Here is a 115,343-nt window from a genome sequence, read left to right as displayed (position 1 = left end):
GCATCCCGAGCGAGACACGGGTGAACCCGGCCGCCCGGATCTTGTCGAAGAACGCCGGCGAAGTCGATTCCGGATTCGATTCGGTGGTGACCTCGGCGTCCGGGGCGAGGTCGAATTCCGCGCGGATCGCGTCGAGCACGGCCGCGAGCCCGTCTCCACCGAGCAGCGAGGGGGTGCCGCCGCCCACGAACACCGTCGCCACCGGGGGCGTCGCGGTGGGCAGCGCGGCGAACTCCCGGGCGGCGGTCGCCAGTTCCGCGCGCAGCCCCTCCGACCAGGACTTCGTGGACGCCGAAGTGCCCAGTTCACCGGCGGTGTAGGTGTTGAAATCGCAGTATCCGCAGCGGGTCGCGCAGAACGGTACGTGCACGTAGATCCCGAAGGGACCGCCGCCGAATCCACGCAGCACCGGAGCGGAGGCGTCGGTGTGCGAGGTGGTGGTGGCGGCGGTACTCACCCCTCCAGTGTGACCGGGCGCGGATCAGTCCTCGACGATCGGGGTGTTCTGGTTCGCGGTGAGAAGCCAGTGGCCGTCCTCCTTGGTCATGACGTACATCGGGGTGCCTTCGCTGTCGAGGTCGCCCGCGGTGGTGAAGTAGCGCTGCCGCACCTTCACCGCGGCCACATCGGGCCGCAGGAACAGGATGTGTTCGACTTCATAGGTGGCGTGGCCGTGCGCGGTCGCCCCGGGCAGCACCCGGGCGGTGAACTCGGCGACGGCCGCCCGCCCGTAGAGCCGCGCGCCGTGGCCGGTGGTCCAGATCGCGTCGTCGCGGAAGAGCCGGGTGAAGCCGTCGACGTCCTCGTCGCGCTGGGCGCGCGCCACGGCGGCGACCACGGCGTGGAGGGCGGCGATCTCGGAATCGGTATCGGCGGGATGGTGACCGGTATGCGCGGTGTCGATCGTCATGACCCGAAGCCTGCAACCTCGAGCGAACTCGAGGTCAACCCCGCCCAGCCCATGGGACGCATCCCCGGATACCCCACCAGAGAAAATATGACGGCCGTCACAAATAGACTCGCGGAACCAGGGAATTTCCCGCTTGTTCGCGGGAAATACTGGTAGGGCGGTCGGAACGCGGGGTCCGGCATGGCACAATAGGTCGCATGCGCGCATTCGGAGTACGACTTGTGGCACGTCGCCACGTCGACTACAAGCGCGTCTGCAGCGCCTGTTGTCTGCCCGGTTCCGCCCGGTAGCTCAGCTGCGCCCTCTCCGGATTTCCGGCGATTCCCCTTCGAGGATTTCGGCCCGCTGACACCGCGGGCGCGAGCCAGTCCCTCGCGCCTTCAGCCCGGATGTACGACCACAAGCAGGAGCCACTTCATGACGTCGAGCACCGACGCCGATCCCACCGCGAAGCCCGAGGCCCCCGCCGAGCGGCCCACCCGCGCCCGTACCGGCAAACCGGTGCGCCGCCGCGCCGAGGGCCAGTGGGCGCTCGGCTATCGCGAACCGCTCAATCCCAACGAGCAGTCCAAGAAGGACGACAACCCGCTCAACGTCCGCACCCGGATCGAGAACATCTACTCGAAGAACGGTTTCGACAGTATCGACAAGGGCGATCTGCGCGGCCGTTTCCGCTGGTGGGGTCTCTACACCCAGCGCGAGCAGGGTTACGACGGCACCTGGACAGGCGACGAGAACACCGACCTGATCGAAGCCAAGTACTTCATGATGCGGATCCGCTGCGACGGTGGCGCGCTGAACGTCGCGCAGCTGCGCACCCTCGGCGGTATCTCCACCGAGTTCGCCCGCGATACCGCCGACCTCTCCGACCGTGAGAACCTCCAGTACCACTGGATCGAGATCGAGAACGTCCCGGAGATCTGGCGGCGGATCGAGAGTGTGGGCCTGCAGACCACCGAGGCCTGCGGCGACTGCCCGCGCGTGGTGCTCGGCTCACCGCTGGCCGGGGAATCACTGAACGAGGTTCTCGACACCACGCCCGCGGTCGAGGAGATCGTGCGCCGCTACATCGGCAAGAAGGAATACTCCAACCTGCCGCGCAAGTTCAAGACCGCTATCTCCGGTCAGCAGGACGTGGTGCACGAGATCAACGACGTCGCGTTCATCGGCGTCGAGCATCCCGAGCACGGGCCCGGTCTGGACCTCTGGGTCGGTGGTGGACTGTCCACCAACCCCATGCTGGCCCAGCGGGTGGGCGCCTGGGTTCCGCTGGACGAGGTGCCGGAGGTCTGGGAGGCAGTCGTCTCGCTGTTCCGCGACTACGGGTATCGCCGGCTGCGCACCAAGGCGCGACTGAAATTCCTGATCAAGGACTGGGGTATCGAGAAGTTCCGCCAGGTGCTCGAGGACGAGTACCTGAAGCGCAAGCTGATCGACGGCCCGGCGCCGGAGCAGCCCAGCCGCCCCATCGACCACGTCGGCGTGCAGCGGCTGCGCAACGGACTCAACGCGGTCGGCTTCTCCCCCATTGCCGGACGGGTCTCGGGCAGCGTCCTCACCGCGGTCTCCGACGCGGTCGAGCGCGCCGGGTCGGACCGGATCCGGTTCACGCCCTACCAGAAGCTCATTGTGCTCGATGTGGCCGACGACAAGGTCGATCAGCTGATCGCCGAGCTGGAACCGCTGGGCTTGCAGGCGCGTCCCTCGGCCTGGCGGCGCAACCTGCTGGCCTGCAGCGGGATCGAATTCTGCAAACTGTCCTTCGTCGAGACCCGCAAACGCTCCCAGGTGCTGGCGCCGGAGCTGGAACAGCGGCTGGCCGATATCAACGCCGAACTCGACGTCCCGATCACCATCAATATCAACGGCTGCCCGAACTCCTGCGGCCGGTCGCAGATCGCCGATATCGGTTTCAAGGGCCAGCTGGTCGACGACGGCGCCGGGAATCAGGTGGAGGGCTTCCAGGTTCATCTGGGTGGCAGCCTCGGCCTGGACAGCGCCTTCGGACGCAAACTGCGCCAGCACAAGGTGACCAGCGCCGAACTCGGTGACTACATCGAGCGTGTGGTCCGCAATTTCGTCAAACACCGCGACGGCGGGGAACGGTTCGCGCAGTGGGCCGTTCGCGCCGAGGAAGCCGATCTGCGATGAAACCCGCGAGCGTTGTGACGGGAGAACCCACTGTGACCACTGAGCAGAAACAGCTGCCCACCAAACTGAGCGCCGATGAACTCCGGGCGCTGGCCGAGCGCGGTGCCGCCGAACTCGGCCCGGACGCCACGGCCGACGAGCTGCTGCGCTGGACCGACGAGAACTTCGGCAGCGGCTATATCGTCGCCTCGAATATGCAGGACGGGGTGCTGGTGCAGTTGGCCGCCCAGGTCCGGCCGGGTGTTGACGTCCTGTTCCTGGACACCGGCTACCACTTCGCCGAGACCATCGGCACCCGGGACGCCGTGGAGGCGGTGTACGGGGTGAACGTGGTCAACGCCCGCCCCGAGCAGACGGTCGCCGAACAGGACGCGCTGCTGGGCAAGGATCTGTTCGCCCGCGACGCCAACGAATGCTGCCGGCTGCGCAAGGTGGTGCCGCTGCGCAATTCGCTGGCGCCCTACAACGCGTGGGTCACCGGCATCCGCCGGGTCGAGGCGCCCACCCGGGCCAACGCCCCGCTCATCTCCTTCGACGAGGGCTTCGGGCTGGTGAAGATCAACCCGATCGCCCCCTGGTCCGACGAGGAGATGCAGGACTACATCGAAAAGCATTCGATTCTCGTCAATCCCCTGGTGGAGGAGGGATATCCGTCCATCGGCTGCGCTCCGTGCACGCGGAAGCCGGAGCCGGGTTCCGATCCGCGAAGCGGCCGCTGGGCCGGCCTCGCCAAGACTGAATGCGGGTTACACGCCTCATGACCGAAGCCATCACCACCGAACGTTCCGTCGGCCTCTCCGATTTCGACACTCTCGCCGCGCTGGAATCGGAAGCAATCCATATCTTCCGTGAGGTCGCGGGCGAATTCGAACGCCCGGTCATCCTGTTCTCCGGCGGTAAGGACTCCACCGTCCTGCTGCATCTGGCACTGAAGGCCTTCTGGCCGGCGCCGCTGCCGTTCGCGCTGCTGCACGTGGACACCGGGCACAACTTGCCCGAGGTGCTCGAGTTCCGCGACCATGTGGTCGAGAAGTACGGCCTGCGCCTGCACGTGGCGAGCGTGGAGGACTATCTCGCCGACGGCCGGCTCGCCGAACGCCCGGACGGTATCCGCAACCCGCTGCAGACCGTACCGCTGCTGGACGCCATCACCGAGAACCGCTTCGACGCGGTCTTCGGCGGTGGTCGCCGCGATGAGGAGCGCTCCCGCGCCAAGGAGCGGATCTTCTCGCTGCGCAACGCCTTCGGCCAGTGGGATCCCAAACGCCAGCGACCCGAGCTGTGGAACCTGTACAACGGCCGGCACGCTCCGGGCGAACACGTTCGCGTGTTCCCGCTGTCGAACTGGACCGAACTCGATATCTGGCGCTACATCGCCCGCGAGGACGTGGACCTGGCCACCATCTACTACGCACACCAGCGGCCGGTGTACCAGCGCGACGGTATGTGGATGACCCCCGGTGTCTGGGGTGGTCCGCGCGACGGCGAGGCACTCGAGACCCGTTCGGTGCGGTACCGGACCGTCGGCGACGGTTCCACCACCGGGGCCATCCTGTCCGACGCCGCCGACAACGAGGCCATCCTGGCCGAGGTCGCCGCCTCCCGGCTGACCGAACGCGGCGCGACCCGTGGCGACGACCGGGTCTCCGAAGCCGCCATGGAAGACCGCAAACGAGAGGGTTACTTCTGATATGTCCGACCTATTGAGGCTGGCCACCGCCGGTTCTGTCGACGACGGCAAGTCCACTCTGGTCGGACGCCTGCTCTACGACACCAAATCCGTACTCGCCGACCAGATCGACGCGGTGACCCGGGCGTCGGTGGACAAAGGCCTGTCCACCCCCGACCTGTCGCTGCTGGTGGACGGTCTGCGGGCCGAACGTGAGCAGGGCATCACCATCGATGTCGCCTACCGGTACTTCGCGACCCCGCAGCGGTCGTTCGTGCTGGCCGATACCCCCGGTCATGTGCAGTACACCCGCAACACCGTGTCCGGCGCGTCGACCGCCCAGCTGGTGATCCTGCTGGTGGACGCACGCAAGGGCGTGATCGAGCAGACACGGCGGCATGCGGCGGTCCTGGCGCTGCTGGGTGTGCCCAAGCTGGTACTGGCGGTGAACAAGATCGACCTCATCGGCGGGGACGAGCCCAGCGAACAGGGCCGGCAGGCCGCGGCCGCCAAGGTCTTCGCGGAGATCTCCGCGGAGTTCTCCCACCTCACCCGGACCCTCGGCTGGTCGGACGAGGATGTCCTCGAGATCCCGGTGTCGGCGCTGCACGGCGACAATATCGCCGCCCGCTCCGACAAGACCCCGTACTACAGCGGCCCGTCGCTGATCGAACACCTCGAATCGGTACCGGTGGACGCGGACAACACCGGCGAACACGCGGTGGGGCTGCGCTTCCCGGTCCAATACGTCATCCGGCCGCGGACGCCGGAATACCCGGACTACCGCGGTTACGCGGGTCAGATCGCGGCGGGCTCGGTGGCCCCCGGCGACGAGGTGGTGGTGCTGCCCTCCGGTATCCGCACGACCGTCGAACGGATCGACACCCCCGACGGCGAACTGGCCGTCGCCCAGGCCGGCCGCAGTGTCACGCTGGTGCTGACCGACGAGGTCGATATCTCACGCGGTGACACCATCGCCTCACCCGGCGACGCGCCGGAACCTGTCGATACCTTCGACGCCACCGTGTGCTGGCTCGGTGACAAACCGCTGCGCCCCGGCGCCCGGCTGCTGCTCAAGCACGGCACCCGTACCACGCAGGCGATCGTGGGCGCGCTCACCGAACGTTTCGACGAACAGCGCCTGACCGCCGAACCGAACCCGGAAACGCTGTCGCTCAACGATATCGGCCGGATCTCGGTGCGGGTCGCGGAGGCGATCGCGGCCGACGACTACCGGACCAACCGGCATACCGGCAGTTTCCTGCTCATCGACCCGGCGGGCGGGAACACGCTGGCGGCGGGCCTGGTCGGGGATGTGCTCACCGCGGTCGAGGTCGGAACCGAGGCCTGATGCCGGGCGGCCCCACGTTGGTAGCGGTGGCGCACGGCAGCCGGGATCCCCGGTCGGCCGCCACCGTCGCCGCGCTCGTGGACCGGGTGCGGGCCGCGCGCCCCGGGACTCCGGCCCACCTCGCCTTCCTCGACCTGAACGCGCCCTCGGTCGGGCAGGTACTCGACTCGGTCGCGGCCACCGGTGAAACCGCCGCGGTGGTGGTCCCGCTACTGCTGGGCAGCGCCTTCCACGCCCGCGTGGACCTGCCCGCACTGCTGGCCGGGGCCACCGCCCGCAACCCGAGGTTGCGGCTCACCCAGGCCGAGGTGTTCGGCGCCGACCCGCGGCTGATCGAGGTGTTGTACGAGCGGGTGCGGGCGGTGCGCGAGCGGCACGGCTGGGACGGCCCGTCCGCACGGCTCGGTATCGCCCTGGCCGCCGTCGGCTCGTCCGCGGCGGCAGTGAACCGCCGGACCGCCCGGCTGGCCCGCCGTTTCGCGGACCGTACCGGCCATCCCACCGAGATGTGCTTCGCCACCGCGGAACCCTCCCTCGCGCAGGCTACGGCACGACTCCGGGCCCGCGGCGCCGACCGCGTGCTCGTCGCTCCGTGGTTCCTGGCGCCGGGCCTGCTCACCGACCGGCTACGTGACCAGGATCCGCTGCTCCCGCACGCCGAGGTCCTCGGCCCGGACCCGGCGCTCGCCGAGATCGTCTGGGATCGCTATGACGCCGCGCTCGCGGGCGCACTGCCACTGTCGGCCTGAGGTCGGCCACTACTACCGGGCCACGCACACCGCCGCCGTGCGTGGCCGGCCGATACACAACACGGCCGGCCTCCCGGATCACCTGCCGAACCGTCACATCGCCGGCCGAACCCCAGGGACCGAGTTCAGAACCAGCGCTCCAGCACCGCGGCCACACCGTCGGCCGCGACATCATCGGTGACCTCGTCGACGAGACCGTGGAGTTCGACCGGCGCGTTCGCCATGGCCACCGAATGCCCTGCCCAGGCGAACATTTCGCGGTCGTTGAAACCGTCCCCGATGGCCAGGGTGGCCTCGCGCGGGATATCGAGCAGGCGGCGCAGATGTTCCAGCGCCCACCCTTTGGAAATCCCGTGCCGGGAAATGGTGAGCCAGGGGCCGAATTCGCCGTAGACCCAGCTGATCTCCGGTAATGCCAGTCCTTCCAGCAGCCGGTGCATCTCCTCCGGGGCGCCCTCGGGCCACCAGCAGTTCAGGCGCGGCGTGGGTTCGCTGCCCAGGGTGAGATCGTCGACCACCACGTAGTCACCACCGGCGTAGTACTCGCCAGGACTCATTCCGGTGGCCCAGAATCCCTCACCGACCCGTTCGGCGGTGAAGATCATGTCCGGGAACAGCCGGCGCAGCGCGGTGACCGCGGGCGCGGGATCGAAATGGTGCACCGACACCGGAAGGGCCTGCTCGATATCGATGTGGACGGCGCCGTTGGAGCAGATGGCGTGCCCCTGGACGAGGCCGAGTTCGTCGAGTACCGGCCGGGTCGAGATCACCGTCCGCCCGGTACTCACCACGACGTGCGCGCCGGACCCGACCGCCCCGCGCACGGCGGCGGTCACCCGGGCGCTCACCCGGGTGCCGGTTTTCAGCAGTGTCCCGTCCACATCGAGCGCGATCAGCCGCGGTGGGCCCCCGTCAATGTCCACCTCATCGATTGTGCCGTGAATCGACGCCGGACCGCACCGGGATTTCCGGTACGGCTCGGGCCGGTCGGGCGTGACCCGGCGCCTCAGCGGTGTGATCCGCCCCGGGAGGACCCGCCGCGCGAGTTTCCGCCGCGGGAGGACCCACCGTCGCCGCCGGAATTCGAGCCCTTGGACTCGGACCCGCTGCTGTGCGAACCACCGGCGGAATCCGAACCACCGGCGGAGGCGCCGGAATCCGAACCCCCGCCGCCCCAACCCGAATGCCCGCCGAAACCGTGCGAGCCGCCGAACCCACCGGAGTCACCGGATCCACCCGAGCCGGAGGAATCGGATCCGGAATGGCCGGAGGAGGTTCCGCCGGGGTCGGCACCGGACCCGGCGCCCCCACTCTCCGTGCCGCCGGAGCCGCCCGGAACCGCCGGGCCGTATCCACTCCCACCGTTGTCACCCGACTCCGCTCCGCCCGAACCCGGACCACCGCCGCTGTCATCACCCGAGCCGGCGCCTCCCGGACCGTATCCACTGTTGTCGCCCGGGCCGGCCCCTCCCGGTGCGGTCCAGCCGCCACCGGGGAGACCGCCGGTCCGGTCGCCACCGGCGGGATTGTCGCCGGAGCCCGGTGTCCCGATACCGGGCCACCATCCGCCGGCGCCGCCGGGATCGCCACCCCCGTCGGCCGGACCATCGGTATCCCCGCCCGGTTCGCCCACCACCGGCGGATCACCCGGTTCCGGGTCGCCCGGTCCGTCGTCACCGGGCGCGGGTCGATCAGGGCCCGCGCCGGTGTGCGGTGGAAGCACGACACCGCCGGGCCCGAACGGCGGATGGCCGAATCGCGCGGGATCATTTTGCCGCGGCGGGGTTTCGGGGTGTTCGTCCTGGCGGGTGTGGTGGGTTCCGGCCCCGGCGTCCGCGGGCCCTTCGGGATCCGACTTCGCCGGAGCGGGTGCACGACCGGGCATGGGCGGCCCGTACGGCCGTGTCGTCGCGGCGGGTGTGATCATCGCGGGGGCGCGCAACGGCGCATAGGACACCGTCCATCCGGTGTCCGATCGCTCCACCCGGGCCTCACCGTGGATCTCGAACTGCACCGCCCCCGGACTCTGCAGCGGGACCCGGTCCTGGTCGAGATGTTCGGTATCCGCCGGGCCGCTGCCGAGGATGGTGGCCGCGGACATGGCGACCGCCGAGAAGAGGGCGGCGCCGGAGAAGATCGGCGGATGTTTCACCCCGTGCGCGACCGCCGGTGCCACGCTCTCCGCGGCCATCGCGGCGGCACCGAGTGCGACGCACTGCCCCGAATCGGCGGCGACGGTCACCGGCAGGCCCAGTTCGGCAAGGGTTTCGGCCACCTGCGGAGGTCGCGCGGCGCCGCCCACCACCAGCACCCGATCGATATCGGAGAGCGCGACACCGGCCGCGCGCACCGCGGCCCGGACCACCTCCAGGGAATCCCGCACGTGTTCACGCCGCAGGCCCTCCGGGTTCACGAAGGACATGAGCGATACGGCACCGGTACCCGGTTCGACCGGCCCGATGGCCCGATCGCCGGCACAGCGCGCGATCATTGCGCCCAGGGGCCGGGCGCCGAATTCGTAGGACCGTACCGCGTTACCGACCACCGGATGATCGGGCCAGTCCGGCCCGGTCCGTACCACGGCGACATCGAGACTGTTCCCGCCCAGGTCGTAGACCAGGACGAACCCGGCATCCAACGGCCCGTGTTCGGTATCGAGCCAGTGCGCGGCGGCCACCGGCTCCGGGACCAGCTCGACGTGACCGACCCCGGCGAGATCCAGGCTCTGCCGCAGGAGGCCGAGTTGTTTGCGGCTGTACCCGGCCGGGTGGGTGACGACCACACCGGCCGCCGGTTCGGCGGTCACCAGACCCTGGACCACCGAGGCGAAGATGGTGGCCGGCGACCAGATCCGCCCGTCCACGTACACCGATTCGGGATTCCGGCCCAGATCGGCGAATTCGTTGATCGCCGTGGAGAACCGGGTGATCCCCCCGAGTCTTGCGGTGCCCCCGCTGTCGAATCCGACGGCGGTCCGTCGAGTACGGACCACCGGCCGCGCGTCCTGCGCCCCGACCCGCGCCGAGACCACGTTCACCGTACCGATGCTGATACCCAGCCCAGAAGTCATCTGCCATCCCGTCAACGCACCGTGACCACGTCCTCGAAAGAGCCATGGGCGCGGTCGTCTTCCAAACAGCGACCACAGGTTAGCTGGAACATCGTCCGAACATCGAATAATCGAGAAGTAATCCGAAGTTACGGAGCGGCTTTCCCGCGACGGAGCGGCGTTACATGCCGGCCGGAGACGACATCCAGATCCGGGAAAATAGCCATTGATCAGCTCATATATAAGAGCATAGCGAGGCTTTCGATATCCTCCCGTCCCGATGGATTCGTAAACCCCGGTGACGCAGCGTCGATCGAGCTCCCGCCCTACCCGCCGGTAACGGATAGGTAGCCGTATCGCTCGAGCATTAATTGACCGGAATAGCGTCCGTGCAAATACTTTTCGGGAAGCGCGCCCCTTATCGTCACGAGTCGGCCGGCCTCGGTCCGATCCGTTGTGCCAGCGGGTGATTCGCACTCACTCCGTAGCCGTGAAGAAGTGCCTCGCACCGTAGGCGCCACACGCGAAGACGAAGAACCTTTCCCCGGGGGCCGGGTCGCGATTCCCGCCGCACCGACCATCCAGCGGGCGTGGACGATATCGGCGAGCGCCCTATCCTGATCTGGTGGAATCGGTCATGCTGGACACGCTCGACCAGTGCATGCTGCACGCCCTGCAGATCGATGGGCGCGTGCCGTTCAGCAGGATCGCCGCTGTTCTGGATGTCTCGGACCGAACCGTCGCCCGCCGTTTCGGCCGGCTCCGGGCCGCCGGCGCCCTCCGCGTCAGCGCCGTACCGCACAGCCATCTCGCCGCGGACACCCAGTGGCTGGTGCGCCTGCGGGTCCACCCCCGGGCCGCCGCCGGCGTGGCGCGAGCGCTGTCCGGCCGCCACGACACCGCCTGGGTCACCGAACTATCCGGCGGCACCGAGATCGCCTGCCTGTTCCGGGTTCCCGGCGACGGTGCGGCACCGCTGGCAATGCTCAGCGCGCATCCCGGCATCGTCGAGGTGACCGCCCAGCGCCTGCTACGCCATCTGATGGACCGCCGCTGGCGCGGCCGTATGTCCGCGCTCACCGAGCGGCAGCTCGCCGGGATATACCCGGCCGATACCGCGGCCCCCGATCCGGTTCGGCTCACCGATCTGGACCGCAGGCTCTTCCGCACCCTGTCCGGCGACGGGCGGACGGCCTACGCGGACCTGGCGCGGCACGTCGACTGGTCGGAATCCGCGGTGCGGCGGCGAGTGACGGAACTACGAGCCGCCGGGATACTGCTGTTCGACGTCGAAGTGGAGCCCGCGCTGTTCGGCTTCTCCGCACAGTGCCTGCTCTGGCTTTCGGTCACCCCGTCGCAACTGAACGCAGTCGCCGCGAGCCTGGCCGCGGACACCGAAACGGCCTACCTCGGCGCGATCACCGGCAGGCACAATCTGCTCGCCGTCACACTCAGCCGCGATGCCGACACCATGTACAGCTATCTGAGCGAGCGGATCGGGAGGCTACCCGGAGTCGAGCGGGTCGAGACCGCGCCGATCACCGCGTACACCAAACGGTTCGCCCCGGCCCGCGTGAGCCGAGTGAGCTGACCGGCGCCACGCGCGGTACCGGTGATGAGAATATGGCGTCGCGCCGAGCGCTGCGGTGAACCGCCGTGCCGTCAGCTCCTCCGGTCGTGGCGGCGCTGGGCGGCCACGACATCGACCGTGTGCAGGCGGATCCAGTCCAGGAATTGTTGCATCGGCACGGTGAGACCACGGCCGAGGTCGGTGAGCTCGTAGCTGACGCGCGGCGGCGTGACGGGTTCGACGGTGCGTGCGACAAGCCCGTCCCGCACGAGTGTGCGCAGTGTCTGCGACAGCATCAGTCGTTTTCGGGGCCAGGGGAAATGTCGGCCGCCACGTCGCGGCGGCACTCGTAGCGCAGCACGGACCGGTCCGCCTGACCGGCCGGGCACCCGACCCGGCGGGCTTCCCACCGGGCGCACAGGTCGTGGCGGCCGATCTGGAGCACTCCGAAACACTGCCCGCCGCACTCGAAGGCGCGGAACGCGTATTCCTCTATGCGATACCGGACGGAATCGAAGAATTCGTGGCGGCGGCCGAGACCGCCGGGGTCCGGCACGTGGTTTTGCTGTCGTCCGGGGCCGTCCTGCAGAGCGAGGCCGACCAGAACCCGATCGCCCGAGCCCACCGCATTGTCGAAGCCGCCCTGGAGAAGTCGGATCTGGCGTGGACGTTCATCCGGCCGGGCATGTTCGCCACGAACGCACTGTGGTGGTGGCAGCGGTCGATTCGCGAAGAGGGCAGGGTCCGGATGCCGTATCCCGAAGCGCGGACGGCGCCCGTCCACGAGCGCGATATGGCGGCACTGGCGGTGACCGCATTGACCGAGCCGGGTCATCGGCGCCGCGCCTATTCGGTGTGGGGGCCCGAGGCGCTGACCCTGCGGCAGCAGGTCCAGCGCATCGGTGCGGCCATCGGCCAGGAGATCGCCGTCGAGGTGGTCTCCGCCGACCGGGCCCGCGCGGAACTGAGCGAGACCATGCCCGCGATCGGCGTCGAGGCCGTCCTGGCCGGATGGCTGGCGGGAACAGAAGCGCCGCCAGCGGTATCGACCTTCATCGAGGAGGTCACCGGCCGCCCCGGGCGCACTTTCGCGGATTGGGCGACGGACCACGCGCACGACTTCCGCTGACCCCGCCCGAATCCGGACGCCGTGCGGCACCGGCGGCGGGAAGACTACTCCGCAACCACCTGCCGACGGCGCACGCGCTGGATCCCGCGGCACAGGAGAAGTAGTATCCGCGCGGCGGCGCGGTCTTCCCGAACGCGTCCGAACAGGCTGTGCGACAAGGTGTTTCGTGATGCGCTACACGTCTTCCCGCTCGTGGAATCCCGGCTCCGGACCGGTATGTTCCCGATGACCGCTGTGGTCGGTGGTCGTCGGGAATCGTCAGGAGAGGACCTTCGTGGTCGATCGGCCGTACCGGCTCGAAGAACTGCTCGAGAAGTTGAAAGGCATCACGCGAGGAATCGCCCACATATTCGAGGGGCCCACGCGCAAGGCCTGCGATACGGCACGCGCGGCGAGCGACAGGATACCCGGCGCCGGTCGCGCGGCGATCGCGGAGCCGGGCACCGAGTCCGGCAGTCGCCGCGGAGACGCCGATCTCGAGGGATCGCCGGACGCTCGGCCGTCGGTACACGACCTGAAGCGTCACGCCTACGAGTTGTACGACGAATTGGCCGCGCGCCTACACGAGAAATGGCGCGCGGAGCGATTACGCGAAGAGGGGGGCGCCGATCGACCGCCCAAGACGGTCGAACACGATCTGGAGTGGATCGCCGAACACGGCACCGATGAGGTGTACCTCGTCGGAACCGCCTATCACGACCTGCCCTTCGACTACCGGCGGGAAAACTACGAGTCGGCGAAGGTAGCCACCGATATCGTCCTCGACGGTCACCTCGCCGGTCGCGACCTCGGCACCCCCGAGTTCATGGAGACCGCCGCCGAATACGTTCATATTGCCTGGCTGGAACGAAATCACGAGCACGCGCCGGCCGATCAGAAGTTGCCCTACGACCGGCTCACCGAGGACGAGAAGGAAAAGGACCGGGTGGTCGTGCGCGCGGCGCTGGAGCTGGTGCACGAGCGACTCCGCGGCGGACCACGATAAGGGTGGCGTGGTCCGCCGCGCAGCGGGTTCAGCGACGATCGAAGAGGCGGCCGCGTGCCGGTTGGCCGGCGCGCAGTACCGCTCCGCCCGGCCGCGCCTGCGGCCGGCGCCCGCGCAACAGGCCGTCGAAGGCCTCCGCGCTGCCCGCGGGTTCGGAGAGGCGGCCCGCATTGAAATCGTCGGCCAGCTGCTGGACCGTCTCCTGTGCACAGGACTTGTTGGTACCGATGAAGCCCGTGGGCCCGCGCTTGATCCAGCCGGTGACATAGGTGCCCGGGAACACCGCCCCGTCCGGCGCCTCCAGCACCCGTCCGGCCTGGTTCGGGATGACCCCACGCTGTTCGTCGAAGGGCAGGCCCGGCGTGGGCACTCCCCGGTAGCCCACCGAAGTGAGCACGAGACCGGTCTCCAGGAGATCGAGATCGCCGGTGGGCACCGCGCGTACCCGGCCGTCGTCGCCGATCACCGGATCGGTGCGATCCACCTCGATCCCGGTGACGGCATCGGGACCGAGGATGCGGCTCGGCGCGCTCTGATAGCGGAAGACGATGCGCCGCCGCCCGCCGGACGGCCGCTCGGCGGCCCGGCGCAGCAGATCCAGTTTGCGCTCGACCTGATAGGGCAGGCCCTCCGTGGGCGGAGGCAGTTCGCCGTCCACCACGATATCCACCTCCGCGCCCAGCAACCCGACGAACTCCGGAACGGTGAACGCCGATTCGGCAGGGCCGCGCCGGCCCAGCACCACGACCTCTTCCACGCTGCTGCGCCGCAGCGCCTCGAGCGCGACCGGCGAGATCTCGGTCCCGGCCAGCGCTTCGGGATCGCTGGTCAGGATGCGCGCCACATCGAGCGCGACATTGCCGTTGCCGACGATGACGACCCGGCCCCGGGAGAGATCGAAATCGTGATGCAGATGGTCGGGGTGACCGTTGTACCAGGCCACGAAATCGGTGGCGGAGACATTCCCGGCCAGACCTTCGCCCGGGATGCCGAGTTTGCGGTCGGTCGACGCGCCGACCGCGTAGACGACCGCGTGATGGTAGGCGAGCAGTTCCTCGTGCGAGATGTGCTTGCCCACCTCGACATCGAAGTAGGACCCGAAGCCCGGCTGCTCCGACATCACATCGAAGAGGTCGGCCACCTGCCGGGTCTTCGTATGGTCCGGGGCCACACCGTATCGGGCCAGCCCGTACGGCACCGGCAGCCGGTCGAACACCGTTACCCGCACTTCGGGTTGGGTGAGCAGTTCATCGGCCGCGTACATGGCCGAGGGTCCCGAGCCGACCACGGCCACCCGCAGCGGCCCGCGCCCGGCGGTATCGATCGCCGCTGCCGGCACCGGTGGTGCCAGCAGCGGGCGCGGGCGTGCCTGCCGGTAGAAGTCGGCGTTGATCTCGATGAACGGCTGCTGCTCGGCGGTCAGTTTCTTCGAGGAGGTGATCGCGTCCACGGGGCACGCCGAGGCACAGGCGCCGCAGTCCACGCAGGCCGCCGGATCGACATAGAGCATGTCCGCCGTCCGGAAATCCGGCTCGTCCGGGGTCGGATGGATGCAGTTGACCGGACAGGCGTAGACGCAGGACGCGTCGCTACAGCACGACTGGGTGACGACGTAGGGCATGGAGGTACTACCGCCGCTCAGGCCGCTTTGCCGGAGACCGCGCGCAGCGGCTCGGAGCGGTACCGGGTGGTGTGGCCGTCGATCCCCAGCGCCTTCCACACCCGCTTGGCGACCGGGTTCATCAGGCCGATCTCCTTGGCCAGGGCGCGCACGTCGCCGAAGTAGTCGCTGAAGGTCTGCTTGGCGTCGGCGGAGCCGTAGAACAGTTCCTTACGCACGCTCTCCGGAATATCGAACTCGTCGAAGAACGCCTTGGGCGGCGTCACGATGGCGCGGCCGAGGATCCACATGACGATCGGCATGGCCAGCGACAGCACGAACTTGTTCCGGGCCGAGGACTCCGGTACGTGCTTCTTGAGGAATTCGTGCGCGAAGGAGATGTGCCGCGCTTCTTCGGCGACATGGATGGCCATTACACCGCGCATGATCGGATGCACTTCCTCGCCGGAGCGCAGGACTTCCTTCTGGATGTGATCGATCGGCTCCTCACCACCGAGAACGGCCATGAAGAAGAGGTTCGGGAAGGCCACCGCCACCGGCACGGCGATATGCCGGATCTGACGGACCAGCGGGCCCATACCCGGGACGTCGACCCCGATCCGGTTCACCATCTCCTGGAACATCAGGGTGTGGTTGTGCTCCTCGATCATCTCGTGGGAGCAGTAGCGGAACTCCGGGTCACCGTTGGGCAGGCCGAAGATGTGCTGCATCATGCCGCTGATCAGGATGGCCTCGAACTGCAGGCCCACTTTGGCGACATTGGCCTGGCGGTACTTGCCGAGCGCGATCTTCTTCTCGTACGGCAGCGCCTGATACCAGGGATGGCGGCCGACCGTGTCCCCCGAGACCGGCAGGATCCAGCGCTCCGGCCGGGCATCGGCGGCGAAGTCGGGATTGTCCCAGTCGATATCGGTGAACGGATCGAAGTTCCGGTTGACCGAACCCTCCGACAGCAGCAACAGCTTCTCCGCGTATTCCTGAGCCTGCGCGACCAGTTGGTCGTCGGAGACCGTGGTGGCTGAAGACGTCATCGTCACTGCCTCTCGTCGATGATTCGGGCTTAACTGTTTCCCATAGTTACAGCTACGCCGGGGTACGTCAACACGACTACCCGCGGCGGCGGGGTCACATCGTGGACGTGGCGAGTATCACTCCAGCTCAGCGCGGGGTGGGCAGTGGTCGAACAGTCCAGGAGTACGAAATACAGGTCGTGGCCCGCGGGGGCGCCCGAACACCGCTCGCGTCCGCTCCGGATGAACGGCGCCGGTGGGCCCGCCCCGATCCCGGAGCGACCGAACGGACGTGATGCGCGAAGCCTGCCGGGATCGGCGGCCATCGGGACCTACCCGGCCGAGTCCTACGCGGACTGATCGCGGCGGATCTCCGTGCCGGGGCGCCGAAGGCGACCGCCCGCGATCACCGCACCGGCAGCTGCGGGATCCGGGTCGCGCGGGCGTAGACCGTCTCCCCCTCCGCCAAACGCAATGCCTCGGCGTCACCGCGGGTGACCTGGGCGGTGAACAGGTCACCGGTAGCGGCGTTGCGCAACTCCACCCGGACCTCGAACCCGAGCCGCACCACCCGCTCGACCGTCGCCCGGGTGACGCCCGCCGATTCCGCGGTGCCCTCGTAGGCGGCCAGCGCCATATTCGAATCCCGGCCGACCCGGATATCGTGCGGCCGCACCAGATGCCCGTTGAGGCGCGCCACCGCACCCAGGAACGACATGACGAACTCGCTGGCGGGCCGGTCGTAAACATCTTCGGGACTGCCGACCTGCTCGATCCGGCCGGCGTTCATCACCGCGATCCGGTCGGCCACGTCCAGGGCTTCTTCCTGGTCGTGGGTGACCAGCACGGTGGTCACGTGTACTTCCTCGTGCAGGCGCCGTAACCAGGTGCGCAGATCCGCGCGGACCTTCGCGTCGAGCGCGCCGAACGGCTCGTCCAGCAGCAGCACCTGCGGGTCCACCGCCAGCGCCCGGGCCAGCGCCATGCGCTGCCGCTGCCCACCGGACAGCTGCGCCGGATACCGGTGCTGGAAACCGTCGAGACCGACGATGCCGAGCAGTTCGTCGACCCGTTTCGCGATCTCGGGCTTCGGCCGCTTCCGGATGGTCAGCCCGAAGGCCACATTGTCGCGGACGGTCATATGCTTGAACGCCGCGTAGTGCTGGAAGACGAAACCGATATCGCGTTTCTGCGGTGGTACCCGGGTCACATCCCGGCCACCGATGGTCACCACCCCGGAATCGAGATTCTCCAGCCCCGCGATCGACCGCAGCAGGGTCGACTTCCCGGACCCCGAGGGGCCGAGCAGCGCGGTCAGCTCGCCGGAGGGGATATCCAGGCTGACATCGTCGAGGGCGGCGAACGAACCGTAGTTCTTGCGCGCATTGGTCACGGTGATCATCGGCAGCCTCCGGCATACACAATCAAGACGCATTCCGCTTACGTTCCAGGAGCGTCATCAACAGCAGGGTGACGAGCGCGAGTCCCATCAGCAGAGTGGCGGCGCAGTACGCGCCGAAATCGTTGTGATCGTTGATATAGCGTTCGTGAACCAGCAGCGTCAGCGTCTGCGATACACCCGGGAACCCCGACGACACCATGATGACCGCGCCGAACTCCCCCAGCGCGCGGGCCACGGTGAGCACCACGCCGTAGGTCAGCCCCCAGCGGATGGCGGGGACGGTGATCCGCCAGAAGGTCTGCCAGCGTGATGCCCCCAGGGTCGCAGCCGCCTGTTCCTGATCGTCGCCGATCTCGTGCAGCACCGGTTCCACCTCGCGCACCACGAACGGCATGGTGACGAAGATGGTCGCCAGCACCATGCCCGGCAGCGCGAAGATCACCCGGAAACCCCAGTCGGTGACCACACCGAACCAGCCGTCGACACCCCACAGCATGATCAACGCCACGCCGACCACCACCGGCGAGACCGCGAAGGGCAGGTCCACGATGCCCTGCAGCAACCGGCGGCCGGGGAAATCGCCACGTACCAGCGCCAGGGCGATCACCACGCCGAGGACCACGTTCACCGGCACCACGATCACCAGGATGATCATGGAGAGGTTGAAGGCCGAGATGGCGGCGGGCGTACTGATCTGATCGATGAAGGCCCCGATCCCCTGGCCGAACGCCCGGTACAGGATGATCCCGAGCGGCAGCACCAGCAGGACGAACAGGTAGCCGAGGGCCAGCACGCGCAGCGTGATCCGGCCGGGAGCGGACAGTTTCATCGGGCCTCACGTTCCTTACGGGCCGTCCGCTCGGCGAACACCCGCAGCACCAGCAGCGCGACGAACGCGATCACCAGCAGCGCCACCGAGACCGCCGCCGCGTTCACCGGCCGGTCGATCTCGATCTGCTGCTGGATGTACTGGGAGGCCACCTGCGTCTCACGGGGGATGTTGCCGCCGATCAACACCACCGAACCGAATTCACCGATGGCGCGTGCGAAGGCCAGGCCGCCGCCGCTGATGATGGCCGGCGCCAGGGCCGGCAGCACCACGCGGCGGAAGGTCGTCCAGTTGTCGGCGCCCAGCGACAACGCCGCCTGTTCCACCTCGCGATCGGCCTCGATGAGCACCGGCTGCACCGAGCGCACCACGAACGGCAGGGTCACGAAGGCCAGTGCCACCACCAGGCCCGGCCGGGTCGCGTTGAGATGGACGTCGACCGGACTCTGCGGTCCGTACAGGGCCAGCAGCACAATGCTGGCGACAATCGTGGGCAGCGCGAACGGCAGGTCGATGAGCGCGTTCACCAGGCCCTTGCCCGGGAAATCGTCGCGGACCAGCACCCAGGCGATCATCGTGCCCATCACGACGTTCAGCAGCGCCACCGCCAGCGAGACCAGTACCGTCACCCGCAGCGACGCCAGGGCCGGCGGGTCGGTCACCGCACCCCAGAACCCGGACCAGCCGTCGTCGAACGCGCTGAAGGTCAGCGCGGCCAGCGGCAACAGCACGATCACACTGAGCCACAGCATCGCGGTGGCGATACCGAGCGGGCCCACCGAACCGGTGAACCGCAACCACGACCGGATCGGCCGGCGGGTGGACACGTCCGGGCCGACGCCGCCGGCGGGCGCGGGTTCGGTGGCGGTGCTGCGATCGGTCACGAGTATCGAGTATCGCGTGTGGGCCGGGTCACCCGGCTACTCGGTCGCGTTGTCGTAGGCGACGGCGATGATGCCGGATTCGGGCGCGAACAGTTCCGCTTCCACCGTCGCCCAGCCACCGAGGTCGGCGACGGTGTACAGGGTGGGCGGCTGTGGGAAGAGGTCGGTGTACTCGGCGGCCACTCCCGGATCGACCGGACGGAAGCCCGCGTCGGCCCAGGCACGCTGCGCTTCGGTCGTATAGAGGAAGTCGCGGAAGGCGACCGCCTTCTCCGGATGCTGGGCATGGGTGAGCACCGCGACCGGGTTTTCGATCTTGAAGGTGTTCTCCGGCACGAGGTGCTCGACCGGGTCGCCGTGCCGTTCGGCGAAGATCGCCTCGTTCTCGTAGCTGATCAGCACATCGCCGGTGCCCTGCAGGAATGCCTCGGTGGCCTCCCGTCCCGATTTCGGCTGTACGCGCACATGGGTCAGCATCTGGTTCAGGTAGTCCACCCCCGCCTGCGGGTTCTGCCCGCCCGCGCTGGCCGCGGCGTAGGGGGCGAGCAGGTTCCATTTCGCGGAACCGGAACTGAACGGATTGGGGATCACCACCTCGACATCGGGGCGCAGCAGATCGTCCCAGGTCCGGATGTTCTTCGGATTCCCGGCACGCACCACCAGCGCCACCACCGAGCCGAAGGGCACCCCGCGAGTGGCGTCGGCGTTCCAGTCGGGATCCACCAGTCCGGCGTCGACCAGGCGGGTGATGTCGGGTTCGAGAGAGAAACTCACCACATCGGCAGGCGCGCCGCGCGCGATCTTGCGGGACTGGTCCCCCGATGCGCCGTAGGACTGGCGCACCTCCACGCCCTCGCCCACCTCGGTCTCGTTGAACTTCGGGATCACCTCGTCGTAACCGGACTTGGGGATGGCGTAGGCGTACAGGTCGACGATTCCGCCGCTGCCGTCGGCCCCGCCGCCACCGACCTCGTCACTGGATCCCCCGGCACAGCCGGCCAGCAGCATCGGCACCGTGACCAGCACTGCCAGCAGGCGAGGCACCGGCCGCGCGACAGCCCGCGTCACCGGGTGAACAGCCAGGCGACGATCACCAGCACCAGCAGTGCCAGCAGTGCGAGCTGCACTCGTGAGCGCGGCATCAGCACACCTCGTTTCCGGCGTCGCGGTCCCCGTCGGCGTCGTCGCGACCCAGCGCGACGCCCGCCACGTGCAGGAGCCGGTCGATCAGGTAGGCGATCGCGAAACTGATCGGCACCATACCCACCAGCACCACGAGGAACTGCGGGATGAACGGCAGACCCGCCACCCACATCTCGAACCCGTCCCACCAGTCGGCAATACGCTCCACGGCGACCAGCGTAGAACACCGCACGGTGGCCACCCCGACCCGCGCCTTGACCTCAACCCGACTCGAGATTGCAGGCTGGGGTCATGACACAGGCACCAGAGGTATGGAACTCCGCCTACGACAACGACACCGCGCCGTGGATCATCGGCGAACCCCAGCCCGCGATCGTCGAGCTGGAACGGGCCGGCCGGATCCGCGGCCGCGTCCTGGACCCCGGCGCGGGCGCCGGTGAGCACACCATCGCGCTCACCGCCCTGGGCTACGACGTGCTCGGCGTGGATCTCTCCCCGAGCGCGGTCGCCTACGCCCGCCGCAACGCCGCGGCCAAGGAGGTGCCGGCCGCACGGTTCGACGTGGCCGATATGGTCGCGCTCGCCGATGCCGGTGACAACCCGCTCGGCACCTTCGACACGATCGTCGACAGTGCCCTGTTCCACGTGTTCGTCTCCGACGCCGGGGCCCGGGCCGACTACGTCCGGACACTGCACCGGCTGTGCGCGCCGGGCGGGTATGTGCACATTCTGGCGCTCTCGGACACCGAGCCCGGGTTCGGTCCGCGGATCGGCGCGGCAATGATCCGCGACTCGTTCACCGGCCCGCACTGGGAGGTCGAGGACCTGCGGCCCGACCACTACTACGGCCGGATCACCGAGACGGTCGCGGACCGGGCCGGGGACCTCACGCTCGGCGCGGCGGGCAAGGTGGAGCTCGCCGCCTGGCTGGCCCGGATCCGGCGCGTCGGCTGAACCGTGGTGGACGGCTCGGGGCCGCGCGACCCATGATGGGGTATGCCGAGTCCCGAGCACGCACCGTCGGCCGACGGGAAACCGGGCACCTTCCCGGCCCTCCCGCCCGAGACCAAGCTGCCGCAGAGCAACTTCCCGGTCATCGACGACTACGCCTTCCTGTCCGACTGCGAAACCACCTGTCTGATCGCCAGCAACGGCTCGGTCGAGTGGATGTGCGTCCCACGCCCGGATTCACCGAGCGTTTTCGGCGCCATCCTGGATCGCAGTGCCGGCCATTTCCGGCTGGGCCCCTACGGACGCACCGTGCCCGCCGCCCGCCGCTATCTGCCCGGCGGAATGATCCTGGAGACCACCTGGCAGACCGAAGCGGGCTGGCTGATCGTCCGGGACGCGCTGGTGCTGGGCCCGTGGCACAGCACCGACCAGCGCAGTCGCACCCATCGCCGCACACCGACCGATTGGGACGCCGCCCATATGCTGCTGCGCACGGTCAAATGTGTGAGCGGCACGGTCGAACTCGAACTGAGCTGTGAACCGTCGTTCGACTACCACCGGGCCTCGGCCACCTGGGAGTACACGGGCAAGGTGTACGAGGAGGCCTCCGCGGTCTGTGCCGCCGACCCCACGGCCGGGCCCACCCTGGTACTCACCACCGACCTCCGGCTGGGTCTGGAGGGGCGCGAGGCCCGGGCGCGGACCCGGATGCGCGAGGGCGACTGCGCCTATGTCGCGCTCACCTGGTCGGAACTGCCCGCGCCGCAGACCTTCGCCGAGGCCACCGAGAAGATGTGGACGACCATCGAATGCTGGCGGCAGTGGGTCACCCTCGGTGATTTCCCGGACCATCCCTGGCGCCGCTATCTGCAACGCAGCGCCCTCACCCTGAAGGGCCTCACCTACGCCCCCACCGGCGCCCTCATGGCCGCCGCCACCACCTCGCTGCCCGAGTCCCCCGGCGGCGAGCGCAACTGGGACTACCGCTACTCCTGGGTGCGGGATGCCAGTTTCGCCCTGTGGGGTCTGTACACGCTGGGCCTCGACCGCGAAGCCGACGATTTCTTCGCCTTCCTGCACGACGCCACCACCGGACCCGACGGCGAGGCAGTACCCCTGCAGGTGCTGTACGGCATCGGCGGGGAACGCGATCTGACCGAACGCACCCTCGATCACCTGTCCGGGTACGGCAACGCCCGGCCGGTCCGGATCGGTAACGGCGCCTACAACCAGGAGCAGCACGATATCTGGGGGACCATGCTCGACGCGGTCTACCTGCACGTGAAAAGCCGTCAGCACGTACCGGAAACGCTGTGGCCCATGCTGGAGCGCCAGGTCGGCGCCGCCATCGACCACTGGCGCGAACCCGACCGCAGCCTCTGGGAGGTCCGCGGCGAACCCCAGCACTTCACCTCCTCGAAGGTGATGTGCTGGGTGGCGCTGGACCGCGGTGCGCGAATCGCGGAACTGCACGGTCAGACGCATATCGCCCAGGAATGGCATCGGATCGCCGAGGAGATCCGGGCCGATGTGCTGGCCCACGGCGTGGACAACCGCGGTCGCTTCACCCAGGTGTACGGCGGCACCACCCTCGATGCCTCACTGCTGCTGGTGGTACTCACCCGGTTCCTGCCCCCGGACGACCGGCGGGTCCGCGCCACTGTGCTCGGCATCGCCGACGAGCTCACGGAGAACGGCCTGGTACTGCGCTACCGCAACGAGACCACCGACGATGGGCAGGTCAGCCCCGAGGGCAGCTTCACCATCTGCTCGTTCTGGCTGGTCTCGGCACTGGTGGAAATAGGTGAGATCGGGCGCGCCCGCAGACTGTGCGAACGGCTGCTCACCCATGCCAGCCCGCTCAAGCTCTACGCCGAGGAGATCGACCCGTCCACCGGCCGGCATCTGGGCAACTTCCCGCAGGCGTTCACCCACCTCGCGCTGATCAACGCGGTCACCCACCTGATCCGGGCCGAGGGCTCCCAGGAGGCCGGAACATTCCGCCCGGCGCACAACAAGACCGGCGGCACCCCGTGGCGCAGCCGCCCCCGGCGCTGATCGGGGTCAGGCGGCGACGAAACTGTCGGCCTGCTGGCGCAGGTCGCGCAATTTACCCATCTCGCTGTCCAACCGGGCGAGCCGCTCCGCACCCCGATCGCCGTACTGGGCGCCCGCTTCCTCGGCGACCCGCAGCGCCTCGTCCGCGGTACGCAACGCGTCGGTGGCTATATCGGTGAAATGATCGCGCAGCACCCGCTGCACCTCACGCAGGCGGGTCCGGGATTCCTTGCCGACCTGGAACACCACATCGTCCATCAGACGCGCCAGCGCCACCTTGGCCTCGGCCTGCCGCCGCTGCCGGCGGGTGCGCCGGTCCTCCCACAGGGCATGCAGACCGAGCAGGATGCCGGCACCGGCCGAATACCAGTTCACCAGGGACATGCCGAGCAGACTGGTGGCCAGGCCGACCATCAGGATTCCACCGTAGGAACCGCGCAGCGCGGTCAGGAACTGCTCGGTGACACCGGCTTTGGCGCTCTGCAGCGGCTCCAGTGGCGCGACGTTCTCCAGCAGTTCGGCGGGATACTGCGGACGGATATCGGGCAGTTCCGGGCGGCGGTGGTCGGCGGGAAACCGCGCGGCCACCTGTTCACCCAATTCCTCGGCACGATAGTTGGCCGTATCGAAATTCTCCGCGATCGCCTCGGCGATCCTGGCCTCGAGATCGGTGCCGAAGCGCGCCCAGTGGGCCGCCGGGTCGGTACGCGAGATCTCGGCTTCGGCGTCGCGCACCAGGATCCGCAGCCGGTGCCGGAGATCGTGTTCGATATCGGCCATGAGTTCGGTGCTGCCGTCGGCGAGCGTGATCTGCCAGGTCGCGGTGCGCTGGCGCAGCTGATCGGCCTGGTCCCGGGCGATGGCCAGCTGCTGGGTCACATGGGCCCGGCGACGCGGATCACGGAGCGCGTCGGCCTCGGTGCGCAGCGTGACACCGAGATGGTCGCCGACCAGCCGGATATCGCGCACGGCGGACTGTACGGCTGCCGCGTCGGCGTGGGCGACCACGTAGTCGCGCAGATGTTCGACCAGTTGCGGCAGACCCGATTCGATCGCGCGCTGCTGATCGCCCGACTGCTGCGCCTCCTGATGGATGGCGGCCGAGACCGGCGCCACCGCGAAACCCAGTCCGGCGGCATCGAGCAGTTCGCGATTGCGTTCCTGCACATGCGTCCAGTGCGGGTTGCGGTCGATCTTGTTGAGCACACAGATCACCGTGGGGCACACCTGCCCGATCCGGTGCAGATGCGCGATCTGATCCCGGCTGTACTCGTTGTCCGCATCGCTTACGTAGAGCACGGCGTCGGCGGCGGCGATCATCGACCAGGTGCTGCGTTCCTGCACGGAAGCACCGGGCGCGTCCATCAGCACGATCCCCTCGGCCAGCAAGGGACTGGGCTGGGTGAAATCGGCCCGGATCACCCCCTTGGCCGTGAGCGCCGGAGCCGGATTCAGCGGATCGACGGGCTGACGACGGATCCGCCCGCCGCCCTCGCGGCGGATGAGAGTGGCGGAGGGTTCCGGGCCGTACTCCACGATCGCGGGCACGCTGATCGCGCTGTCGGTGGCGCTGATCGGCGCCCCCGCCATGGTGTTGACCAGGGTGCTCATCCCGCTCTTCGGCGGACCGACCACCACCAGCCGCACCCGTGTATCGGCCACCCGGGCACGCACCATCCCGAGCCGGCCCCGCAAGTCGTTACGACTCGCGGTGCGTGATACGTCCCGCAGCTCATCGATGATCTGGATGAGGGGGGCCATCACATCCGGGTTCTTCACCGTGGCGGCCCGCGGTCCGGCTACGGCAGACAAGCCCTGCTCCTCACTGTCGGTCACAACATCCCGTCATCGACCGAGCCCGGTCGAATCACCCCCCGTACGACCGGACAGCACCCCCGCCGGTCGTGAACCGTCACATGAATACCCAGTGGCCGTGATCGGCAATCGGGTCCTCGGTCACCGCCACTGTATGTGGCAGCAATCCGCCGGACAGATCACCGCTCAGGCCACCGCCCGCGATACCGAACGCGGTGTGTTCGGTATGCGGCGTGACGGCCACCGCGTGCACATCGTACGGAACCGGCGAACCGTGATCGGCGATCGGCTGCACCTGGGGCGCCACCGGGAGTGGTGTCGGCAACGGATGCGGCGCCACCGGCGCCGCATCCGGCAGCACCGGCTGCTGGGTCGGCACGCTCACGGTGGGCACCGGGGCCTGCGGTTGATCCGCGGTGGGCACCTGGTGGGTGGGCACCGGCTGGGTGGGGACATCCACCGTGGACGGGGTTCCGTCCGGTGTCCGGTCGCCCGTGCTCGGGGCGTTCGCGCTGGTTCCACCGATCGGGTCGGTGGTGGTACCGCCGGTCACCGTCTCGCCGGCGGAGGAGCCGGGGCCCGTGGTGGTGACTCCGGTCGATTCGCCGGTGCTGCCGGTGGTCCCGTCCTCGGAGGTGGTGGTTTCCGGCGATGTGGTGCCGGTGGACGGTCCCGCGGTGCCGGTGGTGGTTTCCGGTGAGGTGGTCGAACCGTCCGGAGACGTGCCGGTACTCCCGCCGATCGACGGTGTGGTGCTGCCGCCCACCGTGGTGCTGCCGTCCGGGGACGTGGTCGTGGGGCCGTCGGGGCCGGTGGTCGTGGGGCCGGTGGTGGACGTGGCGTCGCCGGTGGTTGTCGGCACGGTGGTGGTCGGCACGACCGGACTGGAGGACCCGGGCAGGACCGGCTCGGCCGGCGGCTGCGGGTCCGGCGTCGGAGCCTGCGGCGGCCGGTGGAACAGATCCGGGAGCTGCGCGGCGGGCGCGGTGAGCGGCGACGGTCCCGCCGGCGCATGAAGGACATTGGCCATCGGGGTGGTCGCCGCATCGGGCTGAACCGTGGTCTGCAGCGGGGTCGCCGCGACCGGCTGCACCGCCGGTGCCATCGCGGCCGGTACGACGATCGGCGGCGGGACAGGCGCCGGAGCCATCGGAGCCGGCGCGATCGGAGCCGCCGCCATCGGAGCGGGCGCCATCGGAGCCGGGGCGATCGGCCCGGGAGCGACGGGTCCCGGGGCCATCGCGGCGCCCGGGAGCGGCCCGGGAGCCGCGGCGCCCGGGGCCATCGCGGCGCCGGCGCCGGTCGACGCCGCGGCGCCGGAGGCCGCACCGGCGCCGGACGCGACACCGGGAACCGCGGCGTCCGCCCCGGCCGCGATACCGGAGTCGGCTCCGCGAGCCGCGGCCTCCGCGCCCGCGTCCGCCCGTGCGGCGGCGTCGAGCGGATCGCGGCCGGCGGACTGCCACAAATCGGACGCGGCGGTGCCGGACTGGGCCCAGTCGAGGTACTGATCGAGCCGATCGTCGAGCAGGCTGCCGTCACCGACGGTGATATCGAGATCCCAGTCGCTGGTGACCCAGAAACCGTCGGCGCCCGCCGAGATATCGAGTCCCATATGGGAATCGATGGCCACCGCGTGGCCGAACCCGTCGGCGACGACGAACCCGCCGTCGACCCCGTAGTCGATGACCAACTCGCCGGTCGGACCGTCCTCGCCGTACCAACCGGACGCCGGATCACCGGCCGGGCGCGCGAGGAGATCGGCGAGGTCGAAACCCCAGTCGCCGTCGTCGGCACTGCGCGCCACCGCCTGCGCCGAGGAATCGGGACTCAGGTCGAACCGGGGCAGGTCGAAGATATCGGTCTGGAACGCGTCGCCCGGTGCCGGCAGCTCGAATTCGCCCGGGGCACCCAAACCTTCGTTACCGGGCAGCGGAAATCCCTGTCCCCATCCGGGGATACCGTCGAAACCCGGGATGTTGTCGGGCGGCAGACCCGGATCCGGCGCGCCGAACTCGGGCATACCCGGGATCTTGGATTCGGGTACCCCGGTTCCCGGCATGTAGTCGGCACCGGGCGCACCGCCCTCGGGCGAGCCGGGTACCAGTGCCAGTCCGGGGATGTCCTCGGTGTGGACACCCGGGTAGTAGTCGTCGAGATCGAAATCGCCGGGGCGGCCGACCTGGATGTCGAATGTCGGGCCGTGCGGGAGCGGCATGGTCGTGCTCGCGTCTCCGGCGGAGCCCGGCGCCTCGGGCTGCACGGGATCCGGATCCGGGAAGGTGATCACCGGACTGGGGACATCGGGATCGGGATCGGCGCTGTAGGCCCAGCCGGCGTTACGGCTGTCCAGTTCACTGGGCGGCGCCGGGACCCCGCCGCCGTTGTTCGCGATCAGCGCGCCGCCGGTCACATAGGCGCCGCCGCGCGCCACTCGCGATGTGGCGCTGGCAATGCGATAGGCGGTGTCACCACCGCGTTCGGTGACCTCTTCGTCGCCGTCGAACGGCAGATCACGCGCCATTCCAAACTCCACTCTCGCGTTCAACAGCAACCACGCCGGGGCCGCCCCGGCGCGGATCCGCTCTCAGCCTATTGTCGACATCTGCGGCTGTCACATTTTCGTTATCAGCCGATTTCGTAGGCCGGGTGGAGGCGCGGAGCAGATCCGGCTACCGCACAGCGAAATTCCCGCGAGCGGGGAGGGCGGACCGCTACTTCTTGTCCTTCGGCTTATCGGACTGCGCGTCCGAGGACAGCGCCGCGACGAAGGCTTCCTGCGGGACGTCGACCCGGCCGATCGTCTTCATCCGCTTCTTGCCCTCTTTCTGCTTCTCCAGCAGTTTGCGCTTACGGCTGATGTCACCGCCGTAGCACTTGGCCAGCACGTCCTTGCGGATGGCGCGAATGTTCTCGCGGGCGATGATCTTGGACCCGATGGCCGCCTGGATCGGCACCTCGAACTGCTGACGCGGGATCAATTCGCGCAGTTTGGTGGTCATTTTGTGCCCGTAGGCCTGGGCGGCGTCGCGGTGCACGATGGCACTGAACGCGTCGACCGCCTCACCCTGCAGCAGAATATCCACCTTGACCAGCTGCGATTCCTGCTCCCCGGACTCCTCGTAGTCGAGCGAGGCGTAGCCGCGGGTCCGCGATTTCAACGAATCGAAGAAATCGAAGATGATCTCGGCCAGCGGCAGGGTGTAGCGCAACTCGACGCGGGTCTCCGACAGGTAGTCCATCCCGCCGAGGTCACCGCGCCGAGACTGGCACAACTCCATGATGGCGCCGATGAATTCGCTCGGCGAGATGATGGTGACCTTGACGACCGGCTCGAAGACATCGCGCACCTTGCCTTCCGGCCAGTACGACGGATTCGTCACGGTATGTTCCGTGCCGTCTTCCATCACCACCCGGTAGACCACGTTCGGCGCGGTGGAGATCAGGTCGAGACCGAATTCGCGTTGCAGGCGCTCCCGGGTGATCTCCATATGCAACAAACCCAGGAACCCGCAGCGGAAACCGAACCCGAGCGCCACGGAGGTCTCCGGGTCGTAGGTCAGAGCGGCATCGTTGAGCTGGAGTTTGTCCAGCGCGTCCCGCAGATCCGGATAGTCCGACCCGTCCACCGGATACAGCCCCGAGTAGACCATCGGACGCGGTTCGCGGTAGCCGGTGAGCGGCTCGATCGCGCCGTTGCGGGCGGCGGTCACGGTATCGCCGACCTTCGACTGCCGGACATCCTTCACACCGGTGATCAGATAGCCGACCTCCCCGACCCCGAGGCCCTGGGTGGGCTTGGGTTCCGGTGAGACGATGCCGATCTCGAGCAACTCGTGGGTCGCCCCGGTGGACATCATCTTGATCTTCTCGCGCGGTGTCAGCTTGCCGTCCACCACCCGGACGTAGGTGACCACGCCGCGGTAGGTGTCGTAGACCGAGTCGAAGATCATCGCCCGCGCGGGGGCATCCGCGTCCCCGACCGGCGCCGGAACCCGCTCGATCACCCGATCCAGCAGTTCGATCACGCCCACCCCGGTCTTCCCGGAGACCCGCAGCACATCCTCGGGCTCGCAGCCGACGATATGGGCGAGTTCGGCCGCGTAACGCTCCGGATCGGCGGCCGGCAGATCGATCTTGTTCAGGACCGGGATGATCTCCAGATCCTTGTCCAGCGCCAGGTACAGATTCGCCAGGGTCTGCGCCTCGATCCCCTGCGCGGCATCGACCAGCAGGATCGCGCCCTCACACGCCTCCAGCGCCCGTGACACCTCGTAGGTGAAGTCCACGTGGCCCGGCGTATCGATCAGGTGCAGGACGAAATCCTCGCCCTCGTGCTCCCCGGACCGCGGCGTCCACGGCAGCCGCACGTTCTGGGCCTTGATGGTGATACCGCGTTCCCGCTCGATATCCATCCGGTCCAGGTACTGCGCACGCATCTGCCGGTCCTCCACGACACCGGTGAGCTGCAGCATCCGGTCGGCCAGCGTCGACTTGCCGTGATCGATGTGCGCGATGATGCAGAAGTTCCGGATCCGCGACGGATCGGTGAACGTCGTATCGGCGAAGCTGGCGGGCACTCCACTCCTCATGGGGTATCGGGCGTACTGCCGACCATCGTCCCATGCTGGACCCCGCCCGCCGCCGCCCAGGTCCCGCCGCGGCCCACCGGAGGCGATATCTTCGGCGGCGGCGTGACGTTATCCTCCTGAGATGGCCCGCAGTTGGAACAGTCTCGGCAAGCAACTCACCGCGATCGCGAAACAACAGGGTCCGAAGATCGTCAAGCGGCAGGCGCCGCGACTGGTCGAGGCCCTACTCGACCGGCGGGGTGCCCGCGACGGTTCGGGCCGCGGCCGCCGCCCGGCCGCATCCGGCGGCGTCCCGGTACGGCCCGCCGCCTCCACCCCGGTACCGACCGCCCACCGCGCGCGGCGCGTGGTGTACGCCCCCCAGTTGGACGGCCGCGCCGACCCCGGCGAGATCGTCTGGACCTGGGTCCCCTTCGAAGAGGACCCGAGCAACGGCAAGGACCGTCCTGTGCTGGTGGTCGGACGCGACGGGCATACGCTGCTCGGGCTCATGCTGAGTTCCAACCCGGTGCGCGGCGACGATCCGGACTGGATCGGGATCGGCGCGGGCACCTGGGATCACCAGGGCCGGGACAGCTGGGTCCGGCTGGACCGGGTGCTCGATGTCCCCGAGGACGGTATCCGCCGTGAGGGCGCCATCCTGCCGCGCAAACTGTTCGACCTGGTCGCCCACCGGCTCGTCCGCGAATACCGCTGGAGCTGACGGGGCGCCCGGTCAGACCTCCAGGTCCCGGGAACGGCCGAAGAGCATCCCGTACACCAGCGCGCCCAGCACCCCGCCGATCAGCGGGAACACGATGAAAGCCCACAGCTGGGCCGGCGCGCCGTCCTGGAACAGGGCCACCGCCAGACTGCGCGCCGGGTTGACCGAGGTGTTGTCGACCGGGATCGAGATCAGGTGGATGACCGCCAGGGTGAACCCGATGGCCAGACCCGCCTGGGGAATCTCGGAGATCCGGTCGGTCGAGGCGAGCACCACGAAGACCAGCAGCGCGGTGAGCATCACCTCCACGATGATCATGGCGGCCAGGCCGTACCCGTCCTGGATCACCACATCCCCCGCCGGGCCGGTGACCGCCGACGGGCTGTGCGAACCCCAGCCGTTGGCGCCCAGGCCGTCGGCGGCCCGATCGTAGGAGGGCAGATTCTTCGCGATCGCGAACAGCACCAGCCCCGCCAGCAGACCGCCCACCACCTGCGCGACGACGTAACCCACCGCGCTGACCGGCGACAATCGGCCCATCAGGTACTGCCCCACGGTGACGGCCGGATTCACATGGCACCCGGATACCGGTCCGATGGCGTAGACCAGGAGCAGCAGGGACAGACCGAAGGCCAGCGCCACGCCCAGCGGGCCCACCTTCTCTCCCGCCAGGACCGCGGTTCCCACACCGCCCATCACCAGGACGAACGTGCCGAACGCCTCGGCGGCCCATTTCTTGGGATCGGACGGAACCGCTGGTTCGACGCCCTCGAGGATCGCTTCCTTTTCCTGCGCAGTGGGAGACATACCGGTCCGCCTTCCGAGAGGATCGCCGCCCCGCCTGGTGCCGGGGCGCACACCGGGAAACACCTGGGTCCTGCTGGAAAACTCAACTCCTGTGCCGATCGCAGGGCACGTTACGCGGGGCGTTCGACCGGCACAACGACATCGCCTCGCCCGCGATGTGACGATCCGCCCACGATTTCGTCGCGCCGCCACGTGCTGGTAACCTGGCCAATCGGCGTTGCCTACCCCGTGCCCGGCTGTTCCCTTCGATGGACGAGCACCAGGGCGGGGGTGCACACAGACTTTCCGACCGAACCAAACAGGAACCAGAGGATACCGGCGTGGCCAATATCAAGTCCCAGATCAAGCGGATCCGCACCAACGAGGCGGCGCGTCAGCGCAACCAGTCGGTGAAGTCCGAACTGCGCACCCATATCCGTGCCTTCCGGACCGCCGCCGCGACCGGTGACAAGGAAGCCGCCGCCGAGCGCCTCCGTGTGGTGAGCCGCAAGCTCGACAAGGCCGCCTCCAAGGGCGTTATCCACGCCAACCAGGCGGCCAACAAGAAGTCGGCGATGGCCACCGCGCTGAACAAGATCTGATCAACTGATCTCTTTCGACGACCGGCCGCCGCGGCATTGAGGACCACGGCGGCTTTTGGTGTTCCCGGCACCCGGTCAGCGTGGCTTTTCCGGCCGTTCCCGGATGGCGCCGATCCGGTTGTCCCCTTCCTGCCGTAGCATGCGGCGCATGGTTACGGTGTATGCGAACCAATCGGTAGTCCAAGCCGAGGACCTGCCCGGTGTGATCCGGGCCGCCGAAGTCCTCGGTATCGGTGTCAGGATCGAGAACGTGCTGGTCCCGGCCGACGACGACGGCGGTCCGGTGGTGGTCTGGATGGTCACCCGGGACGAGGAGACCCCCGTCTACGAGGAGTGGGACGGCCGCTACGACGAAGCGGCCGAGGAAGCGCTGGGGCTCAGCGCGGTCGAATAGCGACCACCCTTCCGCCGGTCCGCGCCCGCCCCGTCAGCTGCGCCCGTGCAGGGCGAGCAGCTTCAGGACGGCGTCCTCGAGTGCGAACCCGGAATCGGCGGCGCCGCCTTTGACATCAGCGTTCAGCGTCGCCACGACCTGCAGCGCCGACCCGATCGTGGCCGGAGTCCAACCGCGGGCCTGTGACTGGGCCTTCTTCACCTTCCACGGCGGCATACCCAGCGGACCCGCCAGTTTGAACGGATCCCCGCGCCCCGCGGACCCCACCTTCGCGATGGTGTGCACGGAATCGGCCAGTGCGTCGGCCAGCACCACATGCGGCACCCCGCGGTCCTGCGCCCAGCGCAGCGCCTCCACCGCGCCCGCCCGGTTTCCGGCCACGGTCAGGTCCGCGACCTCGAAACCGGACACCTCGGCCTTGCCGGAGTAGTACCGGCGGACCGCCGCGACATCGAGCTTCCCCCCGGTATCGGCGACCAGCTGCGAGCAGGCCGCCGCCAGTTCACGCAGTTCCGAACCCACCGCGTCGAGTACGGCCTGCACCACATCCGCCGATACCCTGGCCCCGGCGCCCCGGAATTCGGCCCGGACGAATTCGGACCGCTCCGAGGCCTTGGTGAGCTTCGCGCATTCGTGCACCACCGCCCCGGCCTTTCGCAACTCGGGCACCATGGCCTTGGCGCGCCCCCCACCGGAGTGCACCACCATCAGCACCACCCCCTCGGGTGGCGCCGCGGCGGCTTCGGAGATCACCGCGACGGCGTCCTTACCGGCCTGATCCGCCGCCTCCAGAATGATCACCCGGTCCTCGGCGAACAGCGAGGGACTCAACAGTTCCGCCAACTCCGCGCTGCTGGCATCACCGGCCCGCAACCGGTCCACCGGGACCGCGTCCGGGTCCGGCGCGACCGCCCGGACCTGCCCGGTGACCTCGGCCACCGCACGCTGGATCAGCAGTTCCTCATCGCCCAGCACCAGATGCAGGGCCGCAGGTCGCTCGCTCACGCTCCGATCGTACGGCCGCCCGCCGACCACCGGCCGCAGCCCGGGCGGAGCAGACTCGAGGGCGCTAGAGATCCCGATGTGGCTGGGCGCCGGCAGATCGAATTACGCGGCCGGCTGTGCCGCCGTCGCCGTGGTCGCGGGGCCGGTCCGTCGCCGAGCGCCCGACGATCGGGTCCACCCGCCCCGGCGCTCTCGTCATCGGTCCGCTTCGGCGACCCGATGGCCGTGGCGGCGACCACCGCGCGGTCCGCGGCGGGTTTCGCCTGCCGGGCGGCAACGCGCCGCTGCCGTTCGAGCTGCCGAACAAGGTGGCCGGCCCGGGACCCACGCCCGAGCCCGGCCGCCCACAAGTCCGCGGGGAGGGTTCCGGCCGGCCCAGGCGAGGTTCCGGCCGGCCAAGGGAACGGCGGATCAGCCGAGCCCGAAGACCAGTAGCAGGTACGCGGCGAGAACTCCGAGGGATACGGCGGACAGCACGCGCCGGAAGCGGGCCCACCGCAGGGCCGCGATCCCACCGGCGACGACCACGGCGGCGAGCATGCCGCCCGCTGTACCGCCGGGGACCGTGACGACCGCGCCCGGTACGGCGGCCGCCTCGGTCGCCACGGTGAGCAGCCACCACATCGGCGGCCCGATCGGCCGCAGGACGAGGTGCGCGAGTGGGTCCCAGCAGGTGGCCGCCACGGCCGCCAGGGCTCCGCCGATGGTGATCGGAGCGATCACCGGAGCCACGAGAATGTTGGCGGCCACGGCCACCAGGCTGAGCTGCCCCGAGATCGCGATGGTGAGGGGTGTGGTGACAACGAAGGCCGCGGCCGCCACCGCGACCAGTTCGGCGGGGAGCCGCCACCAGCCACGGGCCCGCAGATGATCGGCCCAGCTGGGGGCGAGCAGGAGCAGAGCACCGGTCGCGAGGACCGAAAGCGCGAACCCGGCCTGAACGGCGAGCGGGGGCCGCAGCGCCAGCAGGGCGATCACCGCGGCGCAGAGGGCGGGCAGAGCTTGTTTACGGCGGCCGGTCAGCAAGGCCAGTAGCGTCACCGATCCCATGGCCGCGGCACGTAGCACGCTGGGGTCCGGCCGGGCGATGATCACGAACGACACCAGCGCGATCGCGGCACCGAGCAGCGACAGACGCGGACCGAGAGTGAGCAGGCGGGTGGTGGCGAGTACCGCGGTGAGCAGGATCGAGAAGTTCGCCCCGCTGACGACCGTCAGGTGCTGGAGGCCCGCGGCGACGAAGTCGTCGTGTACCCGGTCGCTCAGCGCCGAGGTGTCTCCGGCGACGAGCGCGGGCAGCAGTCCCGCCGCGTCCGGCGCGAGTGCCCGGCCGGCTGCCGCGACCAGATCCGAACGCACCGAGTCGGCGGCCGCCTGCCACCACGGCAGCGGGCCCGCGGTGTCCGGTTCGTCCACCGGCCGCAGGGTGGCCACCGTCAGATCGTGACCGCGCGGGGGCGCGGGCCGGGCCCGGAATTCGATCGGTTGACCCGGCAGTAGTTCCGCCCAGGCCGGCCCCGCCGCCAGCACGACCACCGCCCCACCGCCGCGTACCACCCGGTCGCGATAGCGGAACTCCCGGAGTTCGCCGCGTACCACCCAGAGCCGTCCGCGCCCGGACCCACTGCTGCGCACCGGTTTCGGGTCGTCCCCCGGCACCATCACCACCTCGACGGTCGCCGCGGCCGGCACCGAGCGCAGCGGATGAGCACCGGCCCGGTGCTCCTGCCACGCGCCGACGCAGGCGAACGCCGAACCGATCAGCGCGGCACCCAGCACCACGGTCGCCACGACACGGCGTCGTTCGCTGCGGTGGGCGATCCCGGTCCACAGCAATGCCCAGGACATCAGGGCGAGCACGGCCAGCGCGAGCGCGACGACCACCCCGGTGACCCAGCCGGCGCCGACCGCGAGGACGGTGACCAGCCAGCAGGTCAGCGCGGCCGGCAGCAACCGCGCGTCCAGCACCGTATCCGGGCCCGCCGTATCATCTTTCGCTCCCGCTGCTCGGTGCCGGATCTCGGTGCCCGGGGTCGCGCTCACCGGCACACCTGCGCGAATATCCGCACGAGCTGCCAGAGCAGCCGCCGGCCGCGCCCGCGGACAACAGAGCGGCCGGTGAAGTCATCGATGAGGGCCGCCCCTACCGCGCGGACCGCGCCCGCTCCCTGGGTGCCGCTCCACCGCCCGGACCGGACTCCGAACGCCGCGCCGCCGGGTAGGTGCCGCGGGTGTGGTTCACGACCGCCCGGTCGGCTCCCGGTCCGCCGACCGCGGACCGCTCGGGCGTAGCGCCGACCTCGTATCGGGAGCGCGCCGCGACCCGGATCGCGACCCGGTCTCGCCCCCGGTTCCGCGCCCGGGCCACGCAGCCGCATGGGCAGCGCCTTCATACCGTCACCAGTTCGCGCAACCGTGCCAGCCGGGCCGGACCGATACCGTCCACCTCGGCCAGCTGCTCCACATCGGTGAACCGTCCATTGGTTTCGCGCCAGGCGATGATCGCCTTCGCGGTCACCGGCCCGACTCCGGGCAGTGCGTCGAGCTCGGCTTCGGTGGCGGCGTTCAGATCCACCGGTGTACCTGCCGCGGCCCCACCACCGTTCGGACCGGCGGCGGGCGGGGAGCCCGCGGAACCGCCGCTGATCGTCGCGCTCCCCGGCAACGGGCCGCCGGGTTCGCCGGGACCCACCCGGACCTGGTCGCCGTCGGCAAGCCGCTGCGCCAGGTTCAGTCCCGCCAGGTCGGCGCCGTCGAGCGCACCGCCCGCCGCCGAGATCGCGTCGGCGACCCTGGCGCCGGGTGGCAGCCGCACCAGGCCTGCCCGGTTCACCAGGCCCACCACACTCACCACCAGTTCGGCGGGCTGTGCTCCGGCCGGCGCCGGCTCCGCCGCGCGAGGCGCCGGCCCGGTTGCCGGGGAATCCATCGGCATCGCGGCCGTCGCCACCGCGGGCAGCGGGGGTACCGATTGCGCGACCGGACGATCCCACAGCACCATCACGACCGTCAGCAGCCCGGCGAGCAGGCCGATACCCGCCATGGCCGCCACCCCGCGCCGGCCGCTGTCCAGGCGTGCGCCCCGGAACCGATCGGGAATCAGGCGGTCCCGCCAGCCGGGCGGCGCGGGGTCGTCGTCCAGCCAGCGCGGGGTACGTACGGCATCGGCTTCGGCGAACGTGGAGTCCGGCCTCGGACGTGCCCGGCCCTCCTGGTCGTCCCGTGGTAACTCGCCGAGGTGGCCGCCCAGTTGTCTGCGTACCCGTTCGCGCTCGTCGTGTGGTGCCATGCCCGCGACGCTAGGCCCGGCCGATCACCGAAAACCGGGAACCACCTGGAATTTCGACAGGTCTGTGGACAACTCCGGCCTGTGGATGAACGGTGGCCGTGGTGGATACCGCGGCCGGTCAGCCGCACCCGCCGGGGAGTACCAGCACCCCGACCGCGCCGACCCCGAGATGGACGGCCAGCGCCGGCCCGAATTCGGCGATGTGAACCTCGGCGATCTGCGGAAGACGTTCGCGCAGTTGGCTCGTCACCGTCTCGGCGGCCTCGGCGGCCGCCAGATGTTGCACCCCCACCGCGGCCGGGCCCGCCCCGGCGGCCTCCTCGGCGGCCGCGACCAGCTTCGCGAACGCCTTCGACCGGGTACGAACCTTGTCCCGTAACTCCAGCCGCCCCTGCACCAATTGCAGTACCGGTTTGCTGACCAGCTCGCTGCCGAAGAAACTCGCTGCCGTACTGAGCCTTCCCCCGCGACGCAACTGCTCGGTGCGATTCACCACGAAGAACGTGCGGGAACCCGCCGCCGCCCGCACCGCGGCCTCGTACACGGCCGCGAGCGTGCCGCCGGCGGCCGCGCACCGCGCGGCGGCCAGTACCGGGAACCCGGTCGCCAGGCCCGCGCCGAGCGAATCCACCAGCAGCACCGACTCCGCGGCGTCCATATCCCGGACGGCCTGCCGGCCTGCCTCCCAGGTGGCCGAGAGCTGCCGGGACAGATGTACCGCGACCACACCGTCGCCGCGGCTGCGCCGCAGCGCCTCGGTATAGGCGTCGCGCAGTTCACCCGGCGACGGCGCCGACGTGGTGACGTCATCGGCGGCGTAGTCGACGGCGAGTTCGTCGACACCCTCCCGGATCTGCGTATCCCCCACCAGTACATGCAGGGGCACCACCTCGATACCCAGCTCGCCGATCAGCTCCGCGGGCAGACTGGCGGACGAATCGGTGACGACCACGACCGCCACGTCTCACCCGACCTCTTGCAGCGTTTTCACCATCGCCTTGGCGACCTCGGTATGCCCGTCCCAACCCCAGTGGATCCCGTCGGGGTTGGCTTCGCCGGAGTAGATATTGTCGTGGACCGCCGCCTTCAGATCCACCAGCGGGACGCCGCACCGCCGCGACCAGGCCCGCAGGGCGCGCACCGCCGGTTCGCGGCCGCTGTGCACCCGGCCGTAGGCCGCGCAATCGTGCACCGACGGCAGTACCGCGACCACGGGCAGTTCGGGCCGGAGCTGGCCCAGGGCCGTCCGGCACTGCTCCAGATAGTCCACGCTCACCTCGGGCGGAAGTGCCACCGGGCGGCCGAGTTTCGCGGCGCGGGGCTGGATCCACTGGTACGCCGAGCGCACCACCCGGCGCAGACCCGATGGCCGCACATAGCGGATCAGTTCCCGTAGCGCGGTGGGCAACGGTGAGGGCAGCGAATCCATGCCGCCCACCGCGAAGACCACGGCACCGGCTCGCGGGACGGCCGCCCAGACCCGCGGGTCACCGATCAGCGCCCAGTAGGCGTCCCGGCAGGTCCAGCCGATCCGGGCGACGAGTTCGACATCCCAATCGAGTTCGGCCGCCACGAGATTCGGCCAGATACGGGGATGATCGGCCGGCAGACCCCCTGTGGGGCCGAAATAGGACAGCGAATCGGCGATCACCAGCAGTACCGGTCGTGGGGCGCCGGGATCCGCGGACCCGATGGGGACCGCGGGATCCGTTGTGACCGCCACGTCCGGCGCGATCGGTGGCGCGGTACCTGTCTCCACGACAGGACCCGTGTCCGGGCCGGTGTTCTCCGCTTCGCTACCCGGATCGGGCGCATGCGTACCCGCCGACGTGGATGTCACTGCGGAATCCTCCTGGGGTCAGACGGCCTTCCGGACGTCGCCGTCCTCGGCGGCACCGGTGTCGTCGGCGGTCCCGTCCGCCTCTCGTTCGGGCGCCGGGCCGAACAGGGCGTCGGGTAGCGCACGCTCCGGTTTCGCGGATACCTTCCGGAACAGTTCGTCCGGTATCTGGCGGTTCAGGTCTTCAGATGACATCGGGTGCTACTTTCGCCGCTGCGTTCCACACATCGAGACGCCAGCCGGGCCTGTCCGGGCTCGGGCCGTGGCTGCTCAGCTGCACCCAGCTGGCATTGGCCAGGCCACCGAGGGCCGGCCAGTTCCGAGGCGGCAGATCGAGCAACGCGGCCGTGAGCGCGGCGATCAGCCCGCCGTGCGCCACGAGAATCATAGTGGCGCCGGGCCAATCCTGCCGCTCGTCGAACAACTCCTGCACGACCGGCAGAGCGCGGGCACCGACCTCCAGTTTCGATTCCCCACCGGGCGGGGTGAAGGTGGCGTCCATCCGCCACTCCAGCCGGGCACCGGGATAGAGGGAATCGACCTCGACATCCCCCATCCCCTGCCAGTCCCCGAGGTGGGTCTCCCTGAGCCGCGGCTCCCGGACCACTTCGAGTCCGGAATGCTCCGACAGCGCCGACGCGGTGTCGTAGGCGCGACGAAGATCGGAGGAGATCAGGCCGACGGCCTTGTGGGACACCAGTTCCCGCGCCGCCTCTTTCGCCTGCCGCCGTCCGAGATCGGTGAGATCGGTGTCGATCTGCCCCTGCATCCGGTCGTTGGCGTTCCATTCGGTCTGCCCGTGGCGCAACAGGATCAGGGTGCGCACACCGGTTTTCTGTCTCACTCGGTTTCTCCAGCACTTTCGTCTCCGGCGGCCGGTGGCGCGCCGATCCCCTCGACCGGAACGATGGGGCAGTCTTTCCACAATCGTTCCAGCGCATAGAAATTACGTTCGTCGTTGTGCTGGATGTGTACCACCACGTCGACGTAGTCCAAGAGTGCCCAACGGCCCTCGCGGGTCCCTTCCCGGCGTACCGGTTTGTGACCGGCCGCGCGCAGTTTCTCTTCGACATTATCGACGATGGCATTGACTTGGCGCTCGTTCGGCGCCGAAGCGATCACGAAGCAGTCCGTGATCACGAGTTGTTCGGAGACGTCCAGCACGACCACATCGGCGGCCAGCTTCTCGTCCGCGGCCAGCGCGGCGACGGTCGCCATCCGCACCGCCTCCTCCGTCGCGCTCACGCTGTCGCCTCCGGGCACGGGCGCCGCACGGCCTCCGTGGTTACGCAGGCTGCCGCCTCCGGGCGTACGCCGCTCATGCCAGCACCTCGTTCACGTTTCCATCACCTTCCGCTCGAGCGGGCACATAGAGATGCCGCTTCGATATGTACTGCACGACCCCGTCCGGTACGAGATACCAGACCGGCCGCCCCTCGGCCGCGCGACGGCGGCATTCACTCGACGAGATGGCCAGCGCGGGGATCTCGATCATGGTGACCGCGTCGTCGGGCATACCTCGCAGATGGTCGGCGAGATGGTCGATGTTCAACTCGTACCCCGGCCGGCTGACCCCCACGAATTTCGCCAGCTCGAACAGTTCGGCCCAATCCTGCCAGGTGAGGATGCTGGCCAGCGCGTCGGCCCCGGTGATGAAGAACAGTTCCGCGCCCGGGTGCTGGGCGTGCAGATCACGCAGGGTGTCGACGGTGTAGGTCACCTTGCTCCGCTCCACATCGGCCCGGCTCACCGAGAACCGCGGGTTGGAGGCGGTGGCGATCACCGTCATGAGATACCGGTCCTCGGCGGGGCTGACCTGGCGATCGGTCTTCTGCCAGGGCTGTCCGGTGGGGACGAAGATCACCTCGTCGAGGTCGAACCGGTGCGCGACTTCACTGGCCGCGACCAGGTGTCCGTGGTGGATGGGGTCGAAGGTGCCGCCCATCACACCCAGCTTGCGTCCACCCCGGCCCGTTCCGTGCATGAGTGTCGAGCTTAACGGGTCGGCCACCGGCCCCTTCCGACCGATCGGCCTTCGCCGGTGGGGGCACCTGCGGTCCGCGGCCGCCGAAGCGCCGGCGGAGGCATATCAGACCGGCAGCAACCGGGAGACCACAGCCGTGAGCTGCGCCGCCGACCGGCATTCGTGCATTTCGATGACCTGCTGGTACCGGTCGGCGGCCGAATCCCCGGATCCCCAGTTGGTGCGCGGTTCCGGGTTCAGCCAGTGCGCGTGCTTGGCGACCTCGACCAGCTCACGCAGGGTCGGCAGTTCGGGGTCGCGGTAGTTGGTGCGGGCATCACCCAGGATCAGCAGGGAACTGCGGCTGGTGACGGCGTCCGGGAACGCCTCGGCGAAGCTCGTCAGCGCGCTACCGTAGTCGGAGTGGCCGTTGAAGCCGACGATATCGGCCTCGGCGAAGATCCGCTGCATGGCTTCGTCGAGCTGGGTGTGCGGATCGAAGAACCTGGTCACCTCGTCGGTGTGATCGACGAAGGCGAAGATCCGGACCTTCGAGAACTGTTCACGCAACGCACTCACCAGCAGCAGGGTGAAATTGCTGAAACCGGCGACCGAGCCCGACACATCGCAGAGCAGAACCAGCTCAGGCCGGCCGGGCCGGGGTTTGCGGTTCACCAGATCGATCGGTACGCCGCCGGTGGACATGGACTTGCGCAGGGTTTTGCGCAGATCGATCTCGCCGCGTTTGGCGTGCCGGCGCCGCACCGCCAGCCGCGATGCCAGGATCCGGGCCAGCCGCTGCGTGCTGCGCCGCAGTTCGGCCAGCTCGGCCTGCGAGGCCCGCAGGAAATCCACTTCCTCGGCCTGCCGCGGGACCCCGTAGGAGGCGACCCGCTCCTTACCGATGCGTTCGGCCACCCGCCGCCGGGTCTCGGCCTCCACGGTGCGCCGGAACTTCTCGATACGAGAGCGGGCGGCCCGGCGCGCGATCTCGGTGTCGAAATCGCTCATACCCGGCGTGGCCATGGCGGCCAGGATCTGTGCGAGCAGCGTCTGCGGCTGCACCTCTTTCAATGCTTGATACGACGAGAAGGACGCGCCCCGCGCCGACCGGTACTGCCCGAGCTGTTCGACCAGCTGGGCGGCCATCAGCGCCTGCTGCTGTCCCGAACCCTCGTCGGCGAGCATCTCGGCCAGCATGCGCCGCAATTCGGGAATATCGACCCGCCCGTCGTCGCGGTACGGGATCTCGGCCTCCGCGACGGCGGCGCGGTCCCCGATGGCCACCGGGAACCACAGGTCGAAAAGCCCGTCGTAGGTGCCGCGATGGGTGGTGCGCCGCAACAGGGCGCAGGCCAGTCCCTCGCGAACCGACTCCCGGTCCAGCAGATCCAGGACCGACAGCACCCGGCCCGCGTCCACCGTCTCCGACGGGCCCACGGGTATCCCTCGCGCCCGCAGCGCCTCCACGAAACCGACCAGATGCCCCGGCAGACCGTGCGGGGAGAGAGGCTGGTCGTCGGTGGCCACCACGGTCAGGCCGGTTTCAGATCGGCCAGCGCCCGCTGGTGGTCGCTGCGGTGTTTGAGCACCACGCCCAGCGTTTCCCGGACGGTGGCGTCGTCGAGCTCGGTGTGCCCGAGTGCGAGCAGGGTGCGGGCCCAGTCGATGGATTCGGCGACCGAGGGCAGTTTCTTCAACTGCATGCCGCGCAGCACGTGCACGACCCGCACCAGCTGGGTGGCCACCGCCTGGGGTAGTTCCGGGACCCGGCTCGCGAGAATCCGCCGTTCGAGATCCTCGTCCGGGAAGTCCAGGTGCAGATAGAGGCAGCGCCGCTTGAGTGCCTCGGACAGTTCACGGGTGGCGTTGGAGGTGAGGACCACGAACGGGGTCCGGGTCGCGGTGATGGTGCCCAGCTCCGGCACGGTCACCGCGAAATCGCTCAGTACCTCGAGCAGCAGGCCCTCGATCTCCACATCGGCTTTATCGGTCTCGTCGATGAGCAGTACCGTCGGGTCCGTACGCCGGATCGCGGTGAGCAGGGGCCGGGACAGCAGGAATTCCTCGGTGAAGACGTCGGATTCGGTCTCGGCCCAATCGTTTCCGCTGGATGCCTGGATCCGCAGGATCTGTTTGGCGTGGTTCCACTCGTAGAGCGCCCGCGCCTCGTCGACACCCTCGTAGCACTGCAACCGCACCAGCCCGGCGTTCGCCGTCTGTGCCACGGCCCGCGCCAGCTCGGTTTTACCGACACCCGCCGGACCTTCGATGAGCAGTGGTTTACCGAGCCGGTCGGCCAGGAAGACCGAGGTCGCGGTGGCCTTGTCGGCCAAATAACCGGTCTCGGCGAGGCGGTGCACCACATCGTCGACCGATGCGAAGATCGGCTCCTGAACCGGCGGGGTGGGGGTACTCGCGGGCTCCATCGGGCCGTCCTTCCGTCGAACTCTCCACCCCACGCTACCGGGCGGTTCCGCGCCCGGCGTCGTCCCCCGGGGCCAAGAGACCGGTACCACCGGCCCCGCGCTGGATCATCGACCTCGAAGACCGCGACGGCCCGCGTGCGGGCACGACCGCGCACAGCGAACCGGGCATGTGGCGCCGACCGTCGACGGACGATGTCATCAGGTACTCGTCAGGCGGGGCGAATCTGCCCCGAACCCCGCACGACCCATTTCGAGGAGGTGAGTTCCGGCAGCCCCATCGGGCCGCGGGCGTGCAGTTTCTGGGTGGAGATGCCGATCTCGGCGCCGAAACCGAACTGTTCGCCGTCGGTGAAGGCCGTGGAGGCGTTCACCATGACCGCCGCCGCGTCCACCCGGCGCGAGAATTCGTCGGCCGCGGCCAGTTCACCGGTGACGATGGCCTCGGTGTGCCCGGTGCCCCAGGTGTTGATGTGTTCGATCGCGGTGTCGAGATCGTCGACGACCTTCACCGCGATATCGAGGGTCAGGTACTCCTCGCCCCAGTCCTTGTCGGTGGCCGGCACCATTCCGTCGAGATCGCCGTGCAGGGTGACGCCCTTGTCGGCGAGCGCCTTGCTCAGCCGCGGCAGCGCCGTCTCCGCGATGGCCGCGTCGATCAGCACCGTCTCGGCCGCATTGCACACGCTGGGGCGGCGGGTCTTGGCGTTGATCAGGATCTCTTCGGCCATATCCAGGTCGGCACCGGAGTGCACGTAGACGTGGCAGTTGCCGGTGCCCGTTTCGATGGTCGGCACCTGGGCGTCGCGCACCACCGCGTTGATCAGGCCCGCGCCGCCGCGCGGGATGACCACGTCCACCAGGCCCCGGGCCTGGATCAGGTGGGTGACGCTGGAGCGATCCGAACTCGGCAGCAGCTGGACCGCGTCGGCCGGGATGCCGACCCCGCCCAGCGCGTCCCGCAGCACGGCGACCAGCGCCGCGTTCGACCGCGCCGCCGACGACGAACCGCGCAGCAACGCCGCGTTCCCGGACTTCAGCGCCAGCCCGAACGCGTCGACGGTGACATTCGGCCGCGCCTCGTAGACCATGCCGACCACGCCGAGAGGCACCCGGATCTGGCGGATCTCGAGTCCGTTCGGCAACGTCGAACCGCGCTCCACGACGCCCACCGGATCCGGCAGTCCGGCCACCTGGCGCAGCCCCGAGGCGATACCGTCGATCCGGTCCTTGGTCAGCCGCAGCCGGTCCAGCAGCGAGTCCTCGGTGCCGGCCGCCTTCGCCGCGACCAGATCTTCGCCGTTGGCATCCAACAGGGTGCCGGCGGCGGCGAGCAGCGCGTCCGCCGCGGCGTGCAGCGCCTCGTTCTTCCGGTCGGTGGTGAGCTGGGCAAGGCCCCGGGAAGCGACCCGCGCCCGGCGGGCGGCCTCGTGCACGGCCGCACGCATATCGAACTCAGCGGTGGTCTCTACCGTCATGGCCTATAGCCTACGCACCGGAAAAATCGGTTCTACCGGCACTCACCGCGCTAAGTTCTCCCCCGTGACCACCCCACTGATCGCTGTACTCGGCAGTATCAACATGGATCTGGTGACCACCACCGATCACCGGCCCGCGCCCGGTGAAACGGTCCTGGGCCGCGCTTTCACGATGGTGCCCGGCGGCAAGGGCGCCAATCAGGCGGTCGCGGCGAGCCGGGCGGGCGGGCGGGTGATGTTCCTGGGCGCGATCGGCACCGATGTCTTCGCGCCGCGACTGCGCGCGGTGCTGACCGAGGCCGGGGTCGACACCACCGGGTTGCGCACGATCGAGGGCCCCAGCGGTATCGCCTCGATCGTGGTCGACACCGGGGGCGAGAACTCGATCATCGTGGTGGGCGGTGCGAATGCCGGGTTGCGCGGCCTGCGCGCCGGCGATCTCGCCGCCGTCGCCGCGGCCGATATCCTGCTGTGCCAGCTCGAGGTCCCGATCCCGACCGTCGAGGAGGCGGTGCGGCACGCCCGGGACAACGGCACCACCGTGCTACTGAATCCCTCTCCGGCGCAGCGTCTTCCGGCGGAGTTGTGGAGCCGGGTGGATGTGGCGGTGGTGAACCGGGGCGAGGCCGAGGACCTGGGCGGCACCCTCGACCGGGTACCGCATCTGGTGGTCACGCTCGGCGCGGACGGCGCGCGCCACCGCGGGCCGGACGGCACGCACACCTCCGTCACCGGGCCGGCGGTCGATGTCGTCGACACCACCGGCGCGGGTGACGCCTTCGCCGGCGCCCTGGCCGTCCGCTGGTCGCGGGGCCCGGCCGAGGCATTACGGTTCGCCTGCGCCGCGGGCGCCCTGGCCACCACCGTGCTGGGCGCCAGCGCCGCCATTCCGTCGCGCGCCGAGATCGAAACCGCCCTGTCCGCCGGGCCGGGCGAACCACCTCGGTGAGACGTCGCGGTCGGCGCACGCCGCGGGCCCGCGCACCCCGCCCACACCCACCCGGAAATTCGATCGCCTCCCCGTATCCGGCGGCCTACCGTGGAATTACGGCGGCGGATATCGGTCCGCCCCGGAGGGAAGGAACAAGACGATGTTTCCCGTCGAGCTGTCCGGCACCCGGGCACGGACGTTGATGTGGGCCCATGAGCACGATATCGAGGCGCAGGCGCTGCAACAGCTGCGCAATATCGCCCGGCTGGAATGGGTCCACGGCGTCCGGGTCATGCCGGATGTGCACCTCGGGAAAGGCGCCACGGTCGGTTCGGTGATCGCCATGCGCGACGCGGTCGCCCCGGCCGCGGTGGGCGTGGATATCGGTTGCGGGATGGAGAGCGTCCGCACCGATCTGACCGCCGCCGACCTCCCCGACGATCTGCGCGCCCTGCGGTCGGCGATCGAGGCGGCGGTGCCGGTCGGTTTCGCCGCCCACCAGCACCCGGTCTCGGTGAATAAACTGGCGCCCGGGCCGTCCGGAGTCGCCACCGCGACCCTGCGCACCGGCTGGGACCGGTTCTGGTCGGCGTTCGGCGACCTCGACGATGCCGTGGCGGCGCGGGAGTCCAAGGCGCACAAGCAGATGGGTTCACTCGGCGGTGGCAACCACTTCATCGAAGTGTGCCTGGACCAGGACGATCAGGTCTGGATCCTGCTGCATTCGGGGAGCCGCAATATCGGCAAGGAGCTCGCCGAGCGGCATATGGCCGTGGCCCGCAAACTCCCGCACAACCAGAACCTGGTCGATCGCGATCTGGCGGTGTTCCTGGGGAACACCCCGGAAATGGCCGCCTACCGACACGACCTGACCTGGGCCCAGGAGTACGCGGCGCGTAACCGCGCGGTCATGCTGGCGCTGGTGTGCGAGGCGGTGCGCAAGCAGTTCCCCACCCGGGACGTGCTGTTCGACACCCCGATCAGCTGCCATCACAACTATGTGGCGGAGGAAACGATCGACGGTGTACCCATGCTGGTGACCCGGAAGGGCGCGGTACGGGCGGGAGCGGGCGATATGGCGCTCATTCCGGGTTCGATGGGCACCCGGTCCTATGTGGTGCGCGGTAAGGGCAATCCGGATTCGTTCCAGTCCGCGTCCCACGGTGCGGGCCGCCGGATGAGCCGTAACGCGGCCAAGCGGCAGTTCAGCGTCGCGGATCTGATCGCCCAGACCGAGGGTGTGGAATCGCGGAAGGACGCGGGCGTGGTCGACGAGATCCCGGCCGCGTACAAGAACATCGACGAGGTGATCGACGCCCAGCGCGATCTGGTCGATGTGGTGGCGACACTGCGCCAGGTGCTGTGTGTGAAGGGCTGAGATCGCGGTGCGTGCAGCTCCGATCCGCGGTGCCGGTATGCCGGGCGGTTCCCATCGCCCGGCCTACCGGACGCGGTTCCGACAGCGCGCGCGAACCATTGCGCACTGCTCTTCCCGGACGCGGTGGCCGTCCCGGGCAGCGCGCACCGACGATCCCGCACCTGCTCCGCCGCCCGGGTGATCGTGCGGCGGGAGGTCATCGGCGGACCTCAGCCGGGCAGTCCGCGCCGGCGTAGCGCGACGGCGATCCCGGCCCCCGCCAGCAGGACACCGATCAACAGCAGCATCCCGCTCGACAACCAGGTGTGCAGCGCACGGGCGAGGTCGGTGGGCAGGCCGGGCAGCGACGAGATCAGCCGATAGGTCTGTCCCGGCGCGGCGATCTGGACTGCGGCCGGTACTGCGCCCCAGACCAGTCCGGCAATCACCGCCGCGGCGGGTTCGTACGCGGCCAGGCCGGCGACAACCAATAACAACCCCGCCCCGAGCACTGACTGTGCGGGCGAGAGCCAGCGGTCCGTGGTGTCCCACCAGCGGCCGGCGGTCGCCGCGCCGTTGGCCGCGATACCGACCGCGACCGGGGTGAGCACGGCCGCGAGCAGAGTGGCGAGCGCGGTACGCCGCAACTCCCGCTGCCGGTACCGCGTACCACCCGGCCTCGTCTGCACAGCGCCGTCCTCCTGTCGCTCCGGCGCGGCGCCGTCGTCCGGAATTCTCTGCGCGGCATCGACATCCAGCCGGTCCTGCGCATCACCGTCATCCAGCAGACCCCGTGTGACACCGTCATCCAGCCGGTCCTGCGCGGCACCGTTGTTCCGTCGCTTCTGCGCGGCAGCATCGTCCCCCTGCGACCCCTGCGTGGCAGCGCCATCCGGCCGCGACGGCGCGTCGGCGTCGTACTGCCGCGGTTGCCGTGCAGCTGCATCCGGCCGTGGCCGCTCGGCCACCTCGTCCGGCGGCGGCGACTGCGCCGCGGTGAGCTCTTCGGGTCGAGCGGTCATACACACTCCTCCGGGCCGGCCGGCGGGTGCGGGCGGTCCGGGCCGGTCCCGCACGCTGCCCCGCACCCTCGCACACCCGAGGTTCACCGACCACCACGCCGTCCGGCAAACCGGATGTCCAACCGACGGAGAACAGTGGGCCAACAAAGCCGCCGGCGGGTGGTGCGCATCCTGACCGAGCCGCATATTGACTAGTTATCATTCGATGCATACCATCGACTTGTTATCAGTCGATAACCACAAGATCTGCCCGGCGCCGTGCGACCGGACACCGACTCCCGCCTCGGAGGAACCGCATGTTCGACACCCTGATGCTGTTCGTGGTCCCCACACTGGTCCTGCGGCTACTCGGCCGGATCGGCGTCCGGCGCTTCGACACCTGGCGGGTCAGCGCCGCCCACGGGCTGGCGTTCCTGTTCACCATGACCGGGCTGGCGCATTTCGTACCCGACTCGGTCACCGTGATGCCCAGCCACGACGACCTGACGGCCATGGTCCCGTCCTTTGTTCCGTTCGCGGACTTCGCGGTCTACGCCACCGGCGTCCTGGAACTGGCCGGTGCCGTGGGGTTGGTGGTGACCGCCACCCGCCGCTGGGCCGGCCTGGGTCTCGCGGCGCTACTCGTGATCATGATCCCGGCGAATATCCATGCCGCGCTGAACGATATTCCGCTCAACGGCGAAGCGGCCACGCCGCTGTGGTTCCGGATCCCCGAGCAGATCGTGTACTTCACCCTCGCCCTCTGGGTGGGTGGGATCCTGCCCGCGGTGCGCCGGGGCCGCGGCGCCGAGCGGTCGCTGGTCGCGACGGCGCGCTGAATCCGTCCGCTCGGGCCCCGGTCCCGCCCGGCACCGGGCGGGACCGGGGCTTTTCGCCCGGAAATCAGCCCTGCTGTGTGGGCACCAGGATCAACTCGGCCACATTCAGCCGCGCCGGCACCGAGGTGGCGAACGCGATCGCGTCCGCGATATCCCCCGGCTCCAGGATCGTGAAAGCCGTACGCCACTCCGACAGCTGGGCCTGTTGCTTCTCCCCGCGCATACCCGCGCCGAGTTCGGTGGCCACGAAACCGGGTTCGACGTTCTTCACCCGGACTCCGCGGGGACCGAATTCGGCGCGCAGGTTGCGGGTCAGATGCGCCACCGCGGCCTTGGTCGCGGTGTACACGGCGTACTCGGGGAATATGGCGTGCCCGCCGACCGACCCCACCAGCACCAGATCGGCCCGGTTGCCGGCGCCGGCGGCCGCGAGCAGATCGTCGATGAAGGCCCGTGCGGTGTGCAGCAGGCCGGTCACATTGGTCCCGACCATCTGATCCCACTCCTCGACATCGGCGGCTTCGAAGGGCGCGCCGAGCATCACGCCCGCATTCGCCACCACCAGATCGACCGGCCCCAGCGCGGCCCGCACCGTGGCGGCGGCGTCGCGCACCGAATCGCGATCGGTCACATCGGCGACCACCGCGATCGCGCCGCCACCGAGTTCGGCGGCCAGTTCTTCGAGGCGTTCCTTGCGGCGGCCCAGCACAGCGACCCGCACGCCGTCCGCGGCGAGCCGGCGCGCGGTCGCGGCACCGATCCCGCTGGAAGCTCCGGTGACCACTGCCACTCGTCCGTTCGGATTCTCGTTGTTCGTCATGCTTCGACCCTCGCTCCGGGCCGGGAGTGCTGCCAGGTCGCGGACTTCCTGGTAGTCGCAGGGCCACCCGGCCGGGCAGGGCCGCCCCTACCCTGGAACACATGCATTCGGACAACCGCCTGGGCGCGTTCCTGCGGGCCCGCCGTGAACTGGTCCGGCCGGAGGACTTCGGATTGCCCGGCGGCGGGCAGCGGCGGGTCGCCGGACTGCGGCGGGAGGAGATCGCGTTATTGGCGGGGGTGAGCGCGGACTATTACATCCGGCTCGAACAGGGCCGGGACAAACATCCGTCGGAACAGGTGGTCAGCGCCCTGGCCCGGGTGTTCTCACTGGACGAGGAAGGTACCGCGCACCTGCGGGAGCTGGCCCGCCCGGCGCCGGCCCGGCCGAAACGACCCCGCCGGCCCGAACGCGTGGCGCCCGGACTGCTGCGGCTCATGGATCTGTGGGAGCGGACGCCGGCCCTCGTCCTGGGGCGCAGCCTCGACGTCCTGGCGGCCAACCCGCTGGCCGTCGCGGTGAACGCGTGCTCGGTCCCCGGAATCAACCAGGTGCGGATGGTCTTCCTCGACCCGAGGGCGCGCGATGTGTACCCCGAATGGAACTCGATCGCCGCGGATACGGTCGCCAGTCTGCGCGCGACGGCGGGCACCGATCCGGACGACCCGCAATTGACCGAACTCGTCGGCGAACTCTCGCTCAAGAGCGAGGATTTCCGGCAGTTGTGGGCCCGGCACGATGTGCGCACCAAAACGGCCGGGAAGAAACGGTTCCACCATGAGATGGTCGGCGAACTGACCCTCTCGTACGAGAGTTTCACCGTGAACGGTGTACCCGGGCAGACGCTCATCGTCTACCACGCGGAACCCGGTTCACCGTCCGAACGCGCGCTGTCGCTGCTGGGCAGCCTGACGGCCGCGGAGTCCGCCGACGCCGGTGCGTACCTGCCGCCCGCGACGCCGAACCGGGCCATCGATACGACGCCCGGTTAGCTTGCCCGGCACGTCGGTATCGCAGCTCCCCGGTACGGCGTTCTCCACACCACGCGCCGCACTGCACCGGCCGGGCCGGATCAGACGCGACCGGTACGGCGGAGCAGTTCGAGCGCCGAGGCGGTAGCGGTGCCGGTTGCGGCCGAGTAGACAATGACCGTCTGATCCGCTTCCGGCACCGACAGAACATCGCAGTCCAGGGTGAGGGTGCCCAGCTCCGGATGGACAACGGAAGCGGTGCGACTACGCAGCCGTCCGGAGCGCCCGGCCCGCCACAACTCGTCGAACCGCGGGCTGCCGGACCGGAGTTCGTCGATCAGCCCGGCAAGACTCGGATCTCGTGGGTATCTGGCCTGCGCCGTACGCAGACAACCGACGCAGTCGGTGGCCCCGGCCTGATCTTCTGTCTCCACCACTCGGTCCGGTCCGGCCCCGAGAAACCGCTGCCGGATGAGGTTTCGCTGCGCGGGCGGCTGTGCGGACCAGTCGCCGAACAGCGCCGCCGCCGGCGGGTTCCAGGCCAGCACATCGGATTTGGCGGACAACACCAGCGCGGGCAGGCCCGCCAAGCGGTCCAGCAGCCGCAGGACGCTCGGCCGGACCAGCATGGGAATGCGTCCCATCCCCGGGGGCTCGGATCCGGCGAGCCGGAAGATCAGATCACGGTCGGAGTCGCTCAACCGCAGCGCCCGAGCCAAGGCGCCGAGCACCTGATCGGAAGGTTTGGAGCCGCGCCCTTGTTCGAGCCGGACGATGTAGTCGACGCTGAGCCCGGCCAGTTGCGCGATTTCCTCGCGCCGGAGCCCGGACACTTGTCGGCGGCGTCCTGCCGGAAGGCCCACCTCGGCCGGTTCGATGCGGGACCGCGCCGTGCGCAGCACCATGGCCAACTCAGCTCTGTCCACCGTCCTATGGTGCCGGAGGACCGGCGGTGCGGGGTGGGACCCGCTCTCCCATGCCTCGCCGGCCCTGGAGTCCACCGGCGACCGGCACGAGACTACGAGCGTGACAACAACAACGATCGCGCTGGTCACCGGCGCGAACAAGGGACTCGGCCGGGAAACCGTGCGCCGGCTGGCCGGATCGGGCTGGGAGGTGTTCCTCGGTGCACGCGATCCCGCACGCGGTGGCGCCACAGTGGCGGAGCTGGCCGAGCAAGGTGTGCGGGCCCGCCTCGTCACGCTGGACGTGACCTCCGACGAATCGGTGGCCGCCGCGGCGGCCACCGTGCGGGCCGCGACGGGCCGCTTGGACGTGCTGGTCAACAATGCGGCGATCGGCGGTCCGAGCACGCCTCCGGCCGCCACCCGCGCCGACGAGGTGCGCCGGGTGTTGGACACCAATGTGCTCGGCCCGATCCGGGTGATCCACGCCTTTCTTCCCCTGCTACGCGCTTCCGATCATCCGCGCATCGTCATGGTCTCCAGCGGGATGGGCTCGATCACGACCGTCACCGATCCGAAATGGACAGACCTCGTGCGACCCGAGCTCGGCTACTCGACGTCCAAGGCTGCCCTGAACATGCTCACCGCCATGTACGCGGGCGCACTCGGCGGTGTCCATATCAATGCGGTCGATCCCGGCTACACGGCCACCGATCTCACCGGCAACACCGGATTCCAGACCGTGTCCCAAGGTGCCGAGATCATCATCGACCTGGCATCTATCGGCCCCGACGGGCCCACCGGCGGGTTCTTCGACAGGAACGGAACTGCCCGGTGGTGAGGGCCGCGGCGATCGTCACCGCGCTGCTGACACTGTGTACAGCACTGTTCGTATACCTGAGATCGGAGGGCGATCCGATGGATCGACAGCATTCGAGCGGGACGACCGTACTGTCGATCGGACTGGATCCCGGTGCCGTGGACTACAGCCGCTATCCGCACATCGATGCGGCGACCCTCACCGCCCGGATCGCCGCGGGCGAGACAGCTCTGCGTGAGGCCGGATTCGACCTCGTGTCGTGTCAGGTACCGGCGGACCCGGACGCGGCCGAGGCGAAGCTGCGCGAATGCGCGGCGGACCGATCGTTCGGGGTGGCGATGATCGGCGCGGGCGTACGCATGGCGGCCGAGCACACGCTGCTGTTCGAACGGCTGGTGAACGTGGTCGTCGAGCTCGTGCCCGGCATACGGTTGTGCTTCAACACCTCCCCGGAAACCACCATCGACGCTTTGCGACGCTGGGTAGAGCCCGTCGTCCGCTGAGCACCCGGAAACGGGGCCGTGGCGTCGACCGGCGGACAGGTATCGGTACCCATAGCGCGGCCGGGAGACCGACGCGCCATGGACAACCGAACCCGAACCGCGTGCGGCGGCTAGGGTCGGACCATGGCTGGCGGTGCGGGCGCGGCGGTGGAATTGACGGTCGGAGAACGCGAGGTGCGTATCTCCAACCCCGACCGGGTCTACTTCCCGGAGTCCGGCGTGACCAAACTCGATCTGGTGCAGTACTACCTGAGCGTGGGCGATGGGATCGTCAACGCGCTGCGGGATCGGCCCTGCATGCTGCACCGCTTCCCGAAGGGGCTGACCGGCGGGAAAGTACACCAGAAGCGGCTGCCCGCGGGCGCACCGGACTGGGTGTCGACCGTGCGGGTGTACTTCCCGCGTTACGGACGGCACGCCGATGAACTCTGCGTCGGCGAACTGGCGGAGGTCATCTGGGCGGTGCAGATGTCCACGGTCGAGTTCCATCCGTGGAATTCGCGCCGGGCCGATACCGAGAGTCCGGACGAATGGCGGATCGATCTCGACCCCATGCCGGATTGTCCGTGGTCACGGGTGCAGCGAGTGGCCGGGGTGGTCCGCGAGGTGCTCGATGAGATCGGCGCGGTCGGCTGGCCGAAGACCTCGGGCGGCAAAGGATTGCACGTCTATGTGCGGATCGCGCCGGAGCACGGGTTCCAGCAGGTGCGCCGCGCCGCCTCGGCCTTCGCCGAAGAGGTCCGCCGCCGGGCTCCCGACGATGTGACGACGACCTGGTGGCGGCGCGACCGCGATCCGGGCCGACTGTTCATCGACTACAACCAGAACGCGCGCGACCATACGATCGCCGCCGCGTATTCGGTGCGCGGTAATCCCGCCGCCACGGTCTCCACCCCGGTGAGCTGGGATGAGATCGACGATATCCACCCCCGCGATTTCACCGTCGCCACTGTGCCCGCCCGGTACCGCCGACTCGGCGATCTGCACGCGGGAATCGACGACGCGGTATTCGATCTGCGGCAGCTGATCGAGTGGGCCGACCGTGACGAGGTGGATCTCGACGAGGAGCCCGCCCCGGAATCCTGAACGGCCCGGGCCCCGCGCCGTTCACCGCCGGGGAGTTATTTCCAGGGTTCCAGCAGTCGTTTCGCCTCCACCGCGAGCGCGGCCTGCAGGAACGGCCCGAAGCTCACGCGCGCCGCCCCGGCTTCCGCGAAGTAGGCCTTGTCCCCCTGCTCCGGCACGGTGACCGCGTTGACCGGCAACGGCAATTCGGCGCACAGCCGGGCCAGCACATCCGGCCCGTAGCGGCCGACCGGATACAGCACGTCGGCCCCGGCCGCGGCCGCCAGCCGCAACCGTTCGATCGCCGGGCCGACGAGTTCGGCGGGATCACCGGAGGGGGCGAGCAGCAGATCGGTGCGGGCGTTCACGACGACGTGCACCCCGCTGTCGTCGGCCGCCTGCCGCAACCGGCCCACGAGATCGGCGTGCTCCTGCGGTTCGCGCAGCCGCCCGCCTTCCTTGTGCACGGTGTCCTCCAGGTTGAAGCCGACCGCACCGGCCTGCAACAACCCATCGATGAGCGCCGCCGGCTCGACACCGTATCCGGATTCGAGATCGACCGAGACCGGCACGTCCACCGCGGAGGTGATCTCCCGGACGCGGCCGAGCACATCGGTGAAGGCCATGCCCTCGTGATCGGATTTGCCGAGCGAATCGGCGAGCGGATGGCTGCCGACCGTGAGCGCCGGGAAACCGGCCTGCTGGACGAGATCCGCCGACCAGGCATCCCACACCGTGGGCAGGATCACCGGGTCACCGGGGCGATGGAGTTCGAGGAATGCGGCGGCCTTCTCGGGCAATGTGGTCACCGCACAGATCCTGCCGCACCCGGGCCCGGTTACGCATCCGCTGTCGCGTGTCGCTGTCACGAGCGCGGTCGGCGACGGCAGGATGGGCCGGTGTGAACGCGCATATTCGGCCGGCCGAGCGGGCCGCCGCGGCCGATTTCGCCGCCAGGGCCTGTCATCTCGCGATCGCGCTGGTGATCGCGGCCGCATTGGTGACCCAGCTGGCGCTGCTGTTCACCGGCGGCCCGGACGCGAACTCGGGTCGCGCGGAACCGGACGCCGGTATCGGGACCGGACTGGTCCGCCTATTCAGCTATTTCACCATCCAGAGCAACCTGTTCCTGCTGGTGACATCGGCGGGATTGGCCTCGAATCCGGTACGGGACGGGCCGCTCTGGCGGGTGCTGCGGCTGGATTCCCTGCTGGGGGTCGTGATCACCGGCCTGGTCTTCGCCCTGGTACTCGCGGACGAAGTACATCTCACCGGCGCGGCGTGGTGGGCGAATTTCGGCTTCCACTACCTCGCCCCCTGGGCCGGCCTGGCCGCCTGGCTGCTGTTCGGGCCCCGGCCCCGGATCGACCGGCGCACGATCGCCGCCGCGCTGATCTGGCCGGTCGCCTGGATCGGTTACACCTTCGCCCACGGCGCCGTGACGGACTGGTACCCGTATCCGTTCCTCGACGTCGTGCGGAAGGGATACGCGACGGCGGTGACCAACACGCTTCTGGTGGTCGTCCTGGCGATAGTCCTCATCGGCCTGTTCGCCCTGCTCGACCGACTGCCCACAGTCAGGGGGCGAAACAGGTCGGCGGCCGCCTCGGCCGCGCCGGTCAGGCCGGGGTCGCCAGGGCGAACGGAAGAACCGCCGGGGCGCCCGCCCGGCGTAGCGCCCACGCCGCGACGGTGAACGTCCAGCCGGTGTCGGTGAGGGCGTCCACCAGCAGGATCGGACCGTCCGCCGCCCCGAGGTCGGGAACCTCCCACCCGTCGTACAGGGCGGCGACCCGGTGGGCCGAGTTGACGGCGGAGACAGGTGGCCGGTCCGGACGGATGCGCAGCGTACCCAGGTTACGCAGCCGGCCGATCCCGGCGAGGCGTTCGGCCAGCGATCCGGTGAGCACCGGATGCGTCTCGGACTCCAGGGCCAGTACCGCGGTGGGCCGGACGGCCCAGTCCCATTCCCGCAGTACCGGAACGCACGCGTCGACCACCTCGTCGGGAACCGGGCCGTCGGGACCGTCGAGGATCGGGCGCAGCCGCCGGCCCCAGCCCAGCGAATTCAGCCGGCCCAGCACTCGTCCGGTCTCGGCGCCCTCGGCGATCTTGCCGGACAGCGACACCCCCAGTTTCGCCATCCCGGTCGGCCACTGTTTACGTGGCGCGAGATCGATACCGGGCCGGTCGAGCCGGGCCCGGGTGGCGGCCACCGCCTCGGTGTCGACGGTGGTCTCGCGATACTCGCCGGTGCAGTTGTCGCAGCGGCCACAGGCGCCGGTACCCGGTGCGGCGGCCAGGAGCGCCGGGTCGTCGAGCTGGCGGCGCAGGAATTCCATCCGGCAGCCGGTGGTGCTCTGGTAGTCGAGCATGGCCTGCTGTTCGGCCGTGCGGGCCGCCTCGAGCCGTTCGTACCGGTCGGCGTCGTAGGTCCAGGGCTCGCCGGTGCCGAGCCAGCCGCCACGTACCCGGCGGACCGCACCGTCCACATCGAGCACCTTCAGCACCATGTCGAGCCGGGAGCGGTTCAGTTCGACCAGCGGTTCCAGGGCGGCGGTGGACTGCGGCCGCTCCCGGTCCAGCGCTTCGAGGACGGACCGGACCACCTGTTCGCGGGGAAAGGCGACCGAGGCGAAGTAGTTCCAGATGCGGGTGTCCTCGGGACCGGGCAGCAGGATCACCTCGGCGCGTTCGGTCGCGCGCCCGGCGCGGCCGACCTGCTGGTAGTAGGAGATCGGCGAGGACGGCGCACCCACGTGAACCACGAAACCCAGATCGGGCTTATCGAAGCCCATACCCAGCGCGGAGGTGGCGATAAGCGCCTTGACCTCGTTGTTCAGCAGAGCGGCCTCGAGAGCTTCCCGTTCGGTGGGGTCGGTCTGGCCGGTGTAGGCGGCGACCTTGTGGCCGTGGGAGTTCAGCACATCGGCGAGGTCGTGGGCGCCGGCCACGGTCAGGGTGTATACGATCCCGGAACCCGGCAACCGGTCCAGCCGACCGCTGAGCCAGGCGGTGCGTTCCACCGCGTCGTCGAAACGGACCACCGACAGGTGCAGCGACTCACGGTCGAGGTCCCCGCGCAGGACCAGGGTGTCGGTGCCGATCTGCCCGGCCACATCGGTCACCACCCGGTCGTTGGCCGTGGCGGTGGTGGCCAGAACCGGTACGTCGGCGCCGAGGTCGGCGATCAGCGTACGGATGCGGCGGTAGTCCGGGCGGAAATCGTGGCCCCAGTCGGAGACGCAGTGCGCTTCATCGATCACCACGAGCCCGGCGTCGGCGGCGAGCCGAGGCAGTACCTGGTCCCGGAAATCGGGGTTGTTCAGTCGTTCGGGGCTGACCAGCAGTACATCCACCGAACCGGCCGCCACCTGCTGGTGGATCTCGTCCCATTCGGTGACATTGCCGGAGTTGATCGTCGCCGCGACCACTCCGGCCCGCTGGGCCGAGGCGACCTGGTTGCGCATCAGGGCCAGCAACGGCGAGACGATGACGGTGGGCCCGCGACCCTGCGCGCGCAGCAGTTTCGCCGCGATGAAGTAGACCGCGGATTTACCCCACCCGGTGCGCTGCACCACCAGCGCCCGTCGTTTACCGACCACGAGCGCTTCGATCGCGGTCCACTGGTCCTCCCGCAAGCGGGCGCCCGGCCCGGCGAGCTCGCGCAGCAGCGCCTCCGCGTGCTCCCGTAGTTCGCCGGCGACTTCGCCGGCCCCGCCCATGGTGCTGCCCGGTGCTGTCGTCATGGCGCCCATACTGCCGCAGGCCACCGACAGCGGCCCGCCCGCCGTACCCGCCGCCCGCTCCCCGGCTCGGGCGGCGACTACCGGAATCGCCCCTGGTCACCTCGGCGACGGTCGCGGCACCATCCCGGAGAACCGGCACGCTCCGGGGCGCACCGTCCGCGACTCCGGGTCCGGCGGCCACGGGCCGGTGCCGATCTGCCCACCGGGTGGCTGCCGCGCAGGTCAGCCCAGGAGTTCGTCGACGTAGCACCAGCGCCACGCCTCACCGGGCTCCACACTGCGCATGACCGGATGATCGGTCGAGGTGTAGTGCCCGGCCGCGTGGTTCCCCGGCGAGGAATCACAGCAGCCGATATTCCCGCAGGTCAGGCACATGCGCAGATGTACCCATGTCAGGCCCTCCGCCACACACTGCGCGCATACGTCCGGCCCGTCGGATTCGCACACCAGCGGGGCTGCCCGCAGATGCGCGCAGTCCTCGGCCGCGCCGCCGGGGACCGCCAGCGGCTCGGGCCGCTCCTCCTCGTCGCCCTCGTCGAACCGGTCGATCATGGACTCCTCGAGGTCCAGCCGGGCCAGTACATGCTGCAGGATCTCGTAGTCCACCCCACCCGAGTCGCGGACCCGCAGCACCGTCTCCCGTTCGGCCCGCAACATCTCCAACCGCAACCGGCGGTATTCGGCGGTGGGGGTCGCCAGCTCGGATTCCGGCCGGCCCAGCCGCTCCCAGGCCGCATTGGTCCGCCAGGTGACCCGGTCGCGCAGCGAGTGCACGACCTCCTCCGGGGTGTCCGGACCGATCGCCGCGTCCAGCGCGGCGAGTCCCGCGTTGGACGCCTGGGTCAGCAGATTCGCCTTCTGCAGCGCGTCCTCGGCACGGCTCGGCCCACGCAGCCGCAGCCGCCGGACCAGCCACGACAGCGAGGTGCCCTGGAGCAGCAGAGTCCCCGCGACAACGACCAGTGCCAGCAGCTTCAATACCGGCAGCTGTGGAGTGTTCGCGGGCAGCAGCAGCACGGCGGCCAGGGTCACCACCCCGCGCATCCCGGCCCAGGAGACCACGGTCGAATGGGCCGCGGGCGCCGGCGACCGCCCGAAGGCCCGCTCGAGGAGGGCATAGCCGAAGATCCAGACCGGTCGCGCCAGTATCACCGCCAGCAGGACCGCGATCGCCGTGACGATCAGGGTGCCGTGGTCCAGCCCGCTCGCCCAGGCGTCCCGGACGATCGTGTTCACCTGCAGCCCGATGATGAGGAACACCGCGCTCTCCAGGATGAACTGCACGGTGCCCCAGTTGATGCGTTCGGCGGTACGCGAGGCCGCGCTCTGCCACACCGGTGCCCCGTGCCCGAGGATCATCCCGCAGGTCACCACGGCGATCACGCCGGAGGCGTGGATCTCCTCGGCCGGCAGATAGGCCAGAAACGGCGCCAGGAAGGACAGGGTCGTATCCAGGACCGGGTCCGTGATCCGCCGGCGCAGCAGGGCGAGCGCGTACGCGACCGCGATTCCCACCACCGCGCCGCCACCGGCGGCGAGCAGGAAATCACCGCCGGCGTTCCACACCGAGACCGCACCCGCCGACGCCGCGATCGCGGTCCGCAATGCCACCAGTGCGGTCGCGTCGTTGAACAGCGACTCCGCTTCGAGAATGGACACGATCCGGCGCGGCATCCCGATCCGCCGCGCCACCGCGGTCGCGGCCACGGCATCCGGCGGCGCCACCACCGCGCCCAGCGCCACGGCCACGGCGAACGGCACCGGCAGCAGCCACCAGACGACCGCGGCCACCGCGAACGTACTGAACAGGACCAGGCCCACCGACAGCAGCGCGATCGCGCCGATATTTGCTCGGAAATCCACCAGCGAGGTACGTATCGCCGCCGTATACAGCAGCGGCGGCAGCAGGCCGAGCAGCACCACCTCCGGTTCCAGATGGACCTCGGGGACGAACGGCAGATACGACGCGGCGACCCCGGCCACGGTCAGGGCGAGGGGCTCGGAGATGCCGGCCCGGCGCGCCAGCGCCGCCACGGCCGCCGCCGAGGCCACCAGGACAACCAGGCCGATCGCGATGTGCATTCGCGAATTCTCGCAGGTGGCCGATTACCGGTGACACGCTCGTCGGCACCCCGGGGTCAGCGCGCGCCGGCCCGCCAGTCGGCCGCGGTCACCGGGCGCAGGGCCCGTGGTCCGGCGTCGGCCCGCATCGGCAGCACCTCCGCGCCCAGGACGACCGCCGACCACGGGTCGATATCCAGCCCGGACGCCAGCGCCCGGGTCAGCATCGCGGCGCAGGCGCCCGCGGACCCGGCATCGAAATCCGCCGGCGCGGGCGCGCCCGCCCGATCCAGATCGCGCAGGAGGCGATCGAGCGCGACGGACTTGTCGAAAGAACGGCACGGCGTCCGGGCGTAGAGGGCATCGGCGAGGGTCCGGGCGGTCTCGGCGCTGTCGGCGCCGGTGTAGGCCCGCGAGATCACCTCGGCACGGCGGGTCTCGGGGAAGAAGATGGCCAGTTCCCGCACGACATCGGCGGGGTCTTCCGGGGTGTGCACGGGGTTGAGCACTGTGCTGCGCTGTCCGAGCAGATAGCGCAACTGTCCCGGGCGGCGCTGCGCCGGATCGTCGGGCCCCGCGCCTTCGGCCAGCCGCACCGGGGCCGGTAGCTCACCGTCGGGTCCGGTGACGACCAGCAGCAGCGCCTCGGATATCCCGGCCAGCAGGTCGGTGAGCCGGCGCCGCTCCGGTGAGGCGGTATTCCAGCTGTAGCGCCACAGGGCGCGCACCAGATGCCGGTTCAACGGCACCGCGGCCGCGTCGACCACCCGGAAGCCGTTGCCGGACAGCCATTTCAGCGTCGGATCCACCGCCCGGGAGACGATGGCGCCCGGCGCCAGCAGCAGCAACGAATGGCGGGCCGCGAACGCGGCGGGGTCGACCCGCAACCGCCGCAGCTGATCGACGCATTCGAGCACATAGGTATCGCCGTGGTAGGCGCCGGCCTTGTCCTCGGCCGGGGTGAGCGCCGACAACAGCGCCGCCAGCGGGTCCGGCGGGGGCGGCGCGGCGGGTCGCGCGGTCTGCGGATCGGTCATCTGTTCCACCTCATCTCCGGCCCACCCCGGACAACACCGTCACCGTGCCCGCGGACCCATCCACCCGCAGGCGCATACCGGTCCGCAGTTTCGCGGTACATCCCGGCACCCGGACCACCGTGGGCACACCGAGCGCACGGGCGACGGTCGCCACCGCGGTGAGCGGGCCACCGTGTTCGATCACCAGGGCCGACGCCGAGGGTAGTGCCGCCACCCAGTGCGGATCGGCGCTCTCGGTGACCAGGACCCCCGGGGCCGGATCGCCCGATCGGTCCACTACCACCGCGGCCCCCTCGGCCACGCCCGCGGCGGACGCGGTTCCGGTGAGCACTTCGCCGTCGTGCGCCGCCGCGATCCGGGCACGCGGCGTCCAACCCTGTTCTGCCAGTTCCCCATCCGAGAAATCCGGTCCTTCGGTACTGAAACGTACCGGAGCCGAGAGCTCGCCGGCGGCGTGGGCGGCCTTGCGGGCCGCGATCCGGGCTTGCAGATCCGGTATCGGCACCCGGTCGTAACAGTCGCGCAGTTCACCGGCGGTGAGATACCGGATGTCGGCGGACTCGCGGAGGATCGCGCGCCCGGCGAGGTCATCGGCCATCACCCGGATCATGGCCTCGGCGAGACCCGCCGCACGGGTCCGGCTCGACCGGATGGTGTCCCGGTGCGCGGCACAGCGTGCCGCGCGCACCCGCACCAGGTCGTAGAGCCATCGGCGCGGACCGCTCAGCATCCGGTCGAGGTAGGCGTCCGGGTCCTCTCCGGTGACGACCGGCTCCCCGACGGCCGGGGTTTCCGATGCGCCGGGTGATCCAATATCCGCGGGAGGCCGCAGCGCCACGTACCGGAACGACGCGGGCGCCTCCGGCAGATAGGCCTCGGTCAGCGCGACCACGGCGCCGGTGAGGATCAGCGCGAGGGCGTCCAGGACCGTGACGGGGCCCCACAGCAGGACCAGTTCCCGGTCCAGGCGCCGATATTCCGCGTAGGCGTGCTCCCCGTGCCTGTAGTCCGTCGCCTCGTAACGGTCACAGACGCGGCCGAACTCGGTGCGGAACTCCCGCATCATCGATTCCGTCCGCAACGCCCGGTGCACGAAGGCCGCGGTCGTGCGGGCCCGCGAGCGGACCCGGCGCGCCCCCGACTCGAAGGTGAAGGGACGCAGCGTTTCCGCGATCTCGTCGAGCAGCGGGTCGGCCGCGCCCAGCACCGCCTCCAGTCCGCGCCGGTTCAGTCGTTGCCCTGGCGCGATCGCCGCAAGCCGATACCAGTGCAGCAGATCGAGATAGACCCGCCCGTGAAAACTGCCCAGCAGATAGGGCGTCCACGCATCCGTCTGCGCCAGCTGGTCCGCCGGAACACCGAGCGAACGCGCGTATTCGCGGCAGACCCGGCCGTGGATTCCGGCGGCGAGGGTGAAGACCAGCGGCGCGGTGGCCCCGGGGAAGGCCTCGGTGGTGGTGGCATCGTCCCAGATCCGCGGTTCCCCCGGCGCCACCGGCTCACCCGCGCCCCGGATCACCCCCGCCATCGCCCGCTCCCGCGGCGGAAAGCACACGCGACGCCCGTCCACCCCGGTAGTCGCTTCCCCGGCGCGCACGGCCGGGGGGCCGCACCACACCGCGCCCTGATCTCCGTCTCGGTATCGTCCGTCCCGAGCACCCGCAAGAACCGACCTCCAACCCGGTCTGCCACAACAGGACATCGTCGTCCGTGCCGACGAGTAAACCCGAGAACGACCTCGTCCACCGCGTATTCGGCTTTTGTGTCCGACCGCGGGGGTCACCGGCCCCGGCTGTCCGAGTCGGGTCGGCGCGAAACAACCGATAGTCTGAGAAGGCCCGCGCAGGTTTCGGTGAGGATGTGATTCCGCGTGAGTTGGAGCCTGACCCCCGACGAGTTCGCGTATGTATGGCGTCGCGCCGACCTGGACCGGATCCCCTATCCGCTGCGGGTACTCGAATCGCCGCGCACCGAGCGCGACGCCCGGCTCCTGCGCGCCGAACTCGCCCAGCGGTTCCCGCCGGACCCCGATCTCGACGCCTGCCTGCGCATTCTCGCGCTGCCACAGACCCGGGTGATCGCCATCGGCGGGGCGCCCGAACCGGGCCGGGAACTACGCGTACTGGGCTGCGTCGTCTACGATCGCGCGGTCCTGGCGGTTCAGGCCCCCGGACGCACCCGGGAATTCGGCGGGCCGGTCCAGCTCTCGATCGGGCACAGTACGAAACTCGGCGCCCGGCTGGCGGCACTGCTGCCGAAGGCGCCCGCCGGCCGCCACCCGGCCCGCACCGCCTCGGCCGCGGCGGTCCGCGATACCGAAACCGTCATCCAGGAAGAACGCGCCGCACCGCTGATCCGGAAACTGCTGTGCGCCCCGCACACCGCCGACGGCCACATCCGGATCGAACCGCACCTGGACCGGCCGAATCCGCCGCCGCCGCTGCACTACACCTGGCTCGATGTCGAAAACGACGGCCGCTACCTACTCAAGGCCGACGAGAACGTGCACATGGTGCCCGCCTCCCCCGAACAACTCGCCGCGCACCTGCAGAAGCGGATACCCGGCTGAGCCGATATCGCGCCGGACCGGCTGCCCAGAGCCACCGTTCCGGCTACGCTGGACCTGACCGACGGAGGGGTACGCCAGTCAATGAAGATCGAAGACAGCCGCGCCGAGATCGTCCGGTTCCGCCAGGCAGCCCATGCGGGGACCGTCAAGTTCGATCCGGAGGCGGCACGCCGCTGCGCGGAACTCTACGACCGCCAGGCCGATCGGCTCATCTACCTGCGACAGCGCCTCGAGGACGCCTCCGATCCGCACGGTTTCGGTGGTCTGGTCTCGGCGCAGCAGCTCCAGGCCGGGTTCGGGCACAAGGCCCGCGACGCCGCCGCCCTGCTCGACCACTACATCGAAGCAGCCTACCGGATGAAGGAAGCGTTCCTGGTCAGCGGCGGACTCTACGACGAGGCCGACGCCGCGAACGCCGCCGCGGTACGCGCCCTCGAAGCGAGGCTCGACCGATGAGAGGCGATACCTTCGCCTTCGCTGCGGCCTCCGCCGCCACATGTACCCGCTACGAAGAAGGTTCCATGCGACGGAACCTCCGCCTTCGCTACGGCCTCCGCGGACCACATGCAACCGCTTCGAAGGATGCTCTATGACAGGGACCGATCCCGATTACATCAGCGCCATGGAGCATTTCGAGGCCATGCGTCACGAGGACATCTATCGGGCCACGCAGCAGATCGATGCGGGTGAGATCCTGCGGACCTCCGGCACCTGGATGCACGCCGCCACCACCTTGCAGACCTCGCTGCCACTGACCCGCGCCGGCGCGGACCGGGTGATGAACGCGATGGAATGGGACGGTGAGGCCGCCGACGCCGCCTTCGCCAGCACCCGCAGTTTCGCCGATTCGGTGGAGGAACTGGCCGGCGTGCTCGGTCAGGTGGGGTTGCGCCTGGGTGCGGTGGCCGCGGCCGCGGAAGCGGTGAAGATCGCGGTGGTACCGCCCGGAGATTCCGGCCCGGTCGGTGCGCTGGCCCGGCTGCTGGAGGCGGCCAAGGTGATCGACGCGCAGATGGTGCAGGAGGTGCTGCGCCAGGAAGCAATCCTCACCATGAACATGGTCTACAAACCCGCCTACCTCGCGGCGGGTACCGCGGTGCCCGCGCTGCCCGAGCCGCCGGCCGCCCCCGGTCCGCTGCCCCCGCTCGGGCCGGCGCCGGCACCCCGCGCTCGAATCGATTCGGCGGTCGGCGCGGAATCGGCACCGGCGGCAGCGGATTCCACCGCGCCAGGCGGCGAGACCACCGAATCCGGGGATGGCGCCGATCGGCCGGTGCCGCGGGGCGACTCGGCTCCGGCGGCTCCCACGCCGGAGGGTCCCACGGCACCGGAAGATACGCCCGCGCCGTCCCCGGAGCACGGCGGCGGATCCCCACAGCCACCGGCATCCGAGATTCCGGAGCCGACCGACGGCTCGGCGCCCCCCGCGGAGCCCGCTCCCGGGGAGACCGCACCGGCACCACCCGTCCAACCACCGGCGACCGAGCAACCACCCGCTCCCGCGAATCCGGCGGAGCCGGAGCCGCCCGCGGCGCCGAATCCGACCGCGGTACCGCTCTCGGATCCGGCCGGGCAGCCCGGTATCACCGGGCCGGTGCCCGGACAGCGCGCCCCCGACCAGCCCGGAGTCATTCCGCCACAATCCTGAGGCGGCCCCGCGGAGCACTACTGATCGGGGTAGTCCTGCACCCAGTGGAACCGCGGACCGTTCAGCGGGAAGGCAGCGGGATCGGTCGCTCGTAGATCGATGGTCACCGGCCGGCCGTCCAGTTCTCCGTCCAGGCGCAAGATGCCGGGTTCCGGACGGGTATAGGCGAAGTCGGCGGTCGGTATGCCCGCCGGGCCGGTACCGGCCGGAGCGGCGACCGTGAGGGTGTGCGCGGTCGCGTCGACCTGTGCGGGCACCGTCACCAACGCCCCGTCCATCCGTTGCCACGACACCGCGCCCTCGGTCTCGATCACCAGCCGCTGCCAGCGATCCGGGTCGGTGAGCAGCGGGGGGACCGGCCGGCCGGCCATCCGGAACTCGGTGACCTCCCACAGCCCGTAGAGCTCGGGCTTCGGCGCACCGCCGCCGTAATCCCGCCAGCTCGACCAGCCGAGGACCGCCACCCCGACGAGCAGCCAGATACCGACCACCGCCTGGGCGAAGCCGGCGATCCGCGCGCCCCGCCGGCTCGTGCACAGCGGCGGTTGTACGGCGGGATCGGCACGGCGGGCGAGCAGGAAGAAATCCGCGAAACGGCGGGCCTGCGGGACGAGCAGGATCAGTGAGAAGACCAGCAGATGGAACGACACGATCTTGACCGGGACATCGAAGGTCATGTTCAGCACGAACACCTGCGCCATGCTCACCACACTCAGCATCGCGCCGAGGGTGGCCGTGCGCGGTACCAGCAGCAGTAGGCCACCGACCAGTTCCGCTACCCCGAGCAGGATCTCGTATACCGGCGCGCTACCCACCTGCAGCCACAGCACCGCCATCGGGGAGAGCTGACCGTAGGGCTGGATGAGCGCCGAGAACGGTGGCGGCGGCATCTGGGTCGGCACCGCCTTGGCGATGCCGTAGAACAGCATCTGCCCGGCGACGCACCACCGCAGGATCGTCAAGGACCACGCGCCGGCCCGCGGGTACGCGAGGCGCCGCCGGTCGAGCACCGACCACAGCGCCGCCGCCACGCCCGCCACCACCAGCGCGGTGAACACCATCACCCAGATGATCGCCTGGTCACCGCTGCCGGAATCACTGTGGAACTGCACCTCGATGCCGAACACCGTCTGCCCCACCCACGTCAGCACCGATTCGGCGGCCATCAGCGGCCACATCGGCGCGGTATCGGGCAGGAAGTGTTGGGTGAAGCCCGCGAAGACGAAGAGGATCTGCCCGATCATCACGCAGAAGATCACGCTGTAGACGACTCCGAACCGGAACGCCACCCGCGCCGGCCACGACCAGCGCACCGGCTGCGGGTCCTCGGGTCCGGAGAGCTCTCGCCGGGAACCGGTGACCGTCCGAACCGCACCCATGCCTCGACCTCGCTGTTCCGATTTGTCCGACGACCCACCCGTCCGGCCCGGGCCGGACCTCCACTCGAACCTAGACCACCTGCCCGGCCGGGCACCTCCGTGACAACCCCGATTCCGCTGTCCTCCCTCCGCACGACGTCGTGCACCACGAAGGGGCCCTGCGGAGTACGAAGCAACCAGTGGCGCGCACTGTCGCCGGAGTGCAATACCTCGGCCCCGCCCGATGCCCGGACACTGTCGATACCCCTTGGGCCTATCGTGGATTCGTGCCCATGCCACCCGCCGGTCTCGCCGCGGATACCGGGCCGATCAGCGAATCGTCACCGACCTGCTGGGTGCCGACCTGCTCGGGCTGTACCTGTATGGGTCGGTGGTGACCAGCGGTCTGCAGTACGACAGCGACCTCGATTTCCTGGCGGTCACCGCGGCGGCCCTCGATGACGAACTGCGTTCGCGTCTGTCCGAGCGACTGCGCCGGCAGTCGGGACGGTGGCCCCGCACGGGCGAGGTCAGGCCGATGGAACCGAGCGTGGTGGCACGTGACGCCGTGGTGCCGACCGGGAACAGCATCGAACACTCCACCCGGACCCGCTACCAGGCGATGGCCCCCTGCACGCCGACGAAGGAACCGTCGGTGGACACCTCCGGCGATTCCGCCGCGGCGAGGACGACCTGGGCGGCCTGCTCCGGCGTCGTCGGCGCGTCGGCCGCCGCGGGAGCCAATTCGGTCGCGACGAAACCGGGGCATACCGAGGTCACCCGGACGGCGGTATCGGCGAGCGATTTCGCCAGGCCGACCGTGATGCTGTTCAGTGCCGCCTTCGACGCCTGGTAGCCCGGGACCACCATCGAGTAGTACGCCGACTCCGGGTTCCGCTGCTCGGTGAGCGAGCCCATCTCGGTGGAGATGTTGACGATCCGCCCGGCCGGTGCGCGGCGTACCAGCGGCAGCAGCGCTTCGATCACATTGACGGGGCCGAAGGTGTTGGTCATCAATGTCTCGGTGAACGCGCCGGGATGGGCGAAGTTCACCGTGCCGGTGGCGGTGGCCTCGGGCAGGATGCCGGCATTGTTCACCAGTACATCGATGTGGTCGCGCCGTTCGGCGAGGGAATCGCGCAGGCACCGCGCGCTGTCCACCGAGCACACGTCGAGGATCTCTCCCTCGGCCGCCAGTCCCGCCGACCGCAGTTCGGCCACCACGGCCTCCACCGCCGGCGCGCGGCGCCCGGTGACGATCACCCGGTAACCCGCGCGGGCGAACGCCGTCGCGGTGGCGCGTCCGATGCCGCGGGTCGCCCCGGTGACCACGACGATCTTCTCCGACATGTTGTTCCTTTCGTGTTTTCCGTTCGTGCCCTATGAGCATCGGGGAGCGCATACGGTGCGCGCTGGCAGGAAATCGCCGTCGCATTCGCCGCGGCCGGTACGCCGGCTCGAGCGGGTCGAACGTCCAGTTCACTGTCGGATAGCATGGTCGGCGGCCGCACTGCGGTCGTGGCGTGATGAGGGAACCCGGTGGAAATCCGGGACTGGCGCGCAACGGTGACACCCGCGTGGTGGAGTCCGATCACTCATCCGCCGAGCTCGGTTCCGGCCTCGCGCACAGGCCCAGACGCAAGGAGTCCACGCCGTGACGCGGTTCGTTTCTTCGGCGGTCACCGCCGTGGTATCCACCCTCCTGCTGGCCGGATGTGGCGGTGCGCCCGACTCGGACGGTCCGGCCGCCGGGTCCGCCGCCGGCTATCCGGTGACGATCGAGAACTGCGGTGTCGAGGTCACCGTGGCGGCGCCGCCGCAGCGGGCGGTCGCGCTCAATCAAGGGGCGGCGGAGATCCTACTGTCACTCGGTCTGGCCGATCGGCTGGCCGGCACCGCCACCTGGACCGATCCGGTGCGGGAGAACCTGGCCGCCGACAACGCGCGGGTGCCGCGACTGGCCGACAACCAACCCTCGTTCGAGGTCGTCCTGGACAAGGAACCGGATTTCGTCGCCGCCTCCTTCGGCGGCACCCTCGGTCCCGGCGGCGTGGCCGAGCGGCAGCAGTTCACCGAATTGGGTGTCCCCACCTACCTCTCGCCGACCGACTGCGACGGCAAAACCGATATCAGCGTCAATGCCGACGGTGCTCGCACCGAACCGCTGACCATGGATTCGGTGTACCGGGAGATCCGCGACCTGGCCGCCGTCTTCGATGTCGCGGACCGCGGGGAGCGGCTGGTCACCGAACTGCGCGACCGCTACGCGGCCGCGTCCGGGCGGATCGCCGCGGAGCGGGTCTCGCTGGCCTACTGGTTCGCCGACACCTCCACGCCGTACGTCGCGGGCTGCTGCGGCTCGTCCGGGATCATCACCGACGCGGTGGGCGCGAAGAACGTTTTCGATGACACCACCGACGAATGGCCGCAGGTCAGCTGGGAGACCCTCCTCGACCGCGACCCCACCGCCCTGGTCCTGGCCGACCTGAGCCGGCGCAGCCTCGCCGGGGACGCGCTGGACAGCAAAATCGCCTTCCTGGAATCGAATCCGGTGACGGCGAAACTGACCGCGGTCCGCGAGCGGCGCTACATCGTGGTCAACGGGGCCGATATGAACCCCTCGATCCGGACGGTCGACGGGGTCGAGAAGGTCGCCGACGCCCTGGAGCGGTGGGGTTACGGTTCGTGAGCTCCGCAGCGTCGAGCACCACCGCCCGGCTCGCCCGCGCACCCGCGACGGTGGCGCTGGTGGTGGTGGGAGCGGCCGTACTGGTCGTCTCGATGGCATTCACCATCACGATCGGTCCGGCCGAGCTGTCGGTCGGGGAGGTCTATGCGGTGCTGTTCGAGAAACTCGGTATCGGCACCGCGGCCGTCTCACCGATCCGCGAAGGCATCGTCTGGCAGTTGCGGCTGCCACGGACCCTGCTGGCCGCGATCTGCGGTGCCGGTCTGGCGGTGTGCGGGGTGGTCATGCAGTCGCTGTTGCGCAATCCGCTCGCCGATCCGTTCGTGCTCGGGATCTCCTCCGGCGCGTCGACGGGTGCGGTACTGGTGGCGGTCCTCGGAGTGGGCGGCGGTCTGATCTCGTTGTCCACCGGCGCTTTCCTCGGTGCGCTCGTATCGTTCGGACTGGTGCTGGTACTGGCCGCGGGAGCCGGCGGCGGCACCGCGAAGGTGGTCCTGGCCGGGGTCGCCGGAACCCAGCTGTTCTCCGCGCTCACCTCGTTCGTCGTCCTGTCCTCGGCCGACGCCGAACGGACCCGCGGCATCCTGTTCTGGCTGCTGGGTTCACTCGCGGGCGCCACCTGGACCGATGTGGGCACGACCGCGGCCGTGTGCGTCGCCGGGCTGGCGCTGTGCCGGTGGTACGCCTCCGCGCTGGACGCGTTCACCTTCGGCTCGTCGACCGCCGCGACCCTGGGGGTCGCGGTCGGCCGGACCCGGGCGGTCCTACTCGTGATCACCGCGCTGATGACCGCGGTAATGGTCAGCGCGGCCGGAGCGATCGGTTTCATCGGCCTGGTGCTACCGCACGCCGCGCGTTTCCTCATCGGTCCCCGGCACAGCCGGCTGATCCCGGTGACCGCGGTACTGGGCGCCATCCTGCTGGTCTGGGTCGACGCGCTCGCCCGGACCGTGTTCGCGCCGCAGGAGGTACCGGTCGGCGTCGTCACGGCACTCATCGGTGTCCCCGCCTTCGCCCTGCTGCTGTTCCGCACCCGGAGCGCGCCGTGACCGGCCGGGCGGCCACGAGCCGGCCCCCGAACCCGCGGAGCGCACGGTGACGCTGCACGCACAGGATCTGTCCTGGACCCGCGGCGGCAACCTGGTCGTCGATGCGGTGACCGTCCGGCCGGAATCCGGGCAGACCGTGGGTCTGCTGGGACCGAACGGTTCCGGTAAATCGTCGCTGCTGCGCCTGCTCGCCGGTGTGTCACGACCGGATCGCGGCAGCGTCACCCTGGACGGAACGCCCCTGCACCGCCTGGGCCGCCGCCCGCTGGCCCGCCGGATCGCCATGGTCGGGCAGCACGCGCACACCGAGGTCGATATCACCGTGCGGGATGTGGTGCGGCTCGGACGCATTCCGCACCGCGACGTGTTCGGCCAGGACGGTGACGAGGAGGCGGCGATCGACCGGGCCCTGCGCGACACCGGGCTCACCGGCCACGCACACCGCTTCTGGAGCACCCTCTCCGGTGGCGAACGGCAGCGGGCCCAGATCGCCCGGGCGCTGGCCCAGGAGCCCGGTGAGCTGCTGCTCGACGAACCGACCAATCACCTCGATATCGCCCATCAGCTCGATATCCTCGATCTGGTCACGCGGTTGCCGCTCACCACCGTCGTCGCCCTGCACGACCTCAATCTCGCCGCGATGTTCTGCGACTACCTGCTGGTCCTGGACCGGGGCCGGGTCGCCGCGCACGGCACCCCGGCCGAAACCCTCACCGAACAACTCGTGCGCGACGTCTACGGTGTGGCCGCCACGATCACGGTCGACGACGGTGTGCCGGTCATCCACTACCGGCGCCCTGCCGTAACCACTCGCTCCCGCTGACGGGCGGAGTACGGGGGAATCGGCGCGATGGTGAACCCCTGGGGCCCAGGGATTACCGTGCGCTGTCTGAGCTACGGCGGACCGGGGTAGTCGGAGCCGTACAGGTCACAGTCCCGCGAAACCCGGGTGGCTGACCGGGGCGCTGAGCAGGCCCGCACAGGCGTCGGTGAGGAAGTAGCCCAAGGCCGTCCATTGCGCGGGTTCGGCGCCGGCCCCCACCCGCTCCTCGTACTCCGCGCAGATATCGATGATCATCCGGGCGACGATTCGTTCCCGCCCGGACTGCACCGTCGGCGGCACGGCCGAGAGCAGGTCGTCGATGCGCGCGATGATCTGTTCGGAAATCCGGTCGGTGCGAGCGGATTCGGTGAGCATCCCGGCCGTGGAGGGCGTGGTGGCCAGCTGCCGCTGGAACCTGGCCCGCCAGGTGGGCGCGTGGCAGCTCGGCGATATGGCCGGTGACCGGCAGGATCAGGCATTGCAGGTATTGCGCCAGACCGGGGTCGGGCGGCAGTTCGGCGAACAGTCGCGCCCGGGTCCGGCTCACCGGTTCCCGGTAGCGCTCGACCAGTGCGCGCAAAAGTTCGTCGCGCCCACCGAAGTGGTAGGCCACGGCGGAGTGATTGGACTGCCCGGCGTGTTCGGCGATCCGGCGGTTGGACACCGAATCGATGCCGTGGGTCGCGAACAGTTCCTCGGCCGCGTCCAGTAGCGCCTGTCGGGCCAGATCACCACGCCGTCCCACTGTGTCTCCTCATCGTGCCGCCGAACTGCCCATATCTTCCGATATCACGCTGCGAGCAGTATCACAGCACGCCGGGCGGGACGTTTTAAGTCAAGTGGCGTAAATTCTGCCGTATACCCGGTGAGCGGTGTGCGGGCCTCGATGACGCCGCCCCGCCGCTCCTTCCCACCCCGAACCCTGCCGGACCCGCCGGTCCGGGCCGTCCACAGCAAGGAGTACGCCGGTGACCGCTGCCCCGACCGATACCGCGCACCCGAGCGCGGCCGCCGACACCGCGGACCGGCTCGCGCGCGAGAAGAAAGAGAAGATCGGCCGTATCGTCGGCATGTTCGTCTTCCCGTTCCTGCTGGTCTCGATGATGATCACCGGTTACCTGGCGGCCATGCACGCTCCGGCGCCGAACGATATGCCGGTCGCCGTGGCCGGGCCCGGGGCCGCCGAATTCGCCATTGCGCTGGAAGCGGACCAGGGGGCGGCCGTGGACATACGGGTGGCCGCCGGCGCCGCGGAAGCCCGCGCGCTCGTACTCGACCGCGAGGTCACCGCGGCGATCGCTCTCCCCGAGCAGCCGGGTGAGGCCACGGCCGCGGTCTACACGGCAAGCGCGGCCGGCGCCTCCCAGGCGTCCACCATCGGGCAGGTGCTCTCCGCCCAGGCAGTCGGCGCCGACCTGCAGCCCCGCGCCGAGGATCTCGCGCCGCTGCCCGGCCGGGACCCCGCGGGACTGGCCGTGATGTTCATGACCACCGCGCTCATGCTCGCCGGATACATGCCGCTGAGCCTGATGCTGTCCTCGGCGCCGGAACTGTTGCGCTTCCGGCGCTTCGTACCGTTGCTGGCGGGCTGGGCAGCGGTGACGACGGGCCTGGTATGGACCGTGGCCGGACCGATTCTCGGCGCCCTCGACGGCCATACCGCCGAAATCCTCGGGATCGGCTGGCTCGCCGTATTCGCCGTGGGTTCGGTGCAGTTCTTCCTCACCCGCATCCTCGGCCCGATGGCCGTCCTGGTGGGCATGCTGTTCCTGATGGTCCTGGGTGTCCCGGCGTCGAACCTCGGAATGTCGGTCTACACACTGCCCGGCCTCTATCCGATCCTGCACGGCTTCCTGCCCACCCCCGCCACGGGCGAGGCGCTGCGGTCGGCGATCTATTTCGGCGGCAACGGATTGCCCGGCCACTTGATCGTGCTCGCTGCCGGTGCCGGTGTGGCCCTGTCGGCGACCCTCGGCATCGACGCGCTGCGCCGCCGCCGCAATCCCGAGGCGCCACTGCCGGCCCGCACGGTCGAGTCCCTGCTGCCGGGTCCGCGGCCGCGGACCCGGGTGCACTACGCGCTGCTGGCCTTCTTCCCGCTGGCGATGGTTGCCATGATGATGACCACCATGCTCGGCGCCATGTACCAGCCGGCACCGGAGAAGATGCCCGTAGCGGTCGTCGCCGCGACCCCGGAGATCGCCGATCAGGTGGTCGCGGGCCTGGACCGGAACATGACCGGCCTGTTCGAGTTGCGCGGGCTCACCGACCCCGCCGAGGCCCGCGAACTGGTCCGCGAGCGCACCGTTTCCGCGGCCTACGTCCTGCCCTCGGCAGGCACCCCGCACGCCACGCTGATCACCAACGAAGCCGCGGGGATGAGCCAGCAGCAGGTGGTGCGGACCGTCTTCGGCCAGGTGGCGGCAGGTCAGCAGCTGCCGCTGGAAACCGAGAACGTCACCGCCCTGACTGCCTCCGACAGCATGGGCACCGTGAGCATGTATCTGGCGATGGGCTGGATCATGGCCGGTTTCATGATCATCATCGTCGGCTCGACCGCCGCGCCCATGGTCATGGGGCTGCGCACCCTGTTGCCGATCCTGGCCGGCTGGTCGGTGGCGATGTCCGCGGTCGTCTGGGTCATCGCCGGGCCGATCGTCGGTGCCATCGACGGACATTTCCCGGCACTGGTCGGTATGGGCGCGGTCGCGATCTTCAGCACGGCACTGTTCACCACCATCTTCGTCCGCCTCCTCGGCATGCTGGCGGTACTACCGGTGATCGCGGTGCTCATGTTCCTCGGCGTACCGGCCTCCAACGGGGCGATATCGATTTATCTGGAACCGCAGTTGTTCCGGATATTGCACGACGTTCTCCCGATGCCCGCGGCGGTCGAATCGGTGCGCTCGATCCTGTACTTCGACGCCGATATCGTGGGCACCCACCTCACCACCTTCGCCATCTGGGGTGTGCTCTCGCTGATCGTCGTGGCGCTGATCGACCGGTTCCGGCCGCCGCGGACGCTCGCCCCCGTCGCCGCCGAATCCTGAACCGCGCGAATATCTCCCCGGTCGGGGGTCGCGGCGTAACGCGCCGCGATCACCGGCCGGGCGGAGACACGAAGGCGGGCCCGGCGCCGATTCGAACGGTGGCGCACAGACGACACGGCGCACGAGGCGGAGTTGCCCTTCGATTGCCGATATCATCGCAGGCGCCCGATCGAATCTGAAGTACAGGTAGTACCGATGACAAGCCAGCCGCACACCGTATCCCCCGAGAAGCCGAAGGCCGTTGCGGGGCCGGACGCGGTGGCCGATCCGCGACCGGTTCCGGACCGGGACTATTTCCCGCCCCCGCGGGAACTGTGGGGCAATCTGAACGGCTGGACCTATCCGGCGGTGTTCCTGGTCGCCGTGCTCGCCACGTTCCTACTGGCCCAGGCCGCGCTCGCGCTGGATTCCGGGCAACCGCTACAGTCGGCGTTCCATATCGCGGCCGCCGTCTGGGTCGCCTCCTACCTGCCGATGCTCTCGGCGACCTCGCGTGGCCGTTCGCGGATCCGCATCGAAGGCGCGCGATTCGCCAACGCGCAGGACACGCTGGAGATCCGCCGGTCCCTCGGTTACGAGGTCGCCCTGGTCGTCTGTTTCCTCGGCCTGGCGACACTGTGCGCGATCTTCGGTATCGGCACCTGGACCGGCACGCTCACCCTGAATCCGCATCCGCCGATTCCACCGTGGGTGGCTCTCACCGCCGCCGGGCTGGTGCTGCTCTATCTCTGTGTGTACGCGCGGCGACCGGAGATCCGCCGGCTGGTGCTGACACCGATGCATATCGTGCTGCCCACCAAAACCTCGGTCGCGAATATGGTGAGCTGGACCTCGATCGAACAGATCGAGGTGGTGTCGCGCAACAATTCCAAGGGCACCATCCGGATCTCCCGCCCCGGCCGCAAACCCGGTCGCCGGGTCACGAAACGTATCCACGCGGAGAAACTCTCGATCGGGTCGGCGGCCACCTACTGGCTGATCCGCTTCTACCACGAGAACCCCGACCTGCGCGTCGAACTCGCCGACGAACGGGCCGCCGCACGGTTGCGCAGCTACGCGGTCGTCGCCGGGCCCCGATAGCCTGTCGGCATGGTACGGGTCCGGCAGATGCATGAATGGGCGGTCGGCGCGGACGAGGCCGTCGCCGTACAGCAGCGACTGCGAGACCGGGTACGGGTGGGCGACGAGCACGGCCCGATCCGGCGGGCCGCCGGCCTCGACGTCGCCTACCGTGATCCCGATATCGCGATAGGCGTGGTCACCGTGCTGGATGTGGATTCGCTGACCGTGGTGGACCGGTCGGTCGTCCGGGAACGTGTCGAGTTCCCGTATATCTCGGGTCTTTTCGCCTTCCGCGAGATACCACCGCTGACCCGCGCGCTCGAAGCCCTGCGCGTGGAGCCCGATGTGCTGGTCTGCGACGGTCACGGGCTGGCCCATCCCCGCCGGTTCGGCCTCGCCGCGCATCTGGGTGTACTCACCGACCTGCCCAGTATCGGTGTCGCGAAGAAATCCTCCGGCGAATATCACGAGCCGGGTCCGGCCCGCGGTGATTCGGGCCCGGTCACCGTGGACGGGGAAATCGTCGGCCGCGCCCTGCGCACCCAACCCGGGGTCAAGCCGCTGTTCGTCTCGGTCGGACATCGCTTCACCCTCGACTCCGCCTGTGCGCTGGTGCTGCGGCTTGCCCCGCGCTACCGGCTACCGGAAACCACCCGCACGGCCGATCATCTGGGCCGTATCGCCTGACCCGGCGGCCGGATCCACCCCCGCGAGGTCGTCCCCACGGTCAGACGCGGACCAGATCGTCGGCGTGGATCACCGGACGCTGCATACCGTCCGGCAGTTCCCGGGTCGAACGGCCGAGCACCGTCGCGAGTTCGGCGGCGTCGTATTCCACGACCCCGCGGGCCACGACCGTACGGTCCGGGCCTACGAGATCCACCACATCACCGCCGTGGAACCGGCCGCGGACCCCGACGATTCCGGCGGCGAGCAGCGAGCGCCGGGCATTGGCGACGGCTTCGACCGCCCCGGAATCGATGAGGATCGCGCCCCGGCTGTCGGCGGCGTGCCGGACCCAGAATCGCCGCGCCGACAGCCGCACCGGACGGGCGGCGAAAGCGGTGCCGACCGTACCGGACCCGAGCGCTTCGGCCGCCTCGGCGGCCGCGGCCAGCAGCACCGGGACACCGGCGTCCGCGGCCAGCCGGGCGGCCGACAGTTTCGAGGCCATCCCACCGGTGCCGAGCACGCCGCCGCTTCCGGCGATCACCCCGTCGAGATCGGCGCTGGTGCGCACCTCGCCGATGAAGTTCGCGTCGCCCTTGCGCGGATCACCGTCGTAGAGCCCGGCCACATCGGAGAGCAGGAACAATGCGTCGGCGCCCACCAGATGGGCCACCAGCGCCGCCAGCCGGTCGTTGTCGCCGAACCGGATCTCCTCCGTGGCGACGGTATCGTTCTCGTTCACCACCGCCACCGCGCCCAGCGAACGCAGCCGGTCCAGGGTGCGCTGCGCATTACGGTGGTGTTCCCGGCGGGCGAAATCGTCGGCGCTGAGCAGGATCTGACCGACAGTGCGGTCGTACCGGGCGAACGAGGTGCCCCAGGCATGGACCAGCGCGAGCTGGCCGACGCTGGCCGCGGCCTGTTTGGTCGCGAGGTCACGGGGCCGCCTGGTCAAGCCGAGCGGGGCCAGGCCCGCGCCGATCGCCCCGGACGATACGACGACCACATCGGAACCGGCCCGCATCCGGGCCTCGACGGCATCGGCGAGCCGGTCCAGCCGGTCGATATCGAGTCCACCGGTCAGGCTGGTGAGCGCGGACGAGCCGATCTTCACCACCACCCGCCGAGCCCCGGCGATCGCACGCCGGGCGTCACTGAGTTCTGCCGAAACCCGGGTCACGGCCGTGCCCCTGCTCCGTGGTTACCCTGGTTCACCCGCCTACTCCTCGCTTTCCTCATCCACCAGACCGCGCCGCACCCGCGACGCGTGCTTGCGTTCGGCCGCACTGACCCGATCGGTCTGTTCGAGCCGGATATCGGTACCGCGGCCGGTCGGGACCATATCGGTGCCCGCGGCGATCAGCGGTTCCCATTCGAAGGTCACCTCGCCGATGGTCACCGGCGCACCGGGTTCCGCACCCAGCCGCACCAGTTCGTCCTCCACGCCGAGCCGGGCCAGGCGGTCGGCGAGATAACCGACGGCCTCGTCGTTGTCGAACTGGGTCTGGCGCACCCAGCGTTCGGGCCGGGTGCCGCGCACGATGAACCCGCCCGGCTCGTCCGGGTCGGCGCGCACCGTGAACCCGGAATCGTCCACCGGGACCGGGCGGATCACCGGACGCTTCGGTGCGGCCGCGGGGTGCGCGTCGCGGTAGGACTGCACCAGTTCGGCGAGCGCGAAGGTCAGTTGCCGCAGACCGGAATGGGCGACCGCCGAGATCCGGAACACCGGCCAGCCCCGCTCCTGCAGTTCGGGTGTGACGAGGTCGGCGAGATCTTCCGCCTCGGGCACGTCGACCTTGTTCAGGATCACCACCCGCGGCCGGTCCGCGAGATCGCCCAGGCTCACATCACCGCGGAGGGCGGGGTTGTAGGCGGCGAGTTCGGCTTCGAGAGCGTCGATATCGGAGAGGGGGTCGCGGCCGGGTTCCAGCGTCGCCAGATCGACCACATGCGCCAGCACCGCGCAACGTTCCAGATGCCGGAGGAAGTCCAGGCCGAGGCCGCGTCCCTCACTGGCCCCGGGAATCAGTCCCGGGACGTCGGCGATCGTGAATGTCGTATCGCCCGCGTTCACGACGCCGAGGTTCGGCACCAACGTGGTGAAGGGATAGTCGGCGATCTTCGGTTTGGCGGCGGACAGCACCGAGACCAGCGACGACTTCCCCGCGGACGGAAACCCGACCAGCCCCACATCGGCGACGGATTTGAGTTCGAGGACCACATCGTGGGCCTCGCCCTCCTCGCCGAGCAGCGCGAAACCGGGCGCCTTACGGGCCCGCGACACCAGGGCCGCATTCCCCAGACCACCCCGGCCGCCCTTCGCGACGACGAACCGGTTACCGGCCCCGACCAGGTCCATCAGGACCTCCCCGTCGGCGTCCAGCACGACGGTTCCGTCCGGGACCTTCAGTAGCAGCTCCCCGCCCTTCTTCCCGTCCCGGTTGCCGCCCTCGCCCGGTTTGCCGTTACCGGCCTTGGCGTGCGGATGGAAGTGGAAGTCCAGCAGGGTGTGCACATTGGCGTCCACCTCGAGGATCACATCCCCGCCGTTGCCTCCGTTACCGCCGTCGGGTCCGCCCAGCGGTTTGAACTTCTCCCGGTGCACCGACGCGCAACCGTGCCCGCCTTTGCCGGCACGGACATGAAGAACGACACGGTCGATGAACTTGGCCATGGCCGGATCATCCTCCTCAGGGAGTTCGGGGGTGGGACGGACACTGCGTTCCAGGGTGGGACGGGCAGTGCGCTCCGGAGTCGGGAAGGCACAGCGCCGGAAAACGGGACCGGGCCCGGTCGGGGCGGCGGCACCGGGGGTGGAAACGCGAAAAGCGGGCCGAGGGTTTGTCACCCTGACCCGCTCGCTGTGGTGGAGTCGTCAGCCGGTCAGGCTTCGACCGGCTCCGGGACCACGATGTTGACGGTCTTACGACCCCGCTTGCTACCGAACTCGACGGCACCTGCCTCGAGCGCGAACAGGGTGTCGTCCCCGCCACGGCCGACATTGACGCCGGGGTGGAAGTGGGTGCCACGCTGCCGCACCAGGATCTCGCCGGCCTTCACCGACTGCCCGCCGAAACGCTTCACGCCGAGCCGCTTGGCATTGGAATCGCGGCCGTTCCGGGAGCTGGATGCGCCCTTCTTATGTGCCATTGCTGATACTCCTTCAGCGCGGGCCTGCGCGGCCCTGCGGGGTGGTTACTTGATGCCGGTGACCTTCAGGACCGTCAGCGGCTGACGGTGTCCCTGGCGCTTGTGGTAGCCGGTCTTGTTCTTGAACTTGTGGATGCGGATCTTCGGGCCCTTGGTCTGCTCGACCACCTCGGCCGAGACCGAGACCTTCGCGAGCGCGTCGGCCGCGGTGGTGAGCTCGGCGCCATCGACGACGAGCACCGGCGACAGTGCCACGGAGGTGCCCGGCGCACCCTCGATCTTCTCGACCTTCACCAGGTCACCGACCGCGACCTTGTACTGCTTTCCGCCGGTCTTGACGATCGCGTACGTTGCCATCGGTCGGCTGCCCTTCTTCCTTTAGTGCTCGGCACTCGTTCACACGGTAGTACCTCGGTTTCGCACCGGGGTCCACCGCACGACTGGTCTGGTAATCCGCCGCCTCGGCCACTGGTGGCTCTCGGTATCGGGAACCGGCCACGGAACAGCACATGCTGTCGCCGGGCAGCGACTGCCAAGATTACAGGATGGCGGTACATGCGACCAAACCGGTCCCCACGCCGCACCCCGGCGGACCGGCCGGAGCACCGGAAGCGGTGTGACGCGGACCTCCGGCCGCCGGGTACGACCACTCGGTATTGCCGACGCGCCGGGTGCCCGGCCCGCATTCCGCGGGCCGGGCACCCGGCGCGATGACTCAGTGCTGTTCGTCGACCGGCGGTCCGGACGGACGACCCGCGGCCCGGCGGCGCGCCCGGCGTACCGGGACCTCGACCTCCGGCGGATCGGCCGTGAAATCGGTCACCGGCGCGTCGGGCTGCTCGGTGGCGGACAGGACGAATACCGCGCCCGCACTGTCGGCGGCCGGTGCGGAGGTCGAGCGGGCGACCCGGCGCCGCCGGCTGCGGGTTTCCGTCCCACCGTCCTCGGCCGGGCTCGCCGCGGCGGCCGGCTCCGGGGTCACCACCGGCTCCGTCGCCGGAGCGGCGGCCAGCTCCGCCGGATGAGCCGCACCGTTCGCCGAAGCGGCCGTACCGTTGCGTTCCGCGGTGGGGGCGGAAGTCACGGTGGCCGCCTCCGCGGTATCGTCGCCGGCCGGCGTCTCCGCCGGAGTTTCCGGTGCCGGCGCAGCCGCTCCGCTCTCCTCTACCGGGCCCGGTTCGGTGGCGACCGCTTCCGCCGGGGCGGCCTCGGACGCGACCTGCTCGGCGGCCCCGGATTCGACGGCAGCCGATTCGGTGACGACCGGCTCGGTGGCCGTGGGTTCGGATTCGGCCGGTTCGGTGGCCCCGGCTTCGGCGGGTGTACCGCTGCCGTTCAGTTCCGCGGCCGGAGTCTCCGCCGAAGTACCGGCGGCACCGGCCGACCGGCGGACCCGGGTGCGCCGGCGCCGCGGTTCGGCCGGTGCCGCACCACCCTTGCCGCTCGCGACCGCTTCCGGCGCCGCGGCGGAACCGCCCGGCTCGCCCACGGCAGCGGGCGCCGCGGCCTGTTCGGCCGATGTGGCCTCGGGCGCCGGCTCATCCTGATCGGTCTCCGGATGATGGGCGGCCATGGCCAGTGCCACGGGGTGCGCCCGCTTGGCCGCCGCCTCCTCTTCCGACAGCTCGGGGATGGACGGCTGCGGCGCCGTGGGGGCCGCGGGGGCCTTGTCCCGGTTGCGACGCCGGCGCGAACCTGACTCCCGGCCCCGGCCGGCACCGCCCTCGTCGGAGCCCGACGGCTCCACCGGGTAGCTGTGCACCAGGAGGCCGCGACCGTGGCAGTGCTCGCAGGTGGTGGAGAACGCCTCCACCAATCCGGTCCCGAGCTTCTTACGGGTCATCTGGACCAGGCCCAGCGAGGTCACCTCGGAGACCTGGTGCCGGGTGCGGTCCCGGCCGAGGGCCTCGGTGAGACGGCGCAGCACCAGGTCACGGTTGGACTCGAGGACCATATCGATGAAGTCGACCACGATCATGCCGCCGATATCGCGCAGCCGCATCTGCCGCACGATCTCCTCGGCCGCCTCGAGGTTGTTCCGGGTGACCGTCTCCTCCAGGTTGCCGCCGCCGGAGCCGGTGAACTTACCGGTGTTGACGTCGACGACCGTCATCGCCTCGGTGCGGTCGATCACCAGGGTGCCGCCCGAGGGCAGCCACACCTTGCGGTCGAGGGCCTTGGCCAGTTGCTCGTCGATGCGGTACGTCTCGAAGACGTCGACGCCGTTGTTCTCGTGCCGGGAGACCCGCGGGAGCAGATCGGGGGCGACGGTGCCGATGTAGTTCTCGACGGTGTTCCAGGAGCGTTCGCCCTCGATCACCAGTCGCGAGAAATCCTCGTTGAACAGATCGCGCACGACCTTGACGAGTAGGTCCGGCTCCTCGTAGAGAGTTTTCGGCGCGCCGGACTCGTTCTCGGCCGCCGCGGTGATCTTGCGCCAGGCCTTTTGCAGCCGTTCCACGTCACGGGTGAGTTCGGCCTCGCTGACCCCCTCGGAGGCAGTCCGGATGATGACGCCCGCATCGGCCGGGACGATCTCGCGCAGGATCTCCTTGAGCCGTTTGCGCTCGGTATCGGGCAGTTTGCGGCTGATGCCGGTGGAGGTACCGCCGGGCACGTACACCAGGAAGCGACCGGCGAGGCTGATCTGGGTGGTCAGTCTGGCGCCCTTGTGGCCGACCGGGTCCTTGCTCACCTGGACCAGCACCTGGTCGCCGGGTTTGAGCGCCTGCTCGATCTTGCGTTCCCTACCGCCGAGCCCGGCGGCCTCCCAGTTGACCTCGCCCGCGTAGAGCACACCGTTGCGGCCCCGGCCGATATCGATGAACGCGGCCTCCATACTGGGCAGCACGTTCTGCACCTTGCCCAGGTAGACATTGCCCACCATGGACGCCGATCCGGTACTGGTGACGAAATGCTCGACCAGGATGTTGTCCTCGAGCACGGCCACCTGGGTGGCGGACGAATGGCCCGGGAACTCCTTTTCCCGCACGACCATCACCCGGTCCACGGCCTCGCGCCGGGCCAGGAACTCCGATTCGGTGAGGATCGGCGGGCGGCGGCGACCGGCCTCGCGGCCGTCGCGCCGGCGCTGCCGTTTGGCCTCGAGCCGGGTGGAGCCGGTGATGCCCTGTACTTCGTCGACGGTGGCGCGGGTACGGGTCTTGTTCCGCGGTTCCCGCTCGTGCACGACCGTATTGGGCGGATCGTCGTCGGCCGGTTCGCTGTCGCCGGATTCACCGGCGACCTTGCGGCGCCGACGACGGCGACGACGGCGGCTGGACCCGCTCTCCGAGTCCTCCTCCGCCTCGTCGGATTCGTCGGACCCGGACTCGTCGGCAGCACCGGATTCGGCGCTCCGGTCGTCGGTGTCGGTGGCCTGTTCCGCGGAATCGGCGCCCGTGCCGTCTTCGGACTCGGTGTCCTCGGAGTCGGCGGCCTGTTCGCCGCGTCCCCGGCCGCGACCACGCCGGCCGCGACGGCGCCGCCGCGGCTGGTCGTCGGAGTCGTCCTGCTCGGACTGGTCCTCGGATTCGACACCGGTGTCGGCGTCCGATTCGGTGTCCTCGGCGCCGGAGTCGGGCTCGGGCCTACGGCGGCGGCGCGGTTGCTCCGCCGCCGCGGCGGCGCCGGATTCGGACTCGGGTTCGGGCTTACGGCGGCGGCGCGGTTGTTCCGCCGCCGCGGCGTCCGGGGAGAGGAACAGCGGGGCCGCGACGACCGCGGATTCGAAGACCATCGGTTCGGCCGCGATGGGTTCCTCGGGCACCGGGCTCGCGAACAGATTCACCGCGGCCGTGAAAGCCGGCGGCGGGGTCACCGGCGCGGCCGGGGCGCCGCTCGCGGCGGAGGCATCCGCTGCCTCGGAGATCTCGGCCGACGCGGACGCCACGGTCGCACTGTCGGCGGACGAGCGGACCTCGTCGGCAACGGAGGTTTCCGCGGTACCGGCCTCGGCGGCGGTCGCCGCGGCCTGTCGTTCCGGTTCGGTCGGGGGTGCGGCAGGCTCTTCCGGTGCCTGCTCGGGGGCACCGGCCGACACCGGCCCCTCGCCGATGCCAGGGATTTGCCCGGAGCCGGTGCCCGGCCGCACGGTGGCCGGTTCCGCCTTCTGGGCGGCCGGAGCGGCAGCGACCTCCGTCGCCGGCGGGACTGCGGCATCCCCTGCGCCGACCGGACCCGCCGAGGTACCGGTGGGCTCGAACAGCCCGGGCTCGGCCGGAGCCAGTGCGGGCGGAGCGGTCAGTGATTCGCGCACCGACTCCGCGACGGCCCGGTCCACGCTCGATTGCGGACTACGGGCTTCGGTCCCGAGTTCGCTGAGTTTGGCCAGGATGCGCTTACTGGTCACGCCGAGCCGTTTGGCCAGGGCATGTACTCGGATTCGCTCCGGCAAGTGATCGTCGTCCTGTGATGTTGTGTCCAGCGGCTCTTGATCGGCCACGAAGTCTCCTCGGGCCCCCGGGCGCGTTCCTCATCGAGTGACGCGGCCGTCGCGGGGACGCTTTCCGTCCGCCTCGCGCGGTTGGCGCGAGGTCCATGGTCTCGCCCCGCGCGCCCGGTTATCTCCACTATCACGTCGGTCGGGCTAACTGGCCACGCGGCGCCTGGCATATGGCTGAACGCCGCGGTCCGAGCGCTCGTCCAGCGCGCCGGGCAGACGCAGCCCAGAAATCCGGCTGTGCGTCCGCGGCAGCGATGGCGGCATCGTTCCGCAGTGTGTCATCCGGTCGTGCCCACTGTGGAGCGCAACCATGTATCAGTATCCCACACCGTGCGCCAGGTGTTCGCCGTGGCGCTGCGCGAGGCACTCGCACGGGTCCGGTGGGCCCGTCACCGAACAGTGATCAGAGGGGGAATTCGGGGAACCAGAGGGAGATTTCGCGTTTGGCCGAGTCGGGCGAGTCCGAACCGTGGACCAGGTTGTACTGGGTCTCGAGGCCCAGGTCACCGCGGATACTGCCGGGCGCGGCCTTCTCGACGGGATCGGTACCGCCGGCCAGCTGCCGGAAGGCGGCGATGGCGCGCGGACCCTCCAGGACCGCCGCGACGACCGGCCCCGAGGTGATGAACTCGATCAGCGAGCGGTAGAACGGCTTCTCCGCGTGCTCGGCGTAGTGTTCGGCGGCCACTTCCTCGGTCACCTGCTTGAGCTCGAGGGCCGCGATGGTAAGACCCTTGCGCTCGATCCGGTTCAGTACTTCGCCGACGTAGCCGCGGGCCACACCGTCCGGTTTGATCAGAATCAACGTCTGCTCTGTCACGCGGTCAGCCTAATGGGCGCCGCCGGGCGGGGCCCAACCAGTCCTCCCCCGCCCTACGCGCGAGTAGCGTCGGCCTGACCAGGCCGGGTGGGCGGATCGCCGGCGACGGCCCGGCGACCTCGGTCAGGAACCGCCGGACATGCGCTGGCTCGGCAGCGTCCCCTCGTCCATCCGCCGTTTCACATCCGAGCGCAGCAGCAGGATGAAGGCCCAGACCGCGAGGAAGACCACGCCGATGACCGCGATCGACAGATGGAACACTCCGCCGATCAGCACCGGCACCTGCAACCCCAGATTGAACGGGACCGCCCAGGAACGACGCTGCAGGCCCGCGCCCGCGATCATCACCAGGGCAAGTACCACCAGGTAGGTACCCGATACCCAGGTGACACCACCGGCGATATCGGCGACCACCGGCAGCGCCAGCAACACCGTGATCGCCTCGAGTACGAGGGCACCCGCCATCACCCCACGCAGGCCCTTCCAGGGGTCGGGCGGAGCCGGGGTCGTCGCCTCGGGCTTCGGCGCTTCGGGCTCACTCATACTGTTCCTCGTTGTCGGCGGCGGCCGGTCCTCGGCATTACGCCGGATCCTTCCCGAACAGGGCGCGCGCGGTACCGGCGGTGACCACCGAACCGGTGACCACCACACCCGCGCCGGAGACCATCTCACCGGACGCGCCGACCTCCTCCGCGAGCGCGACGGCGGTTTCCAGCGCATCCGGCAACGAGTCCGCGGTGACCACCCGCTCGTCGCCGAACCGCTGAACCGCCAGATCGGCGAGCTGATCCACCGGCAGCGCCCGGGGGGACCCGTTGGTGGTCACCACGATCTCGTCGAAAACCGGTTCCAGCGCGGCGAGGATACCGCCGACATCCTTGTCCGCCAGCACCGCGACCACACCGACAAGCTTGCGGAAATCGAACTCGGAGGTCAGCGTCGCGGCCAGCGCGGTGGCACCGGCCGGGTTGTGCGCGGCATCGATGAACAGGGTGGGCGCGTTGCGCATCCGTTCGAGGCGGCCGGGGCTGGTGACCTCGGCGAAACCGGCGCGGACCGCATCGATGTCCAGTTGGCGCTGGGCGCCGGCCCCGAAGAACGCTTCCACCGCGGCCAGCGCGAGCGCCGCGTTGTGGGCCTGGTGCTCGCCGTGCAGGGGCAGGAAGATCTCGTCGTAGACCCCGCCGAGCCCCTGCAGTTCGAGCTGCTGCCCACCCACGGCGATCCGTCGGCTCAGCACCCGGAACTCCGAACCGGCCCGTGCCACCGCCGCATCGGTTTCCACGGCCCGGCGTAGCAGTACCTCGAGCGCCTCGGGGTCCTGTTCGGCGATGATCGCGACCGTATCGGTGGGGACCAGCGACTCCGGGGCGCGTTTGATGATCCCGGCCTTCTCCTTGGCGATGGAGGCCAGATCCGGGCCCAGGTATTCGGTGTGGTCGAGGCCGATGGGGGTGATGACCGCGACCTGCGCGTCGATCACATTGGTGGCGTCCCAGCTGCCACCCATACCGGTCTCCACGACCGCCACATCCACCGGCGCCTCGGCGAACGCCGCGTAGGCCATGGCGGTGAGCACCTCGAATTTGCTCATCGCCGGGCCGCCCGCGGTCGCCGACTGGGCGTCGATCATCTCGATATAGGGCTGCATCTCGCGGTACAGCTCGACATAGCGGGCCGGGGAGATCGGCCGGTTGTCGATACTGATCCGCTCGGTGGCCAGCTGCAGATGCGGGCTGGTGAGCCGGCCGGTCCGGCGGTGCAGCGCGGTGAGCAGGGAGTCGATCATCCGGGTCACCGAGGTCTTACCGTTGGTGCCCGCGACATGGATCGCCGGGAAGCCGTGCTGCGGTGAACCCAGCACATCCATCAGCGTGGCGATCCGGGTGAGCGACGGTTCGATCTTGGTTTCCGGCCAGCGCTGGTCGAGTTCCGCCTCGACCAGCGCCATCTCCGCAAGATCCACCGGCGACGGCCCGGTGCCGAGCCGGGAGCCGCCGTTGCGGGGCTCCGGCTCGGCATCGTCGTCGTGGGCGTTCACTTGTCGCTCAGCTCGGCCAGGCGGGCCCCGATCCGCTCCACCTCGGCCGCGGCGACCTCACGCCGGGCCCGGATCTTGTCCACCACCGGTTCCGGCGCCTTGGCCAGGAACGCCTCGTTACCGAGTTTGGCCTCGGTCCCCGCGAGTTCCTTCTGCGCGACCGCCAGATCCTTCTCCAGGCGACGCCGCTCGGCCGCGAGGTCCACGGTGCCGGAGGTGTCGACCTCGACGGTGACCGTGGTGCCGCTGAGCCGCACCTCCACCGAAGCGGTCGCCGCGAAATCCGCGCCGGGCTCGGTGAGCCGGCCCAGCGTGCTCACTTCCGGATGGAGATGCGCCAGGCCCGCCGCGTCCAGGCCGAGCACCCGTGCCGCGACCTTCTGCTTATCGTTCAGCCCCTGATCACTGCGGAACCGGCGGATCTCGGTGACCAGCCGCTGCACATCGGCGATACGCTGCGCCGCGCCGGTGTCGGTGGGCGTCCCGGTGCGCTCCGGCCAGGCCGCCACGACCACCGACTCCGCGCCGGTCAGCGCCTGCCACAGCGATTCGGTGACGAACGGGATCACCGGGTGGAGCAACCGCAGCACCGCGTCGAGCACCGACCCGAGCACGACCCGGGTGGACTCGGCCCGCTCCTCGCTCTCGGCGAACTGGACCTTGGACAGTTCCAGATACCAGTCGCAGAGCTCGTCCCACGCGAAGTGGTAGAGAGCCTCGCAGGCCTTACCGAACTCGTAGGCGTCGAACGCGGCGTCGACCTCGGCGAGCACCTCGTCGAGCCGGTCCACGATCCAGCGGTCGGCGTCGGTCAGCGTCTCCCGCGCCGGCACCGTCCCCGGGCGGGCACCGTTCATGAGCGCGAACTTCGTCGCGTTGAACAACTTGGTGACGAAACTGCGCGAAGCCAGGGCATGGGGTTCGCCGACCGAGAGATCACCGCCGGGCTGGGCGCCGCGGGCCAGTGTGAAGCGCAGCGCGTCCGCGCCGTAGTTGTTGATCCAGTCCAGCGGGTCGATCCCGTTGCCCCGGGACTTCGACATCTTCCGGCCGAACTGATCGCGGATCAGACCGTGCAGGAAGACATCCTTGAAGGGAATCTGATAGGCCCCGCCTTTACCGGTGGACACCGCGGCGTCGTCGGCGACGAAGGTACCGAACATCATCATCCGGGCCACCCAGAAGAACAGGATGTCGTATCCGGTGACCAGCACGCTGGTCGGATAGAACTTCGCCAGCTCCGGGGTCGCGTCCGGCCAGCCCATCGTGGAGAACGGCCACAGCCCGGAGGAGAACCAGGTGTCCAGGACATCGGGATCCTGCACCCATCCCTCGGGGGCCTGCTCGTCGGGGCCGACGCACACGACTTCGCCCTCGGGCCCGTACCAGATGGGAATGCGATGGCCCCACCACAGCTGCCGCGAGATACACCAGTCGTGCATATCGTCGACCCAGTCGAACCAGCGCGGTTCCTGGCTCGCCGGGTGGATCACGGTATCGCCGTTGCGGACCGCGTCACCGGCCGCCTTGGCCAGCGATTCGACCTTCACCCACCACTGCATGGACAGCCGCGGCTCGATCGCTTCGCCGCTGCGCTCGGAATGCCCGACACTGTGCAGGTAAGGGCGCTTCTCGGCGACGATCCGGCCTTCGGAGGCCAACCGCTCACGAATCTTCACCCGCGCCTCGAACCGGTCCATCCCGTCGAATTCGGTACCGGTATCGGCGATCCGGCCGCGTTCGTCCATGATCGTGGGCATCGGCAGGTTGTGCCGCAGGCCCATCTCGAAGTCGTTCGGATCGTGGGCGGGCGTGATCTTCACCGCGCCGGAACCGAATTCGGGATCCACATAGTCGTCGGCGATGATCGGGATCTGCCGTCCGGTGATGGGATGTTCGAGGGTGGTACCGATCAGCCCCCGGTACCGGGGATCCTCCGGGTGCACCGCGACCGCGGTGTCACCGAGCATGGTCTCCACCCGGGTGGTGGCGACCACGACATGCGGTTCGGCATCGTCGAGCGACCCGTACCGCAGGGACACCAGTTCACCCTCGACGTCCTCGTACTTGACCTCGATATCGGAGATGGCGGTACGCAGTTCCGGCGACCAGTTCACCAGCCGCTCGGCACGATAGATCAAACCCGCGTCGTAGAGACGTTTGAAGATCGTCTGGACCGCGCGCGACAGGCCCTCGTCCATGGTGAACCGGTCCCGTGACCAGTCCACACTGTCGCCGAGCGCCCGCATCTGCCACTGGATGGCGCCACCGGATTCACGCTTCCAGTCCCAGACCTTCTGCACGAACAGTTCGCGGCCGAAATCCTCTTTGGTCTTCCCGTCCGCGGCGAGCTGCTTCTCCACCACCGTCTGGGTGGCGATACCGGCATGATCCATCCCGGGCAGCCACAGCACCTCGTAACCCTGCATCCGCTTACGGCGCGCCAAGGTGTCCATGAGCGTGTGGTCGAGCGCATGACCCATGTGCAGCGTGCCCGTGACATTGGGCGGCGGCAGCACGATCGAGTACGCGGGCGCGGAACTGTGCGGGTCGGCGTGGAAGTAACCGGCGGCTACCCAGCGCTCGTACAGGTCGGCCTCCACCTCGCCGGGATTCCAGCTCTTGGGGAGGGCATCGGCACGATTACGCGTGTTGTCAGGGGCTGCGCTGGTCACGCCGCGATTCTAGTGTCTAGGGCGTCGCCGCCGGTGTTGCGGGGTCGGAGCCCGACCGTCCGGAATGGACGCGAGGTGAGCGCGGACGTTCGCCCCGGCCGGCCCGGGCGGACCACCACACCGCCGGTGCTTCATGGCGACCCGCCGCGAACGGCCGACCGCACACCGCCGGTCGCGGACCTTCGGTCGCTGCGCACAAGGGTGGGTCCGCCGGACGAACGACCTGCCGGAGGGTCGGTGTCGCGAATGCGCACAGCGGAGTCCCGCTACGTGGGACAGCGGGGAGAGCGCGATTGCCGCAGGACGGGAACGATGGGGACACCGCGCCGGACCTCGGGAAAGGTGGCGGAGAAAAATCGAGGCGGAGCCTTCGGTGGATGAGGGACACCGAAGACTCCGCCTACAGCAGTAAGACTACCGCCGATCCCGGCCCGCGCTGCTAATCCATAAACAATTCTCAGCTTGAGCACCGGAATTCTCAGACGGGCGCCCGGCCTACCGCAGTAGGCGGGCTCGACCGAAACCTGTGACCTCGAGCGGACAAAGCCGACATTCTTGCCGAATCCGGTTCGACTGGGGACCCTGGACGGGGTGAACCCCCCGCTCGACTCGTTACCGTTGGACCCTGCGGAATCCATCTTCCCCGAATCGGATTCGGAAATCGTCCGGCCCCGGGCCGTCGACGACCTACGGGGCCGGCCGACGCGGGAGCTCCGGTACCCGGCGAGCGCGGCCGTGCTGTTCGCCGGAATACCCGGCGCGGGCAAGAGCACCGCACTGCGCCGGCTGTTCGGCGCCGACCCCGATGCCGAGCAGGCGCTACCCGGTCCCGATCAGTCGGTAGTGCTCGATTCCATCCATGCCCGCAATGCGTGGCGGCGCCGGCTGGCCTGGCTGCCCTACCCGCTGTGGCGGCCGGTGGTGCACGTCGTGCATTTCGGCCGCATCTGGGTCGCCTTGCGCGATCACACCGGCCCGGTGGTGATCCACGACTGCGGCACCATCGGTTTCACGCGCCGGATGCTGACCCGCTGGGCCGTCCGGCACGGCCGCGAACTGCACATGGTGTTACTGGATGTGCCGGCGACGGTCGCCCGGGCCGGACAATACGCGCGGGGGCGGCGGGTCGGGCTGTTGTCGTTCCACTGGCACGTGTGGCGCTGGAGACGGATGCTGGGGCGGCTGGAGGCCGGAGCCGGTCCCCGGCCCGCGCCCGCCTCGGTCGTGGTGGTCGACCGGGTCGGCGTGGACCGACTGCGGGTCCGGTTCGCCGCCTGACCCGTGGTCAGGGGGTCAGGACGGTGAGCGCCCGGGGTTCGACGCGCACGGTGAGCGGCAACCGGCCCGCGGGTTCGCCGTCGGCGGTGGCCGGGGCGCCGGGAGCGGCCAAACCCAGCGATTCGGCCCGGTACTGGCGCACCGCGGGATGGTCGATCCGCCGGCCTGCCGAGAGCGCGGGCAGGATCCGCAGCATCTCCAGATGCGAAACCTTGCCGACCACGGTCACATCGAGCAGACCGTCGTCGCACCGGGCGTCCGGGCAGATGAGCATGCCGCCGCCGTAGGTGGTGGTGTTACCCACCGCGACCAGTAACGCCTCGGTGGTGATCACCTCCGCGGCCGGGCCGCCCAATTCGATCCGGTAGGGCACCGCGATTCCGTGCGCGATCTCCGCGACCGCGGCGAAGGTGTAGCGGGACCGGCCGCGCGGATAACGCATCCGGTTGGCACGCAGGGTGACCCGGGCGTCGAAACCGGTGCATGCGACGGTGGCGAACCACATCGGGTCGTGCCCGGCGGGTTCCAGCCGGCCCAGGTCGATGGTGCGCACCTGCCCGGATCGGACCAGTTCCGCGGCACGGGCGGGCTCGTCGGCGATACCCAGTTCACGCGCCAGGTCGTTGCCCGTGCCCGCCGGGACCAGGGCCAGTGGAACCCCCGATCGGGCCAGCGGGTCCAGGATCGTGTTCACCAGCCCGTCACCACCGACGCAGACGACCGCGTCCGGCGCGCCACCGGTCACCAGATCGCGCACCTGCTCACGGGTCCGCGCGGCGGAGGGTGCGTGGATCTCGACGACCGCCACGCCGTCCGCGCTCAGCCGGTCCACGACGGTGCGGGCGGCCTCGCGCGCCCGGCCCTGCCCGGAGGCGGGGTTGGTCACCACGGCGACCGTACGCACCTCCCGGGGATCCGCTGCGCGCGTCATGGCAGCAGTTTGCCAGGGTTGAGGATCCCGGCCGGGTCGATCTCGCGTTTCACCGCGCGCAATACCCGCACCCCCAGGTCGCCGATCTCGCCGGGCAGCCAGGCGCGGTGGTCCACGCCCACCGCGTGGTGATGGGTGATGGTGGCGCCGGCGGCGGCGATGGCGTCCCCGGCGGCCGCTTTCGCGGCCCGCCACTGCGCGATCGGATCGTCCAGCTGTTTGGCCACCACCGTGAAATACAGTGACGCGCCGGTCGGGTAGGTGTGCGAGATATGGCACATCACCAGGGCGGGCGCACCCTGGGCGGTCAGCGAATCGGTGAGCGCGCTCGTCACCTTCGCCTTCAGATCGGCCAGTGCGCTCCAGGTGGTCGCGGTCTCCAGGGTTTCGCACAGCACCCCGACATCCAGGAGCGAATCACGCAGGTAAGGGGCCGCGAAACGGCCGTGCTGCCACTCCCGGGCCGGCTCCGGACCGAGTTCGGTACCACCGGCGGCGCGCAGTACCGCGGCGGCCTCGGCACCACGGGCCGCGGTATGGGTGGCGGTGCCCTCGAACGTGGTCACCGCGAGACAACCGGAAACCGATGCCCCGCCCACGTTTCCGGCCCGTGCCAGGTTCAGCCCGGTTTCGGCTTCGTCGGACAACCGCAGCACCGTCGGCGCCGCGCCCGTCTGCACGACCGCGCGCAACGCGGCCGCTCCGGTCGCGAAATCCGGGAACGACCAGGCCATATGGGTGGTGGTCTCCGGAATGGGATGGACGCGGACCGTGACCTCGGTGAGGACGCCGAGCGCGCCCTCCGAACCGACGAACAGTTCACGCAGATCGGGTCCGGCGGCCGAAGCGGGTGCCCGGCCCAGCAGCACGCTTCCCGTAGGCGTGGCCACCCGGACCCGCTGGACCATATCGTCGAACCGGCCGTACCCCGCGGACGCCTGACCCGACGACCGGGTCGCGGCGAATCCGCCGATGCTGGCGTATTCGAAACTCTGCGGGAAATGGCCCAGTGAGAGCCCGTGCTCGGCGAGCAACTGTTCGGCACGCGGACCGGTGACCCCGGCGCCGAAGGTGGCGGTGCCGGTGACCGGGTCGCAGTCCAGCAGGGCGTCCAGCCGTCGCAAGTCCAGCGCGATCACCGTGTCGAACGCCCCGCGCACGGGGTCGAGCCCACCGACCACGCTGGTGCCGCCGCCGAAGGGCACCACGGCGATGCCCTGCTCCGAGCAGTAGGCGAGGACAGCGGCCACCTCGTCGTGACCGGCGGGGAAGACCACCGCGTCCGGTGCGTCCTGCGGCGCGAGATCGCGTCGTCGCAGCAGGTCGGGGGTGCTCTTACCACCGGCGTGCCGCAACCGGGTGACCGGTTCGGTGGAGATATGGTCCGCGCCGACGAGGTCGGCCAGACCGGCCCGCCGGTCCGGGGACAGGACCGACGGCCGGAGCGGCACATCGCCCTCATCACGACGCGTCGCCGGCTCCCCGGAGATTCCGAACACCTGTATCAGCAGGCCGCGGATCTGCTCGGGTAGTGGTGTGTGCCCGGCGGGAACACCCCAGGCGTCCCACACCATATCCGGTCGCCGTGCGCTCGATGCCGAGTTCACCGGACGTTCGCCTTGCTCACCTGTCATGCGTTACAGTTTGACATGTAGTGTCAAGCAGTAACCCGAACTGGAGACGAGGTCGAGTCCGTGTCATCCGGCGCAGCAGCGGTCGAGCAGACGATCCTGGACGCGGCCCGTGAATGCGTCGCGGAGTTCGGCGTCCGGCGCACCACACTCACCGAGGTCGCCCGCCGGGCGGGCGTGAGCCGGCCGACCGTCTACCGCCGGTGGTCCGACAGCCGCGACCTGGTCGCCGAACTACTGGTGCGCGAACTGAGCGAGATCATCGCCACGGCGGTACCGACCGGCGGCCCGGCCCGGGACCGGCTGGTCACCGGGGTGGTGGCCGGCGCGGCGGAGGTCCGGTCGAACCCGCTGTTCGGCAAGATCTTCCGCACCGATACCGACCTGATGCTCACCTACGTCTTCGGCCGGCTGGGCCGCAACCAGCGCCAACTGCTCGACCTGTTCGGTACCGGCATCCGCGACGGTCAGGCGGACGGGTCGGTCCGGGCCGGCGACCCGGATCGGCTGGCGGCCATGGTGCTGCTGATCACCCAGTCCGCGGTGCAGTCGGCGGCCACGGTCGCCCATCTGCTCGACGGATCCGCGCTCGACACCGAACTCCGGCACGCTCTCGATACCTATCTCGCCCCGTGATCCCACCTGCCAGGAAGGAGTAGCGCCCGGCGCATCCGGAAGCGGCGATCGTCCCCGCCTTCCGTTCCGTCTCCCCGGCGGACGCCGTGCCGAGAAACAGATGGCCGAGAACCCTTCCCCCACCGCGGGGCCCGCGTTGAACGCACACCGCCGGCGCCGTGAGCTCGCAGCCCTCGGTGACCACCCGACCGTCGACCTGCTCGTGATCGGGGGCGGTGTGACCGGCGCCGGCGTCGCGCTCGACGCGGCCGCCCGCGGACTGCGCACCGTCCTGGTGGAACGCCACGACCTCGCCCACGGCACCAGCCGCTGGAGTTCGAAACTGGTCCACGGCGGACTGCGCTACCTGGCGAGTGGGCAGATCGGCATCGCGCACGAGAGCGCGGTGGAGCGCGGCATCCTGCTGCGCCGTACCGCGTCCCATCTGGTCCGGCCGCTCCCCCAGCTGGTCCCGCTGCTGCCCGGGATCGGGTTGTCCACCCGGAGCCTGATCCGGGCGGGTTTCCTGGCCGGCGACGCACTGCGGGTGGGCGCGGGCACGCCGGCGGCACTGCTACCGCGATCACGGCGGGTGACCCGGGCCGAGGCACTGCGACTGGCACCGACGGTGCGGCAGCAGGGACTGCGCGGCGGCCTGCAGGCATGGGACGGGCAACTGGTGGACGACGCGCGACTCGTGGTCGCGCTCGCCCGCACCGCGGCCGCGCACGGTGCGACCGTGCTGACCCGGGTCGCCGCCGAACAGGTCGGCGGCGCCGGGGCCGTCCTGCGCGACACCCTGACCGGCGAAAGCCTCGCGGTCCACGCCGCGGCCGTGGTCAACGCGGCCGGCGTCTGGGCGGACCAGGTCGATCCGAGTATCGAGTTGCGACCCAGCCGCGGCACCCATCTGGTGTTCGACGCCGCCGCCTTCGGCGGGCTCACCGCGGCGCTGACCGTGCCGGTGCCCGGCACCGTCGGCCGGTTCATCTTCGCCCTGCCCGCCCCGCACGGACGGGTCTATCTGGGCTTGACCGACGAGGACGCGCCCGGACCCGTCCCCGACGAACCGCGACCCACCGAAACCGAGATCGACTTCCTGCTCGACACGGTCAATACAGTGCTGCGCATCCCGCTGACCCACACCGATATCCGCGGCAGTTACGCCGGCCTGCGGCCGCTCCTGCGCACGGCCGGCGACAGCACGGCCGATATCTCCCGGGAGCACGCGGTCCTCACCGCGCCGAGCGGGCTGGTAACGGTGGTCGGCGGCAAACTCACCACCTACCGCAAGATGGCGCAGGACGCCGTCGACGCCGCCGTGGCCCGAGCGCACCTGGGCGCCGGACCGTGCCGGACCAGGAATCTGCCGCTGGCCGGCGCGGTCGCCGGCGCGGCACGGGACCGGTTGGCCGCACCACAGCTCCTGATCGAACGCTACGGCGCCGACGCCCCCGCGGTCGTCGCGCTGACCGCCGCCAACCCCGATCTGGCGGTCCCGGTCGCGCCCGGCGCGGATGTGCTCGCGGCGGAGTTCCGCTGGTCACTGGAGCAGGAGGGCGCCCTCGACGCCGGTGACCTCCTGGATCGCCGCACCCGGATCGGACTGGTCCCGGCCGACCGGGCCGCCGCCCTGGCCGCCGCCGAGGCCGCGGTGGCCGCCGCGGTGTGAAATCAGACGTATTCCCAGTTCTCGACCGCGGCCCACATACACGACCGGGGCCAGCGGTCGAGACCGTGCGCGATCTCGGCGGCCCGCAAGGCGTGCAGTTGCGGGGTCTCCGCGGCCGGATCGAGATAGCGGAAACCCAGCCGCCGGTAATACGGTCCGTTCCACGGCACCTCGGTGAACGTGGTGAGCGTTATCGCGGGCAACCGGTGGTCGGCGGCCCAGCGCACCGCGCAGTCGATCAGGCGCCGGCCGATTCCCGCCCCACGATATTCGGGCAGGACCGACACCTGGTCGATATGGGCGTTCCCGTCGATGATGCTCGCGATGAGATATCCCACCGGGCCACGATCCGTGGCCTCCCAGACCCAGGCGCGATCGTCCAGGACGAATTCGCCCAGCACCTCGGCCGACAGCGGTTCGTCACCGGCGACCGCGTCCATCCCCACCGCGGCGAACGGCTGCCCCGCCCGCACCTCGATCTCCTGCAGCACCGGGATATCCGCGGCGCTCGCCGCCCGGATCACGCCGCACCTGCCCGCCGGACGTACGACAGTGCCGGCTGCCCGGCCGATAGCCCGGCAGCGGCCACCGCGGTGCGTTCTTCCGGTGCGCTGAGCGGCATGACGGTCCCTACTCTCTGTTCCGTGCGGCGAGGTGGTCCCCCCGCTCACCCCGGCGATCCGTCGTCACCATCTCATAAGCCGGGTAACGGATTCGCATCTATGCTGGATCCGGTGGTGCGCCAGGAAGGAGCCGCGGGTGCGCGTTGATACGTCCACTATCGGGATCGCACCGGGCGAGGGCCTGGTCGCGCGGTTCGGTGATGTCGTGATCTATCTCGTGGGCGCCAATGCGTCCACCGAGCGGATACTCGGCGCGGTCGAAGCCGTGGCGGACGCCGAGCATCCCGGGGCAGCCATCGCACAGCGGCTCGCCGCGGTCGTCTTCGGGACCGGTTCGGAGCCGCCCCCGTTCGGGCTCGTCGCGCCCACCGCCGACGGCACCCTCGTTCTGCTGCGCGGCCCGGTATCGGCGATGATCTCCGGCGCCGAGGGCTCCCGGCGGCTCGTCGGCGCCCGCGCCTTCACCTGGGTGGACGAGATCGTGCGCGACCCGGTGCGCACCCTGACCGTGGGCCCCGGAGCCGACGGCCGGATCACCCCGTATCCGCGCACCGATCTCCGCGCGGGGGTGGTGCCCGGCGGGGGGTTCGTCATCAAGGCCGCGGTGCGCCGCAGTACCGGGAACCGGGCCGCCACCCCGGCGAAGAAAGCGGCGGCCGCCTACGAACCCGTCGCGACGGCACCGGCCGGGCTGGCCGCGAGCGAGCCGGTATCCGAATCGCACTCCGGGCCCCGCACCGGGCTCGCCGAAGCCCCCGCCGCGGAACCACTGCCCGGCACCCGCGCGTGGTCGGCCGCGCCGGCGCCCGGGCGCGCGGATCCCGAACCGATCCGCCTGCGGAAGGAACCGGCCCGGCCCCAACCGCACACCCGCGCCGCGCCCAGCGCCGAACAAACCCATCCGGCCCCGCCGACCCTGGTGGCCGAGGACGGTACCGCCTACCCGCTGGACCGCGCCTACGTCATCGGCCGCGGCCCCTCGGTCGACGAATCGGTACGCCGCAAAACCGCCGCTCCCCTGGTCCTGCAGCGCGATCGCCACATCTCCCGGGTCCACGCCTACCTCTCGGTCGACTCGGGCAAGGTCTTCCTCCGCGACGCCGGAACCGCCGCCGGAACCTTCGTCTCCACGCCCGGCGAACCGCGCTGGACCCGGATCAGCCAGTCCCCGACCGAGCTCCCGCCCGGCGGCCGGATCCGCATCAGCGAGCAGGTCCTGACCTACCATGGCGGATCCGCCTGACTACGGCGCCTCGGTCGAGCCCTTGTGACCCCCCGCGCGGCGACTCCGGAACCAGGGCGGGCCCCGCCCACGAAGGTGGATCACAATGGTCGGTATGCACCGCAACGCCCCGGCCGACGATATCGACGAGTCCGAACTGACCGTGACTCCGCCGAAGGAGCAGGCGGCCGGGGTCCGGGCGGTGGCCGTCGCTCTGCAGCGGGCGGTATCCGATATGGGCGTCGTGCGCACCGCGCGGACCCTGGCCCGGGTCAATCAGGTGCACGGATTCGACTGCCCGGGCTGCGCCTGGCCGGAGCCGAGCGGTCACCGCCGGCCCGCCGAGTTCTGTGAGAACGGCGCGAAGGCCGTCGCCGAGGAGGCGACGCTCGAGACTGTCGGGCCGGAGTTCTTCGCCCGCTATTCGATCGACGAACTCGCACAACGGTCCGGGTACTGGCTGGGGCGGCAGGGCCGGCTCACCCATCCGATGGTGCTGCGGCCCGGCGATACCCACTACTCCCCCATCTCCTGGGCGGAGGCCTACCGGCTCGTCGCCGAGCAACTCCGCGGCCTGAACTCGCCGGACGAGGCCGTGTTCTACACCTCCGGCCGTACCGCCAACGAGACGGCGTTCCTCTATCAGCTGCTGGTGCGCAGCTTCGGAACCAACAACCTGCCCGACTGCAGCAATATGTGCCATGAGTCGTCGGGCACCGCCCTGACCGGTTCGATCGGTATCGGCAAGGGTTCGGTGACCATCGACGATTTCGCGGCCGCCGACCTGATCCTGGTCGCCGGCCAGAATCCGGGCACCAACCATCCGCGGATGCTCAGCGCCCTCGCCGACGCGAAGAAGACGGGCGCGCGCATCATCGCGATCAACCCGCTGCCCGAGACCGGCCTGATCGGTTTCCGCGATCCACAGACCGTGCGGGGTCTGACGACCGGCGTGGATATCGCCGACGATTTCCTGCAGATCCGCCTGGGCGGCGATATGGCCCTGTTCCAGGGCCTGGCGAAACTGCTGTTCGAGGCCGAGGACCGGGCTCCCGGTACCGTGCTGGACCGCGCCTTCGTCGACGCGTACACCGCCGGTTTCGCCGACTACGAGCGGCATATCCGAGCTGTCGACCTGGACACCGTGCTCACCGCGACCGGACTCTCCCGCGACGCTCTCGAACGCACGGCCGCGCTGCTGGCCGGTTCGACGAGCACCATCGTGTGCTGGGCGATGGGACTCACCCAGCACACGCACGCGGTGGCCACGATCGAGGAGGCGGCCAACCTGTTGCTGGCCCGCGGCATGATCGGCAGGCCGGGGGCGGGTCTGTGCCCGGTGCGCGGGCATTCCAATGTGCAGGGCGATCGCACCATGGGTATCTGGGAGCAGGCGCCCGAATCCTTCCTGGCCGCCCTGGATCGGGAATTCGGGATCACCAGCCCGCGGGCGCACGGTTACGACACCGTCGCCGCCATCCGGGCACTACGCGACGGTCGTGCCCGGGTCTTCTTCGGTATGGGCGGCAATTTCGTCTCCGCCACCCCCGATACCGCGGTCACCGAAGCGGCGTTGCGCCGGTGCGCGCTGACCGTGCAGGTCTCCACCAAACTGAACCGCAGCCATGTCGTACACGGGGAAACCGCGCTGATCCTGCCGACTCTGGGCCGCACCGACCTGGACATCCAGAACGGGGTGCGGCAACAGGTCTCGGTGGAGGATTCGATGTCGATGGTGCATCTGTCCACCGGCCGGCTGAAACCGGTCGGGCCGGAACTGCGCAGCGAGGTCGCCATCGTCTGCGAACTCGCCCGGGAACTGCTGGGCCCGGACCATGCGGTGCCGTGGGACCGGTTCCGCGGTGACTACGACCTCATCCGCGACGCCATTGCCCGGGTCGTGCCCGGCTGCGCCGATTACAACGCCCGGGTCCGGCAACGCGACGGTTTCGTACTGCCGCATCCACCGCGCGATTCCCGCGAATTCCGGACCGCCACGGGGAAGGCCAATTTCGCGGTGAACGAGCTGCGCTGGGTGCCGGTTCCGCCGGGGCGGCTGATCCTGCAGACCCTGCGCAGCCACGACCAGTACAACACCACGATCTACGGTCTCGACGACCGCTATCGCGGAGTTCATCACGGGCGCCGGGTGGTGCTGGTGAACGCCGCGGATATCACCGACCTGGGTTTCCGCGACGGAGATCTCGTCGATCTGGTCTCGGAGTGGACCGACGGCGTCGATCGGCGGGTCGAAGGTTTCCGGTTGGTCGCCTACTCCACTCCGCGCGGCAATGCCGCCGCCTACTATCCCGAGACGAACCCGCTGGTGCCGCTGGATCATGTGGCCGCCCGCTCCAACACCCCGGTGTCGAAAGCCGTCACCGTCCGGCTCGAACCCCATACCCACCGGCCATGAGCAGAGTCACCGCCCGCCGCCGCATGCGGCGGATCACCCCGTCCGGGGAGATCGTCCGCCCCGACACCTTGGCCGTGGAAGAGCCCCTGGAGATCCGCGTCCGCGGCGAGTCGCTCACGGTCACCATGCGTACGCCCGGCCACGATATCGACCTGGTGCACGGCTTCCTGTTCGGTGAGACCTTGATCGGCGCGGCCGCCGATATCCACAGCGCCCGCTATTGCGCCGGAACCGACGACGAGGGGCGCAACACCTACAACGTGCTGGATGTGGGCTTGCACGCCCCGATCGTGCTCCCGGACCGGCCGTTCCTCACCACCGGTGCCTGCGGGCTCTGCGGGCGCACCGCGCTCGACGAGGTCCGGATGCGCAGCCGGTATCCGCTGCCGGCGCCGCAACCGTTGCTCGATGCCGAGGTACTGGCAGCGCTACCGGATCGCCTGCGCGCCCACCAGTCGGTTTTCGATGCCACGGGCGGTCTGCACGGGGCGGGCCTGTTCACCGCCGACGGTACGGGCCTGGTGGTCCGTGAGGACATCGGCCGCCACAATGCCGTGGACAAGGTGATCGGCTGGGCGCTGCGCGAAAACCGCATTCCGGCATCCGATCTCGTGCTGGTGGTGAGCGGGCGGGCGTCGTTCGAACTGGCACAGAAAGCTGTCCTGGCCGGTATCCCGGTCCTCGCCGCCGTCTCGGCGCCCAGTTCGCTGGCAGTCGACCTGGCCGACGAATCCGGTCTCACCCTGGCAGGTTTCGTACGCGGCGAGACCATGAACATCTATACCCATCCGGAGCGGATCCGCGGTATCGGCGCCACCGGATGACTCGGTCCGGGCGACCTCGAGACCTCCCTCGATTGCGGCCGTAGGGTCCGGCCAGAGGGCCGGCGGCAGGTTTCCCGGCACCAGTGAGACGCGCACGGCCCTCGGCGTGGGTGAGCCGGGCCGGCAGCCGTACTCGTTATCGCGCGACCACACCGGCGTAGTCGGCCAACTCGATATCGTCTTTGGCGTCGCCGGCGAACTTATCCATCAGGTCGAACCAGCGTGACCCCAGGAACCAGTTCCGCAACCGCAGGCCGGGAGCCGTTTTCGGCGCCAGGAACGGGCCGGGGCTGCTGCTGCCCCCGAGTTTCGCGTACCGGCGCATGATCCGGTCGTACCGGGCGAAGGCCGCGGTGTGCTCACCCGCGGCGGCGAGTTCACCGGCCAGCACATAGGCTCCCACCACCGCCAGACCGGTTCCGAAGCCGGCCATGGTGTTGCCGTAGGCACTGTCGCCGACCAGGGCCACCCGGCCCGACACATAGCTGGGCATCCGCACCCGGGCCAGCGCGTCCAGGTAGAAGTCGTCGTGCCCGGGCAGTTCGGCGAGCATTTCGGCGACCGGTCCGTTCATTCCGGCGAAGTGTTCGGCCAGTACACGCCGTTTATCGGCGTCATCGGCGAATGTCCGTGCGGCAGCGGCGAACATGTACATCTGCTGCGCCTTCGGCCCACCGCGGACCGCGAGCCGGCCCGGAGCGCTGTACGCGTGGGAGACCCGCCGCCGCGGTCCGTCGCCGTGTTCGGCGGCGAGTGGTTCCCCCGCGATGGCGTAGTAGTAACCGCGGTGCCCGACGAACTTCTCCTCCGGCCCGAACGCCAGCCGGCGCACCCGGGAATGGATTCCGTCCGCGCCGAACACCAGGTCGAAGCGGCGTGCCGGACCGTGTTCGAACTCGACCTCGACACCGCTGCCGGTGTCCCGCAGCGCGGTGATCGAGTCACCGAATACATAAGTGCAGCGCTGGGCGGTCGGGGCGTAGAGGATCCGAGCGAGATCCCCCCGCAGGATCTCGACGTCGCCGCCGGTGAAGTCACCGGATATCCGGGCCTGTTCCCGGCCGTCGGCGTCGACGAAGACCATATCGGTGGCGCCGGTACTGCGCCGCCGGATCTCATCGTGGACACCCATCCGCTCGAGCACTGCGCGCTGCACGGATCCCTTGAAATCGACGGCCTGCCCACCCGGGCGCAGCGCCGGGGCCCGTTCGACCACGGTGACGTCGAACCCGTAGCGGTCGAGCCAGTAGGCGAGCGCGGGACCGGCGATGCTCGCCCCGGAGATGAGAACGGTGCGGTTCTGCATGACGAACTCCATCCATAATCTGCGTCCATCAGAAACTGTTTCCGTCGGACGCTGATTAGCGTATGGTAGACACAGTTCCACGTCAATCCACTCCGGAAAGGGATCCCATGGCGACGCCGACCGTGCTCGAGCTGCTCTGGGGGACCGACCGGCGCCCGACCAGAGGCCCCAAGCCGACGCTCACCCGGGCCGCGATCGTCACCGCGGCGGTCGAGCTGGCCGATACGGAAGGCCTGGCAGCTCTCTCCATGCAGCGCCTGGCCGATCGCCTCGGCTATACGAAGATGTCGCTGTACCGCCATATACCGGGCAAGGCGGAACTCACCGCATTGATGGTGGAGGAGGCCCTGGCCGGCCTGCCGTCCCTGGACACCTCGGGATCCCCGCGGTGGCGTACCGGCCTGCGGTCCTGGGCGCTGCTGACCTTCGAGCGGTACCGCCGCCACCCGTGGGTGATGGAACTACTCGCCGGAGCGCGGCCGATGGGCCCCCACGAGCTGAGCTGGACCGAGGCCGCGCTGGAGGCGATGGCGGATATCGCCCTGACCGGCCCCGAGCGACTGGACACACTCGTCGTACTGAACGGACATGTGCGCAGCCTGGCCCAGCAGGTCGTCGGCCCCGGCGCCACCGAGGAAGAATTCACCGGCGCGATGGCCGCGGCACTGGAATTGGCGGGCGACCGATTCCCGCGGCTGATCGCGGCCGTATCGGACCCTCCGCCCGCCGCCGGAGCAGCGGCCACGCAACGCGACGCCGCCCTCGAATTCGGCACGGAGCGCATTCTCGACGGAATAGCGGCCCTGCTCGCCGAACGAAACACGCCCGGCGACCAGTTCCGTCCAGGCCGTGACAAGCACCGACAACACCCGGCGGCCCCGCTTCTCGCCCAGATGCCGATGCGGGCCACAACCTGCGCCGAGCCCACGTCGAGACGGAACCCGGGTGTCGAGCGTGGCCTTCGCGCCGGCGTGGCGGACCCGCGCCGGTACGGTCTCGATGTCGGCGAACGGGAGGATGCTGCGATGAACTACGGTAAGGCCGTCACAGCGGCGGAGGCCTATCTGAAGGCGATAGAAGGCGACGAGCCGCAGCAGGTGGTGGACCTGTTCGCCGACGAGTTCACCTGGGAAGACCCTGTCGGCGCCGAACCGCTCTCGGATAAGAACATGCTTCTCCAGCGGTATGCGACCGCCGCCGGGAAAATCCGCGTCGTCCAGCGCGGCCCGATCCGGGGTTCGCATTCCAATGCTGCCGCAGCCCCGTTCGAATTCGAGCTACAACTCGACGGAATGGACCGCCCGAAACGGGTACGAGTAGTGGACGTTTTCACCGTGAACGATGAGGGACTCATTACCTCCATGAAGGCCTACTGGTCACCCGAAGATATCCAGGACATCTGACGAAGTAGGTTCTCGGCTGCGACGGTCCCGAGTCCGTGAACAGATCCGCCCGGGAGCGTCTCCATCCCACGACCCCTCACCGGTTCCGGATCACCGATCGTTGTCGGGCCACTACCGTGCAGCCGTCTCACTTCGAAACAGGCCCCAGGGGGCGTACCCGGATCCGGCGAGAGCGCGGCACTCACATACCCGGCAGCCGGACGCCCCGGTCCGCCGCCACCCTGGCCAGTTTCTCGGCTTCGTCGATGGCGACCGCCACATAGGTGCGCAACCCGTCGTCGTCCCGCCGCAGCAGGTACTCGTAATCACTGTCGGTGAGCAAAGCGTCGTCGCCGTCGTAGAAATGCCAGCGCACCCGCACCCGCAGCAGTGAACCGGTCAGTTCCGCGTAATCGACCACGGTGTGGTCGACGCGCGCCAGACCAAGCATCTGATAAATGGGATGAGCCTGCGCCAGCCCCTGGGCCATCTCTTCCCGCGAATGCAGCGCACCGACGAAAGCGTCACTGACAATGGTGCCCGGAGTCCCCCACAGCGCCGCCGTGCGCTCGGCGTCGTAAGCGCTCAGTGTCGATTGGTATTCGTCGAGGAACGATTCGAGTTCTTCGCGGATGGCCATATCGCCACGGTATCCACATTCCCCCCACCAGGGCCGCGAACCGCCCGGAATCGACGTGCCCGATCGGGTACGGCGGTTCGCGACAGCCACCCGCCGGGCCACGCCGGTCGTGTCACCGACCGGCTCGGCCACGGCCGGAGTTCGGAGCGTCCACCCTCGAACGCTCCACCTCCTCAGTTGGCCAGCGCCTCCAGCAGCGCCGCCCGCTGACGGGCGCCCAGCCCGCCGATCCGGCGGTCCTCCGGGATATCCGCCTGGTCCATCAGCTTGGCGGCCTTCACCGGGCCGACACCGGGCAGCGCCTTGATCACGGCGACAACCTTCGTCTTCTTGACCAGTTCATCACTATCGGCCTTGCGCAGCAGGTCGGCGACAGAGACTTTGCCGTCTTTCACCTGACCGATCAGTTCGGAGCGCGCCTTGCGCACCGCCGCCGCTTTGGCCAGAGCCTCCGTGCGTTGTTCCGCGGTCATCGTTGGCAGTGCCATATCTCCTCCGCTTTCACTCATCGCTCGAACATCTGGTTTGACCGGGTCGATTCAACATCACAATACCGACACCGACCGATCGACACACCGTCCGGACCTGCAGTCATAGCAATGTTTTCTGATTCGATCCCCCGGTAGGAGCCCGGAAACCGGCGGACCGGTCAATGGGATCCGGCACGAAGAAACACCTGGAACACGTAACACTCGAATGCGCTGCGGCGAAATTCACAGCAGACGGACACCTGCACGGCGGCGGTTCAACGGCGAACCGAGGGGTCAGCGGAGATTCCCGACCGCCCTGCACGGCCAGCACGTCTACCAGGCATTTCTCCGCCACACCGCGGTAGCGGACATATATGCGAATCTCCTTTTACGGCGCGATCCGGCGATCGTACGCCCGCACGACTGCTACGCTCCCGAATCTAGAACACGTTTCAATTTTGGTAGGAGTGGTGATGGCACGGGAGATCCGCGACGTGGTCGAGCAGTACGTGAAACTGGTCGGCTCGGGGCCGACCGCAGATATAGTCGATCTCTATGCTCCCGACGCCGTGATCGAGGACCCGATCGGCACCGAGCCCAAACAGGGCCACCAGGCCATCCGCGAGTTCTACGACGTGATCGCGAGCCTGGAGCGGGAGACCAGCCTCGCCCCGGAGACCGTACGGATCGCCGGAAACCACGCGGCCTTCGTGTTCACTCTGGTGACCAGAGCGGGTGGGCAGCGTATGACGCTCAGCCCGATCGACACCATGGAGTTCGACGCGGAAGGCCGGATCATCCGCATGCGCGCCTACTGGGGCGCCGACGATATGTCCGTCGAACCCGAATGAGCGGCGAGGTGGCGACTCGGCCGCGCTGAGCCGCCACCTCGCTCCACCCCGGAGCCGCGCCCACCACCGGCCTGGCCCCCGGCGCGCACCCGGCCTACCCTGAGCACAGGGCACGGGTGCGCTCGGTCACAGTAGGCGCTCCGGGGCGTTACGTCGCGGGCCGCTGTCTCGTCCGAGTTGCAGGGAAACGAACCCCCACCTCAGAGGAGACCCGATGAGCACAACACGCATTCCGGCCGTGGCCCCCGAAAACGCCGGGTTACTGACCAGGGCGCTGTACTGGTTCGCCAAACGCCAGTTCGGCGAAGTCCCCGAACCCTTCGCCGTCGGCGCGCACCACACCGGCCTCCTGGTGGCCGGTGGCGTCCACGAACTGCTCGCCGAGAAAGCGTCGAAGAAACTGCCGGCCAATATCCGCGAGATCGCGGTCTACCGCACGGCCTGGACCGTCGGCTGCTCCTGGTGCGTCGACTTCGGGACCATGCTGCAGCGGCTGGACGGCCTGGATATCGAGCGGCTCCAGCACATCGCGGACTACGAGACGTCACCGCACTACACCGACGACGAACGCGCGGCCATCGCCTATGCCGACGCCATGACCGCCACCCCGATGACAGTCACCGACGAGCAGGTCGCCGACCTGGAGAAACGTTTCGGCCGGGCGGAAGTCGTCGAACTGACCTATCAGATCGCGCTGGAGAACTCGCGGGCCCGCAACAACCACGCCCTCGGCATCACCGCGCAGGGGTTCGGCACCGATTCCTGCCGCGTGCCCTGGGCGTGAGACCGGCGTCGCGGCTCAGATGACCCAGCAGGCGTAGCCGATGTGCTCGCCCCGGCCCACGAAGACCCGCACATACGGAGCCCGGTCGTTCCCACCGGTCGGCTGGACCGCCTGCAGGGTGTGATCGCCCTCGTAGGCGGGCACCCAGTGCACGAGCGCCAGCCCACCGCCGTCCGGATCGACCGTGACGAACGGGACCCCGTTGTCGAGGAAGGTCACCGAGGTCACCGCCTCGGTGAGCCACGCCCGCACGGTATAGCTGCACCCGGTGCCGTAGTTCGTCCGGATGCCGGCATTCAGGTCCGGGGTCACACTGACCTCGCGCACAGTCGCACCGGTCGGCGGCGCCGTGAGCAACAACGAGACCAGTACCCCCGCTGCCGCCGACAGCGATATGCCCACGCGGTTCCACCGCGTGGGCATATCGGCGGCATCACGCCGCCCGGACCGGATTTCCCGCGCAAGCAGCTGTGTCGCCATGACCTGCTCCTCCATCGCACGAATGCCGAGGGGTCACCGAGAGTACTGCGGGCCGGCGCCGGGCCGACCCCGGTCGCGTATCGGAGCGGCTGCGCGGGCCTCAGGCCGACTTGTCGCGGCGCTCCGGACGCTCCCGCTTACGCGGCACGATGGTGGGCAGCACATTGTCGTTCACCGTATCCGCGTCGACGACGACCTTGGCCACATCGTCCCGGCTCGGGATATCGAACATGACCTGCTGGAGTACTTCCTCCATGATCGCGCGCAGCCCGCGGGCGCCGGTACCGCGCAGAATGGCCTGATCGGCCACGGCCTCGAGCGCGTCCCGGGTGAATTCCAGATCCACGCCGTCCATCTCGAACAGCCGGATGTACTGCTTGACCAGCGCGTTCTTGGGTTCGGACAGGATCTTGACCAGGGAATCCTTGTCCAGGTTCGTCACCGACGCCACCACCGGCAACCGGCCGATGAACTCGGGGATGAGACCGAACTTGATCAGATCCTCCGGCATCACCTCGGCGAAATGATCGGTGGTGTCGATCTCGGCCTTGGACCGCACCTCGGCGCCGAATCCGATCCCGCGGTGCCCGGTGCGGTCGGAGATGATCTTCTCCAGACCGGCGAACGCGCCCGCCACGATGAACAGCACATTGGTGGTATCGATCTGGATGAACTCCTGGTGCGGATGCTTGCGCCCACCCTGCGGCGGCACACTCGCCTGAGTTCCCTCCAGGATTTTCAGCAACGCCTGCTGCACACCCTCGCCCGAGACATCACGCGTGATCGACGGGTTCTCGCTCTTGCGCGCGATCTTGTCGACCTCGTCGATATAGATGATCCCGGTCTCGGCGCGCTTCACGTCGTAATCGGCGGCCTGGATGAGTTTGAGGAGAATGTTCTCGACGTCCTCACCGACATAACCGGCTTCGGTGAGCGCGGTGGCATCGGCGATCGCGAACGGCACATTCAGCATTTTCGCCAGCGTCTGTGCCAGATAGGTCTTCCCGCAACCGGTGGGGCCGAGCATCAGAATATTGGACTTCGCCAGCTCGACGCTTTCCCCGCGCGCGTCACGGCCCTTGTCGCCGGCCTGAATACGCTTGTAATGGTTGTACACAGCGACCGCCAGCGTGCGCTTGGCCGTGTCCTGCCCGATCACGTAGTTCTCCAGGAAATCCCGGATCTCCGCGGGTTTGGGCAACTCATCGAGTTTGACCTCGCTGGACTCGGCCAGCTCCTCCTCGATGATCTCGTTGCACAGATCGATGCACTCGTCGCAGATGTACACCCCTGGTCCCGCAATGAGCTTCTTGACCTGCTTCTGGCTCTTTCCGCAGAACGAGCATTTGAGCAGATCGCCGCCGTCGCCGATGCGCGCCATCTCGTGGGTCCCTACTTCCTTGTTCGCGTGCAACCATCCGTCCAGCTTCCAGCCGACCGCCGCCTGCGGTGGAACGAATCCGGCTCGATCACCCGGATCGAAGGGCGGTGCTGTCAACCGGGAACAAAGGTCCCTGGGTTTGACCGTACCCGGTGTGTGCGATGGAGGTCGACAACTCGGGCAGGTTTCTCGTCGCGGTTGTGCGGGGATTCACGCGGATACCGCGTCACGGCACATTTTCCGGATACCGAACCATCCGGGGTGTGTCGCGACGCCGCAGCGGGAATCCACCTGGCCCGGGCCCCGCCGCCCGGCCGGTCCGGCGTTCCGTTCACACGGCGCGCCGGATCCGGAGGCGCCTCACTTCTGGGCGCTGAGCTTGCGGTAATCGAACACCGTATCGATGATCCCGTATTCCTTGGCATCCTCGGCCGTCAGGATCTTGTCGCGGTCGGTGTCCCTACGGATGACCTCGGCGTCCTTACCCGTGTGCCGGGCCAGGGTGGTCTCCATCAACCGGCGCATCCGCTCGATCTCGGCGGCCTGGATCTCCAGATCCGACACCTGGCCCTGGATACCGCCCTCCACCGACGGCTGATGGATCAGCACGCGGGCGTTCGGCAGGCAGGCCCGCTTACCCGGGGTCCCCGCCGCCAGCAGCACCGCCGCCGCCGAAGCCGCCTGGCCGAGGCAGACGGTCGCGACATCGGCGCGCACGTACTGCATGGTGTCGTAGATGGCCATCAGCGAGGTGAACGAACCACCCGGCGAATTGATGTACATGGTGATATCGCGGTCGGGATCCAGCGATTCGAGCACCAGCAGCTGCGCCATGATGTCGTTCGCCGACGCATCGTCGACCTGCACGCCGAGGAAGATGATGCGCTCCTCGAACAGCTTGTTGTACGGGTTGGATTCCTTGACGCCGAAACTCGAATGCTCGATGAACGACGGCAGGATGTAGCGCGACTGTGGGCCCGCCGGGGCGATACCGCCGAGGCCACGAGAATCGATCGGATTGGCCATATTCGTCTCCAAGTCTGTGAGTGAGCTGTCCGCTGGACGGATTCGCGAACACCGGCCGGTCATCCGGCCCGGCGTCGCCGACAACGCCCTAGTTGCTGCCCGTGCCGCCCGCCTGGCGCGCATTCGTGATCACGCGGTCGATGAAGCCGTACTCCAGCGCCTGATCGGGCGTGAACCAGCGATCGCGGTCGGCGTCGGCGTTGATCTGCTCCACCGGCTTACCGGTGTGCATCGCCTGCAACTCGTTGAGCTCACGCTTGGTGTATGCGAACTGCTCGGCCATGATCGCGATATCCGCGGCCGAACCACCGATACCGGCCGACGGCTGGTGCATCATGATCCGGGTGTGCGGCAGCGCGAAACGCTTTCCCGGCGCACCCGCGGTCAGCAGGAACTGCCCCATGGACGCGGCCAGGCCCATCGCGGTGGTCGCGATATCGCATTCGGCGTACTGCATGGTGTCGTAGATCGCCATACCGGCGTTCACCGACCCGCCCGGCGAGTTGATGTAGAGCGAAATATCTTTGGTCGGGTCCTCCGCGGACAACAGCAGGATCTGCGCACAGATCTTGTTCGCGATGTCGTCGTCGACCTGGGTGCCGAGAAAAATGATGCGCTCACGCAGCAGGCGCTCGTACACCGAATCGCTGAGATTGAGCCCAGCGGTCGGAGCTGTCATGACCTCGGCTTGATTGATTGTCACGGATACCTGCCTTCTCTCGCCGGCTCGTTGCTGTCACAAACATTAACGAAGCAGGGCGGCACCGAACTCCCGGTACCACCTTGATTCGCTCAGAGCGCAATAACATGGCGCCGCCTCCGGCGGCGCGGGGGTTGCGTCGCCCTTGGTCCCGCTGTCGCGTGCCCGAGACTCGCGCCTTCGGCGCATGCGATGTGCGGTCGGCCGTCCGCGGGTGCGGCCGTCGAGCACCTTCGGCAAAGGGGCGGGACGGGCCGCAACCCTTGGGCGGCCTCGCCGAACTCGGCACCGGGGCGATGCTTCGCGTGGCGGACCCTGGAGCGCCCTCGCCGAACGCAGAAGCCCTGAGTGCTCGGATGTGGACGCACCGGGGACAGCGATCGTCGATCTTCTGTCTCCGGATTGCCAACACCACCTAGACCTCAGGGCTTTCTACCCGCACTCGCGTGGATTACTCCGCGTCGGTGGCGGCCGGCTCTTCGGCGGTCGCCTCATCGGCGGCGTCGGATTCCTTGGCGGTACCGAACATTTCGTCGGTGTCGACCTTGTTGCCCTCGGAATCGGTGACCGTCACCTTGCCGACGACCTCGGCCAGAGCCTTGCCGCGGCGGACATCGGCGAAAACGGCGCCGAGCTGGCCGGCCTGCTGCACCTGCTGGATGAACTGCTCGGGCGCCATCCCGTAGCGCTGGGCCTGGAACAGGATCCGCTCGGTGAGCTCTTCCTGGCCTACCTGGGTGCCTTCGGCCTCGGCGACCGCGTCCAGCAGCAGCTGGGTCTTCACCGATTTCTCGGCGGCCTCCTTGGTATCGGCGTCGAACTCCTCGCGGCTCGAGCCCTGGGCCTCCAGCGCCTCGGCGAACTTGGCCTCGTCGTGGTCGAAGCCGTGGATCGCGTCGTGCTCGACGGCGTCGATCTCGGCCTTCACCACGGCCTCGGGCAGCGGCACCTCGACGCTCTCGAGCAGCTGCTCGAGCACCTTGTCGCGGATATCGCCGGCCTGCTGCACCTTCTTGACCCGCTCGACGCGGGACCGCAGATCGGCCTTCAGCTCGTCGATGGTGTCGAATTCGCTGGCGAGCTGGGCGAATTCGTCGTCCGCCTCGGGCAGCTCACGCTCCTTGACCGAGCCGAGGGTCACCGTGATGGCGGCTTCCCGGCCGGCGTGCTCACCGGCGACCAGGGTCGAGGTGAACTCCTTGGACTCCTCGGCCGACATCCCGATCAGGGTCTCGTCCAGTCCCTCGATGAGCTGACCGGAACCGACCTCGTGCGACAGACCGGTGGTCGCGGCCTCCGGCACCTCCTCGCCGTCGACGGTGGCGGACAGGTCGATGGAGACGAAATCGCCGTCCTGGACCGGGCGTTCGACGCCGGTGAGTGTGCCGAAACGCTGGCGCAGCGACTGCAGCTGCTCATCGATATCGGCATCGGTGATCTCGATGGCGTCCACGGTGACGGCGATGGTGCTGTAGTCCTCGGGCAGGGCGATCTCCGGCCGGACATCCACCTCGGCGGTGAAGGCCAGCTCCTGACCGTCCTCGATCTTGGTGATCTCGATCTCCGGCTGCCCGATGACCTTGACCTCGGTGGTGGTGACGGCCTCGCTGTAGCGGCCGGGCAGGGCGTCGTTGACGACCTGCTCCAGAACCGCACCGCGGCCCAGGCGCGCCTCGAGCAGCTTGGCCGGCGCCTTACCCGGACGGAAGCCGGGAATGCGCACCTGCTTGGCCAGGGCCTTGTAGGCGCGATCGAAGTCCGGCTTCAGCTCCTCGAAGGGCACCTCGACATTGATCCGGACCCGGGTCGGGCTCAGCTGCTCGACGGTGCTCTTCACGGACATGCTCCTTGTTCTCGTCGGTTCGTGTTCGCCGACCCCGCACGATATCCGTGCTGGTGGCCGGGTGATGGCGCGTGGTCTGGCGACGGCGCGCGGGTACGCACCCTCGGCGTACCGTCCGAAGCGGCGAGCACCTGCGGTTTCACGCGCCCGGGATACGCATCCCGACCAGGGTAGTTGACCGGGTCACGTGCGCTGCAGCCCGGTGCTGTGTTTGATGGCGGCGCCTCCGGGGCCGCGGGTCGGGGCCCTGTGACCCCGGTTCTTCACTCCGGCGCTCAGTCGCTGCGCTCCTTCGCTCTGTCGCTCCAGAACCGGAGGCGGGCCCCGACCACCATTCGGAATAGACGGAAAGTGTCCGCCAACGTGCACCTCGACCGGCCCGGATGGGCTCGGCCACGGAAAGTGCTCGATGGTCGCCGATCCGTGAACGGCCGACCACTCATGCTCCAGACCGGGGCGAGGCTCCAAGCGATGACCCGATCATCCAGGGAGCCGTCGAATGCCGAACCTCAGCACCTCATCCCTGGGGGACGGATACGGCGTCGGTGACGAAGACCAGCGTCTCGTTCGGCTTCACTCCGTTGCCGCCCGCACCGTAGCCCAGATCGGGCGGAATGATCAGCAACCGGCGGGCACCCTGCTGGACGCCTTCGAGGCCCTGTTCCCACCCGGGGATGACCATACCGTCGCCGAGGGTGAGTTCGAAGGGTTCGCCGCGGTCGAACGAGGAGTCCAGTTTCTGCTTGTCCGACCAGGTGACCAGGGCGTAGTTCATGGTCAGTTGCTGTCCGGGTGCGGCGCCGGGGCCCGCGCCGGGCACCAGGTCCTTGGTCACGAGTTGTTTCGGCGGGTCACAGTCGTCGGGGAGGGTGATCTGCGGGACCTCGCCGAACCCACCCTGGACATCGATATCGCCGGCCGTGCATTCGCGGCCCTTCGATTCGGCGGGCGCGGCCTGCCCCGGAGCGGCGGACGAATCGGCCGCCGTGGAGGTGGTCGCGGTGCCGCCGGAGTCGTCGGAGCCGCATCCGCCGAGGCCGAGAGCGGCCGCGGCGACGGCGGTGACAGCGAGGATCCTGCCGATTGTCTGCATGTGCCGCACCCTACCGCCGGCCTCGAACGAGCGGCCCGGCGATATCGCGGCACCTCCCCGCGTCGTCGGCACGGAGCCGTCCCGGCCGCGGGTGGCGGCGATCGGTATGCGGATCTCCGGTTCGGTACCCACCGCCCCGAATAGCGCTCACGCCGGTGCCGGTCGCATCGGTCCGCGACCGACGTCCGGAATCGCCGCGGACCGCCCGAGCACCGGGTCCCCGGCGCGGACACCGGTTTCCATCCCGCCATATGGGTAAGGCGTGGGCTGGAGCGAAGAATTTCCGCCGGTCGCCATCGGCGAACCGAGGGCAGTGTGGCACACCTCCAGCTATCGTGGTGGCAGTCCGCACTCGGGGTGCGGTAGCCCGGCGCGACCACGACCTCCAGGAGGTTAGGCGTATGACGCAGTTGGCGAGTGCAGGCGGGGACACCAGTGCCGACAATGTGGGCAGTCACGGTGGGGAATCCATCGCGCCCCGGCCCTATGCGCTGTCGGCGGCCCCGGGCCCCTTGGCCGCCGAGGAGCTGGAATGTCTCGACGCCTGGTGGCGGGCCGCCAACTACCTGTCGGTGGGGCAGATCTATCTGATGGCGAATCCCCTGGTGCGCGAACCGTTGGCCCCGGAGCACATCAAACCCCGGCTGCTCGGCCATTTCGGCACCGTGCCGGGACTGAACCTGGTTTGGGTGCACGCGAATCGCGCCATCCTGGCACGCGATCTGAACGCCGTGTTCGTCGCCGGGCCGGGGCACGGCGGACCGGGTCCCAACGCCTGCGCCTGGCTCGAGGGCACCTATTCCGAGTTGTACAGCCATGTGCCCCGCGACGGCGAGGGTATGCGCGCGCTGTTCGCCCAGTTCTCCTTTCCCGGTGGGGTTCCCAGCCATTGCGCGCCGGAGACGCCGGGTTCCTTCCACGAAGGCGGCGAACTGGGCTATTCGCTGTTGCACGCGTTCGGTGCCGCGCTGGACAACCCGGATCTCACCGTGTTCTGCGTGGTGGGAGACGGCGAAGCCGAAACCGGTCCGCTCGCGGGCAGTTGGCATTGCAACAAGTTTCTGAACCCGGCGCGCGACGGCGCGGTCGTGCCGATCCTCGCCCTCAACGAGTACAAGATCGCGAATCCCACTCTGCTGGCGCGCATTCCCGAGGACGAGCTGGTCTCGCTGCTGCGGGGTTACGGTTACGAGCCGCTGATCGTCGCCGGTGCCGAGCCGGCCCGGGTCCATCAGGACATGGCCGCCGCCGTGGACACCTGCCTGGAGCGGGTCGCGCAGATCCAGCGCGCCGCCCGGGACGGCAGCGATACCTCCCGCCCGCACTGGCCGATGATCGTGCTGCGCACCCCGAAGGGCTGGACCGGGCCGCCGATCGTGGACGGAGATCCGGTGGAGGGTACGTTCCGCGCCCATCAGGTTCCGTTGCCCGGCGCCCGGCAGGACGCGTCGCATCGGGCGGTGCTCGAGGAATGGTTACGTTCCTACCGGCCCGAGGAGCTGTTCGACGAGACCGGCGCCCCGGTCTCGGAACTGTGCCGGCTCGTCCCGGCGGGTGGCCGGCGGATGAGCGCGAATCCGGTGGCCAACGGGGGCGCGCTGGTGCGGGATCTGCGGCTGCCCGACTGGCGCGGTCATGCGGTCGACGTCGCCGAACCGGGCCGGACCACGCACGAGGCGACCCGGGTGCTCGGCAGCTGGTTGCGGGAGGTCACCGCACGCAATCCCGACAATTTCCTGACCTTCGCCCCGGACGAGCTGGCCAGCAACCGGCTGCAGGACATCCTCACGGTCACCGGCCGCAACTGGCAGGCCGAGATCGGCGTTCACGACGAGAAGTTGGATCGTTCCGGCCGGGTGATCGAAGTGTTGTCCGAGCATATGTGCCAGGGCCTGCTGGAGGGATATCTGCTCACGGGCCGGCACGGGGTCTTCACCTGCTACGAAGCATTCGTCCACATTGTGGACGCCATGTTCAACCAGCACGCCAAATGGCTGGACGCGAGCGCGGCGGTGCCGTGGCGGCAGCCGCTGGCGAGTCTGAACTATCTGCTGTCCTCGCATGTGTGGCGGCAGGACCACAACGGCTTCACCCATCAGGACCCCGGTTTCCTCGACGTTGTGCTGAACAAGAAGCCCGAGATCGTGCGGGTGTATCTGCCGCCGGACGCGAATACCCTGCTCTCGGTGTACGACCACTGCCTGCGCTCGCGGCACTACGTGAACGTGGTGGTGGCCGGTAAACAACCCCAACCGGACTGGCTCGGGCCCACCGATGCCGCACTGCACTGTGCCCGCGGTATCGGTATCTGGGAGTGGGCGGGCCATCGCGACGAACCGGCCACCACCCCCGATGTGGTCCTCGCCTGCGCCGGCGACGTACCGACCCTGGAAACCCTGGCCGCCGCGGCGATCCTGCGCGAGGAACTGCCCTGGCTGCGGGTACGGGTGGTGAACGTGGTCGATCTGATGCGGCTGCTACCGGCCGACGAACATCCGCACGGGCTATCGGACAGCGAATTCGACACACTGTTCACCCGGGACTCCCCGGTGATCTTCGCCTTCCATGGTTATCCGTGGCTGATCCACCGGCTCACCTACCGCCGCACCAATCACTCGGGTCTGCATGTGCGGGGGTACAAGGAACGGGGCACCACCACGACCCCGTTCGATATGGTCATGCTCAACGACCTCGACCGATTCCACCTGGTGATGGATGTGATCGACCGGGTGCCCGCGCTGCGGCAGCAGGCGGCGGGGTTGCGCCAGCAGATGGTCGACGCACGTCTGCGGGCCCGCACCTGGACCCGCGAGCACGGTGAGGACATCCCCGAAGTGGCGAACTGGCGCTGGCCCGGCCCGTCGGTCGCCTGACCCGGCGCAGAGCGGGGTCACTGCAGGGCCGCCGCCGACCGATGACGCCGGCCGAAGATGATGCGGGCTGTGCACCGACCCGCCGGGGGCCACCGCGGTCTCGGGCGGTCAGCGCCGCCCTCGCCCCCGGTCGACGCCCTCGTTCGGGGGGCGCACCGAAGCGACCGCGCCCGAGCCCCTGTACCGCGTCGATCCGAACGCCGCCGAGGCAGCGGCAGCGACGTGTACAACCCGAAATATCCCTCGGAAAATGCGTTGACCAGCAAGTATCGGCCGATCCGGTCGGTTGCCGATCGAACTCGTCGTCAAGAGCCGTAGACCGGAGCACTTTCGGACCCTCACTGGTACGCACACTCCCGCGAGACGAACCTGCGCCGACTGCGCGACCGTCCGCCGGGCCCGGAAACGCTCGCTCCCACTTCGGGAAATGACCTGGATCCCGAGGCCGTGGCCCGGGTCGTGACCGGCGAGCCGCTGCCGTGCGTCCCCCAGGCGGTGTTCGCGGTACCGACCCCGACCTCCGAACCAGGGCGAGCCCCCGGCGGGGTAGTCCGCACCCCGGAGCGATCCAGCCGTTCCCAATCGTGGGAAATGCATAGACGCTTATTCAAACACTCGTGTACCGTACCGTTAGACAGCGGCACATAGAACTACGGACCCACATACATTGACTCACCGTAGAAGTTCTATCCGCCGGAACAGAACGGAGCACGCCATGACCATCGCCCGCACCTTCGGACTCGTGAAGAGAATCGCCGCCGCCACCGTGCTGGCCGGAGCCCTCGCCGCGATCCCCGCCACCCTCGCCCCCCAAGTGGCCCTCGCCGACGTCCCCGGCC

The 115,343-nt window shown here is 69.4% G+C and carries 101 protein-coding genes and 1 riboswitch (1 of these 102 running past the window's edge); of the genes, 41 read left to right on the top strand and 60 right to left on the bottom strand.

Going from position 1 to position 115,343, the window contains the following annotated elements:
- Positions 1-457, bottom strand: the start of a protein-coding gene (gene hemW / locus IG75_RS0121375) for a radical SAM family heme chaperone HemW (RefSeq protein WP_030523163.1). It extends 752 nt beyond the left edge of the window; the window shows 457 of its 1,209 coding nt (coding positions 1-457); it begins with the start codon at positions 455-457; the stop codon falls past the left edge of the window.
- A gap of 24 nt (positions 458-481) precedes the next feature.
- Complete coding sequence (locus IG75_RS0121370; RefSeq protein ID WP_030523164.1) at positions 482-910, bottom strand: SgcJ/EcaC family oxidoreductase; 429 nt, start codon at positions 908-910, stop codon at positions 482-484.
- Between the two features lie 197 nt (positions 911-1,107).
- Here IG75_RS0121370 and IG75_RS40905 point away from each other — a divergent pair, with 197 nt between their 5' ends.
- From IG75_RS40905 to IG75_RS0121345, 6 genes are all read left to right on the top strand, one after another.
- Positions 1,108-1,200, top strand: a complete 93-nt coding sequence (locus IG75_RS40905) for an Ms4527A family Cys-rich leader peptide (protein WP_356956453.1) — start codon at positions 1,108-1,110, stop codon at positions 1,198-1,200.
- A 127-nt stretch (positions 1,201-1,327) separates the two neighbouring features.
- Complete coding sequence (locus IG75_RS0121365) at positions 1,328-3,061, top strand: nitrite/sulfite reductase (RefSeq protein ID WP_030523165.1); 1,734 nt, start codon at positions 1,328-1,330, stop codon at positions 3,059-3,061.
- Positions 3,058-3,822, top strand: a complete 765-nt coding sequence (locus IG75_RS0121360; RefSeq protein WP_373863751.1) for a phosphoadenylyl-sulfate reductase — start codon at positions 3,058-3,060, stop codon at positions 3,820-3,822. Before IG75_RS0121365 ends, IG75_RS0121360 begins: the two co-directional genes overlap by 4 nt.
- Positions 3,819-4,751 (top strand): sulfate adenylyltransferase subunit CysD, encoded by a 933-nt coding sequence (gene cysD, locus IG75_RS0121355; RefSeq protein ID WP_030523167.1) that lies wholly within the window; start codon positions 3,819-3,821, stop codon positions 4,749-4,751. The genes IG75_RS0121360 and cysD overlap by 4 nt, the downstream gene beginning before the upstream one ends.
- Before the next feature lies 1 nt (position 4,752).
- Positions 4,753-6,081, top strand: coding sequence for a sulfate adenylyltransferase subunit 1 (locus IG75_RS0121350; protein WP_030523168.1), 1,329 nt, complete (start codon positions 4,753-4,755; stop codon positions 6,079-6,081).
- On the top strand, positions 6,081-6,830 hold the full coding sequence (locus IG75_RS0121345; RefSeq protein ID WP_036514834.1) for a sirohydrochlorin chelatase: 750 nt from the start codon (positions 6,081-6,083) through the stop codon (positions 6,828-6,830). The genes IG75_RS0121350 and IG75_RS0121345 overlap by 1 nt, the downstream gene beginning before the upstream one ends.
- A gap of 125 nt (positions 6,831-6,955) precedes the next feature.
- Here the strand turns inward: IG75_RS0121345 and IG75_RS0121340 are convergent, their stop codons facing one another.
- On the bottom strand, positions 6,956-7,753 hold the full coding sequence (locus tag IG75_RS0121340; protein WP_030523170.1) for an HAD family hydrolase: 798 nt from the start codon (positions 7,751-7,753) through the stop codon (positions 6,956-6,958).
- 83 nt (positions 7,754-7,836) lie between these two features.
- Positions 7,837-9,900 carry an Hsp70 family protein gene (locus IG75_RS37445; RefSeq protein WP_051714783.1) on the bottom strand — a complete coding sequence of 688 codons (2,064 nt, stop codon included), beginning with the start codon at positions 9,898-9,900 and terminating at the stop codon, positions 7,837-7,839.
- 604 nt (positions 9,901-10,504) lie between these two features.
- Here IG75_RS37445 and IG75_RS0121325 point away from each other — a divergent pair.
- Positions 10,505-11,470 (top strand): Lrp/AsnC family transcriptional regulator, encoded by a 966-nt coding sequence (locus IG75_RS0121325; RefSeq protein ID WP_030523171.1) that lies wholly within the window; start codon positions 10,505-10,507, stop codon positions 11,468-11,470.
- 71 nt (positions 11,471-11,541) lie between these two features.
- Here the strand turns inward: IG75_RS0121325 and IG75_RS0121320 are convergent, their stop codons facing one another.
- Positions 11,542-11,745, bottom strand: coding sequence for a winged helix-turn-helix transcriptional regulator (locus IG75_RS0121320; RefSeq protein WP_030523262.1), 204 nt, complete (start codon positions 11,743-11,745; stop codon positions 11,542-11,544).
- On the opposite strand from IG75_RS0121320, the gene IG75_RS0121315 reads away from it, so the two are divergent.
- Positions 11,730-12,578: an NAD(P)H-binding protein gene (locus IG75_RS0121315; protein WP_030523172.1), complete on the top strand. Its 849-nt coding sequence runs from the start codon at positions 11,730-11,732 to the stop codon at positions 12,576-12,578. The genes IG75_RS0121320 and IG75_RS0121315 overlap by 16 nt on opposite strands.
- 274 nt (positions 12,579-12,852) lie before the next feature.
- On the top strand, positions 12,853-13,563 hold the full coding sequence (locus IG75_RS0121310; protein WP_156059063.1) for a hypothetical protein: 711 nt from the start codon (positions 12,853-12,855) through the stop codon (positions 13,561-13,563).
- 28 nt (positions 13,564-13,591) lie between these two features.
- Here IG75_RS0121310 and IG75_RS0121305 read toward each other — a convergent pair whose 3' ends face one another.
- The 7 genes from IG75_RS0121305 to IG75_RS0121265 all read right to left on the bottom strand — a co-directional run bounded on the left by IG75_RS0121305 (position 13,592) and on the right by IG75_RS0121265 (position 20,660).
- Positions 13,592-15,184 (bottom strand): FAD-dependent oxidoreductase, encoded by a 1,593-nt coding sequence (locus IG75_RS0121305; protein WP_030523174.1) that lies wholly within the window; start codon positions 15,182-15,184, stop codon positions 13,592-13,594.
- A gap of 17 nt (positions 15,185-15,201) precedes the next feature.
- Positions 15,202-16,215 carry an AurF N-oxygenase family protein gene (locus tag IG75_RS0121300; RefSeq protein WP_081877033.1) on the bottom strand — a complete coding sequence of 338 codons (1,014 nt, stop codon included), beginning with the start codon at positions 16,213-16,215 and terminating at the stop codon, positions 15,202-15,204.
- Between the two features lie 385 nt (positions 16,216-16,600).
- Positions 16,601-17,596, bottom strand: coding sequence for a sulfate/molybdate ABC transporter ATP-binding protein (locus tag IG75_RS0121290; protein ID WP_030523176.1), 996 nt, complete (start codon positions 17,594-17,596; stop codon positions 16,601-16,603).
- Between the two features lie 22 nt (positions 17,597-17,618).
- Positions 17,619-18,425 (bottom strand): sulfate ABC transporter permease subunit CysW, encoded by an 807-nt coding sequence (gene cysW, locus IG75_RS0121285; protein ID WP_030523177.1) that lies wholly within the window; start codon positions 18,423-18,425, stop codon positions 17,619-17,621.
- Positions 18,422-19,177: a sulfate ABC transporter permease subunit CysT gene (gene cysT, locus IG75_RS0121280; RefSeq protein WP_081877049.1), complete on the bottom strand. Its 756-nt coding sequence runs from the start codon at positions 19,175-19,177 to the stop codon at positions 18,422-18,424. Before cysT ends, cysW begins: the two co-directional genes overlap by 4 nt.
- A 168-nt stretch (positions 19,178-19,345) precedes the next feature.
- The gene (locus IG75_RS0121275; RefSeq protein ID WP_051714813.1) at positions 19,346-20,317 is read right to left on the bottom strand and encodes a sulfate ABC transporter substrate-binding protein; all 972 of its coding nucleotides are present in this window, start codon (positions 20,315-20,317) and stop codon (positions 19,346-19,348) included.
- 133 nt (positions 20,318-20,450) lie between these two features.
- Complete coding sequence (locus tag IG75_RS0121265) at positions 20,451-20,660, bottom strand: hypothetical protein (RefSeq protein ID WP_030523180.1); 210 nt, start codon at positions 20,658-20,660, stop codon at positions 20,451-20,453.
- Positions 20,661-20,743: 83 nt separating this feature from the next.
- Between IG75_RS0121265 and IG75_RS0121260 the strand changes: the two genes are divergently transcribed.
- Positions 20,744-21,406, top strand: a complete 663-nt coding sequence (locus IG75_RS0121260) for a class I SAM-dependent methyltransferase (RefSeq protein WP_030523181.1) — start codon at positions 20,744-20,746, stop codon at positions 21,404-21,406.
- Positions 21,407-21,448: 42 nt separating this feature from the next.
- Positions 21,449-23,461, top strand: coding sequence for a glycoside hydrolase family 15 protein (locus IG75_RS0121255; protein WP_051714782.1), 2,013 nt, complete (start codon positions 21,449-21,451; stop codon positions 23,459-23,461).
- A gap of 6 nt (positions 23,462-23,467) precedes the next feature.
- On the opposite strand, the gene IG75_RS0121250 is transcribed toward IG75_RS0121255, so the two are convergent.
- The 3 genes from IG75_RS0121250 to lepA form a co-directional block, all read right to left on the bottom strand.
- A complete protein-coding gene (locus IG75_RS0121250) occupies positions 23,468-25,273 on the bottom strand; it encodes a dynamin family protein (RefSeq protein ID WP_030523183.1) in 1,806 nt (601 codons plus the stop codon).
- Between the two features lie 100 nt (positions 25,274-25,373).
- Entirely contained in the window at positions 25,374-27,800 is a 2,427-nt protein-coding gene (locus IG75_RS0121245) for a hypothetical protein (RefSeq protein WP_030523184.1), read from the bottom strand.
- 190 nt (positions 27,801-27,990) lie between these two features.
- On the bottom strand, positions 27,991-29,868 hold the full coding sequence (gene lepA / locus IG75_RS0121240; protein ID WP_030523185.1) for a translation elongation factor 4: 1,878 nt from the start codon (positions 29,866-29,868) through the stop codon (positions 27,991-27,993).
- A gap of 121 nt (positions 29,869-29,989) precedes the next feature.
- Between lepA and IG75_RS0121235 the strand changes: the two genes are divergently transcribed.
- On the top strand, positions 29,990-30,571 hold the full coding sequence (locus IG75_RS0121235; RefSeq protein ID WP_030523186.1) for a type II toxin-antitoxin system PemK/MazF family toxin: 582 nt from the start codon (positions 29,990-29,992) through the stop codon (positions 30,569-30,571).
- Positions 30,572-30,583: 12 nt separating this feature from the next.
- On the opposite strand, the gene IG75_RS0121230 is transcribed toward IG75_RS0121235, so the two are convergent.
- Positions 30,584-31,378 (bottom strand): aquaporin, encoded by a 795-nt coding sequence (locus IG75_RS0121230; RefSeq protein WP_030523187.1) that lies wholly within the window; start codon positions 31,376-31,378, stop codon positions 30,584-30,586.
- Between the two features lie 320 nt (positions 31,379-31,698).
- On the opposite strand from IG75_RS0121230, the gene rpsT reads away from it, so the two are divergent.
- On the top strand, positions 31,699-31,959 hold the full coding sequence (gene rpsT / locus IG75_RS0121225) for a 30S ribosomal protein S20 (RefSeq protein ID WP_030523188.1): 261 nt from the start codon (positions 31,699-31,701) through the stop codon (positions 31,957-31,959).
- Positions 31,960-32,107: 148 nt separating this feature from the next.
- Positions 32,108-32,353 (top strand): hypothetical protein, encoded by a 246-nt coding sequence (locus IG75_RS0121220; RefSeq protein WP_030523189.1) that lies wholly within the window; start codon positions 32,108-32,110, stop codon positions 32,351-32,353.
- A 33-nt stretch (positions 32,354-32,386) separates the two neighbouring features.
- Here the strand turns inward: IG75_RS0121220 and holA are convergent, their stop codons facing one another.
- From holA to IG75_RS0121155, 12 genes are all read right to left on the bottom strand, one after another.
- A complete protein-coding gene (gene holA / locus IG75_RS0121215) occupies positions 32,387-33,358 on the bottom strand; it encodes a DNA polymerase III subunit delta (protein WP_030523190.1) in 972 nt (323 codons plus the stop codon).
- Between the two features lie 411 nt (positions 33,359-33,769).
- On the bottom strand, positions 33,770-35,401 hold the full coding sequence (locus tag IG75_RS40630; protein WP_210436830.1) for a ComEC/Rec2 family competence protein: 1,632 nt from the start codon (positions 35,399-35,401) through the stop codon (positions 33,770-33,772).
- Between the two features lie 346 nt (positions 35,402-35,747).
- Positions 35,748-36,647, bottom strand: coding sequence for a ComEA family DNA-binding protein (locus IG75_RS36450; RefSeq protein ID WP_030525885.1), 900 nt, complete (start codon positions 36,645-36,647; stop codon positions 35,748-35,750).
- 118 nt (positions 36,648-36,765) lie between these two features.
- Positions 36,766-37,608, bottom strand: a complete 843-nt coding sequence (locus IG75_RS0121195) for a DegV family protein (protein ID WP_030523194.1) — start codon at positions 37,606-37,608, stop codon at positions 36,766-36,768.
- A gap of 3 nt (positions 37,609-37,611) precedes the next feature.
- Entirely contained in the window at positions 37,612-38,340 is a 729-nt protein-coding gene (gene octT / locus IG75_RS0121190) for a diglucosylglycerate octanoyltransferase (RefSeq protein ID WP_030523195.1), read from the bottom strand.
- A gap of 165 nt (positions 38,341-38,505) precedes the next feature.
- Positions 38,506-38,682, bottom strand: coding sequence for a hypothetical protein (locus tag IG75_RS39220; protein WP_156059065.1), 177 nt, complete (start codon positions 38,680-38,682; stop codon positions 38,506-38,508).
- Positions 38,672-39,331, bottom strand: coding sequence for a histidine phosphatase family protein (locus tag IG75_RS0121180; RefSeq protein ID WP_030523196.1), 660 nt, complete (start codon positions 39,329-39,331; stop codon positions 38,672-38,674). Before IG75_RS0121180 ends, IG75_RS39220 begins: the two co-directional genes overlap by 11 nt.
- Positions 39,328-39,732 carry a ribosome silencing factor gene (gene rsfS, locus IG75_RS0121175; protein ID WP_030523197.1) on the bottom strand — a complete coding sequence of 135 codons (405 nt, stop codon included), beginning with the start codon at positions 39,730-39,732 and terminating at the stop codon, positions 39,328-39,330. Before rsfS ends, IG75_RS0121180 begins: the two co-directional genes overlap by 4 nt.
- Before the next feature lie 73 nt (positions 39,733-39,805).
- The gene (nadD, locus tag IG75_RS0121170; protein WP_030523198.1) at positions 39,806-40,471 is read right to left on the bottom strand and encodes a nicotinate-nucleotide adenylyltransferase; all 666 of its coding nucleotides are present in this window, start codon (positions 40,469-40,471) and stop codon (positions 39,806-39,808) included.
- 105 nt (positions 40,472-40,576) lie between these two features.
- Positions 40,577-41,983, bottom strand: a complete 1,407-nt coding sequence (locus tag IG75_RS0121165; protein ID WP_030523199.1) for a vWA domain-containing protein — start codon at positions 41,981-41,983, stop codon at positions 40,577-40,579.
- A gap of 2 nt (positions 41,984-41,985) precedes the next feature.
- A complete protein-coding gene (locus tag IG75_RS0121160) occupies positions 41,986-42,879 on the bottom strand; it encodes an AAA family ATPase (RefSeq protein WP_030523200.1) in 894 nt (297 codons plus the stop codon).
- A gap of 209 nt (positions 42,880-43,088) precedes the next feature.
- Positions 43,089-44,354, bottom strand: a complete 1,266-nt coding sequence (locus IG75_RS0121155; protein WP_030523201.1) for a glutamate-5-semialdehyde dehydrogenase — start codon at positions 44,352-44,354, stop codon at positions 43,089-43,091.
- Positions 44,355-44,418: 64 nt separating this feature from the next.
- On the opposite strand from IG75_RS0121155, the gene IG75_RS0121150 reads away from it, so the two are divergent.
- On the top strand, positions 44,419-45,303 hold the full coding sequence (locus IG75_RS0121150; protein ID WP_030523202.1) for a ribokinase: 885 nt from the start codon (positions 44,419-44,421) through the stop codon (positions 45,301-45,303).
- A gap of 142 nt (positions 45,304-45,445) precedes the next feature.
- Positions 45,446-46,663, top strand: coding sequence for an RtcB family protein (locus tag IG75_RS0121145; protein ID WP_030523203.1), 1,218 nt, complete (start codon positions 45,446-45,448; stop codon positions 46,661-46,663).
- 209 nt (positions 46,664-46,872) lie between these two features.
- Here the strand turns inward: IG75_RS0121145 and IG75_RS38370 are convergent, their stop codons facing one another.
- Positions 46,873-47,664, bottom strand: a complete 792-nt coding sequence (locus tag IG75_RS38370; RefSeq protein WP_051714781.1) for a hypothetical protein — start codon at positions 47,662-47,664, stop codon at positions 46,873-46,875.
- Positions 47,665-47,960: 296 nt separating this feature from the next.
- Between IG75_RS38370 and IG75_RS0121135 the strand changes: the two genes are divergently transcribed.
- Positions 47,961-48,482, top strand: coding sequence for a DoxX family protein (locus tag IG75_RS0121135; protein WP_051714780.1), 522 nt, complete (start codon positions 47,961-47,963; stop codon positions 48,480-48,482).
- Between the two features lie 64 nt (positions 48,483-48,546).
- On the opposite strand, the gene IG75_RS0121130 is transcribed toward IG75_RS0121135, so the two are convergent.
- The gene (locus tag IG75_RS0121130; RefSeq protein ID WP_030523206.1) at positions 48,547-49,302 is read right to left on the bottom strand and encodes an SDR family oxidoreductase; all 756 of its coding nucleotides are present in this window, start codon (positions 49,300-49,302) and stop codon (positions 48,547-48,549) included.
- 101 nt (positions 49,303-49,403) lie between these two features.
- Between IG75_RS0121130 and IG75_RS0121125 the strand changes: the two genes are divergently transcribed.
- The gene (locus tag IG75_RS0121125; RefSeq protein WP_030523207.1) at positions 49,404-50,294 is read left to right on the top strand and encodes a helix-turn-helix transcriptional regulator; all 891 of its coding nucleotides are present in this window, start codon (positions 49,404-49,406) and stop codon (positions 50,292-50,294) included.
- Positions 50,295-50,374: 80 nt separating this feature from the next.
- Here the strand turns inward: IG75_RS0121125 and IG75_RS0121120 are convergent, their stop codons facing one another.
- On the bottom strand, positions 50,375-51,199 hold the full coding sequence (locus IG75_RS0121120; protein WP_030523208.1) for a helix-turn-helix transcriptional regulator: 825 nt from the start codon (positions 51,197-51,199) through the stop codon (positions 50,375-50,377).
- 100 nt (positions 51,200-51,299) lie between these two features.
- Between IG75_RS0121120 and IG75_RS0121115 the strand changes: the two genes are divergently transcribed.
- The 3 genes from IG75_RS0121115 (at position 51,300) to ligD (ending at position 53,587) form a co-directional block, all read left to right on the top strand.
- The gene (locus IG75_RS0121115) at positions 51,300-52,019 is read left to right on the top strand and encodes an SDR family NAD(P)-dependent oxidoreductase (protein ID WP_030523209.1); all 720 of its coding nucleotides are present in this window, start codon (positions 51,300-51,302) and stop codon (positions 52,017-52,019) included.
- The gene (locus IG75_RS0121110; protein WP_210436831.1) at positions 52,013-52,501 is read left to right on the top strand and encodes a hypothetical protein; all 489 of its coding nucleotides are present in this window, start codon (positions 52,013-52,015) and stop codon (positions 52,499-52,501) included. The genes IG75_RS0121115 and IG75_RS0121110 overlap by 7 nt, the downstream gene beginning before the upstream one ends.
- A gap of 123 nt (positions 52,502-52,624) precedes the next feature.
- The gene (ligD, locus tag IG75_RS0121105) at positions 52,625-53,587 is read left to right on the top strand and encodes a non-homologous end-joining DNA ligase (protein ID WP_030523211.1); all 963 of its coding nucleotides are present in this window, start codon (positions 52,625-52,627) and stop codon (positions 53,585-53,587) included.
- Between the two features lie 35 nt (positions 53,588-53,622).
- Here ligD and IG75_RS0121100 read toward each other — a convergent pair whose 3' ends face one another.
- The gene (locus tag IG75_RS0121100) at positions 53,623-54,375 is read right to left on the bottom strand and encodes an isocitrate lyase/PEP mutase family protein (RefSeq protein ID WP_030523212.1); all 753 of its coding nucleotides are present in this window, start codon (positions 54,373-54,375) and stop codon (positions 53,623-53,625) included.
- Positions 54,376-54,467: 92 nt separating this feature from the next.
- Between IG75_RS0121100 and IG75_RS0121095 the strand changes: the two genes are divergently transcribed.
- The gene (locus IG75_RS0121095; protein ID WP_063834179.1) at positions 54,468-55,262 is read left to right on the top strand and encodes a Pr6Pr family membrane protein; all 795 of its coding nucleotides are present in this window, start codon (positions 54,468-54,470) and stop codon (positions 55,260-55,262) included.
- Here the strand turns inward: IG75_RS0121095 and IG75_RS0121090 are convergent.
- The 4 genes from IG75_RS0121090 to IG75_RS0121075 all read right to left on the bottom strand — a co-directional run bounded on the left by IG75_RS0121090 (position 55,186) and on the right by IG75_RS0121075 (position 61,941).
- Positions 55,186-57,315, bottom strand: coding sequence for a RecQ family ATP-dependent DNA helicase (locus tag IG75_RS0121090; RefSeq protein WP_245713443.1), 2,130 nt, complete (start codon positions 57,313-57,315; stop codon positions 55,186-55,188). The two genes, IG75_RS0121095 and IG75_RS0121090, sit on opposite strands and share 77 nt — an antisense overlap.
- A gap of 222 nt (positions 57,316-57,537) precedes the next feature.
- Positions 57,538-59,397: a Na+/H+ antiporter gene (locus IG75_RS0121085; protein WP_030523215.1), complete on the bottom strand. Its 1,860-nt coding sequence runs from the start codon at positions 59,395-59,397 to the stop codon at positions 57,538-57,540.
- A 56-nt stretch (positions 59,398-59,453) separates the two neighbouring features.
- Complete coding sequence (locus IG75_RS0121080; protein ID WP_051714810.1) at positions 59,454-60,413, bottom strand: nucleoside-diphosphate kinase; 960 nt, start codon at positions 60,411-60,413, stop codon at positions 59,454-59,456.
- Between the two features lie 10 nt (positions 60,414-60,423).
- Complete coding sequence (locus IG75_RS0121075) at positions 60,424-61,941, bottom strand: PEP-utilizing enzyme (RefSeq protein ID WP_051714779.1); 1,518 nt, start codon at positions 61,939-61,941, stop codon at positions 60,424-60,426.
- Positions 61,942-62,283: 342 nt separating this feature from the next.
- Between IG75_RS0121075 and IG75_RS0121070 the strand changes: the two genes are divergently transcribed.
- The 3 genes from IG75_RS0121070 (at position 62,284) to IG75_RS0121060 (ending at position 64,630) form a co-directional block, all read left to right on the top strand.
- Positions 62,284-62,982, top strand: coding sequence for an ESX secretion-associated protein EspG (locus IG75_RS0121070; protein WP_030523218.1), 699 nt, complete (start codon positions 62,284-62,286; stop codon positions 62,980-62,982).
- Between the two features lie 81 nt (positions 62,983-63,063).
- Complete coding sequence (locus IG75_RS0121065) at positions 63,064-63,438, top strand: hypothetical protein (protein ID WP_030523219.1); 375 nt, start codon at positions 63,064-63,066, stop codon at positions 63,436-63,438.
- Positions 63,439-63,571: 133 nt separating this feature from the next.
- The gene (locus IG75_RS0121060; protein ID WP_030523220.1) at positions 63,572-64,630 is read left to right on the top strand and encodes a hypothetical protein; all 1,059 of its coding nucleotides are present in this window, start codon (positions 63,572-63,574) and stop codon (positions 64,628-64,630) included.
- Positions 64,631-64,647: 17 nt separating this feature from the next.
- Here the strand turns inward: IG75_RS0121060 and IG75_RS0121055 are convergent, their stop codons facing one another.
- Both IG75_RS0121055 and IG75_RS0121045 read right to left on the bottom strand, forming a co-directional pair.
- Positions 64,648-66,009: a hypothetical protein gene (locus IG75_RS0121055; RefSeq protein WP_030523221.1), complete on the bottom strand. Its 1,362-nt coding sequence runs from the start codon at positions 66,007-66,009 to the stop codon at positions 64,648-64,650.
- 591 nt (positions 66,010-66,600) lie between these two features.
- Complete coding sequence (locus tag IG75_RS0121045) at positions 66,601-67,338, bottom strand: SDR family NAD(P)-dependent oxidoreductase (RefSeq protein WP_030523223.1); 738 nt, start codon at positions 67,336-67,338, stop codon at positions 66,601-66,603.
- Positions 67,339-67,473: 135 nt separating this feature from the next.
- Positions 67,474-67,606: riboswitch (cobalamin riboswitch) on the top strand.
- A gap of 36 nt (positions 67,607-67,642) precedes the next feature.
- On the opposite strand from IG75_RS0121045, the gene IG75_RS0121040 reads away from it, so the two are divergent.
- The 3 genes from IG75_RS0121040 (at position 67,643) to IG75_RS0121030 (ending at position 70,549) form a co-directional block, all read left to right on the top strand.
- Positions 67,643-68,677 carry an ABC transporter substrate-binding protein gene (locus IG75_RS0121040; protein ID WP_030523224.1) on the top strand — a complete coding sequence of 345 codons (1,035 nt, stop codon included), beginning with the start codon at positions 67,643-67,645 and terminating at the stop codon, positions 68,675-68,677.
- Between the two features lie 92 nt (positions 68,678-68,769).
- Positions 68,770-69,726, top strand: coding sequence for a FecCD family ABC transporter permease (locus tag IG75_RS0121035; protein WP_081877054.1), 957 nt, complete (start codon positions 68,770-68,772; stop codon positions 69,724-69,726).
- Between the two features lie 46 nt (positions 69,727-69,772).
- Entirely contained in the window at positions 69,773-70,549 is a 777-nt protein-coding gene (locus IG75_RS0121030; protein ID WP_030523226.1) for an ABC transporter ATP-binding protein, read from the top strand.
- Positions 70,550-70,654: 105 nt separating this feature from the next.
- Here the strand turns inward: IG75_RS0121030 and IG75_RS40335 are convergent, their stop codons facing one another.
- Positions 70,655-70,924: a hypothetical protein gene (locus tag IG75_RS40335; RefSeq protein ID WP_245713446.1), complete on the bottom strand. Its 270-nt coding sequence runs from the start codon at positions 70,922-70,924 to the stop codon at positions 70,655-70,657.
- Between the two features lie 593 nt (positions 70,925-71,517).
- On the opposite strand from IG75_RS40335, the gene IG75_RS0121020 reads away from it, so the two are divergent.
- The 3 genes from IG75_RS0121020 to IG75_RS0121010 all read left to right on the top strand — a co-directional run bounded on the left by IG75_RS0121020 (position 71,518) and on the right by IG75_RS0121010 (position 75,348).
- Positions 71,518-73,599 (top strand): ABC-2 transporter permease, encoded by a 2,082-nt coding sequence (locus IG75_RS0121020; protein WP_051714777.1) that lies wholly within the window; start codon positions 71,518-71,520, stop codon positions 73,597-73,599.
- A gap of 195 nt (positions 73,600-73,794) precedes the next feature.
- Complete coding sequence (locus IG75_RS0121015) at positions 73,795-74,679, top strand: hypothetical protein (protein WP_030523228.1); 885 nt, start codon at positions 73,795-73,797, stop codon at positions 74,677-74,679.
- A gap of 9 nt (positions 74,680-74,688) precedes the next feature.
- Entirely contained in the window at positions 74,689-75,348 is a 660-nt protein-coding gene (locus IG75_RS0121010; RefSeq protein ID WP_051714776.1) for an endonuclease V, read from the top strand.
- A 40-nt stretch (positions 75,349-75,388) separates the two neighbouring features.
- Here the strand turns inward: IG75_RS0121010 and proB are convergent, their stop codons facing one another.
- From proB to IG75_RS0120965, 9 genes are all read right to left on the bottom strand, one after another.
- Entirely contained in the window at positions 75,389-76,510 is a 1,122-nt protein-coding gene (proB, locus tag IG75_RS0121005) for a glutamate 5-kinase (RefSeq protein ID WP_030523230.1), read from the bottom strand.
- Between the two features lie 39 nt (positions 76,511-76,549).
- Complete coding sequence (gene obgE / locus IG75_RS0121000) at positions 76,550-78,007, bottom strand: GTPase ObgE (protein WP_030523231.1); 1,458 nt, start codon at positions 78,005-78,007, stop codon at positions 76,550-76,552.
- A 209-nt stretch (positions 78,008-78,216) separates the two neighbouring features.
- Entirely contained in the window at positions 78,217-78,483 is a 267-nt protein-coding gene (gene rpmA / locus IG75_RS0120995; protein WP_030523232.1) for a 50S ribosomal protein L27, read from the bottom strand.
- Between the two features lie 45 nt (positions 78,484-78,528).
- Positions 78,529-78,840, bottom strand: a complete 312-nt coding sequence (gene rplU, locus IG75_RS0120990) for a 50S ribosomal protein L21 (RefSeq protein WP_030523233.1) — start codon at positions 78,838-78,840, stop codon at positions 78,529-78,531.
- A 358-nt stretch (positions 78,841-79,198) separates the two neighbouring features.
- The gene (locus IG75_RS0120985; RefSeq protein WP_030523234.1) at positions 79,199-82,927 is read right to left on the bottom strand and encodes a translation initiation factor IF-2 N-terminal domain-containing protein; all 3,729 of its coding nucleotides are present in this window, start codon (positions 82,925-82,927) and stop codon (positions 79,199-79,201) included.
- A gap of 403 nt (positions 82,928-83,330) precedes the next feature.
- Entirely contained in the window at positions 83,331-83,747 is a 417-nt protein-coding gene (gene ndk, locus IG75_RS0120980) for a nucleoside-diphosphate kinase (RefSeq protein ID WP_030523235.1), read from the bottom strand.
- 123 nt (positions 83,748-83,870) lie between these two features.
- Positions 83,871-84,290: a DUF4233 domain-containing protein gene (locus IG75_RS0120975; protein WP_030523236.1), complete on the bottom strand. Its 420-nt coding sequence runs from the start codon at positions 84,288-84,290 to the stop codon at positions 83,871-83,873.
- A 37-nt stretch (positions 84,291-84,327) separates the two neighbouring features.
- Positions 84,328-85,788, bottom strand: a complete 1,461-nt coding sequence (gene folC, locus IG75_RS0120970) for a bifunctional tetrahydrofolate synthase/dihydrofolate synthase (protein ID WP_030523237.1) — start codon at positions 85,786-85,788, stop codon at positions 84,328-84,330.
- Positions 85,785-88,463, bottom strand: coding sequence for a valine--tRNA ligase (locus IG75_RS0120965; RefSeq protein ID WP_030523238.1), 2,679 nt, complete (start codon positions 88,461-88,463; stop codon positions 85,785-85,787). Before IG75_RS0120965 ends, folC begins: the two co-directional genes overlap by 4 nt.
- A gap of 591 nt (positions 88,464-89,054) precedes the next feature.
- Here IG75_RS0120965 and IG75_RS0120960 point away from each other — a divergent pair.
- Positions 89,055-89,741, top strand: coding sequence for an AAA family ATPase (locus IG75_RS0120960; RefSeq protein ID WP_030523239.1), 687 nt, complete (start codon positions 89,055-89,057; stop codon positions 89,739-89,741).
- A 7-nt stretch (positions 89,742-89,748) separates the two neighbouring features.
- Here the strand turns inward: IG75_RS0120960 and IG75_RS0120955 are convergent, their stop codons facing one another.
- A complete protein-coding gene (locus tag IG75_RS0120955) occupies positions 89,749-90,672 on the bottom strand; it encodes a diacylglycerol kinase family protein (protein WP_030523240.1) in 924 nt (307 codons plus the stop codon).
- Positions 90,669-92,246 carry an FAD-binding oxidoreductase gene (locus tag IG75_RS0120950; protein WP_030523241.1) on the bottom strand — a complete coding sequence of 526 codons (1,578 nt, stop codon included), beginning with the start codon at positions 92,244-92,246 and terminating at the stop codon, positions 90,669-90,671. Before IG75_RS0120950 ends, IG75_RS0120955 begins: the two co-directional genes overlap by 4 nt.
- 120 nt (positions 92,247-92,366) lie before the next feature.
- On the opposite strand from IG75_RS0120950, the gene IG75_RS0120945 reads away from it, so the two are divergent.
- Together IG75_RS0120945 and IG75_RS0120940 are read left to right on the top strand one after the other, a co-directional pair.
- Positions 92,367-92,939: a TetR/AcrR family transcriptional regulator gene (locus IG75_RS0120945; protein WP_030523242.1), complete on the top strand. Its 573-nt coding sequence runs from the start codon at positions 92,367-92,369 to the stop codon at positions 92,937-92,939.
- A 100-nt stretch (positions 92,940-93,039) separates the two neighbouring features.
- Positions 93,040-94,590, top strand: coding sequence for a glycerol-3-phosphate dehydrogenase/oxidase (locus IG75_RS0120940; RefSeq protein WP_030523243.1), 1,551 nt, complete (start codon positions 93,040-93,042; stop codon positions 94,588-94,590).
- A 2-nt stretch (positions 94,591-94,592) separates the two neighbouring features.
- Here IG75_RS0120940 and IG75_RS0120935 read toward each other — a convergent pair whose 3' ends face one another.
- Positions 94,593-95,114, bottom strand: a complete 522-nt coding sequence (locus IG75_RS0120935) for a GNAT family N-acetyltransferase (RefSeq protein WP_030523244.1) — start codon at positions 95,112-95,114, stop codon at positions 94,593-94,595.
- 235 nt (positions 95,115-95,349) lie between these two features.
- Between IG75_RS0120935 and IG75_RS0120930 the strand changes: the two genes are divergently transcribed.
- The 3 genes from IG75_RS0120930 (at position 95,350) to fdhD (ending at position 99,675) form a co-directional block, all read left to right on the top strand.
- On the top strand, positions 95,350-96,456 hold the full coding sequence (locus tag IG75_RS0120930) for an FHA domain-containing protein (protein ID WP_030523245.1): 1,107 nt from the start codon (positions 95,350-95,352) through the stop codon (positions 96,454-96,456).
- A 94-nt stretch (positions 96,457-96,550) separates the two neighbouring features.
- Positions 96,551-98,851 (top strand): FdhF/YdeP family oxidoreductase, encoded by a 2,301-nt coding sequence (locus IG75_RS0120925; RefSeq protein WP_030523246.1) that lies wholly within the window; start codon positions 96,551-96,553, stop codon positions 98,849-98,851.
- On the top strand, positions 98,848-99,675 hold the full coding sequence (fdhD, locus tag IG75_RS0120920) for a formate dehydrogenase accessory sulfurtransferase FdhD (protein WP_030523247.1): 828 nt from the start codon (positions 98,848-98,850) through the stop codon (positions 99,673-99,675). Before IG75_RS0120925 ends, fdhD begins: the two co-directional genes overlap by 4 nt.
- A 136-nt stretch (positions 99,676-99,811) precedes the next feature.
- Here fdhD and IG75_RS0120915 read toward each other — a convergent pair whose 3' ends face one another.
- The gene (locus IG75_RS0120915) at positions 99,812-100,981 is read right to left on the bottom strand and encodes an FAD-dependent monooxygenase (RefSeq protein ID WP_030523248.1); all 1,170 of its coding nucleotides are present in this window, start codon (positions 100,979-100,981) and stop codon (positions 99,812-99,814) included.
- Positions 100,982-101,088: 107 nt separating this feature from the next.
- Between IG75_RS0120915 and IG75_RS37865 the strand changes: the two genes are divergently transcribed.
- Positions 101,089-102,384 carry a TetR/AcrR family transcriptional regulator C-terminal domain-containing protein gene (locus IG75_RS37865; RefSeq protein ID WP_063834180.1) on the top strand — a complete coding sequence of 432 codons (1,296 nt, stop codon included), beginning with the start codon at positions 101,089-101,091 and terminating at the stop codon, positions 102,382-102,384.
- Between the two features lie 181 nt (positions 102,385-102,565).
- Here IG75_RS37865 and IG75_RS0120905 read toward each other — a convergent pair whose 3' ends face one another.
- Together IG75_RS0120905 and mihF are read right to left on the bottom strand one after the other, a co-directional pair.
- Entirely contained in the window at positions 102,566-103,003 is a 438-nt protein-coding gene (locus tag IG75_RS0120905) for a hypothetical protein (protein WP_030523250.1), read from the bottom strand.
- A gap of 173 nt (positions 103,004-103,176) precedes the next feature.
- Positions 103,177-103,491, bottom strand: coding sequence for an integration host factor, actinobacterial type (gene mihF / locus IG75_RS0120900; RefSeq protein ID WP_030523251.1), 315 nt, complete (start codon positions 103,489-103,491; stop codon positions 103,177-103,179).
- 455 nt (positions 103,492-103,946) lie between these two features.
- On the opposite strand from mihF, the gene IG75_RS0120895 reads away from it, so the two are divergent.
- Both IG75_RS0120895 and IG75_RS0120890 read left to right on the top strand, forming a co-directional pair.
- On the top strand, positions 103,947-104,324 hold the full coding sequence (locus IG75_RS0120895) for a nuclear transport factor 2 family protein (RefSeq protein ID WP_030523252.1): 378 nt from the start codon (positions 103,947-103,949) through the stop codon (positions 104,322-104,324).
- 214 nt (positions 104,325-104,538) lie between these two features.
- Entirely contained in the window at positions 104,539-105,108 is a 570-nt protein-coding gene (locus IG75_RS0120890; RefSeq protein WP_030523253.1) for a carboxymuconolactone decarboxylase family protein, read from the top strand.
- Between the two features lie 15 nt (positions 105,109-105,123).
- Here the strand turns inward: IG75_RS0120890 and IG75_RS0120885 are convergent, their stop codons facing one another.
- The 6 genes from IG75_RS0120885 to IG75_RS0120860 form a co-directional block, all read right to left on the bottom strand.
- The gene (locus IG75_RS0120885) at positions 105,124-105,588 is read right to left on the bottom strand and encodes a hypothetical protein (RefSeq protein ID WP_156059069.1); all 465 of its coding nucleotides are present in this window, start codon (positions 105,586-105,588) and stop codon (positions 105,124-105,126) included.
- A gap of 100 nt (positions 105,589-105,688) precedes the next feature.
- Positions 105,689-106,969, bottom strand: coding sequence for an ATP-dependent Clp protease ATP-binding subunit ClpX (gene clpX, locus IG75_RS0120880; RefSeq protein ID WP_030523255.1), 1,281 nt, complete (start codon positions 106,967-106,969; stop codon positions 105,689-105,691).
- Positions 106,970-107,329: 360 nt separating this feature from the next.
- Positions 107,330-107,995 (bottom strand): ATP-dependent Clp protease proteolytic subunit, encoded by a 666-nt coding sequence (locus tag IG75_RS0120875; protein ID WP_030523256.1) that lies wholly within the window; start codon positions 107,993-107,995, stop codon positions 107,330-107,332.
- Between the two features lie 88 nt (positions 107,996-108,083).
- Positions 108,084-108,674 (bottom strand): ATP-dependent Clp protease proteolytic subunit, encoded by a 591-nt coding sequence (locus IG75_RS0120870; protein ID WP_030523257.1) that lies wholly within the window; start codon positions 108,672-108,674, stop codon positions 108,084-108,086.
- 472 nt (positions 108,675-109,146) lie between these two features.
- Entirely contained in the window at positions 109,147-110,532 is a 1,386-nt protein-coding gene (gene tig / locus IG75_RS0120865) for a trigger factor (RefSeq protein WP_036514931.1), read from the bottom strand.
- Positions 110,533-111,055: 523 nt separating this feature from the next.
- Positions 111,056-111,631 carry an FKBP-type peptidyl-prolyl cis-trans isomerase gene (locus IG75_RS0120860; protein ID WP_030523259.1) on the bottom strand — a complete coding sequence of 192 codons (576 nt, stop codon included), beginning with the start codon at positions 111,629-111,631 and terminating at the stop codon, positions 111,056-111,058.
- 401 nt (positions 111,632-112,032) lie between these two features.
- Between IG75_RS0120860 and IG75_RS0120850 the strand changes: the two genes are divergently transcribed.
- Complete coding sequence (locus IG75_RS0120850; protein ID WP_081877036.1) at positions 112,033-114,504, top strand: phosphoketolase family protein; 2,472 nt, start codon at positions 112,033-112,035, stop codon at positions 114,502-114,504.
- Positions 114,505-115,343 lie beyond the last annotated feature (839 nt).

It is taken from the genome of Nocardia rhamnosiphila NBRC 108938 (genome assembly GCF_000720425.1).
GTDB classification, from domain to species: Bacteria; Actinomycetota; Actinomycetes; order Mycobacteriales; family Mycobacteriaceae; genus Nocardia; species Nocardia rhamnosiphila.
The sequence above is the reverse complement of the archived record's forward strand: the minus strand, read 5'-3'. Positions and strand labels throughout refer to the sequence as shown.

Bases quoted from the DNA above. Each gene is read 5' to 3' on its own strand.
- IG75_RS0121370 (WP_030523164.1), bottom strand. From the start codon at position 910: ATGACGATCGACACCGCGCATACCGGTCACCATCCCGCCGATACCGAT.
- IG75_RS40905 (WP_356956453.1), top strand. From the start codon at position 1,108: ATGCGCGCATTCGGAGTACGACTTGTGGCACGTCGCCACGTCGACTAC.
- IG75_RS0121365 (WP_030523165.1), top strand. From the start codon at position 1,328: ATGACGTCGAGCACCGACGCCGATCCCACCGCGAAGCCCGAGGCCCCC.
- IG75_RS0121360 (WP_373863751.1), top strand. From the start codon at position 3,058: ATGAAACCCGCGAGCGTTGTGACGGGAGAACCCACTGTGACCACTGAG.
- cysD (WP_030523167.1), top strand. From the start codon at position 3,819: ATGACCGAAGCCATCACCACCGAACGTTCCGTCGGCCTCTCCGATTTC.
- IG75_RS0121350 (WP_030523168.1), top strand. From the start codon at position 4,753: ATGTCCGACCTATTGAGGCTGGCCACCGCCGGTTCTGTCGACGACGGC.
- IG75_RS0121345 (WP_036514834.1), top strand. From the start codon at position 6,081: ATGCCGGGCGGCCCCACGTTGGTAGCGGTGGCGCACGGCAGCCGGGAT.
- IG75_RS37445 (WP_051714783.1), bottom strand. From the start codon at position 9,900: ATGACTTCTGGGCTGGGTATCAGCATCGGTACGGTGAACGTGGTCTCG.
- IG75_RS0121320 (WP_030523262.1), bottom strand. From the start codon at position 11,745: ATGCTGTCGCAGACACTGCGCACACTCGTGCGGGACGGGCTTGTCGCA.
- IG75_RS0121305 (WP_030523174.1), bottom strand. From the start codon at position 15,184: ATGCCCTACGTCGTCACCCAGTCGTGCTGTAGCGACGCGTCCTGCGTC.
- IG75_RS0121300 (WP_081877033.1), bottom strand. From the start codon at position 16,215: ATGACGTCTTCAGCCACCACGGTCTCCGACGACCAACTGGTCGCGCAG.
- IG75_RS0121290 (WP_030523176.1), bottom strand. From the start codon at position 17,596: ATGATCACCGTGACCAATGCGCGCAAGAACTACGGTTCGTTCGCCGCC.
- cysW (WP_030523177.1), bottom strand. From the start codon at position 18,425: ATGAAACTGTCCGCTCCCGGCCGGATCACGCTGCGCGTGCTGGCCCTC.
- cysT (WP_081877049.1), bottom strand. From the start codon at position 19,177: ATGCTGTGGCTCAGTGTGATCGTGCTGTTGCCGCTGGCCGCGCTGACC.
- IG75_RS0121275 (WP_051714813.1), bottom strand. From the start codon at position 20,317: ATGCTGCTGGCCGGCTGTGCCGGGGGATCCAGTGACGAGGTCGGTGGC.
- IG75_RS0121260 (WP_030523181.1), top strand. From the start codon at position 20,744: ATGACACAGGCACCAGAGGTATGGAACTCCGCCTACGACAACGACACC.
- IG75_RS0121255 (WP_051714782.1), top strand. From the start codon at position 21,449: ATGCCGAGTCCCGAGCACGCACCGTCGGCCGACGGGAAACCGGGCACC.
- IG75_RS0121245 (WP_030523184.1), bottom strand. From the start codon at position 27,800: ATGGCGCGTGATCTGCCGTTCGACGGCGACGAAGAGGTCACCGAACGC.
- lepA (WP_030523185.1), bottom strand. From the start codon at position 29,868: ATGAGGAGTGGAGTGCCCGCCAGCTTCGCCGATACGACGTTCACCGAT.
- IG75_RS0121235 (WP_030523186.1), top strand. From the start codon at position 29,990: ATGGCCCGCAGTTGGAACAGTCTCGGCAAGCAACTCACCGCGATCGCG.
- IG75_RS0121230 (WP_030523187.1), bottom strand. From the start codon at position 31,378: ATGTCTCCCACTGCGCAGGAAAAGGAAGCGATCCTCGAGGGCGTCGAA.
- IG75_RS0121220 (WP_030523189.1), top strand. From the start codon at position 32,108: ATGGTTACGGTGTATGCGAACCAATCGGTAGTCCAAGCCGAGGACCTG.
- IG75_RS36450 (WP_030525885.1), bottom strand. From the start codon at position 36,647: ATGGCACCACACGACGAGCGCGAACGGGTACGCAGACAACTGGGCGGC.
- IG75_RS39220 (WP_156059065.1), bottom strand. From the start codon at position 38,682: ATGTCATCTGAAGACCTGAACCGCCAGATACCGGACGAACTGTTCCGG.
- nadD (WP_030523198.1), bottom strand. From the start codon at position 40,471: ATGCACGGAACGGGCCGGGGTGGACGCAAGCTGGGTGTGATGGGCGGC.
- IG75_RS0121160 (WP_030523200.1), bottom strand. From the start codon at position 42,879: ATGGAGCCCGCGAGTACCCCCACCCCGCCGGTTCAGGAGCCGATCTTC.
- IG75_RS0121155 (WP_030523201.1), bottom strand. From the start codon at position 44,354: ATGACGGTAGAGACCACCGCTGAGTTCGATATGCGTGCGGCCGTGCAC.
- IG75_RS0121145 (WP_030523203.1), top strand. From the start codon at position 45,446: ATGTTTCCCGTCGAGCTGTCCGGCACCCGGGCACGGACGTTGATGTGG.
- IG75_RS38370 (WP_051714781.1), bottom strand. From the start codon at position 47,664: ATGACCGCTCGACCCGAAGAGCTCACCGCGGCGCAGTCGCCGCCGCCG.
- IG75_RS0121135 (WP_051714780.1), top strand. From the start codon at position 47,961: ATGTTCGACACCCTGATGCTGTTCGTGGTCCCCACACTGGTCCTGCGG.
- IG75_RS0121130 (WP_030523206.1), bottom strand. From the start codon at position 49,302: ATGACGAACAACGAGAATCCGAACGGACGAGTGGCAGTGGTCACCGGA.
- IG75_RS0121125 (WP_030523207.1), top strand. From the start codon at position 49,404: ATGCATTCGGACAACCGCCTGGGCGCGTTCCTGCGGGCCCGCCGTGAA.
- ligD (WP_030523211.1), top strand. From the start codon at position 52,625: ATGGCTGGCGGTGCGGGCGCGGCGGTGGAATTGACGGTCGGAGAACGC.
- IG75_RS0121090 (WP_245713443.1), bottom strand. From the start codon at position 57,315: ATGACGACAGCACCGGGCAGCACCATGGGCGGGGCCGGCGAAGTCGCC.
- IG75_RS0121085 (WP_030523215.1), bottom strand. From the start codon at position 59,397: ATGCACATCGCGATCGGCCTGGTTGTCCTGGTGGCCTCGGCGGCGGCC.
- IG75_RS0121080 (WP_051714810.1), bottom strand. From the start codon at position 60,413: ATGACCGATCCGCAGACCGCGCGACCCGCCGCGCCGCCCCCGCCGGAC.
- IG75_RS0121075 (WP_051714779.1), bottom strand. From the start codon at position 61,941: ATGGCGGGGGTGATCCGGGGCGCGGGTGAGCCGGTGGCGCCGGGGGAA.
- IG75_RS0121065 (WP_030523219.1), top strand. From the start codon at position 63,064: ATGAAGATCGAAGACAGCCGCGCCGAGATCGTCCGGTTCCGCCAGGCA.
- IG75_RS0121060 (WP_030523220.1), top strand. From the start codon at position 63,572: ATGACAGGGACCGATCCCGATTACATCAGCGCCATGGAGCATTTCGAG.
- IG75_RS0121055 (WP_030523221.1), bottom strand. From the start codon at position 66,009: ATGGGTGCGGTTCGGACGGTCACCGGTTCCCGGCGAGAGCTCTCCGGA.
- IG75_RS0121045 (WP_030523223.1), bottom strand. From the start codon at position 67,338: ATGTCGGAGAAGATCGTCGTGGTCACCGGGGCGACCCGCGGCATCGGA.
- IG75_RS0121035 (WP_081877054.1), top strand. From the start codon at position 68,770: ATGGCATTCACCATCACGATCGGTCCGGCCGAGCTGTCGGTCGGGGAG.
- IG75_RS40335 (WP_245713446.1), bottom strand. From the start codon at position 70,924: ATGCTCACCGAATCCGCTCGCACCGACCGGATTTCCGAACAGATCATC.
- IG75_RS0121015 (WP_030523228.1), top strand. From the start codon at position 73,795: ATGACAAGCCAGCCGCACACCGTATCCCCCGAGAAGCCGAAGGCCGTT.
- IG75_RS0121010 (WP_051714776.1), top strand. From the start codon at position 74,689: ATGGTACGGGTCCGGCAGATGCATGAATGGGCGGTCGGCGCGGACGAG.
- obgE (WP_030523231.1), bottom strand. From the start codon at position 78,007: ATGGCCAAGTTCATCGACCGTGTCGTTCTTCATGTCCGTGCCGGCAAA.
- rpmA (WP_030523232.1), bottom strand. From the start codon at position 78,483: ATGGCACATAAGAAGGGCGCATCCAGCTCCCGGAACGGCCGCGATTCC.
- rplU (WP_030523233.1), bottom strand. From the start codon at position 78,840: ATGGCAACGTACGCGATCGTCAAGACCGGCGGAAAGCAGTACAAGGTC.
- IG75_RS0120975 (WP_030523236.1), bottom strand. From the start codon at position 84,290: ATGAGTGAGCCCGAAGCGCCGAAGCCCGAGGCGACGACCCCGGCTCCG.
- IG75_RS0120955 (WP_030523240.1), bottom strand. From the start codon at position 90,672: ATGACGCGCGCAGCGGATCCCCGGGAGGTGCGTACGGTCGCCGTGGTG.
- IG75_RS0120950 (WP_030523241.1), bottom strand. From the start codon at position 92,246: ATGGTGTGGGACGCCTGGGGTGTTCCCGCCGGGCACACACCACTACCC.
- IG75_RS0120940 (WP_030523243.1), top strand. From the start codon at position 93,040: ATGGCCGAGAACCCTTCCCCCACCGCGGGGCCCGCGTTGAACGCACAC.
- IG75_RS0120925 (WP_030523246.1), top strand. From the start codon at position 96,551: ATGCACCGCAACGCCCCGGCCGACGATATCGACGAGTCCGAACTGACC.
- fdhD (WP_030523247.1), top strand. From the start codon at position 98,848: ATGAGCAGAGTCACCGCCCGCCGCCGCATGCGGCGGATCACCCCGTCC.
- IG75_RS0120915 (WP_030523248.1), bottom strand. From the start codon at position 100,981: ATGCAGAACCGCACCGTTCTCATCTCCGGGGCGAGCATCGCCGGTCCC.
- IG75_RS37865 (WP_063834180.1), top strand. From the start codon at position 101,089: ATGGCGACGCCGACCGTGCTCGAGCTGCTCTGGGGGACCGACCGGCGC.
- IG75_RS0120905 (WP_030523250.1), bottom strand. From the start codon at position 103,003: ATGGCCATCCGCGAAGAACTCGAATCGTTCCTCGACGAATACCAATCG.
- mihF (WP_030523251.1), bottom strand. From the start codon at position 103,491: ATGGCACTGCCAACGATGACCGCGGAACAACGCACGGAGGCTCTGGCC.
- IG75_RS0120895 (WP_030523252.1), top strand. From the start codon at position 103,947: ATGGCACGGGAGATCCGCGACGTGGTCGAGCAGTACGTGAAACTGGTC.
- IG75_RS0120890 (WP_030523253.1), top strand. From the start codon at position 104,539: ATGAGCACAACACGCATTCCGGCCGTGGCCCCCGAAAACGCCGGGTTA.
- IG75_RS0120885 (WP_156059069.1), bottom strand. From the start codon at position 105,588: ATGGCGACACAGCTGCTTGCGCGGGAAATCCGGTCCGGGCGGCGTGAT.
- clpX (WP_030523255.1), bottom strand. From the start codon at position 106,969: ATGGCGCGCATCGGCGACGGCGGCGATCTGCTCAAATGCTCGTTCTGC.
- IG75_RS0120875 (WP_030523256.1), bottom strand. From the start codon at position 107,995: ATGGCCAATCCGATCGATTCTCGTGGCCTCGGCGGTATCGCCCCGGCG.
- IG75_RS0120870 (WP_030523257.1), bottom strand. From the start codon at position 108,674: ATGACAGCTCCGACCGCTGGGCTCAATCTCAGCGATTCGGTGTACGAG.
- IG75_RS0120860 (WP_030523259.1), bottom strand. From the start codon at position 111,631: ATGCAGACAATCGGCAGGATCCTCGCTGTCACCGCCGTCGCCGCGGCC.
- IG75_RS0120850 (WP_081877036.1), top strand. From the start codon at position 112,033: ATGACGCAGTTGGCGAGTGCAGGCGGGGACACCAGTGCCGACAATGTG.